This is a genomic window from Rhizobium sp. ERR 942, from assembly GCF_007828395.1.
Classification (GTDB): domain Bacteria; phylum Pseudomonadota; class Alphaproteobacteria; order Rhizobiales; family Rhizobiaceae; genus Rhizobium; species Rhizobium dioscoreae.
Genome location: NZ_VIUA01000009.1, coordinates 55,868 through 170,842 on the forward strand (window position 1 = coordinate 55,868; position 114,975 = coordinate 170,842).

Sequence of the window (114,975 nt, forward strand, 5' to 3'; positions counted from 1 at the left end):
CGACGTCGCCATAGGGAACGCGCAGATATTCAGCCTGGCCGCCGCTGTAGCCGCCAAGGAGGTGAGAATAGCCGAACAGGCCGGCTGGCGAATTTCCCCAAAGCCTCGTTACCTTCGAACGATCGGGATTTGTCCGCTCGCAACCTGAGAATAAACCGCGCTTGCAAAAGAAGCATTCGCCGCAGGCGATCGTGAAGGGAACGACCACGCGGTCTCCAACGGCCAACCGTGAGACCTCTTTGCCGACCTCGACGACCTCCCCCATGGTTTCATGGCCCATGATATCACCGCTTTCCATGGCGGGCATCACTCCATCATAGAGATGTAGGTCGGAACCGCAGATCGCGCACGCGGTTACCTTTATGATGATGTCGCGTTCATCGTCTAACCGAGGATCGGGAACACTCTCGCACCGTATGTCATGCTTGCCGTGCCAGGTCAGTGCTTTCATCGGTTCCTCCAACATCTCGATCCTGCGCCAAACAGTCGGCCTGCGGCGATGTTCCCAGGCAACTGAAATTTGGCGACCGGAGTTCACGACCCAGCAACCGATGGGATACTGGCGCACCCTCGCCGGTATCGATCCGGGAGATGTTCGACTGTTGCAAATCCCTGACATCCGCAAAGCCTGATTTGAAAAGGGAACTTTCGAGTCGGAAGGAGGTTTGGATGTGAAACGCTGGTTTCTAGCACAGGGAAAGTGCAGTCATGGCCGTCTTCGAAAAGGGAAAATTCGGTGCTCTGATTGCCTATATCATATTGGCGGTGCTTATCGGCTGTGTACTTGTCGCGGGAGCCCTTTTCTTTCATCGACATGAGCCACAACGGCCCGGTCAGCCCTCGCCCCACGCCCTGGATCAATCCCAATAGTATGAAGAAAAAGCCGAGGCCGCCCGATCACGATCGGCGTCTCCCACCAGACGCGCCATGAATCCAATCCAGCCCAGCGGCCTTTGAATTCATGACGCGCCTCAGGAGGCGGCTCGCCAGCGGATTTGCGAGCCAGGAGGGACCGGCGTTGACTTCCCTCCGGCGGTCGAACCCTCATGAGCGGGATTTGTTCCTGAATGGAGATAAATATCGCACCGATACCGTGCGGATAAAATGCCGCGCAGATCACGCTCGGCTTTAGGCGCGAAAACCCAAGGCCTTTGGTCCGCCAGCAGCGCAAGATCTTCCAGACAGACTGTCTCGCCGCAGTTCCTGAATCAAGGGCGATCCTTCTTGAATTGCCCGCCGTCTCAAAACGGAGATCTCGTTCAACGGATGAATGACCGTGCTGGGATCGGCGGCCGCGCACTATTGCAATTGACTTCAGTTACACGTCCGAGGATGTTCAAAGCGCCTCGGCCAGCATTCGCCGCATGCTCTGGACCAGTTTCGCCGATGTCCTCACCATTGGTGCGAAGCAGCGCAGGCGGTACCGCCGGCTACTTACTGATAAATGCAGGTTTTGAGGCAACCTTCCGTATCCCTGCAAGTTGGGAGGAAATGGAGGCCGAGGCGGTTCAAAACACTGTACAGTCAGGCAAGGAGTTTGTAGATCGTCTTGGTCCTGACGTGGAAGCGATATCATGGTTCGCAGCTACAGCAAGATGTTTGCGGGCAAGCGGGTACTCATCGTTGAAGATGAGTATTTGCTGGCCGACGAAACGCGCCGCCAGCTCAAGAAGTTGGGAGCGACCGTCATTGGCCCCACCGGTCGTGTTGACGTTGCTCTGGAACTGATTGATGACGAGAAGATAGATGTTGCTATTCTCGATATATATCTCGACGGAGAACTGGTATTCCCAGTTGCGGAGAGACTACAGGAGCTCAATATCGCATTCATCTTTGCTACCGGATATGATCCTTCCATCGTGCCCGCGTCGTTCAAGGGATTTTTATTGAACGAAAAGCCGTTCGAATTGGAGAAGATCGCACAAGCGCTATTTGGTCCGCGCCCTAACGGCATGTAAAATAAAGTCGCATCAGATCTTGCACCCCATTTGACGGCGGTGTGAACCGCCGCCCAAGGGCTGGAGGTCATTTCCCCTCCGTCAGGTCGAGGCAACATGTTCGACAGTGTGCCTCGAAGCGGACGAGTATCGCGTCCAGCGCCATTGTGGCTCCATGGTTGTCCACGGCGTGCCACCGCGCCCAATTTGATCTCTACGTCAAAAAAAGCGGACGTACAGTTCCAAAGGCTTTGCCTTCCACTTCGTTCGACACATGAACCTTTGCTGGCTTGAAGGTAATCTTCTGACCGCACAGCTCGCTCGACCGCGTTGATGCGCGACGACCGGCTTCGCATTCACTTTGAATTCACGCAGAGCGAACTATGATCGCATAACCTGAGCTAGGCTGGCCAATGAGCGATTCGACACCTGCGTATAGTAAAATGTTTTCCGGCAAACGGCTCTTGATCGTCGAGGACGACTATTTCCTTACCGAACGGACAAGCCGCAAGTTGTGTTCATTGGGTGCTATTCTGATCGGCCCCATGACCGATGTCCCCCACGCTCTCGATTTGATCGAAAACAATCTGGTGGATGCGGCGATTATCGACATTCGGCTTGATCCAGATCTTGCGTATGCGATGGCTGAAGCGCTTGAGGAAGTTGGGCTTCCCTACGTATTTGCCATAGCGGATAACCCGCCTCCGCAGTTTCCCGGCTTCGTCCTACGAGAAAAAGTTGATGATATCGAGCATATCGCCATGGCGTTGTTCGGTGCGCGACGGCTGGATGTCTGAGAACCGGAGTGTCAGTAAAGGTCCTCATCAAGCTGTTCCGCGAGCTGCTGACGAGCTCGGTTGATGCGGCTTTTTACGGTACCTATCGCACAACCGAACTTCGTGGCGGCATCTTCGTAGGAGCGGCCTTCGATCACCACATACTCCAGCACTATCCGATAGTGTTCCGGGAGGCGGTTGCACGCCCGCTGCAGTTCCTTTGCACGGACTGTCCATTCCTGCGACGCTGGTGCGACGCCAACGTCCGATATGCATTTCTTGTTACCCGGAGCCTCGCGTTTGGCGATGCGGAACTTTGTGCAGAATGTGTTGCGCATGATGGTGAATAGCCACGATTTCAACCGAGTATCAGGATCGAACTGGTCGATATTGGCCAGAGCTTTCGTCAGCGTCTCTTGAACCAAGTCATCGGCATCCGTCGAATTTCGGTGGAATGTTCTGGCGAAAGCGCGCAGGGCTGGAATGAGCTCCACGATTTCAGCCTGCAAACGATTGGAACGGGACAAGTGGATCACGGTATTCTCCTTTGCCGTATCGCTCATTCAACAGCTCTGGTCTGGATGCAGACCTGACATCTCGAGCGACGCCAGTTGCACCCTCTAGTTGATTTCAAATGAAGTTTACTTCACGTGGTGACATTCGCCGCATTAGGGAAATGACCCAGGAGTGTTCTGAGCTCCACTCAACGCTTTCACACTTCGAAGGAACGGCTCCATACCCAGCATGTTCCATGAAATAAGGAGAATCTTTCGGATGGCTGCGCATCCCATGCGGCCCGTCTAAAGACGGTACATGAGACCTCGACGATGTTCGGTATCCAAATCCGTCGGGATCCGCGAGGCGAAAGCAAACGCAGAGCATTCATGCCACCAGACGCCTCCCCCTCACCTCCCGTCCCGCGGGCAAATTCGAGGCGGCTTTTCAACCATGAAGCGATCGGTGCTGCACCGCAGGAGGTATACCTCCGGTTCCGGATTTTGCAGCATTGTAAAACCCGCGCTGCGCAGCATCGCCTCCGTCGCCGCCTTGTTCGGTATGAACCAGTTTGTCGGATCCCCAGCATAGCGATTTTCGACGAAGAACAGCTTCGGGTAATCAGGACGACTGAAAATCTCTTTGTCCTCGAAGTCGTAATCGTCCTTCAGTTCCGGTGTATCGTCCACTCCGCGCTGCATGCATTGAAACAGCATCAGATCCTTGACGACATGCTCGCGAAGAAGGTCAAGCGCCAGGAGAGGATGACGCAGATGGTAGAGGACGCCCATGAAAATAACGAGATCAAACTTCTCGCCTAGCTGCGCGACCTCATAAACGGACATTTGCCGGAAGTCGATATCAACCTCCGCCTGCTTTGCCACGAACGCGGCCTGCCGCAGATAATGCGGATCCGTATCGATCGCCACCACGCGGTCTGCATTGCGTCGTTTCATCTCGAGCGAATAAAATCCCGCGTTGCAGCCGATATCGAGAACGGTCTTGCCCGTCAAATCCGCGGGAATGACGTCCTTGAAGCGCCGCCATTTAAAGCTCGGATAATCCCCGAGAAAATGATCGGGCGCCGTTTCGATGCCCCTTATCCGCAGGTTGTGAAACCATGGCGCCAGTTCGGTAATCTGGCGCCGCAACTCCTCTTGGCTCTGCATGATCACGCTCCGATTGAAAGACCGGTCGGACGCCGGATAGGCAAAGTCTTGCGACGTGCTCGTTGAATAAATTGCGGTTCGTGAAGCGCCTGCCGAAACCATGTAATGGTATAGTCCAGGCCTTCGGCGAGAGGAACCTTCGGCTCCCAGGACAAGAGCTGCTTTGCCCGAGCTATGTCAGGCCGCCGACGCTGTGGATCGTCGGTTGGCAGCGGCCGGTAGACGATGCTCGAGTTTGTCGGCACCATCTCCAGGATCATATGCGCAAGTTCCTTGACGGTGAACTCGCCGGGATTGCCGAGATTGATGGGCAAGCCGGCGTTTGGCTGCACATTCATTGAGCGGATCAGGCCCTCGACCAGATCGGACACGTAGCAGAAGGATCTCGTCTGGCTGCCATCCCCGTAAATCGTCAGCGGCTCATGCTGTAGCGCCTGGACGATGAAGTTGGAGACGATACGCCCATCATTGGGCTGCATGCGAGGGCCATATGTATTGAAGATGCGCACGACGCGCGCGTCGACGGAGCCCGCACGCAGGCTATCGAAGCAAAGAGCCTCCGCGGCACGTTTTCCCTCGTCGTAGCATGCGCGCGGTCCGATGCAATTGACGTGACCCCAATAATCTTCCTGCTGCGGATGCTCCTCCGGATCGCCATAGACCTCGCTCGTGGAGGCCTGCAGGAAGGATGCGCCGTGACGCTCTGCCAGTTTGAGGAGATTCCCCGTTCCGGCCACGCTGGTCATCATCGTGTGGATAGGGTCGGCTTGATAGAATGGCGGAGAGGCCGGGCACGCCAGATTGTAGATTTGATGAAGCGGCTCGGCGATCTCGAGCTCTTCGCATATGTCATGCTCGATGAGGGTGAAATTAGGATGGTTTTGCAACGACTTGATATTATCGGGCGAACTTGTCAAAAAGCTGTCGACACAAACGACCCGATGACCGCCGGCCATGAGCGCATCGCAAAGGTGAGAGCCGACAAAGCCTGCGCCTCCAGCGACGAGAATGTTCTTTTTGATTACCTGCCGCATGCAATTTCTCCTTTGGATTGCTACGCTAACGCACGTTGGCCTACTTGATTTTGCTGCGGGCCTTCCGCCAGAATGCTCGCCAACTGCCTGGCGCGAGCACGGCCGGTGTGATCACCATGGACGATGCGCTGCGCGAGATCCGCCATTCCGCGCCGCTCCTCCTCCGAAAGATCGGCCAGCGCACCGACCACATCTGCCGTGTCATGCGCGATCAAGATGGAACGATCTTGTGGGAAAAGCTCATCGAGGCCGCGCCAGAAATCGCTGATGATCGGCGTGCCGCAAGCGGCCGCCTCAAACAAGCGCACGCTCGGCGACCAGCCCGCTTCGATCATGTCGGATCGGGTAATATTGAGGGTAAATCTTTGCCGGCTGTAGAAGGACGCATGATCGGCGGGCGCGAGATGTTCGATGCGAGTTACATTCTCGGGCCAGTCGATATCAGCGGGAAATTGCGGCCCGGCAACGATAAACCGCATATGCGGCAGCTGCCGTGCCGGCTCTATCAGAAGCTTCTGTAATTTTTCCTGTCTGTCGGGGCTGTAGGTGCCAAGATAGCCAAGATCCCAAAAGGTTTCCTCGCCCGTATTCCTGTAAAGCCGCTCATCGACGGAGCAATAGAGAGCCTCCGCACGCGAGACGCCGAACTCCGCCACCAGCCGGTCGAGGACGCCTCCGCCCGAAAAAGATAGATAGAGATCGAACAGCGGCATTTGACGTCCGGCGATATATTCCTGATCGCCCTGTCCGAGTTTCGCAAGCGTGACCGGTGTGTCGATATCATAGAAGCATAAGAGCCGAGGCTTCAGCGCGGCAACCATATCGATCACCGCTACGCCATCCGGCACATAGGAACCGATGATGACGGCATCGGCAGCGGTCAATCGCCGCTCAAATCGGCTCCTGAGTTCATCCATACTGTCGTAATAGGAAAGCTCACAGAAATCCGCATCGGGAAGGTCTCTATGCGTGGCATACCAGGGAACATCCCGCTCGAGGAAAAGCACATGATGCCCTTCGGCATGGAGACCTCTGATCAAGGAACGGAACGTGGTCGCATGACCGTTTCCCCAGGAGGAAGACAAGGAGAGGCCCAATATCACGATATCGAGTGCACGGCTCATTCGGCGGCCTCCTTGCTGGCGAAACGAGACCGTAAGAGTTGATCGACTTCGACGGCACGATGCCGGTACGTGTGCTCGCCGAGTACCCTCGCGAGCGCTCTTTTACCCGTCTCGGCCGCACGTTCGGGGGTCAGGCCGGCCAGGATTTCACGCACATCCCGGCCATCGCGCGCGACGAACACCTCCTCGTTCGGCGTCAGAAAATGGTCAATTCCTTCCCAATAGTCTGTGATCAGGCAGGCGCCGGCCCCGGCCGCTTCGAACACGCGCGTGGCGGGTGAAAAGCCGTTCTCGGCCATGCTCTCGCGCGAGATGTTGAGCACAGCCTTCGGCGTCGCGTTAAAGGCATTATGATCGCGGGTCGGCACGTGCCCGATATAACGGACGTTGCTCGACATCGGTTTGTCGTCCCACCCCGCACCGCCCAAAAGAAAGCGCTGCGAAGGCATGGCTGCGGCCGGCTCTAGAAAAAAGGCCTCGACGCGCGCCTCTCTATCGGGCAGGCGATTGCCAAGAAAGCCAAGGGTCGCCTCGAAGCGAGGATCGTTGGTGACGGGATGATGTGTCTGCGGATCAAGCGCGTTGTAGATCGGAATGCATGCGAGCGCGCCAAGCTGCCGGTATTTTTTTATGACAGGCTCCCCGCCGCCATAGGTCAGAATCAGATCCAGGTCGGCAAGTGCCTTGCGAAGCGGATGATCCGCGGTTGTCTGCATTTCGGCAAGCGTCGCCGGCGCATCCACATCCCAGAAAATTTTGAGAGCCCCCGGCCGGGCAGCCGTCATGACCTCCTGCAAAAGCAGGTCGTCCTCGAAGCCGACGCCGCTCGTCTTGATGACAACATCGGCAAGGGCCGCGTCGACCGCAACCTCCTTCAAGGCGGCAATCGTTCCATCGTAAACGACCACCTCGCACCAATCGGGCGGATCGATATCGCGATGTTCCTGGCGCTGATAGACGTCCGGCTCGTAGAAGGTGATACGGTAACCCCTGGCCGCCAAGGCTTTCAGCAGACCGCGATAATAGGTGGCCGCACCGTTCCAATAGGCCGACAGAAGGCTCGAGCCATAGAAAGCGATCTTCATTCCGCAACCTCCCGCTTATCCACTGCATTGTGCCGCTCCAGAATGTTCAGGAGTTCGTCCACGCGATGGCCGCAAGTGTGCCGGGTGCGTATCCGCTCCAGGCCGGAAGCAATCAGCGCATTGGCGAGCGCCGGGTCCGAAAGGACATCACGAATGAGGCGGGTCATTTCACCGCCCGTTCTGGCGACGAGAAAATCCCTGCCGGGCCGGAAAAGCTCTTCGCAATCATCCCATGGAGCGGATATCAGCGGAATTCCGCAGGCGAGCGCCTCGAAGACACGTATCGTCGGAATGCCCGGCAGGGATTCAACATAGGGGCGCCTCGGGATATGCACGGTCACGCGGTTTTCGGCGAAGGCCCGCGGCACGTCGGCATTGGCGATCCAGCCGCCGTAATCGATACCGGCTTTGCGCAGAGCGTCGAGCGCTGTCGGAGGATAGCGCACACCTCGCACCGTGGTCCTCAGTGCGTCTTTCCCGATGCGGCTGGCAGGCTCGATGAGAAAACGGCCGATCTCGGCGCTGCGTTCATCATCGCCCCAATTACCGATCCATATGAGGTCGCCTTTCTTTTCCACATCGGGCATCGGCCTGAACAACGCCTCGTCGGCGGCTTCGTGCCACGTGAAGGCATAGTTCCCCCACCCTGCCTTGAGGTAGCGCTGGCGCAACGTCTCACCAAAGGCGAGAATGAGATCATAATTCTCAAGATCAAGACCTGCGATTTCACTCCGCGCGGAGACGGCGCGATGGTGCGTGTCATGGAAGATAAGTGTGAAGCGCCCGCCGATGCGCCTGGCCCTACCGAGGCGCTTGATGAGCGCGGGATCCGTCCACTCGTGGACGACGACGACGTCAGCGTCGCCGATCGCCTCCTCATGGTCGAAGGCGCTATCGTAGGCGAGTGACGTCAGCTGCGGGAAAGTACGACGGAAAGCTTCCAGTGCCCGCGGCCCTTGATCCATGAGGAGATTGCGGCGGCTCCAGGAATCGGAAGGTTCCAGGGCGATCGCATCATGCCCGCGCTTCAGGAGCTCGCGCATGATTCCGCGCAGGAAATGCGCATTGCCATGGTTCCAATCCGAAACGAGAGAGTGCGTGTAGAATACGAATTTCATGGATGCACCGCCTCTCTCTCCTCGGCATGCTGCATGGCGCTTGCGTAAACATTCAGAAGCGACCGGCACTGATGGTCGAGCGAATAGGCCCGCGATCGTTTCTGTGCTGACATAGCCTGCTCTTTCCGCAGCCTTTCGTTCTGCGCCAGCAAATCGATCGCATCGGCAAAGCCGGCGGCGTCGTGCGGATCTGCAAAAAGTGCTGCCCCATCCCAAAGCTCGCGATAGGTCGGAATATCCGCCAAAACGAGGGCAGCTCCGGCACGGGCTCCCTCAAGCACGGCTAGCCCGAAGGGCTCGTACAAAGAGGGCGACACGACGATACCGGCCTGAGCCATGACGGCGGCAAGCTGATGATGATGCAACTCCCCTAGCTGAACGGCATGCTTGATGGAAAAATGCTGGCCGGATGGCCCATCCGCAGTCCCCGCCATAAATATCTTCGAGCGAGACAGGCGTGCGGCCTCATCCAATACCGCACCATTCTTGCCATCATCCCACCATCGGCCAACCGCCAGGGCAAAATTCTCCTTGAGGGTTGACCGAGCAGGGAGCTCGCTCGAATTATGGACGACCTCCAAATGGGAAATCGGCCCGTAACATGTTCGAAGCGCATGCGCATGGCTATGGCTCGGCGCAACGACGATATCGGCCCGGTCGAAACCTCGCCGGTTGCGCGAGAATTGCCATCTCCATGGCTCGGGGACATCCGCGCCGCGCACGGATTGAAACCATGTCACGACGCATGAATGCGAAACAGCGACCACAGGCAGATCGATGTCGAGACCGACAGCCTGCGAGGGGAGATTCAGATGAAGCAAGTCTATCGAATACCGATCAATAAGCTGCCTCAGAAGATGGGGAATAATGTCGAGCTCATCTTCATTTCCCGCCATCCAATCCAGGGGAGCATCCAGCCAAACCAATGGCCCGACTGCGATTGCTTCCTGCTCCTGCTCGGAGGAAGGGGATGGTCCAAATCCGGCCAATACGGTGTTAATCCCGAACCAATGTAATCCCCTGGCGAGATCCATGGCGTATCGCCATACGCCGCCGACGGCATCCAGCGTCATGAGAACAGTCCGCGGCTTGCGAGCATCAAGCGCATAGACCGGCGAAGGCATCAAATTGGATTGGCGGACATCAACCTCTCCATTCATGCCGAGGCCCTCCGAGCACGATATGAATCGCCTAGGCGGTTGCTCACGAGCCAATCGCAAAGGTCACGCACGCCGTCACGCCATGATATTTCAGGCGCCCAGCCGATGGCTTCGCGCAATGCGCTGGTGTTCGTGACGAAGTAGAGCTGATCTCCAACGCGCCAGTCGGAATGCATTGTCGCGATCGGTCTGCCGATGATCCTTTCGATTTCCCTGAGCACGATGCGAATGCTCACGGCGTTATCAGGCCCTCCTCCCAGATTGAAGGCCTTGCCCTTTGCTTCATCGATCGAGCTCAGCAGGCCCCGATAGGCGCGCACGGCATCATCGACATGTAAGATATCGCGCACTTGCCGGCCGTCGCCATAAATTGAAATGGCTTCATCGTTCAGCGCGCGGATCAAGAAATGAGCGACCCAGCCTTGATCTTCGGTGCCAAACTGCCGCGGACCATAGATGCAGCTCATGCGTAAAACAGCGGTGAGCGAACCAAAGGACTTGGCGTAGTCGAGAACATATTGATCAGCGACTCCCTTGGAGCAGCCATATGGCGTGCAGAAATTCAGTCTGCGATCCTCGTCGAAGCCGTGCTCGCGCAGCAATTCGTCGGCGGGTATATAGCGGTCTTCCAATCCGGCCATCGCGATGTCGTGGATGTCGCCGTATACCTTGTTCGTGCTGGAAAAAATGATCGGCGCCGTGTTGCCCGCCTTGCGCACCGCTTCCAGCACATTGAGCGTTCCGCGGGCATTCGTCTCGAAATCATGCAGGGGATGGTCGAGGCTGGTCGTCACCGCCGTTTGAGCCGCAAGATGAAAGACTGCCCGTGCCCCTATGAAATATGGAGCGATGGCATCGAAGTCGCGGATATCAGCGATTGCCGATTGAACGCGATCTCCGTGATTGCTTTTCAGCCAGCGAAGATTCTGCTCGACGCCGGGCCGGCTAAGATTGTCGAGGACGATCACATCCTCACCGTCTCTAAGATAGCTGTCGGCGAGATTGCTTCCGATGAAGCCACTGCCGCCAACGATGATGATGGGGCCTTCGGGTAATCTCATGACATGAGCCCTCGTTCCTTGAGATGCCGGGTCATCTCGGCATTCCTGTCGATAGCTTCGGTTGTCAGAACCCAGTCCGCAAAGGACTCGAGGGATCCATCGAGATGGTAACGCGGCTCGAAGCCGAGCAATTCCCTCGCTTTTGAAATATCGGCGAAGCAATGACGGATATCGCCGCTGCGGGATTTGCCAGTAATTTCGGGCGCCAATTCCGGGGTTCCCATGGCGGCGGCAAGCAGCATCGCGACCTGCGCTATGGTATAGGCTTGGCCGCTGCCGATATTGATGACGTGACCCGCCGCCGGCTTGCGCTCCAGTGCCAGCCGAAAGGCGCGCGCGACATCGCGCACATGAACAAAGTCGCGGCGCTGATTGCCGTCTTCGAAAATCATCGGCGGCTGGCCATTGGCAAGGCGCGAAGCGAAATTTGCGAGCACGCCTGTATAGGGATTGGAAAGCGCTTGACCGGCACCAAAGACGTTGAACAAGCGCAATGCCACTGCCTCGATGCCATAGGCGCGGCCGAAGATGAGCGTCTGGCGCTCTTGCGCATATTTTGTCAGCGCATAGATCGAGACCAGATCGACGGGTTTCTCCTCATCCGTCGGCGCGGGAAGAAGCTGCTCACCATTGGGGCTCAGCGGATCCCACAGTCCCTCGGCGAGACGGCTGACATCGCGCCTTATATAGCCGAGGCGATGACCTACCGGCGAGACATACATGCCCTCGCCATAGACGCTCATCGAGGATGCGACGACAATTCGTCTGATCGGAAGGCCGATCATGGCTTCCAGAAGAACGGCGGTACCGAGATCGTTGGTACCCACATAACGGGCGATCTCATACATGGATTGGCCGACACCAACTTCAGCCGCTAGGTGGATGACGGCATCAATGCCTTGCAAAGCCTCCCGGACCGCTCCCTTGTCGCGCACGTCAGCACGGACAACATCCGCCGTATCCAGCACTTGCTGGAAGCCGGAAGGACCATGCACCTGATCGATCAGGGCATCGAGAACGCGTACCTGATATCCATTTTCAAGCAGTTCCTCCGTGACATGCCGACCAATAAAACCGCATCCACCAGTGACGAGAACATGTGACATTGAACACCCTGGGCTGTTGAGTTGAGAGGCTTTTGATCGCCCCTAACAGTGATCCCCAAGGAATGTTCCTGACGCTATGACATCATTATCTTTGTAGACTTCTTCCATGATGCGCTTCGATTTCGCTCGTCTGGCTACATCCTTGTACCTGCCACGAAGCATCTTCATCATCTTCTGGAACAAGCCATGCGCATGCCAGTTAGGCACGCCTCTTCGATCCAATTCGACGATCGGAAGGCTAGAACTCCCAGGAGAGTATGAATGAACGCGATCACATCAGTGCAGGCAGTCGATATGAAAGCGGCCGTCGTGACGGGACCCGGGCAGCTGCACGTAGAACGCTTGGCTATGCCCGAACCTGCCGCCAGTCAACTGCGTGTGAAATTGGAAGGTTGCGGAGTATGCGCCTCGAACCTGACGCCATGGTCAGGCCCGGAATGGATGCGGTTTCCGACGGAGCCCGGAGGACTGGGACATGAAGGCTGGGGGACTATCGATGCGATCGGAGATGATGTCGCCGGTTTTGCTGTTGGTGATCGCGTCGCGACTTTAAGTCAGCATGCTTATGCCACCTACGATCTCGCCAATCAGAGCGACATTGTCCGGCTACCCGCCTGGCTCGATAATCGGCCGTTTCCGGGAGAGCCGTTAGGTTGCGCCATGAATATTTTCAAGCGATGCGACGTTCAACCGGGGCAGTTCGTCGCCATCGTTGGAATTGGCTTCCTCGGTGCCTTGCTGACCCAGCTGTGCGTGGCCGCCGGCGCGCATGTCATCGCGATTTCCCGAAGGCCATTTTCTCTGAAGGTCGCCAGACGCGCGGGGGCGCTCGAAACCATAGAGATGACGGACCATTGGCAGATTATCGAGAGGGTGAAGCAAGCGACGCGAGGACAATTCTGCGATCGTGTGATCGAGGCCGTTGGCAAGCAATGGCCGCTTGACCTCGCAGCCGAACTGACGCGCGAGCGCGGACGCCTGGTCATTGCGGGCTATCATCAAGATGGCCCAAGGCAGGTCAATATGCAGTTGTGGAACTGGCGAGGGCTCGATGTCGTCAATGCTCACGAACGGGACTCGGCCGTTTATGTGCAAGGCATTCGCGATGCGATCGCGGCAATCGAAGCCGGTCGGCTCGATCCATGGTCTTTCCTGACCCACCGTTTTCCGCTTGAGCGGCTCGATGATGCCTTGAACATGACACGGGACCGCCCCGACGGCTTCCTCAAAGCCCTGGTTATATACCGATGAGCGTTCGCGACGAACACGCTAGCCGTGGCCGTGTCAACGGCAGCCTTCGGCTTGGCTTTCTGGGTGTCGGCTGGATTGGCAGGCACCGCATGAAGGCTATCCTGGACACCGGGTTGGTCGGAAAGACGTTCATCTGCGACCCATCGGCGGAGATGGCGCGAACAGCTGCAGAACTTGCCGGGCAGGGCAAGATCGTACCTCGCTTCGATGATCTGCTCGCCGAACCGCTCGATGGGATCGTCATTGCCACCCCCAGCGCCTTGCACGCAGAGCAGACCGTTGCTGCTCTTGAACAACGCATTGCCGTCTTTTGCCAGAAGCCGCTGGGCCGCACCCGAACCGAAGTCGAACAGGCGATTGCGGCGGCCCGGAAGGCGGACCGCTTGATGCAGGTGGACCTTTCCTACAGGCACACGAAGGCCATGAGCCTCATCCGTGACCTAGTTCGCAAAGGAGAACTCGGCCGGATCTTCGCCGTCGATATGGTCTTTCACAACGCCTATGGGCCTGACAAGCCCTGGTTCTACGACAGGCAACGCTCGGGCGGGGGCTGCGTCATGGATCTAGGTATCCATCTTGTCGACCTGGCATTATGGACACTCGACTTCCCGGCCATCGCCGGGGTTCAAAGCTGCCTTCTTCGAAAGGGCGCTCCAATCCCTCCCAACAGCAACGATGTGGAAGATTTCGCCTTCGCCACTACAACCTTGTCGAATGGCGTAACTCTCCGATTGGCCTGCTCCTGGGGCCTCAACGCTGGTAGCGATGCCGTTATCGGCGCAAGCTTCCACGGAACGCAGGGAGGGGTCGTCATGCGGAACCTCAACGGTTCTTTCTATGATTTCGCCGCGGAACGACATAGCGGAACACGCACCGATCTCCTTGTCGAGCCGCCGGATGATTGGGGCGGGCGGGCAGCGGCCGCCTGGGCAACGCGCTTGGCCAGAGACAACAGCTATGACCCAGCCTGCGAAGGCCTCATCAATTCCGCCGCGGTTATTGACGCGATATATGCCGCCGGGAGCAACGGCATCGGCGAATAGCGATTTTATGCAAGCAGCTGGAACCCGTGCCCCTCAGGCGAGTTCGATGCGATCTCAATGCATCAACTTATGGATCGCCACGATGCAATCGGGTGAAAGCCGCGGTTCAGGAGCTCCGACACAGAGCTCGGATGTTCTTTCCGAAACGACACTTCCGCGCTGGGTGGTTCGTTCCTTGGCCGACAACGGCATTACCCGCTGTCACGAGGCTGCGGGCATGACGGACGACCAATTGTTGATGCTGAGAGGTGTCGGCATCCAATCCATCAAACTCATCAGAACGGCCTTGGGATATCGACCTGACATGACTTCGGACAAACCCGAGTCCGCCGAGGAGCCATCAGCCATTGAAGATGGCGGGACGGTCCGCCAGTAAGGCGCGGATGCGCCCTTCATAGCGCGCCACGGCATTCGTCAGACGTCCTCGCTCAGCAGTATCTTGGCTTTGTGCCGCCAAAGACCAAAGGCCGATCTGAAAGCCTAGATAGCATGCCTCGAATACGTCAAGCACATCCTCGCGCACATCGCGACCGGCTTCTGCCGCAACAATCTGAGCCAAATGTAGCCGCTGCGCCTTCGATAGATCGAATTCCACACACGCACCCGCGACATCCCAGGCGACATCCTGACATCCGATGAGATCATGAGAGGCATTGTGATCCAGCGCATCGGTCTTCATCAAACGGCCGTCTTGCCGCCTTACCCATTCCCATCGGTGAAGCCGATTATCCGTATCCGTCCGCCGCAAATATTTCGTCAAACGATGCGGCTGGCCAATCAGTCGTTCAACGTGATTAGCGATCTCGCTTCCGAGGGCCTCCCCGATATTGACGACGGCCATATGGCATAGATCGGAGAGCGATGCTCCTCCATGCGCAGCAGGAAGATGGCCTGCCCGGAAACCAAGATACTGGCCGATCTGCACAACCATTTCCTTTGATGCCGGCTCCGCCGTCATTGGAGAGCCCTCTACCCATGGTTCGACAATGAAGCCGTGACAGGTCCCCAATACCGGTGGCGTGAAGCTGGCCTCGCTCAACACCCTGCCTCTTGCCTGCTTGGTTGCCGTATCGCAAAGCCCTGCAAATTTCACCAGATGGCGCGCCTCGCCGTTCGACAGCAGAAATTTCAGCTTCTCCTGCCGCCTGTAGCTCGGCGGCCAATTGTGCGGATCCCCATAGCGAAGCCTTCGCCACTCGCCCCCCGACAGGTCCTGCCAGGAATCTCCGCTCACGCCCAGGAGCTCGCAAGCCCACGACTTGAGGTTATGTTTCTTTTCCGGCGCGTCCAGGATCAGCTCGTGAACATCGACGACATGCGGCCTCCGCTGCCTCCACCGGCGAAGATGCGTCTTGCTGACCTGCCCACCTGGGTCGCCCTTGTGACTTGGAAAAAAATGAAGGCGCTCGGCAGGGACCCCATTCGTCTCCAGCCAATCCGCTATGCAGCCAAATGAACTGCCCGACAATCCTGGGCCTTCATCGACAATGGCGAAATCCGTATCGGATCGGCTCAGAATTTGATTTTGCAAAGCTTCCCCTGGCAGCACGTGCCGGCGGAAAGGGTCGCCCGTCGGCCGCAGGGAATAGGCAGACCCGGAGCCGAGCGCGGCCGCGACAAGCGCGCCAAGGCCGACGCCGATACTGCGCACGCCGATCACCACGGTATCGGAGGTGAGGCCTGAACGCAAGGCCGCCTCCAGAAAGCTCTCGGGATAGAGCGCATAATGGGCATAACCTTCGGGCCGCCTGATCCAGATGAATTCCTCAACCCCGAGGCGCTCCAGCAACGCTTTCCAATCGGCTGAATGCGTCAGAGGCCCGGTGAAACCTCCTTGCCACGACTGCAGAATCATCCGGGCTTGCAGCAACAGCAGCTCCGCACCGGCAGTCCGCGTGTCGGAAATCTCATCGCAGCCTCTTTGCTGAAATTCACGATCGGCAAGCCCCTGGACGAGTTCGCCGGCCATAATGAAGGTCTGCACCAGGAGCTCGTGCCGATGGCGATCTGGCTTCATACTTAAGCAAGTCATCATGCCATCTGCGATCCGGCGGCATATCGATGCGGCTTCCTCGACACGCTCCATATCTCCGTAGACCAGCATCGCCGCACCTCTTCAATCCGAAACATTCGAACGCGCGAAACCGGCTTGCGATCCATTGAAAGATTTTTTCGGGAACAGATGCCTCCCCTCCTTGTTCGGGGATGGCTTTGTAGATGCTGGAGAAAGACATGCGTTCCCATTCCATTCGAGTAGCTATCGTCGGTGTCGGCAATTGCGCGTCCTCGCTTGTGCAGGGGCTGACCTACTATCGCGATGCCGAAAGCAACGAGCCCGTCCCTGGCCTCATGCATGTGGACCTCGGAGGATATCATGTTCGCGACGTCGAGATTTCGGCGGCTTTCGATATCGCCGCTTCCAAGGTCGGCAGGGATGTCGCCGAGGCCATTTACGCCGAACCCAACAATACCCAGCGTTTTGCCGAGGTCGCGCCGACTGGCATCAAGGTCAATCGCGGCAAGACCCTCGATGGCCTGGGCCGATACTTGAAGGACGAGATCCCACAATCGGAAGAGCCGGTCGCCGATGTCGCCGAAATTTTGCGCCAGACGCAGACAGAAGTGCTTGTCTCCTATCTTCCGGTCGGGTCCGAGGAAGCCACGCAGTGGTATGCCGAACAGGCGCTCGCCGCAGGGTGCGCCTTCGTCAACTGCATCCCCGTTTTCATCGCCTCGAAGCCTGAATGGCAGCGCCGTTTTGCCGAGAGCCGCCTGCCCCTCATCGGGGACGATATAAAAAGCCAGGTGGGCGCGACGATCGTCCACCGTATGCTCGTCAACCTTTTCCGCGAGCGCGGCGTAAGGGTCGATCGCACCTATCAGCTGAATTTCGGCGGCAATACGGACTTCCTCAACATGCTGGAACGCGAGCGGCTTGAATCGAAGAAGATCTCCAAGACGCAATCGGTGACGAGCCAGCTCGATGTACCGCTCGCCCCGACGGACATCCATGTCGGACCGAGCGATCATGTTCCATGGCTCGCGGACCGCAAATGGGCTTATATCAGGCTGGAGGGAACGACGTTCGGCGGCGTGCCGCTCAATGCGGAACTGAAGCTGGAAGTGTGGGATTCGCCCAATTCGGCCGGTGTGGTCATCGACGCGGTACGCTGCGCCAAACTGGCGCTCGATCGCGGCATCGGCGGCCCTCTGGTCGGTCCATCGAGCTACTTCATGAAATCACCGCCGCGCCAATTCACCGATCAGGAAGCCCGCAGGCGCACGCAGGCCTTCATCGAGGACCAGGAGGATGCCTTGCCCGGAGCGGCGGAATGACGACGACGTTCTTCCTTGTTCGTCACGCAGCCCACGACAATCTCGGCGCTTTTCTTGCAGGTCGCACACATGGGATCGTTCTCGGCGATGCGGGCTTGTCGCAGGCAAATCGCCTTGGACCGCGCATGGCGCGCTACCATCTGGATGCGGTTTACAGCAGCCCGCGCGAACGCACCCAGCAGACGGCCGAAGCAATCGTCTCCGCATGTGGGCTGGGTTCCCCGCGGATCGAAGAGGCACTGGATGAAGTCGATTTCGGCGATTGGAGCGGCAAGACCTTTTCGACGCTCGAACAAGACGCCCAATGGCGACGTTGGAACACCATGCGCAGCCTTGTACGGGCGCCGAACGGCGAAACCATGCTCGACGTTCAGAGCCGCGTTTGGAAATTGATTGCAGATCTCGCGACCAAGGCCGATGGCAAGAGGCTGGCGCTCGTATCCCACGGAGATGTTATCAAAGCGGCGGTCAGCCATGTTCTCGGCTTGCCGATCGACGCCTGGCTGAGGTTCGACGTGGAACCAGCATCCGTGACCCACATGGTCGTCGCAGATTGGGGAGCGAAAATCATCACCCTCAATGAAATGAATCCATGAGCTTGTCGCGGGAGATCAGCATGATCAAAGCAGCTATGATTTGGAACGAGCCAAACAACAAGTCGCACTGGGATCCGGAGATAGATCCCGACTGGAGCCGGTTTGCCGAAATGGCGATACTGGCCGCCGACGCGATCGCGCTTGCGAATCCCGACTTGGTCAAGGTGCTGGGTGGCATCTCTCCGATTGATCCCGCCTTCATGGATCGAATGAAAAATTCTGGGGTCCTGGATCATCTCGACGCCGTCGCGGTTCACGGCTTTCCGCTGGACTGGAATCTATGGCAAATTGACGAATGGCCGCGGAGAATCGCCGAAATCGCTGATGTCACCGATCTTCCCGTCTGGGTCAGCGAGGTCGGCGTATCGAGTTTTGGCGCTGAATACGTGCAGCTTTGGGGCTTGAACCGCACTGTCGAGCTGCTCAAGGGGAAGGTGCCGCAATTCCAGTGGTACAGTCTCTTCGACCTTCCGAGGTCATGGGAAGCGACTACGCGCCACAAGGAAGCCGAGGGTTCCTCTTATTATCGGCACTACTACATGGGTCTTCTGCGGGAGGACGGTACGCCGAAGCCGGCCCTTGACGCCTTCGCCCGGCATGCCCCGGAACTCGGCCTGGTTCAATGGTTTCATTTCGAAGATCCGCGACTTGACGAGGCGGTCGCCTGGATGAAGCGGCTCGGGGTGAAATCGATCAGGACAGGCCTTTCCTGGGCGGATCGTTTCCGTCCCAATGCGCTGGACTGGTTCGATCGGCAAATGCGCAGCCTTGAGGACTTCGATGTCACGGTCACCTTCTGCTTCACGCCGGAACATCGCGGCATCGCCCCTCATCATACGAGTGCCCCGCTGGTGCCGGAAGAATTTGCCGAATTCTGCCGCGAAATGGTCGAACGCTATGCCCCGCATCGGACCGCTGATCGCTTCGATCGGCCGTCTTCCGCCATGACGGCTTTCTAATCATCCGTCCTCACAGTTTCCTGTCCGGACAGAAGCGATCGAGCAGCCGACCCATGGGTCCACGCGAATAGGCCAGCGCATGATAGCAGCTCAGCATCAGGCGAGCCCAACCCAGATAGAGACCTGGCCAATGCATTTCACGGGCGAGCCAAAAGACCCGATGGCTCCAAAAACTGATGGCCAGGCGCATGCCGTATATCATCTTGCGCCGGGCACCCAACCCGTGTCTCACCGCAGCGACGCGCTTGCCGGGGCGAATGCCAAATCGCGGCAGACTCATGCGGAAGGCCAAACCTTCCCGTCTTTGCCGAAAGCCTGCGGCTTGGGTACTGACAACGAAGGCTTCGTCGACCGGCGAGAGGCAAATGCGTCCGGATTCCATCCCCGCACCAATGAGCTCGAGAAGCGCCCGCGATCGCACGATCACGACATTGGTTCCCCGCCCGTCTGATGAATAAGGTTCCTGCCAGGCGTCGCCGAACGAAATATCCGCTGTCTCCGCAACCACGTCGTCACAATAGTTGCAGGCGGAATTCTGGAAAAAGCCGGCGCCCCAATCGCCGTCCACAAGGTTCCACCAGTCGCGAGCCCGAAGCTCGCCATTTCGCAGCCCCAGGCTCGCGCGATACCAGCTGGCCGGGCGATCCGGAGATTTTGACCTGTAGTCGATCCGCTCGACATCCTGAATCCGCTGCCCCATCTGCCAGCTGAAGCTCTCGGTCATGCGAGCGCTTTTCATATGCCCGCAAACGAGCCCGAGCGTGAAGGCAATGCGCTCTTTCAGGATCGGATCGGCGCTGCTCAACAATCTCAATGCCTTTATGAAGCAGGGAACGCCGACCACGGCATATCGACCTGGCGTCTTCCTGATCTCATCGAGCACCCCCGACATCTCCACCGGATAGTAGCGCGACTTGGCGCCTGTCTGCAGTGCCTGCGGATCGCGCGAGAGCGTATAGTAAAACAAGGGTCCGTCGGCTAAGGCCGCCCCAGCTCTTTCGACAACATGCGCGACAGCATCGACAAGCCCGTTGCGAAGAAGCTCGGTTGCGACCCAAGTGACCATACCTCCCGAGCTGCCACTGGCGCGAAAGGTGCCTTCCGCGACATGACCGACGAATGTCGCCTCCAATCGGCCGAGCTGAGGGTCGGTTTTGACGGCATTCGGGAAGAGCTCTTCGGCGAGCACATCTTCGTTCTTGCTGCTTGGAGAAAACGGGCATATCCGAGAAAAATCCGCCGTTCGGTCTCGCATCCAACCACTACCCGCACGCGGCTTCCATTGCCCGAAGGGATCGAAATCCATATGGACGTCGTTCTCTTGCGCACGCGCCACACAGGCACCGCATCCGATACAGAGCCCGGAGCGAATGAGATCAGCCGGGCTCACCCGGCCGGTATTTCCCAAGGGATCAGAATGCCTGCTCGATGACATGATTGAGAAAAGTGCTGGAGTTATGACGAAGGCTTTCGATATGCCGGGCGACATCCGGCCCCGGCGCTTCCGTCAAGGCCAGATGCAATCGAGATGCGTGGCTGAATTCAGATATAACACTTCCCTCAATGCCGACCATTGCCGTCAGATCGCGAAGCTTGTTCGATCGATAATCGGAGAGAACGCAGGCCAAGGGCTTTTCATTGACGAGAGCAAAAACGCAGCCATGGAAGAAATTCGTCACCACCGCATTGGCGCCGCCGATCAAGCGGGCGAATTCTTCCGGTCCCGCGTCGATGTGGTGTTCATGAGCCCAATTGTTCCTGTATCCGATGCTGACCAGCCGGATATTATGCGCATCCGCCCAATCTCGAACCATTCGCTGAAACCAGGCCGGAAAGCTGTGCCCGTAAACAGCCGCGTAAGGGTGTAACGGCTGTTCTTTACCAGCATCGAAGATCGCTTGCGGGAACTGAAGGCACGGATCGAGCACCAATTCGGCCTCCATCCCTAAGGTCTCACCAAGAAGGCGCTTCGAATTCAAGTCGCGCACTGAAATCCATGAAAAGTGACGCAGTTTCTCGGCCCAGTGGCCGTTCAGCCGCCGCGCTGAATTGAAATTTCCAAAGCTGGCGGCGTAGGAGGAAAGGAGAGGCTTCCGCAAGCCTTCGCCAAAGAAGAGGCCGCTGCCGCCGTACCAGGGATGATGCAAATTCCAGACCTCATCGCTGCCGACAATGACGAGCGGCAGATCTTCGATAGCCGATGGATCCTCTAGCGCGAACGGTGCGGATAGTGGCAGCCGGGAAACTGCGTCGAGGGATTTGCGGATCTTTATACGGTAAAGCGGATAATCTTCCCTGGCGGTCGCAACAGGTAGCTGTGGCCGAAACGCGCAACGCCATTCGGCCATATCCACGCGTCTCGATCTGTGGTTCAGCAGCAACGCATCGACGTTCATCGATCGCAATCCTTCGATGAGGCAGCGTGCCTGCCAATAGGAGCCGTAGTTGATGCAGCCATGAAATGTCAGCACGCCCGCGCGGCGCCCGCCGCTGCCGGCGACTAAGCTATTCGCGTCGACACTGCGCGCACGTCCATAACTGGCAAGGCCGATCCCATCCGACATCTGATCTCCCCTTTGCCTGCAAACGGCCATGATCGCGGCTCGTCTCGAGCGCACGTTGCCTGCAGCGACAGGCTTACACGTCTGCTTCGCCTTCGAACCCCGCGGGTGATTGAATGTTCCCCGTCGGCGCCGACGTGTCTGTCAGGATTTGCCAAGCTTATTCGGGCGGGATGATCCAGTCATCAGGTGTAATCGCTAGCTCGCGAGGATCAGATCGGCGATGAGCGGAAGATGATCGGAAGCAACCTTCGTCAGTTTGTTTTGTAGAACAGCAGAACCCATGACATGAATGTCCTCGCTGACAAATATATGATCGAGGCGCATCAGAGGGTATCTGGAGGGGAAGGTCGGACGCGCCGGGTCTTTTCCCTGAAGCTGGACATCTTTAAAGAGCCGACCGATCAGCCGATAGGTAGCGGATGCGGGAACGGCGTTCAAATCACCGCATAGGATCGTAGCACCCGGCTGCACGGAACCATGCAGCCATGGGGGACCCAGCAATGTCGTCATTTGCTGGATACGGTCCCGCCCACGAAGTCCGAGATGTGTATTCACGACGTTTAATATGACATCGCCGATGACAATCTCGACTGCAAGAGCGCCGCGAGGCTCGCCTCTTGACGGCAACGGACCAGCCTTGACCGCCCTTGTCGGCCAGTTGGTTATGATCGCATCTCCATATTGCTCCTCCGCGAATGTCAGCGTCGCATTGAAATGAGCTTCCATCTTCAAAAGCGACGCGATCATGCTTGCTTGGTCGATACGCCCTGTCCGCAAACGACGAACGTCGATTTCCTGCAGCGCCACGATATCAGCCTGTGTTTGGGCGATAACGGATGCGATCCGAGTCGGGTCGACCTTGCGATCGGTGCCAATGCAGCTGTGCACATTATAGGTGAGTATTCTGATTCGCTTCTCGTTGGTCATATGTGGGGAACACCGAAGCCGCCCAGTCGTTCCGCAGAATAGCCGGCGTGAACAAAGGCAGACCCGATGACCCGGAAAGGCTTGATATGGAATGCGGCAATGCTTGGCGCGCTTTGCCTGGCGCTCTTTCTTCTTTATCGGATCCTTTCGCACTACAGTTTGGAAGAGATTGAAGCATCGCTGCGCAAACTCCCCTTCCTGTGCCTTGCGGCAGCGATCCTCTTCGCGGCGGGTTCCTATATCAGCCTGACCGGCTTCGATTATCTGGCCATTCTGTCGCTTCGAAAGTCCTTGCCATATTCAAAAATTGCGCTGGCATCCCTCATCAGCCTGTCGATGGGTCACAATATCGGATTTGCAGGGCTCAGCAGCGGTGCATTTCGTTATCGCTATTATGCTCGCTGGGGCCTTAGCATGGAAGATGTCGCGAAGATCATCCTATTTTCCGGTGTGACGGTCGCCCTCGGCCTGCTGACCATCGGCGGTATCGCCTTGCTTGTCGCTTCGGAAGATATCGTTACGCTGCTGCGCGTCGATGCTCCAGCTCTGCGTATATTGGGTGGCGCTCTTCTTTGCATTCCTGTGATCTATGGTATTCTGGCTAAATACCTGCGAAGGCGGCTGACCTTATGGCATTGGTCATTTGAATTGCCTCAAGCAAGGATAGCTCTGGCACAGATTACGATTGGCACTGTGAATTTTGCCTTCGTGTCCGCATGCCTTTACGCATTGTTTTCGGCTTATGCCGAGGTATCCTATTTCCGCACCGTCACTGCATTCGTGCTTGCCAACACTCTCGTCCTGACCACCCATGTCCCCGGAGGTCTCGGTATCCTGGAGACAACCCTGGCATATGCCGTTCCGAATGCCGCCTCGATCGGAGCCTTGATCGCTTTTCGCTTGATCTACTATCTCATTCCGCTTCTGTTCGGTGGCATCGCGATGATGATTACCGAACTGATTTTCAGCCAGCAATCAGCCAAACCGGAGCATGCGACGCAATCGACCCGCGACACGACGGAGGCGTGATGGCGGCCAGGGTCGCGCGGGATCGAACAGTGCCGTCCCCAAAACAGGTGTGATCTTTCGGCTTTTCGAGTGAAGCGGCCTCAAGCCCCTTGCACCAAGATCGAGCGCCGCGATCGCACGGATAAGAGAGCCCTTTTGCTCAAAGACCTGATCGAGCGTTTCGGAAGAACAGCCGAGAAATTCCGAAAGAAGGCTGTGACGCAGGCTGCGGATGACCTTCCTATGTTCGGCGCCTTGCGCCTCGAACAGAATGTCGCACTCCGTATCCAAACTCTCCGAGCGATGATTGAGGTTCGATGAGCCAATTCGTACCAGGATGTCGTCTGCGATCAACAACTTTGAATGAACAAAAAGAGGCACCTGCCGCGTTCCATCCGGAATGACCGGATAGAAAACGCGCAAACGGTCGAACTCGTCCGCATGTTTGAGTTTCGCAATGATCCTATCCCTATTCCTGTCCATGATCATCTTTTCGATCAGACCATGCGAGCGGTACGCACAGACGATCACGATCTCGGGTCCTTCTTTCTCCTTCAAACGCGCAACCAATGCTTCGGCGATATTGAACGAGGCGAGATATTGCGTTTCGATGTAGAGATGGCGCCTCGCTGCATCGATCATTTGTTTGGCTGTGACGCTTCCGAGATTATCGCGCATCCGTGATCCTCTCGTGGGATTTGAGACGGCAAGCCTGATTGGCATGTTGGAAAGAGAAAGCGATCCTTCGCATTGCGAGTCATGCTCGCAAGTACGTGCCAAGGGTTCATGCCGCTCGCCAGTTGCCGCCGCCCACCGCTGTCTGGCAATGTCAGAGACGATCCTTGCTGCCTGCCCAGTTACCATGACCTGGAGGTCATGCACCGCTTCGTAGGGCACGCCCTCCGAATCTCGTCTGCGCTGATCTCCGGCACGATGGCCACGTGTGTCCCACCTGCGCGATGCCAGATCGATGCCGCCGAGGAACGCGACATTGTCGTCAACGCAAACAAGCTTTTGATGATGGCAGCCGAGCAAGACGGGTTGGATCGCAAAGCGTAGCTGGATACGATCACTCTTCGGAAAGGTTTTTTGAAAAAATATTCTCAGGGATTTATCCGAATAGATTGGCCCAAGTGCCCAAACCAGAATGCGGATCTGTAAATCCGGATTGGAAAGGGTTGCTTGTTCGAGGGCGTCTCCCAAGGTTGCGTCCGATTTTTGCGGCTCCAGCAATATTGTCGGATTAAAGTTCCAACCAATAATCCAGATCTGCCGTTTAGCCTCGTTCAGCGTCCCGGCAAGGCACGAAAAATAATTCTTGCCATTGATGAGAAAACTCACTTTCTCCGCGGTCCCCGACAATAATGGCTTAGCACTTTGCTGCATCGTGGCTGAAATCTGCAATCGTTGTGATTGATTCAAAGCAATAACCGGCTTTTGCGTCGACACTCGCTATCGCTTGATGACCGGTACCGGGGATCGTTATCTTGCCATACCCTCATCAATCGCCCTGAGCATCCCCTGCTTGATGTCATCTTTGCAGGGATGCCAATCGGTGGAATTTTCGAAACTCGATACCGCGGATACGACAATCTGTTTTGATCGTCGTTTTCCTCGTTCGCTATTGCTCAGCGGCGATTGCTGACGTGATCGCGATATTGTTCTGTCTGAACGCCGCGGCTGTCGAGACCTCGTTCCCTCGAATGTTGTGCCTTGTCACGGTTGGACAGAACGGCATTTTCCCCGACCTTCCCTTCCTCAAGTGTCGTAGCAGCGCCTGACGCGTCACCTTTGCCTTTCGATCCGCGGGAGAAGTGCTTTTTTCCTGCGTGAGCCATCATGCATCTCCATCAATTTGCCAGGACGGCAGTGCTTTACCTTGACCATCCGATGAGGGTGGACCGCGGCGAAAGCACCTTTGGAACATCCAACTTCCATTTCTGTCGATTGTTCCCTCTGGGCTGCGGAACCGGCATCGACACACGGCACAGATTTATTGTTCCGACCCGGGAACATTCCTTGCCTGCGATAGTTGCGTTGCAACATCTTGAAGGAGAAGAGATGCGGAATGATGATGAGAAAAATTCTGTCGAAACGGATCCGATTGTGTCCGCAAACGACAGTCCTCAACAGAAGAGCAGAAAACGGCGGGCGGGATACCTGATCGTACTTGCGCTTTTGATCATCGCGTTGCTGACACTCGCCGAATGGATACTGAACGGTACCATCATCTTTTCCAACGCGCGGTAGCCGCCGCGTGACTTCAAACAGCAGGAAACCCAGTGAAACGGAAGATACTTGGATTCCATAAAGGTAGATCTGAAAAGGAGACCAGCATGAAGCTCGCGATCGTCACTATTGCGGTAGCGCTGGCAGCGGCGCCAGCATATTCTCAATCAACAGCGGAAAAGACAGGTGTTAATTCGCTCGTGGGGGCGGCGCCAAATACCCAAGACTTTGTCAATGAAGCCGCCAGCAGCGATATGTTTGAAATTGAATCGAGCAAGCTCGCGCTGCAGCGAGGCAATGATCAAACGAAAAAATTCGCTCAGCAAATGATTGATGATCACCAAAAGACAACGAATGAGCTGAAAGATCTCGTCAACAGTGGAAAGGTCAAGGCGACACTGCCAACGGAGATGAGTTCAAGCCAGAAGAAGATGCTGGCGCGGCTGCAGAAAATGCAGGGAAATGACTTTGTCAAACGCTACGACGCGGACCAGCGTTCAGCTCATGCGAATGCGGTTGATCTTTTCAAACGCTATGGAAACGGCGGCGAGGATGCAAGTCTGAAGACCTGGGCCGCCAATACGAGGCCGAAACTCGAGCAGCATCTGCAAATGGCCAAGGAACTTCCAAAGTAAAAAGGCTACCGGGATGAGTGGATGGCTACGGCATGGCTGTATTTTCATCCGCTCATCCGAAGGTGAAACACAATCGATCTCGAAGTGATTGATGGGTGGTTCGGAGACGATTTGGCTCGCAACGGAGTGCGGGATATGGATGACCAACTGCATCTCAGCGATAGCGATGTCATCGAAGTCGAAAACGAGGATGGAACGCGGAAAATCTGCGATGATGTGGCCTACCTGAAGCTCTCCATCGTCAATGCGGTTTTTCTGGGCAAGCCTGTGCCGGATAGCAACTGGCTCCTCATCGATACCGGTTTGCCATCGTCACAGGATCGGATCTTGGCAGCTGCGGCGCGCCGCTTCGGTGCGACCTCCCGGCCCGCTGCCATTATCATGACTCACGGACATATTGACCACGCCGGATCTGTCGAACGCTTGGCCGCTTTTTGGGATGTGCCGGTCTACGCCCATCCGCTCGAGCATCCTTACCTGGATGGACGTGCGTCTTATCCGCCTGCAGACCCATGGGTTGGTGGCGGAAGCTTTGCGCTCATGTCGCCCCTGCTGCCGCGCGGCCCCTCCAACCTCGGCAGCCTGCTTCAAAGCCTGCCTGCCGACGGCACCGTACCTTTCGCTTCCGAATGGTCATGGCTGCATACACCCGGCCATACACCGGGACATATCTCCCTTTGGCGCGAAAGCGATCGCACCCTCGTCGCCGGTGACGCCGTCATCACGACCGGCCAGGAATCCGTCTACGACGTAGTGACGCAGGCTCCCAGACTGCATGGTCCGCCTCGTTATCTGACGATCGACTGGCAGGCATCGGAACAATCAGCAAAGCAGATTGCTAGTCTCAAGCCGGAACGATTGATCAGCGGTCATGGCCCGGCGCTGGGCGGGGCCGGCTTGCGCGCAGCCCTCGATACGCTGGCGACCAATTTCTGGGATATTGCCGCGCCAGCGGACGGCCGATATGTCGATCATCCGGCAAGAGCCACCGACGGCACGGCCTATTGCCGGCCCTGATGATTTGCCACGCTGCAAGACCGGCCGCGCTTTCGCTTTCTCCACCTTTGCAAGAGCCTGCAAGAACCAAGGATCGCTTGAAAGGAGCAGATCGTACCTCCGACCATTCTACCGATGCCCTCTACAAACTGCCGCTCGCCGCGGGAACAACGATTGTCTCCGGAAGTTTGAAAATGGACCGACGAGGGCCGCTTGGATATCACCACGGGATCGCCGGAAAACGCGCATGAGCCACAGGAGTTTCGATAATGAACGTGATCCAGCTTCCGCAGGTCCGTCGATTGGATCGCGACCCTGAACCCGAATTCCGTACAAGTGATCGTAACGGGCGTACCATGTTCCGTTTCCTGGCCGATTACCATATCGATGGACGGACGTTCGGCATCAGTTTCTGGGCCTATGATCTGGCCGACGCGGAGCGTCGCGTTGCATCCATGCGCGCCAATCTGAGCCTTCAAGGTCAGATCTTCTGCCGGATGTGAGGAGCTTATTCTTTCCATCGGCAGGCGGATGCCTGCTCCATCGCCCATCCTATATGATCCATGTCACCACGAGCCCGGCACTGGCCGAGAAAATGGCCAGGACTGTCAGCCAGCCGGCGACATTCATAAGACGTGAATTCACATGCTCGCCCATGATCGCCTTGTTGTTCGTCATGAACAGCAGCAATAGCAAGAGAGGCGGAGTAGAAAATCCCTGAACCACGCCGGACCATACCAGGGCTTTCATCGGATTTATGCCAATGAAGTTCATCGCGACCGCGATCAACGTTACCGCTGCGATGATGACGTAAAATCCCGGCGCCTCTGGGGCACTGGCGTTCAGGCTGCCCTTGATACCGATTGACTGGGCGAGGTCGTAGGCCGCTCCCGTCGTCATGACGGGAACCGCCAGAAATCCGACCGATATGATTCCAGCCGCAAACAAATATCCGGCGGCCTGTCCGGCGATTGGTTTTAGCGCTTCGGCCGCCTGCGCGGCCGTTTGGATATCCGTGTGCCCCTGAACATGCAGCGTCGCGCCGGTCGCCATAATGATGAAGTACATGACCAGGTTTGAGAACGTCATTCCGACAAGAATTTCTTTGCGCGAACGAGCCAGTTTCGAGCTGCTGACGCCTCGTCTGGCTTTCATCGAAGTCTTTCCCTCGGCGATTTTTTCCTCGACCTCTTCATTGGATTGCCAGGTGTAGAGATACGCCGACAGCGTAGTGCCGATGATCGCCACGATGATCGAAAGAAATTCCTCGTTAAATTCGATGGATGGAATGAGCGAGCCCTTAAGAACGGCCATCCAGTCCGGTTTCGCTAATATAGCCGCGCCTGTATAGGCCAGCAAACTGAGGGCCAGCCAGCGAAAAATTCGGCGAATGAAAGTGTAGGAGCCCATCACTTGTAGACAGAGCAGAATGACTGCCATCACGGCAACGATAAGGGGAACGGAAAGCGGCACGAAAAGGTTGACCGCGGCCGCCATTCCGCCCAGGTCGGCGGCAGCCTCGATCGTATTGCCGATAACGACTCCGGCCAACGCCAGATAAAGAAACCATCGGGGATAATTGTCATGGATGACTTGAAATAGTCCACGTCCGGTTACCTGCCCGAGCTTCGATGAAAGGTACACGACCGTGAACATCATCGGCAGCGTAACGGGCGCGGTCCAGAGCATCCCGAGACCGAAGCGTGCGCCGGCGCTGGCATAGGTGCCGATTGCCGAGGGATCGTCGTCGGCCGCTCCAGAAATGAGACCGCGGCCGAGCAGGCTCATTCCTTCATGACGTTGCCTAGTTGGGGATCCATCGCTCTCCTGGTGCTTCATTGCGAAACCGCCCGGACCCGCGCGGTCATGACCGGGGAGCGTCTAAGGGTTGTCAGTTCGTTACGAAACAATCGCATGAAAGATATCATTTCCGTCTAAGCGGCGAAATCGGCGGAAGTTCCGTGCGACCGGCAAATACCTCTCGTCCCTCCGATCTCGTGGAACTTTGCGGCTCTTTCGCAGTAAGGTTCATTTCCAAGGAAAGGCTGCATCATGACAGGCAAAGAAACAAAGTTCGGCGGTCCGAACATTCCTTCCCGGAAAGCGACATCGGACAATCCCGCTCCGATCCAGCAATCGAGTGAGCAAGAGGGTATGGCCCCAACCGTCCTTGAAAAAGATCTGGTGACGCCGATTGGTAAATCGGGCGTGCGCATTTCCAAGAACGATCGGAGTAAGCCAGGCACAAAGGAATAAGACAGGCTTCCGCATGAACCTACGAAAATCTAGTAGGCTGTCGCAGCGGAAAGCCATATGAAGCTGAGCATATATCCGGCCGTCAGCGAAATGCAGATCGCAAATAGAAGAGCGAAGCACTTCGGTGACATATTGAAGCTCCTTCACTGCATGTCCCTACTTGGCAAAGCATTGTGATGCGGCATCACGCAGCTTTCGGGTGCATGATCCAAATACTCATGGCTGCATATTCATCATTTGATCCATGGGCATCATGTTTTGCTTCAGATGGTCCATGATCCAGATTGAACCGAGAACGATCAGCACGACGACCAATATGCCGAATGCCAGTGCGAGGACGTTGTTTGTGTTGTCGGGGCCAGTGGTGATATGCAGAAAGAACACCAGATGCACGCCTATTTGCGCAATTGCGAGTACGATAAGCGCTACCGGAATTGCCGGCCCGTAAACAATGTTGGAAGTGGCTAGCAAGAAGGAAGCAGCCGTCAGAATGATAGAAAATCCCAGGCCCAAGTTTGCGTTCAACACCCAGTGGCCGCTTTCTTCCGGTGGCTCGTCACCGGGCGCATGGTCGTCCCGCAAATTCCGCCTATTATCATATATGTCCGTGTCGGTGTCGGAGGTACTCATTAGCGAACTCCCATCAGATAGACGATCGTGAAAATGCCGATCCAGACGATATCAAGTGCATGCCAGAAGAGATTGAAGCAGATCAATCGATGAATGATCTCGCGGCGAAATCCTTTTATGAAGACCTGGGCCATCATCGTGGCCAGCCACACGCCGCCGAGCGTGACGTGCAGTCCATGCAGTCCGACCAGCCCGTAGAAGGAAGTGAGCATTGCGCTGCGTTGCGGCGTGAAGCCGCGATCGGATAGTTCGATGAATTCCCATAGCTCAAGAAGAACGAATATCAATCCCAGCAGGCCTGTCAGAAGCAGAAATATAAGCGTCCACAGCTTATTGCGCGCATTTGTCGCCGCAAACGACAGCATGCAGGTGTAACTCGACAATAGCAGCGCCGCGGTTTCGAATCCCACGCGTTGCACATCGACGATATCGGTAATCACCGGCCCGCCGGCCGTCGCCCCCCTTTGCACGGCGAATGCGGCGAAGAAACACGCGAAAATGATGATGTCGCTCAGCAGATAGATCCAGAATCCGTAGCCGACAAGAATTCGCTTGTCCGCGGGGCCGGTAGCGCCCTGGCCAGTTCCCACCGCGGGCTCCCCCGGGCCATGAGCACGGTGGCCCAGACGATGCGGATCTTCGCGAAGGCGCCGGATGGCTTCGACGCTCGCCGGCAGCCCGGTATCCGTCATGGCAATACTCCCTGTTCTGAGATTCGCGCGAGCATCGCCTCGCGAGCGGAGCGCCGGACACGGTCGACGCGCGCGACCTCGTCGGCCGAAACCTCGAATTCATGAACGTCGCGCCATGCGAAGACCACGAAGCCAATGAAGGCCGCCACGAGCGCCACGATGGCAAGCCACCAGATGTACCAGATCATCGCGAAACCGAAGATCGTGGCGAAAAAGGCTGTATAGATTCCAACGGGACTGTTTACCGGCATCTCGATAGGCTCATAATCCGGTTCGGGCGATAGTTGCTGTGATTCCACGGCGCGAAGTTTGATACCCCAATAGGCCTCCTCCCCCTCGACATTCGGCATGACGGCGAAGTTGAAGAACGGCGGCGGCGACGGGGTTGCCCATTCAAGAGAACGACCATCCCACGGATCTCCGGTGATATCCCGCAGCTTTTCCCGCTGGCGAATGCTGACGACCAATTGAATGACCTGCGCGATGACCCCCAGGACAAGAATGCCGACACCGACGACGGAGACGTAAAGCCAGGGCGCCCATTCGGGAACGTCGATGTGCTGCAGCCGCCGTGTCATTCCATCGAGTCCGAGAACGTAAAGGGGCGTAAAGGTCACCCAAAACCCCGCGAAAGCCAGCCAGAAAGCCGCTTTGCCCCAACCTGCATGGAGCCGGAAACCGAATGCTTTCGGAAACCAGAATTCCATCCCCGCGAAAACGCCGAACACGACACCGCCAATGATGACGTTGTGAAAATGCGCCACCAGAAACATGGAATTATGCGTCAGGAAATCCGCTGGCGGTATGGCGAGCAGGACACCCGTCAACCCGCCTATGGTGAAAGTGAAGATGAAGCCCATCGACCAAAGCATCGGCACTTCGAAACGAACCCTTCCGCCATACATCGTAAAGATCCAGTTGTAGATTTTGACGCCGGTGCCGACGGCGATGATGCTGGAGGAGATGCCGAAGAAGGTGTTGACCGCGGCGCCAGCCCCCATCGTGAAGAAGTGGTGCAGCCATACCAGCATCGAAACGATGCAAATGAACATCGTCGCCGCCACCATCGAGCGGTAGCCAAATAGCGGCTTGCCGGAAAAGGTCGAAAAGACTTCGGAAAAGATGCCGAAGGCGGGCAGGACGAGGATGTAGACTTCCGGATGACCCCACGCCCATATCAGGTTCACAAACATCATCGGATTTCCGCCCGCCGTATTTGTGAAATAATGCCATCCCACATAGCGATCGAGCGTCAACATGGCGAGCGTCGCCGTTAGGATCGGAAAGGCTGCCACGATCAGCAGACAGGAAGCCAGCGCGGTCCAGCAGAAGACCGGCATTCTGAGATAGCTCATGCCCTGGCACCGCATCTTCAATATCGTCGTGACGATATTGATGCCGGTTATCAGGGTCCCTATGCCGGAAATCTGCACGGCCCAAAGATAGTAATCGACGCCTACGCCTGGCGTATAGCTCGTCTCGCTGAGAGGCGGGTATGGCAGCCATCCGGTGCGGGCGAACTCGCCGATGAAGAGCGACACATTGACCAGCAGCGCACCGCTGGCCGTCAGCCAGAACCCAACCGAGTTGAATGTCGGGAAGGCAACGTCACGGACGCCGAGCTGCAGCGGCACGAGGAAATTCATAAATCCCAAGACGAGGGGCATGGCACCGAACAGGATCATGATCGTTCCATGCGCAGTGAATATCTGATTATAATGTTCGGGCGGCAGGTAACCGGGGGCATCGATCGCGACCGCCTGCTGGGTGCGCATCATGATCGCATCGGCGAAGCCACGGATGAGCATGACGACACCGAGCAGACAATACATAATGCCGATGCGCTTGTGATCGACGCTTGTGATCCACTCTCGCCATAAATAGGGCCACCATCCTCTTACGGTGACCAGAATCAAGACCAAAATGGCGATGAGGATGACGGCGATGGAGGTGATCAGCGGGATCGGCTGAGACAGGGGAATCGCCGAGAGCCCGAGTTTTCCCAACATGTTCAATCCTTTCCGCCAGTAGAAGTCTCGCGACCCGCATGTTGTGGGGACTCGGCCTCGGGACCGGGACCTGGCGGAATCGTCTGTTGAACAATGGCATCGAAAAGCCCGGGATCCGCCAGCCGATAGGCCACAGGCTGAACGCGCTCGCTCTGCTGTAAGAGCTTGCCATACTCATCCCGATCGAGAGGAAGATCGGTCGCCTGAGTGCTCTTCATCCAGGTTTCAAACTCTGCATCCGGAACGCTTCTGACCTCGAACTCCATGTCCGAGAAACCGTCGCCGGAAAACTGAGCGGATATGCCCCGCAGGCGAGCGGATTCATCCGACTGAAGGTGCAGTTGCGAAATCATGCCGGGCATGGCGTAGATCATCGACCCAAGCCGAGGCACGAAAAACGCGTTGAAGACGCTCGCCGACGTGATCGAAAAGTGTACCGGCGTGCCAGTCGGGATCACGACTTGATTGACGGTGGCAATCCCGTTTTTTGGATAGATGAAAAGCCATTTCCAATCGAGCGATACGACCTGCACCTCGAGAGGTGGCTTGCTCGATGATAGCGGCCTGAACGGGTCGAGCCTGTGCGACCCGATCCAGATCAGACCGCCAATAAACATGATCGTCAGGATTGGAATCGACCAGACGACCGCCTCGATGCGTCCGGAATAGGACCAATAAGGGAGATATTCCGCTCGGGGATTAGAGGCGCGATAACGCCATGCCATCCAGAACGCCAGCAGGATGGTCGGAACCACTATGGCGAGCATGATCACTGTGGCGTTGATCATAATCGAGGCATCACCGGCGCCTACGGGGCCGACCGGGTTCAGTACCGCCACGGAACATGAGGAGAGGCCAAAACTCAATAGGCAAAAAGTCGCGCCGTGCCATCCGCGAGCGGACGCCGATTTTGGATTTTCCAAGCCGCGCATTCTGGATCGTCCTCTCCGTTGCGGCTCACCGAACTTACAACGTCAGGCATTGTTCCATCCAAAATGTCGTCTTGCGGAGTTCAGCGCGCCGCCGTTTTCGTAGCGCTGCGATTCCTAGTTCAGGTCAAATGATCAGCGATCGATTTGCGTGGGAAGAATCGTATCGACAGACACCTCGCCTTCCAGCACGCCGCGTTTGAGGTCGGTTCGGCCGCGAGCAATCTCGATCACGGTATAAAGCTTGTCATCGCGAAATGCGCTCGCATTGCTGGTCGTCACATCTTCGGCAGGGGCCGCATCGACTTCCATAAAGTCAAGCTCATTGCCCGCCGCCACGATGCGCGCGTCGCCTGCAGTCCTAGCCGCCACGACAACCGCGCCATGATCGCGGGCGTTGTCCCAACGCGGATCTTCCGGAGCGGCGATGGGTTCCAACCGGTAGATATTCAGAACCTCGCCGACATCGGTTGCTGAAGCAATGGTTGCCGCATCCCGAAGCTGACTCTGGCTCTCGACCGATCGCCCGAAGGTTGTTCTACTGGTTGCATTATTGACGTCGTCGGTGCCTGTTCTCGAAACATTCGACATGACTTTCCTCGTTAGTTCCTGCATCCTTGTTCCCTAACCGCCTTGCAATCGAATTGGTTCCCGCCTTTCCAGTGCCGCGCCTCGACCATCACGCTCAGCAATGAACCCGAAAGGAAACGATGCATGATTCACTCCGTGGTTGCTTTTTCGACAAAAGCTCCACTTCATCTGATTTCACGTTATCTGATTTCACGTTCCGGTCACTCCAACCCCAAGGAATCTCGACGTGACCATCTCAGCGCAAGACGTTTTCCCACCATCCGCGGCACCTTTATCGCCGACGCGCGTTGAGTGAGTGCAAAATTGACGTCAGGTAGTGGGATCGGCACATTCTTCTGCCAATTTCTGGCCAAATGGCGTCAACGGAGGGAAATGACAATGGAACTGAAGCCATGGACGATCCAATCATCGCGGCAGATCCTAAAGGATCGGTGGATCGACGTGAGAGCCGACGACTGCGTAACCAGTGAAGGTCACCTGATCTCTCCCTACTACGTGCTTTCATACCCTGACTGGGTGCACGTCGTCGCAATTGGTGACGACAGTTCAGTCTTGTTGCTGGAGCAATACCGCCACGGACTGAATATCATATCGCTCGAAGTTCCCGGTGGAGGAATAGACGCGGGCGAAACGCCTTTGGAAGCGGCTAAGCGTGAACTTCTTGAAGAGACGGGCTTCGAGGCTCGCCATTGGCAATATTGTGGGCGCCTTGCACCCAATCCGGCGATGCAAACCAACTACAGCCACATCGTTTTAGCGACCGGGCTGACGGAGAGCCAAGCGCAGATGAACGATCCTTCAGAACGTGTCGTACTGCGTCAGCTGCCTTTGATGGAAGCGGTAAACAAAGCCCTGACGGGTGGAATCTGCCAAGCCATTCACACCTCCGCCCTGCTGCTTGCCCTTGCGCGAGGAAACCTTCTGAAGATCACCACTTAGGCACGGAACCAATGGAAGGGACATGCGCGATTGACTATCGATAATCTTTAGAGCCGGCCGCCCATAAACGGAACGGATAGCCCAATGGGCAGTTCTATGAGAGCGCGATCTTTCGCGCTCCACCGAATCGGTCGATAAAACGCATGCGCATTCTGACTTGGCTGTGCCTGGCCGCCCTGCTGGCCGCCCCCGTGATCTGGTTCGTGACGGAACCTGCCATGCCTTTTGCGACGGGTGATCCTCGCCTTCAAGACAACGGCGATCCGGCGCGGGGCCAGCTTATATTCGCCGCCGGCGACTGCGCGTCCTGCCACGCCACCCCAGGCCAGAAGGATCGTCTGAAATTAGGCGGCGGTCTCGCACTTGCATCGCCTTTCGGCACATTTCGTGCACCCAATATTTCATCCGATCCCGTTGATGGCATCGGAAAATGGAGCACCGTCGATCTCGCCAACGCGTTGATTGGCGGTGTTTCGCCGCGATATCAGCACTACTATCCGGTATTTCCCTATCCAAGCTATACGGGTATGCGGCTCGAGGACATCAGCGATCTAAGGGCCTATCTGAGGACGTTGGCTCCGGTTTCCGGCCGCCCGCCCGCGCATGATCTGTTCTTCCCATTCCGCATGCGCCGCCTGCTGGGCTTTTGGAAATTGCTGTTCTTCCGTGAAGGGCAGGCGCAAGGACCCGCCAGCACCGATCCTGTCCTGGCTCGTGGCCGCTATCTGGTCGAGACCCTGGGCCACTGCGCGGAATGCCACTCGTCGCGCAATATGTTCGGTGCGATAAAGCCAGAAACACGGTTTGCCGGCGGTACCGACCCTGAAGACACCGGCTTCGTTCCCAATATCACGCCGAGCCGGATCGGAAATTGGTCCGAAGCCGACATCGCGGAAATGCTGAAGAGCGGCAACACGCCAAACCATGGCCGCGTCGGCTCGTCTATGGCCGAGGTCGTCACCAACATGGCGATATTGCCGCAAAGCGATCGCGATGCCATCGGGCGCTACATCAAGACCCTGCCTCCTCGGCCGACACCGCATCCTTAAATGGGATCAATGGGTGTAGAGATAGGCGGCGACATCCCGGGCCTCGGCTTGCGAGATCCCTGTCTTTGGCATCGCGGAATTGGGCGAAAAATCCTGCGGCGACACGATCCAATGAACGAGGTTATCCCCCGTATTGTTGACGATGCCGCCGATATAGACCCGTTTTTGAAGACCCTCCAAAGTCCCGCCCACCTGACCATCGGCACCGGCTATGCCGGGGATTTGATGGCATCCGGTGCACCCATATCGACGAAAGATCGGCGGTGCGCGGGAGGGATCCCCGCCTTCGGTCAGTACGCGTGCCACCTGCAGGCGCTGCCGCGAAGTCTTCGCCATGTCCGTGCCAATCAGAGCGCAAAGCACTGCAATGGCTGCCGCACCCAGCCAGATGCCGCGAGATCTATAAAGGGCGGATGCGTGGGACATGACCCGCTCCCTTGCCGGCATTCGCGATCCATAGGGCTGCCATCGCGAGTGCGGCGCCGGCATAAATCGTCCCGGCTGGAATCCACATGACCATTCCCGCGAGCTGCTGATCCTCGAGCGGCGTAAGCCCCCATGTTTCCGCAGCATGCGTCTGCGCGACATAAAGGACGCGCGGCGCAAGTGCCATCAGCGCACCGAGTGCTCCAGTGTGCAGCATGGTCAGGAACAGGTGCCACGCCGCGACGCCGTGATTGCTGCGCCAGAAGATCGACCACCAGAATAGGATAGCGGTGGCGAAGAAGCTCAGATGCTGGAGGCGATGCAGCGTGACATTGCCAACGGCGGCATCGAACAGGATCGGCGCATGCCACGCCCATATGGCGACAGCATGCAATAGGGTGGCATTGGTTCCTCCGCTGAGCCAGCGCCAGACGATCCGCACGGAGCTCCGCCTCATCGCCCTCCCCGTCCAGCGCCTCAGCCGATCCGGCAGTCCCCAGAGAAGCATGCCTGCCGGTCGCGCGATGACGATCACCGGAGCGGAGATCGCCATGATGATTTCGTGCTCGATCATGTGAAAGGTAAAAAGCTGCTCTCCGAGCCAGTGCAACGGAGACAGCAGCGCAACGGCAAGCGTCACCCAGCCGGCCCAATAACAAAGGGCACGCTTCGCCACGAGGGGTCTGCTCGTTCGAGCGCGTCGCCTCAGCCTCCACCAACCTCGGCCGTAAAGAAAAGCCGCGACCGCTAACGGTGTCACGATCCACGGGTCGATCGTCCAGACCGAATGAAAGAGATGCGCTTCCGCGCCATGGGCGGCAGCCTCCCGCCCCGTCATCAGCAGGATCATGAGGGCGGCTAATGCTCGCATACGTTCAAGAGCCACGCGGCTCCTCCCTGCAGGAAAAGCGCGAAGGCGATGGCGAGCCCGACGAGGACACTGAGATGGCGGAGGAACAGCCCCGTTCGCGCCTCCTCGGGCGTAGAACCGGCCCGCGCTATCGCCGCGCTCGCCAACGCAAGTAGAATTGAGACGGAAGATGTCAGGACGGACCAATGCGAATGCCGGCTGCAATCGACATAGGGGAGCATCTGGCCAAGCTGGGTATTGCCGGCCCATACAAGCGGGGCAAGGATCAAACCCCCATATTTTGCCGCCGTGGCCATCATAGACGTGGCACCCAGTAAATGCATGCGTACAAGGGAATCCACGCCACCACGACAAAGTTCCAGTACATTGCATTATCTTCGACATCGCCGAAGCGGCGCGGATTATCGGCATGCCTCGAAAACATCAGGCCGGTCAGTACCAGCGTATCGATGAGATCCGTGACGATGTGGGTCGTATGCAGCCCCAGCATGGTCCAAATGATCGAGCCATACGCATTATCGTCCCAGCGTATGTTGAGGACGGCGAATTCGAATCCGCGCAGGATCAGCGGCACCGCCCCGAGCACCGACATGACGATAAGCCCGATCCGCACCTTGTGTAGATCTCGTTGCCGTGCCCAGCGAGACACGAGAATGTTCGGCACGACGCTTGCCAGCAATATCGCGGTCAGGGTCGTTCCAGGAACGAGGCCCGGCGCCGGCGCGTCGATTGGCCAGCGCGGGGCGAGGCTCATCAAGTAGAAATAGACCGCGATCGCCAATGCGAAGCCGGACCCTTCTATGAGCATGAAGGCACAGGTTCCCCACCAGGTCGGGCTTGCCCTCCCCATGCCATGAGGCGGCAGCCTTGAAACATCGAGGACGACACGCTCCTTCATGATTCATCCTCCGGCGTCTGCTTCGGCCAGAACCAGCCCGTCAAGGCGATCCCGATCGGAATTGATCCCCAAATGACCGCCCAAGGCGAGAAGATCGACCAGATCAGCATCACCGTGGTGGCGAGAGCCGCCAGGAGCGGCCAGATCGAATTTCGTGGCGAGGACTCGCTTGCTTCCGGCCGCGCTTCGACGACGCTGCTGACGATCAATTCGCGCCGGTCGGTGCGCAACCCGCCGGCAACCGCGAGTTCATCCGGCTGCGACCACAGGGGATCACAAGCGTCGACGACCGGGATATGGCGGAAATTGAAGCATGGCGGCGGTGACGATGTCGCCCATTCAAGCGTCGAGGCATTCCATGGATTCTCACCGGCGATCTGCCCGGATCGAGCGCTACGGATGACATCGATGAAGAAGACGAGGAATCCCAGTGAAAGGATAAGGGAGCTGAAGCTCACGAACATGTTCATGCCGGCCCAGGGCATTTCCGGCTGATAGGTGTAGATGCGCCGCGGCATGCCCTCGAGCCCGAGAATATGCATTGGAAAGAAGGTCAGATTGAAGCCGGCAAAGATCAGCCCGAACGCCCAGCGGCCGAGCGTCTCGCTCATCATCCGTCCAGTCATCTTGGGAAACCAGTAATAGATCGCGCCGAGCAAGGGAAAAACGGCGCCGCCGACCAGGACGTAATGGAAGTGTGCGACGACGAAATAGGTGTCGTGCACCTGGGTATCGAACGGAACCGAGGCGACCATCACCCCGGTCAGCCCACCGACGACGAAGGTCACGATAAAACCGATGACGAACAACAGCGGTGTCTTGAAGACAGGCCGTCCGCTCCATAGCGTCGCCAGCCAGCAAAATATCTGGATGCCGGCGGGAATGGCAATCGCCATGCTGGAGGCGGTGAAGAAGCTCTCGCCGAGCTTCGGCAGGCCGACAACGAACATATGATGCACCCAAAGGCCGAAAGCCAGGATTCCGGTTGCGATCAAGGCCATGACAAGCGGAAGATAGCCGAATACGGGGCGGCGCGAGAAGGTTGCCGTTATCGTCGACACCATGCCGACGGCTGGCAGGAAGATGATATAGACCTCGGGATGGCCGAAGAACCAGAACAGATGCTGCCATAGCAGCGCATCGCCGCCCTCCGCGGGATTGTAGAAATGCGTCCCCACCAGACGATCGAGGATCAGCGTCGAGCTGGCGAGCATGATTGCCGGCATGGCCATGATAACGAGGAAGGCCGTGACGAGCATCGACCAGACGAACAGCGGAATGCGGTCGAGCGACATGCCCGGCGCACGCTGCTTGAAGACGGTGACGACGATTTCCACCGCGACGGCCAAGGCCGCGACTTCCGTGAAAGTGATCATCTGCGCCCAGAGGTCGGCGCGCTTGCCCGCGCCATATTGCGGACCGGACAAGGGCACATAGGCAAACCATCCGACATCGGGCGCGGTATCGAGCGCAAACGAGATCCACAACAACAGACCGCCGGCGAGATAGATCCAATAGGAAAAGGCATTCAGGCGCGGAAAAGCGATATTGCGGGTGCCGACCATGAGCGGCACGAGATAGACCGCCATGGCTTCCATGACCGGCACGGCAAACAGGAACATCATGTTTGAGCCATGCATGGTGAAAATCTGATTGTAGCGGTCCGGGCCGATGAAACGCGCCTCCGGCTGCGCCAACTGCAGCCGCATTGCGAGCGCGAGCAGCCCGCCCAAGGCGAGAAAAACGAATGCGGTAACGATGTAACGGCGGCCGACGATCTTGTGATCGACTGTCGTGAGGGCACCCCAGACACCAGTCGGCGTCATCCAGGTCCGCGCAAGCCGCCGTTCGAGCTCGCCGTCCTCGAACATCAAATCCGTCGGTTGTGTCGGTTTGTCGTCCGCCGTCATCGCAGACTTTCCATATAGGCGGAAAGCTGCCGCAGCTCGTCACTGGAAAGTGGAACCATCGGCATGTTGTTTCCCGGTTTCAAGGTCTGCGGATCGGCGATCCAGGCGGCAAGTGAACCGCGGGTATTATCGAGCAACCCTGCCGCGATCGTCTGGCGACTGCCGACATGGGTCAGGTCCGGCCCCGTCGATCCCGATGCCTCGGTTCCGCGTATGGTATGGCAAGCCGCGCAAGGCTTGCGCATGAAGAGAGCCTTGCCGGCCGCGGCTTCTGGATCGGCCGGCGATACGCTATTGGCCTTCTGGGCGGCGGCCCAGCGCTGATAGGCGGCCATGTCCTCCGCGATGACGAACAGCGCCATATGGCTGTGCTGAAGCCCGCAGAATTCCGCGCATTGACCGCGATAGACACCTGGCCGTTCCGCTCGTATGGATATGACGTTCTGCCGGCCGGGAATGAGGTCGCGCTTACCGGCGAGGCTCGGTACCCAGAAGGAATGAATGACATCCAGGCTTTCGAGCTCGATGCGAATATCGACACCAACCGGGATATGCATCTCATTGGCCGTCTGAAAGGACTTGGTCGGATCGACATCATCATAGATGAATTGCCACCACCATTGCTGGCCGCGAACCTTGATCGTAAGACCGGCATCCTCGGACATGCCGAGGCCGCGCGTTGCATGGAAGCTCGCAATCGTCAAACCCGCGATGATGACAACAGTCGCCGCGACGGCCGCCGTCACCAGCTTACCCATCCGCCGCTCAGTCTGAGAGTTTGGACTTTCCCGCGGGGTCCTGGCGCGCAGCAATGCGAGGACCAGGACGATCATGATGAGCGTCCACACGGCACAGCAGACCACCACAATCCCGATGATGAGATGCTTGAGCTGAACGGCCGCGGCCCCCTCGGCATTCAGGGCGGACTGAGCGCCGTTGCATCCTGCAATTAGGATGGCCGACAGGAGCAGGAAAACGGCAGCGCCCGCTTTCAATGGGGTGGCTCCTGTACAGCGTTCGGTCCGGCAGGGCCCTCGTCGAACAGAATTGCCGCCGGCGCGCGGTTTTCCGCCGGGCGGGTCTGCTTATCGTCATTGCGGCTCGGCGCGGTGGTCTTGGCCTTATATGCGCCGATCGTCTGGACGTAGCCTGCGAGTTGCCAGATCTCGTCAATCGTCAACTTGTCGCGAAAAGCCGGCATTCCATGCGGCCGGCCATCGCGGATGGAGGCGGCTATCGACACCATCTCCGGACCATAGAGCCACCAGCCATCCAGGAAAGAAGGACCGATCCCGCCACGCCCGTCGCCATGGCATGCCCCGCAACCGAACCAGGAATAGAGCCGTTTGCCCTGGCTAAGATCGTAAGCGGTGGTCTCATAGGGTTTGCCGAGGGCAAAATAGATTTCCGGCGGAGTGCCGCTGATACCGTTTGGCATCAGGCGCAGCTCGGCCAAGGCTGCTCCGACGGCGGGATCGGTTCGATATTGTCGCCCTTCTCGTGCATCGCCGATGAGCGCGGCCGCGCCGAGGGTCACCAGAAAAACAACGGCTACGAATGTGCGATCAAGGAATTCTCTACTTACCTCCCACGGCATGGCTGATATTCCAACCTGTTCGGGATTCAATGAACCGGAGCCGCGCCAGAGCGGACAAGGCGCACGGGCAGCAGCTTGTAAGACGGTGTCTTCGCCTTGGCGTCATGATGGCTCAACGGGAACAGCGGGTTGGCTTCCGGGTAGTAGGCGCAGCAACATCCTTCCGGCATGTCATAGGCAACAATGGTGAACCCTGTAACCCGCCGCTCCGTTTCCCGATCGATCGCGGTCACCAGATCGACGGCCTCGCCGTTACTGAAGCCCAGGCGCCCTATATCGTTTGTGTTGACGAAGACGACCCGCCTGGTTCCTTCTATACCGCGATAGCGGTCGCTAAAGCCATAAATCGTCGTGTTGAACTGATCGTTGGAGCGCAACGTCGCGAGATGAAGGACATCGCCGCTTTGCGCATCGAGCGAAAACTCCGGAAACAGGCGGTCAGGCGTAATGAAATTGGCCTTGCCGTTGGGGGTCACCCATTTACGTTCCCGCGCGGGCAACGGTCTTGGAATGCCGCCAGGATGGAACATGCGCTCGTTGAAGTCCTTGAACGTCTCCGGATAGGTTTGCTCGATGGCGTCGCGGATGGTCGAATAGTCAGCAACCCAGCGGTCCCATGGCACGACGCCCTTGGTAAGCGTCGCCTTTGCCATTCCGGCGATGATTGCGGGCTCGGAAAGCAATTCCGGACTGGCGGGCTTGGCCCTTCCACGCGAGCCGTGAAAATGCGCGACCGAGCTTTCCATCGAAACGGCCTGCGGGCCGCTCGCCTGTTCATCGATTTCGATGCGGCCGAGGCACGGTAGGAGATAGCCGATTTCGCCATGAATGACGTGGCTTCGATTAAGCTTGGTGGCGATCTGGACGGTCAGGCGCAGCTTCCGCCATGCATTCTCCATCGCGACGGTTTCAGGAATGGCTCGCAGAAAATTTCCGCCAAGGCTGACGAACGCCCGCGTCTCGCCCTCAAGAATCGCTTTGCATGTTTCGACCGTGGTGTGGCCGATCCATTCCGGCGGCTCGAACTGATAAAGTGCGGCCAGCTTGTCCAGCGGCACGAGGCCTGGCTTTTCCGTGATCCCCACCGTGCGCTGACCCTGAACATTCGAATGGCCACGGACTGCGCAGATATTGGCTCCCGGCTTACCGATATTGCCGCGCAGAAGCGCGAGGTTGACGACCATATGTACGTTTTGGACACCCATGACATGCTGCGTAAGGCCCATGCCATAGACCATGAGAACCGCATTCGAGTTGGCATAGGTCGAAGCAGCCTGCTGCATCTGGGCCCGCGTCAGGCCCGAGACACGCTCCAGCTCGGCCCAATCGTAATTTCGCGCCGCAGCCGCGAATTCCTCGAAGCCCGCGGTATGTTGGCGGATGAAATCGTGGTCAAGGACATGCTTCTTGTCGGCGGCGGCCATCGCTGCGGCAAAGGCGACCGTTCCGGCATCGGAGGGATCGTCCGGTATCGCATCGCTTCCCGCGACCTTGCTGGTACCGGATGCTTTCAGAGCATCGTCGGCCTCGATCAGCGCCTTGCACACGCCGAAAAGCGCGGCGATATCGCCGCCGTTCTTGACCTGGTAGTATTCCGAGGAAATCGGCGTTTCCTTGCCGGTGAGCATCTGACCGGGCATCTGAGGATTGATGAAACGCTGCAGCCCCGGCTCGTGAAGTGGGTTGAAGGTGACGATCTTGACGCCTCGGTTGACCGCATCCTGCAGGTCGTGAAGCATTCTCGGCGAGGACGTACCAACGTTCTGCGCAAGATAGAAGATGCAGTCGCAATTTTGGAAATCGGACAGAATGGCCGTACCGATCGAAGCGCCGATGCTTTCCGGCAGGGCGACGGATGTGCTTTCGTGGCACATGTTTGACGAATCCGGCAAATGATTGCTGCCGTATATGCGCGCGAACAACTGATACATGTAAGCCGTTTCAAGCGACGCCCGCCCAGACGTATAGAAATCAACCTGCTCTGGGGACAGCGCCCTCAACTCGCGGCCGATCTCCTCAAAAGCCACATGCCAGGCTATGGGTACGTATTTGTCCTTTTCCGCATCCCAGCGCATGGGATGCGTCAGACGCCCTTGTTCCTCGAGATCATGGTCGGGCCAGGTTTCAAGTTCGGTGAGCGTATGTGCCGCGAAGAAGGCACGATCGGCGCGCCGGTTGGTAACTTCCCAACTGGTAGCCTTGGCACCATTTTCGCAGAACTCCAACGGATGAGGCTTGGCAGGCTTGCCCCAAGCGCAACTGACACACATGTAGCCGTCGGACTTGTTCTGATGCGCCAGAAGGGATGGACCCGCGATCGGAATATGCTCCCGAAGGAGAATGCCACCCACCGACTTCGCAGAACCCCATCCACCTGCTGCGGGTTTGCCGGCTGTTTTCGATGGTTCGTTTCTCGGGTGGGTAGCCATGATGAAGATCCTCGATTTCCCACAAAGAACCAACGACAAGCTTTTCTGTTCCCTAGCGCCCGTGCCGGCGACGACGGCCATGGCGTCAGCTGGCATTGCCGCTAGAGCCGAATGATTTTAGGTCGAGTCGACCTAAAGCCTGAATTCGCTCTAGAATCAAAAAAGTAGAGCGTGATGTCGTCCGAAAACCGCATACACTTTTCGGCATCACTCTAGAGATCGATGAGTGCGTAAGGCTTGCCCGTGGGTTTCTCGATGTGGGCGGCGACATTGAAAACTGGTGCTCCTGCGGGGGTCCGGCCCTCATAGCTGCCCCGGTGCGCGTGTCCATGGACGACTGCATCGACTTTGAAGCGATCGATCGTTTCGGCAAGACGCGATGAGCCGAGAAAGGGAAAGATTTCCGGCGGTTCGCCGACGACTGTATCCGTGATCGGCGCATAGTGCAGAACCACCATGGAGCGGCTGGCCCGAACCTGACGCATGGCGTTTTCCAGCCGCATGGTTTCATCGACGCTTTCAGCAACCATCGCCTTGATGGCGGGCTCTCCGAAGGAACTCAGCATGTAGCGTCCAAACCCTCCGGCAAAACCTTTCACGCCGACGAAGCCAACTCCGTCGATCTCCACTGCTCGGCCGTTCAAAAGCTTCACGCCAACGCCCGTGAGAATGGACGTTACCTCCTCGACGGCACCGCTTTCATAATCATGATTGCCGAGCACCGCCACCACCGGAACCGTGCAGTTGCGCAGGTCGGCAGCAAGCAATTCGGCCTCTTTCGGCTTGCCGAGGTCGGTCAGATCGCCGGCGATGACCAAGACATCGGCGACCGAACAAATGTCGGCAAAAAGCGCCTTATAGGATTGCTCCCGATCTTCCTTGACATGAAGGTCTGCGACGGCGGCGACTCTCAATTTCCGTCGTTGATCATTGGCCATCGTCAACTCTCCTCTTCGTCGCGCCATTCGCCGTCGCCGCTTACGTCGGCGAAGCCCCATTCCTTCACGTCAATTTCAAAATCGACACGAGAATACATCCGGCCGCGGCATATCTTCGTCTGTGGCAAAGGCAGGTCACGCTGAGCGCTTAAACGGTCGAGTAGCTCGTCCATCAGCCAGTCCGGAATTTTGTCGCGCTCGGAAGGATAGATCCAGCGGAAATTGAGAAGATGGATCAGCAACACTTCCCAATTTACTTCGAGATATTCCAGCAGCTTACGCCAATCGATCTTGTCGTGTGCCTTCAGGATCACATGGGCGACGTCGGCGCCGTCATAGCGATGCCGGAGCTGAACGAAGCATTTCGACCAGATTAGCTCGGTTGCCCCAGCGATGCGAACGGAGCGATCGCACATCTGGAACCGGCGGGCGTCCTCGAACCATTTATCGTTTACAGGCGTCGCTCCATCAGGGGATGCAAAGATCACATCGAAGAAGTGCCGTCCCTTGGAGATCTTCCCTAGCCAGCGCTCATCTATCACCTCTATCGAATAGCCATGACTCTGAAAACTCGAGAGAATCCGTAGAAAATCGCCTGCCTTGCAAAAAATATCGCAATCCTTCGTTTCGCGCGAAATTCCTGTGTAGGCGCTGACCGCGTAAGTGCCCGCGACGAGGAACGGGATCCGGGACTCAACGAGATCCTTGATAACACTCGCAACGAAGGCCTCAGCATCCGGATCGGTTAACTTAGGCACCGCCTTCGCTTCCATCGGCGAATTATCCCTGGTGCTCAAATCCATATTCGCGGGAGCATTCATTTGATCGCCGCCTAGCTGAAGACATATTAACTTGAACACCGTCGACGGGCGGTTGTTCCATTGCCCATTTAAGACAGATGTTGATGCGCCACTGAGCGCACGGACAACGGATCATCAGTAAGGGGTATTCGCGAACTGCTTGTCCTTGCAAACGCATCGCGGTGGTCGAGGTGCTAAGCCGTCCGCCCCGATTAAGGCTTCTATGACGGTACCATCCGTCACTGCGTTGGAACTCACCCGGCTCTATTCGATTATATGAGGAAAAGGAGCTGCGCGGGACGCCACAAGGACTCGGTCGTGAAACTGTTTATTGTCGCCCTTTTCCTAGTCTGCTTAACGTCCTGCTCGGATGAACAGCAACAGCGAGACCGAAAAATTCGTGATGTGCTCTCATGGAGCGCGACGGCGGAGATGGTCTTGGACGCGCGAACGGAAATGCGCGTATCGAATAGTTTTGCCATCCTAACGATAGAGCGGTGCGCAAAGGAAATCGGCTCCCTATCGAAGGAGCTTCCGACATTCCCGGAGAATTTGGCTGCCCTCGCCGGCCGGTTGAATATGGTCACCGGTTCAGCGCATCGCGAGCTCATCAATGGCCGGACGGATGGGCTTTCCCAATATGTTCGCGATTTGCGAAGCCTCGAAAGCGAGTTGAGAGCTAAATCAGGAGCAGCAGATTGAAGAAATTGCTGCAGGTATCGCTTGGCGTCATCACCAGCATCGGCGGTTTTCTTGAAACGGGAAATATCGCGACCTCCGCCCAAGCAGGAGCAGCCTATGGTTATACTCCCCTTTGGGCTATTGTTCTCGGCACGATCTGTGTGATTTTCCTCGTTGAAATGTCGGGGCGCTTCGCAATCGCGAGCCATTATACGATCGTCGACGGAATTCGGGATCGCTTCGGCTCCAATATTTTTCTTCTCACTGCATCCGTGGTCTTTATCGTCAATCTTCTCGTTCTTGCCGCCGAAATCGGCGGCATCTCGCTTGCGCTGCAATTCCTGACTGGCGTGAAATTTCTGTGGTGGTCATTGCCGGTGACATTTACCGCTTGGCTGCTGCTCTGGCGGGGCACATTCGGCCTTATCGAGAACGGCATATCGTCTTTGGGGCTTCTGGCGCTCTCTTTCGTCGTCGCCGTGTTTGTCATGGATCCGCACTGGGGCGAAATCGCGAAAGGACTTGTGCCGACGCTGCCGAGTAAAGATCCGCTACATTATAGCTTCATCGTCGTCGGAATATTGGGCGCTGTCATTTCGCCCTATCTCTTTTACTTCTATTCCTCGGGTGCCATCGAAGACGAATGGGACAAGACTTACTTTGGCGCCAATCGCGCGATCGCGATCCTTGGCATGAGTTTCGGCGCGATCATTACCGCCGCAGTCATGGTTCTGGCTGCACTGATTTATCCCTCCAACGGGATTGAGGATATTGAAGGATATGAGCAGATTGCCATGATCCTCACGCCCGCCTTTGGAAAATGGGGACTTTGCCTCTTTGCGATCTCGCTCGGGATTACATGTTTGGGCGCGACCCTCGAGGTGAGCCTGGCACAAGCCTATCTAATCGCACAAGGCTTCGGATGGAATTGGTCGGAAAACATGAAGCCGAAAGAAAATCCGGCCTTCTGCCTTGTCTACACAGCCTGCCTTCTGATTGCCATGATCCCAATCGTCATCGGCTTGGATCCACTTCGGATCACCATCTTTTCGATGGCCCTCTCAGCTCTCAGCCTGCCGTTCGGCGTGGTTCCCTTCCTTATCCTGATGAACGATCCGACCTATGTAGGGAAGCACAGAAACGGGTGGATCGGCAATGCCGCGGTCATCTTTATCGTCGCGATGGCTTTCGTGCTTTCGATTGTAACTACACCTCTGGAGATCCTGGGAGGCTGACATGTATCTTGTGCGCGACGTTCTGGATAAGCAGGTGGTCGATCGCAGACAGGCTCGTATCGGAAAGGTCGACGGTATCGTGCTTACGACCGAAAACGACGACCGGCTCAAGATCAGCTTTGTCGAAATGGGCCATTTGACATTGCTGCGAAGGCTGAGCCAGCGCCTATATCGCTGGCTGCTTGCCTTTTCCCAACGGGTGCGGGCAGAGCGCGATCAATGCCCCTATCGGATTCCTTGGTCGAAGGTCACTGATGTGGGCATCGACATTGAAGTTGATATCGACAACAGCGAAACGCCGCTAGAACAGAAGCAGGAATGGTTGAGACAACATATTCTCAGGCACATTCCGGGAGGGTTGTCATGACGGAAATACATCTGGAGCTCCTGCTTGGAATGAAGGTTCACGACTTAAATGGTCGGCCGATCGCACGCTTGGAAGAGATCAAAGCGGAAGCTGCGGACGAAGATTTCTTCGTTGTTGAATATCACCTCGGAGCTCTTGGCTTGCTGGAAAGACTATCGGCAACGACGATTGGCAACGTCATGCTACGGCTCTTCGGATTCGAACAGCGGCCGACTGGTTATATCGTTCCATGGGATAAGCTCGATGTAGGGAATTCTGGTCAACTTAAACTCCGATGTACCGTCGACGAACTCAGGACGAGCGCACCGTAACGCATTTCGGCTAAAGCGTGGTGCATTGGGAATCCTTCTTACTTGACCTCGCTGTCGAGCCGGTCGGTCACCTGTTTGATTTCCTTCTACGGACGGATCACTCACACTTCTTATGATTGTCGGCGGTTTGTCATATGACGATGCGGCGAGATTTTCCGGGTGCGAGATCGAAAGATCAAAAGCCACGTCTCACGAGCACGCGCGACATCGGTTAGATGCTCGGCGAGAATTCGGTAGGTGGTGCTGCTTCGATCCATTAGGACCTGATTGGCGGCCGCCGGGGCAGCCGCCGGCTGGATTGAATCGATCAGCTCTTGATGGCGATGCGTTTGACTTGCGACTGCGCCTTCTCACTCTTCGGCAAGGTTACGGTCAGCACGCCATTCTTGAAGCGGGCATCGACCTGCTCTTCGTTGACCTCGACGCCAAGCGGGATGCGGCGCTCGAAGCGGCCGTAATAGCGCTCGGAGAACTGGCGATCCTTGTCCTCGTTCTCGGAACGCTTTTCGCCCTTCAGCGTCAGCACACCATCGTTGAGCAGGACCTCGATGTCGTTTTCCTCAAGCCCGGGCACTTCGGCGGTCACCTTGATCTCCTTGGCAGTGTCGGAGATCTCGACGTTCGGCCAGCCGGCACTGAAGACGGAGCCGTTTCCGAAGGATGACAGGCCGGTGCCGAAGCCGCGGAAGACATTATCAAATAGACGGTTTACCTCGCGATGAAGCGGCAGGAAGGGATCACGGTCGTCATCGCGCAGGATAGTCGGAATCTGATTGCCATTGTTGCGATTCCAGGGAATCAAATCGCGAACACTCATGTTTTTCTCCTTTCCGTTTGCTCACTTGGCAAAGTTCGCCTGGAGGCGCCGAGCCATGCTCGGCGCCTTTGTGCGAATTGCGCTTGTGTGGAAGCTTAAGCCGCCTGCTTTTCGGCCTCTATTTGCTTCGTCTCAGGCTTTGATAGAGCCATGTCGGTCGTAATCGCGATCTGGCGCGGCTTCATTTCTTCGGGGATTTCGCGCTTGAGATCGATCGTCAGCAGACCATTGACGAGACCGGCACCTACCACCTTGACGTGATCGGCAAGCTCGAACCGGCGCTGGAACGAGCGGCCGGCGATGCCGCGATGCAGATACTGCACATCTTCAGCATTTGCCTTCTGGCCCGAGACGACGAGCATGTTCTGCTCCTGGGTGATCGTCAATTCGTCCTGCGAGAAGCCCGCCACTGCCATGGCGATGCGATAGCTATCCTCGCCGGACTTGACGATGTCGTACGGGGGCCAGTTGTCGATCGTGTCGACGCGACTTGCCGCTTCGAGCGCATTCAACATTCGATCGAAGCCGATGCTCGACCGGAACAGGGGTGAGAAATCGAGGTTTGTCCTCATAGCCATATCCTCCTTATAAGCAACATGGATACAAGGAGACGCCAAGAGCATGACGTCTCCTGGACTTCGTTCGATTCCCATTGGGCAATCGAACAATATTAATATAATTCCGTGGCTTACAGTTTCAAGAGTAGCGCAACTCCCCGACAAAAAAATTGATTTTCGCGTGACCAGATTCGGGTAATGCGGCAGATGCCGAGCGGCAGAGTTATCGCCCTGGTTGACGTACTGGCTCCGATAGAGAGAATAGGCAAGGCGACGACACTGCCTTCTTCGCCGCCCGCCTATGCCGTTGTCAGCACCCTGATATCGCCTCGACGATCAATGACGTCGACCACGACCTGGCGACCGGATCGGCGGATGGTGACGTCGGCCGACCCATTGCCGATCTGCAGGCGTCGCAGCGACACCTCATCGAGGAAAGGAGGCAGCTGCGGCTCGTCGAAGCTGACGTGCTGCGCGTTCGGATCAAAATCAAGGCCTAGGCACGATTGCAGCAGGAAGAGCGGCGCGGCAGCCGCCCATGCCTGCGGAGAACAGGCGACTGGATAGAAGGTCGGTCCCTGCGCCTGCTGGCGCGGCAGCCCGCAGAAGAGTTCAGGAAGCCGGCGCAGGTCGATATAGGTCGAAGCCGTAAACAGGCCTTCGAAAATGCGCGCTGCTTCAGCGCGATAGCCGTAGCGGGCAAGGCCGGCGGCAATCAGGGCATTGTCATGCGGCCAGATCGAGCCGTTATGATAGCTCATGGGATTGTAACGCGCCTCGGTCGAGGCGATGGTGCGGATACCCCAGCCGCAGAAGGACGAAGCACCCATCAGCGTTCGGGCAACGACGCGTGCCCTTTCGGGATAGGCTATGCCGGTGAAGAGGGCATATCCGGCATTGGACGATCGAACCCTGCAAGGGCGCTTATTTCCGTCCAAAGCAAGTACATAAGTGCCGAGTTCCTCGTCGAAAAAGCTCGTGTCGAAAGCCCGGCGCAAGGCCTCCGCCCTCGCCAGGAATTTCGCGGCTCGTTCCGCCTTGCCGAGCCTGCGAAAGATCTCGGCGGCCCCCTGCCAGGCGCCGTAGAGATAGGCCTGCACCTCGGCAATCGCGATCGGTCCCTTCGCAAGCGTGCCGTCGATGTGAAAGATGGAATCGTGGCTGTCTTTCCAAGCCTGATTGATTAGGCCCTCTTCCGTCCGTCGTCCATATTCGACGAAACCGTCGCCGTCTCGATCGCCATGTTCGTCGATCCAGGCAAGAGCCGCCTCGATGGCAGGGAGCAGCGACTGGATCGTGGCAAAATCTGCCGTACGTTTGAGGTATTCGCCAGCCAGCAGCACGAAGAGGAGCGTGGAGTCGATACTGCCATAATAGCGGCGGAAAGGCACTTCACCGAGTTCGGCCATCTCTCCATAGCGGACCTCGTGCAAAATCTTGCCTGGTTCCGCGTCCGCGATAGGGTCGATCTCCGCCGCCTGGTTGGCCGCCAGGTGGCCGAGCACCCCGCGGGCGATCTGCGGATCGAGCCAGAGCGTTTCCAGCGCGGTGATCAGGGCGTCGCGGCCGAAGACGGTGCTGAACCAGGGAATGCCTGCATAGGGATAAGGTCCTTCCGGCTTGTCGGTCATCAGCATGTAGAGGTCGGAGACGCTGCGGCGAACCACCTCGTTGAAGATCTCGTTGGACGTAACGATCGATGCCGCGCGTGAGGAAGACGAACGCAAGGCTCGGCGCGCATCCCTTAGAGCAAGGAAAAAGGAACGGTGGCTCGGTCGCCGGTCAGCGACCCGATCGCAACCTATCTCGACGAAAAACGATCGCGCCTCATGCGGCTCAAGATGGAGATCATAAATAACCTGATCGCTGCAAATTTGATCCGGCCTTGGATCAAAGCAAATGCGGGTCGACCGCTTTCGCTCATCAAGCCCGATATAAGAAAGCAAGATCGAATCCTGCTCCACCACGGGGGTAAGATGGCGGCCTTTACGCACTCTCACAGTTCCGCGAACCTCGAACAGGTCGGCGAAATCGGCCGCAAATACGATTTCGACACGAACATGCTGCCGCCGATCGTCATAATTCCGGATGGCCAGCCGCTCGTAGCAACCGCCATTCCACAAGAAGCGGGATCTGCGAAGATGAATGAGATCATGGCCGAGCGTGAGCTTACCTTTTTCGTCGAAAAGATCGGGGTTGGTGAGATCGCAGGTGAGCGTCGCGTTATCCTCACGCAGCGTCGACGACAACAGCATTGGCCGCTTGCCGTTGATCGTCAGATAGAAATGCGAGAGATAACGCGTATCACGATGGAAAAGGCCCTCCGGGCTACCAGGCCCGGAAAGCGCATCGCCATTGTGGTCGAAGACGGCGAAGGTATCGCCGTGCTTCAAGGTGCGCGGTCGCCGCTCCTGCAGGGATGCGGTTGCCGGTATGAAGAATTGCGCCACCGGGGCGGCCGGCTCTGCCGACGCGACGGATGGCTTGCTGTCCACAGAAGCGGTCGACATACTGCCATGTCTCCTACGCCACGACCTGGAGATCCAGATCCTGGCCATTGGCTCGGCGCAGTGACGCCGCCTTCGTGCGAACGCCGGGCAGGTTACGATAGATAGCGAGATAGTCTCGCGCCATCCGTTCCGCGCTGAAACGCCGTTCGAAAGTCGCGCGTACCTTGTGGCGATCCATGCGCAGCGCCCATTCGACATTCTCGGCCGCCTCCGTAACACTATCGACGACGATGCCTGAAACACCGTTATCAATCACTTCCGGAACCGAACCGCATCCGAACGCGACTATCGGGGTGCCACATGCCATTGCCTCGATCATCACCAGCCCGAACGGTTCGGGCCAGTCGATCGGGAAAAGCAACGCGCCGGCATTGCCAAGGAAATCGGCCTTCTGGTGCTCGTTGATTTCGCCGATGAACTCGACGTTCGGATGGCTCTTGACCATCGGCGCGATCACCGTGTCCCAATAGGCCTTGTCCGCATTGTCGATCTTGGCGGCGATCTTCAGCGGCATACCAACCTTGGTTGCGATGCGGATCGCGCGATCCGGACGTTTCTCGGGGGAGATTCGTCCCAGGAAGGCAAGATAGTTGCCTTTGGGCTTTGCCGTGAAGGAAAGAAGATTGGTCGGAAGACCGTGATACACAGTTCCGGACCAGTTGACCGGTGGCATCGGGCGACGCTGATCATTGGAGATCGATACAAGCGGGATATCAGGAAAAGCCTTGTAGAAAGGCTTGAGATCCGGCAGGTCAAGACGTCCATGTAGCGTCGTGACTGTACGATCCGAAAAATCCCGGATCAGCGGGAAATGCAAGAGGTCAATATGGAAATGTAGGACATCGAATTCATGCGCCCGCCGGCGGATCTCCTCCAGCAGGACGACTTGATGCGGAAGATGATCCTTGACGGCCGGATTGAGCCTGAGCGCGACCTCCGAGCACGCCACCAAGGTTGCATCGGTAACGGAGTCACCGCTAGCAAACAGCGTGACGTCGTGACCCTGAGCGACAAGTTCTTCGGTAAGATAGGAAACGATGCGCTCGGTTCCCCCATAAAGCTTCGGCGGAACGCTTTCGGCAAGCGGCGCAATCTGGGCGATCTTCATCGGCAAAACCTCCTCATAAGAGCAAAGAATGGACGGCAAAAATCGGGTAGCGTCCTAAAAAGGCACGCGTTTACAAGGCGATGTCTAGGCTTCTGATATCTGGCGGCGGCGACCTCCCTTTCTAAGGCTGCTAGAAACAAAACGGCCGGTAAAACGGCGCAGCCGCGATCTCTGGCGACGAAGTTTATCGGCCTCCGCAGGCCGCGACGAGATCATGTCTTGGCCGTCATCCAAGGACTTTAAAGCGGCGATGATGTCGTCATAGGAGACGACATGGTCCGCGCCTGGAAAGCGCCGAAAGCCGGGCATCGATTCGATTGCGAATATATCCGAGGCCCAGGATGCAAGAATGGCGCGCTTGTGATCCTTCGTGATATGCTCCGCCGACAGAACATCGCGCGGATGGGCAAAATGTCGGGCAGGATACAACAAATGCGCCGAGGTGACCGCAGCGGTGGATGGGTCGCTCATTGTGATACTGTCGGTTTCCTTTCTCATATCTGGCTCCATCGATGTCTGATCGCTGAGTTCTGGCCACGTTAGGAAGCTTCAGCTTGGTCCGTTACCCTCCATGGCGCCCCCTCAGCAAATGAATTGCCTTCGAGCTCGGAGAGTGCCGCCGCGCGCAAGGCTGACGGTTCGTGCAGGGCTCTGCTATAATATCTTGCGACCGTCGTCATGATCTGCGCAACGGCAGTAGGATCACGTGAGACCCCTTTTCCACGCGCTATCGATTTGACGACGTCCATGCAGATCCGCAGATCTTCCCGCGAAAGAGAAAGATGGCTGTTCATCCTTCCGCCACCTCCGGAAAGGTGCCGCGCGCACCCTGCACCAGTATTTTCAGCTGCCGCGGATTTCGTACTCCCTGGCGGTATAGTTCTATTACTATAGCAGCGATCCGCTCGCCCTCTTCCGATTTGCGCGGAATATCCGCCGCTGCCCGGATCTCATCAAAAACGCGCTGACAAAGGTCCAGGTCGCGCGAATCGAGCGGCGCATCTGATCTCTTGATGATCGTCTGAACCATTCGTGATCTCCATTGCGGAGCCCGCTCCACCAGAAGGTGGAGCGGGCTTGACCGTTAGAAGTCCATTCCAGCTCCAGCAGGCAATGCGGGAGGTGCCTCCTTCTTCGGCTTTTCGGCAATCATGGCTTCCGTCGTCACCAGCAAGCCCGCGACCGAAGCTGCATCCTGAAGTGCGGTGCGCACGACCTTGGCCGGATCGATGACGCCTTGAGCATAGAGATCGCCATATTCATTCGTCTGGGCATTCCAGCCATAGGAGAAGTCGGTCTTCTCGCGCAGCTTGCCGACGATGATCGAACCTTCCGCGCCGGCATTCTCTGCTATTTGGCGAACCGGCGCCTCGATTGCCCGGCGAACAATATCGACGCCGACGCGCTGGTCGTCGTTTTCCGTCTTGAGACTGTCAAGCGCCTTGACGGCTCTCAGCAGAGCAACGCCGCCGCCCGGCAGGATGCCTTCCTCGACCGCGGCTCGGGTCGCATGCAGCGCGTCATCGACACGGTCCTTCTTTTCCTTCACTTCGACTTCGGTCGAACCGCCAACGCGGATAACGGCAACGCCGCCAGCGAGCTTGGCAAGGCGTTCCTGCAGCTTTTCGCGGTCGTAGTCAGAGGTGGTTTCTTCGATCTGGGCCTTGATCTGGGCAACACGGCCTTCGATGTCCGATTTCGAGCCGACGCCATCGATAATGGTCGTATTCTCCTTCTCGATCGCCACCTTCTTCGCCCGGCCGAGCATGTCGAGGGTAACGTTCTCGAGCTTGATGCCGAGGTCTTCGGAGATGACAGTGCCGCCCGTCAGGATGGCGATGTCTTCCAGCATGGCCTTGCGGCGATCGCCGAAGCCCGGAGCCTTGACGGCAGCGATCTTCAGGCCGCCACGCAGTTTGTTGACGACGAGGGTCGCAAGCGCTTCGCCTTCGACGTCCTCAGCGATGATGAGGAGCGGCTTGCCGGTCTGAACGACGGCCTCCAGGATTGGAAGTAGCGATTGCAGGTTCGAGAGCTTCTTTTCATGGATGAGGATATAGGGATCCTCGAACTCCACCCGCATCTTGTCGGCATTGGTGACGAAATAGGGGCTGAGATAGCCGCGGTCGAACTGCATGCCTTCAACGACTTCGAGTTCGGTTTCGGCGGTCTTGGCTTCTTCAACCGTGATGACGCCTTCGTTGCCGACCTTCTGCATGGCTTCGGCGAGATAACGGCCGATCTCGGCATCGCCGTTAGCCGAAATGGTGCCGACCTGGGCGATCTCCGCATTATTGGAGATCTTGCGGGCGTTGGTCTTCAGTTCCGCCACGACCGCGTCGACGCCGAGGTCTATGCCGCGCTTCAGATCCATCGGGTTCATGCCGGACGCGACCGCCTTGGCGCCTTCCTTGACAATCGCTTGAGCGAGAACCGTCGCTGTCGTGGTGCCATCGCCGGCAAGGTCGTTGGTCTTGGAGGCGACTTCGCGCAGCATTTGGGCGCCCATGTTCTCGAACTTGTCTTCCAGTTCGATTTCCTTGGCGACGGTAACACCGTCCTTGGTGATGCGCGGAGCGCCGAAGGACTTGTCGATGACGACGTTACGACCCTTCGGGCCGAGCGTGACCTTCACCGCATTGGCGAGCACATCGACCCCTCGCAGCATGCGTTCACGGGCATCGGTGTGAAACTTGACTTCTTTCGCAGCCATTTCTTTAACTCCTCAATAGGCAGCTATCAGACTGATGGTTCGTGGCGTGGAGGCTCAGGCAGCCTGTTTCCGCTCGGCCTGGGCTTCAATAATGCCCATGACATCGCTTTCCTTCATGATGAGCAGGTCTTCGCCATTGATCTTGATCTCAGTGCCGGACCATTTTCCGAACAAGATGCGATCGCCAGCCTTGACGTCGAGGGCCTGGATCTGGCCGGCGTCGTTGCGCGCGCCCGGCCCCACGGCGATAACCTCGCCTTCCTGCGGCTTTTCCTTGGCGGTGTCGGGAATGATGATGCCGCCCTTGGTCTTTTCCTCGGAATCGACGCGGCGGACAAGAATGCGATCATGAAGCGGTCGGAACGACATGTTTTCCTCCGTTGAGCAAAAAAGATGACGTTGATCCCCTCACCGGACCGGATGACCAGTCCGGGCGGGTGCAAAACCTCGTTCGAGCCTTTTGCGCGAAATGATCTGGTTTTGGGATTTTTCGATTTCAAGAGGGATGGACAAAAAAATTAGCACTCGCCTCAGGCGGCTGCTAACATGCTGGAATGGAACAAGAAAATGGCACTTTGCGTTGAAAACCCATTGATGGCCGCAAAAATTTGCGCCACCATCCGACTGTCACGAAACGGAGATGAAGCATGCGATTTTCGTCGGAACTGGAAGGTCAACTAAACGGCTATGGGCTGACCACCGCGCATATCCTCTATCACATTCCCGATTTCGAATCCGTCCTGCAGACCTACGTCTGGCAGGATTACGACCTGGCGCCCGATTTTCCCGAAATGCATAGGTTCCTCGATTTCTGGCAAACCAATCTCGACGGGCCGCTGCATTCCGTCCGCTACAGCCATCGGCGCCTGATCGGTCCAAACGAATGGCGTCGTGTCGAAGGCGAGTTCAAGCTCCATTAGGACCCGAACCGAAACTTTCCTTCCCCAGTCTTCGATAATCAAGGCTTGATGAGCTCGGTCGTTCTCCCTTGCCAACCCTCGACAGGCCGGGGAGGCTAAGGCTCAGCTCCTGCCGGGCGGAGAAGATTATCGGCTGGAAGGATTTGAATCCTTGCTGGTCTTTTAGGTTCATCAGGAACGGGGGCGCGTCATCCTCGTAACGCCCTCGTGATTATTTATTGCATGCGAAGAATGTCAGCATCGACGGGCCGATATCTCCATCAGTCCTGCTCACGGCTTTCGCCAATAACTTTGTCGATCAGACCTTCATTGCGTGGGAAGGCCGAGTAAGCGGAGAAGCATTCCAGTCACGCGTACCATTTGGTCCGCTTTTCCTGTTTTTGACGGCGGCTAGCCCGCCATCATGCGCGCCTCATCGTCTATCCTCCTCGTGCTGCTCCGCGCCTTCGATCGATGAAAGCCAGGGTTCCCGCCGTTTGGTCCAAACCTCATAGCTGGGTCTGAGACGCGTGGGTGCCGCGCTCAGGACTCCAAGCTTGATCTCGACCTCGCTATCGCCAACGGCAAACACGCGCGAACCGCAACGCGGGCAAAACTCGCGTCCAGCAAACTCGCTCGTCGCGCCTTCATAGTGAAATTCACTTGCGGGCCATAGGCCGAAATAAGTGAAGGCGGATCCGCTTTCCTGCCGGCAATCCGTGCAATGACAAATGCCGATACGTAGCGGTTTTCCGCGCACCGTTAGACGCACTTGCCCGCAACGGCATGATCCGGTTAATTCCTTCATGGGATTGTCCGCGTCATCGCTTACATTCGTGATTGGGCCTTCCCCGCGACTGACCTGTTCGGTCCGCCAGCGTCCATCGGACAGCTGGTAGCTGATTTCGGTATCTTCGCCGCCCTGCTGTTGGCGGGCCGCCGCAGATTTGGCGGCGGCAAGCGCACTCCCGTGATCGGGAAACGTCTCCGACCAAACATCACCGACGCGATAGGCAAAACCCTCGTCATGGATACCAACGTGATATGTTAACGGCATTAGTTCCTCCGGCTCGGCCGAGCACTCGTGGAATTTGGAAACGGTGCGACAAGGGTCGATCCCTTACAGGAGGAACACCCATGCATACACTCATGCATTATCTCACGGCCTCCCATCAAAGTTCGGAGACCAGGAAAAGTTTCCAAACAGCAACAGATATTTAGGTTTGCAAGAAACAAAACGGAGCCGACCGGCCTGGATTCCAGACCAAAATTCCGGTGAATGGCAGTTTTACATACCGCGAGAGCTAATGGGATGGGCAACCCGTATTGTTCGCGGCATAGCACAAGAAATCATATGAGCTACAAAACGACAACCAAATGCCAATATTCGTTTCATCGGCGGCCGGGGCAGTGAGATAACTAAAGCCGCATACCGCCGGAATAACCTAATATCGACGGTACCTTCGACTGGACGGGTTCGAGATTTCCGTCGCTTGTCCGAGCTTCCACGCTCTTAAAGACCCACGACGTGCATTTTCATTTCACTCACGCTTGTTTCAGGCGGGCCTCAAAAGCGAGAGACTGCGGGCTTCAAGTTTCAAGAATTTCTTGTCGACCCCGCCCCGATCCTGCCCATCAGGATCGGATGTCGATAGTTCCAGCGCCCAGCGTTTGTCATCCGGCAAGGTAAAGTCGACATCTCCATCACGAGGGTTGAAAAGGACTAGAATATCATCCCAGCCCTCTTCGAAGGGTTGCTCACGCGACAGGCGCAGGCCGATCGCCGTGTTTGCTTCATCGTCCCATTGCTCGTCCGTCTGCTCTCCGCCGGTCGGATTGAGCCAGGTGACAATCAGACCATCGCGCCAATTTTCTCGTCTGAGGATGGAATGTGCCTGACGCAAGGCGATCAGCCGTTTGACGAAGGTATAAAGCGCCTCGGCGCTGCCATATCGATCGTCCCAATGCAGCCAGCTGAGTTCGTTGTCCTGACAGTAGCCATTGTTGTTGCCCATCTGGCTGCGGCCGGCCTCATCACCCGCCAGCAGCATCGGCGTACCATGCGACAGAAAGAGGGTCGCGAGAAAATTGCGTTTCTGGCGCTCTCGAACGGTATTGATGGCTTCATCATCCGTCGGACCTTCAGCGCCGTAATTGTAGCTGCGGTTGTCGTTGTGGCCGTCATTGTTGTCTTCGCCATTGGCCTCATTATGCTTCTCGTTATAGGAGACGAGATCATTAAGCGTGAAGCCATCGTGGGCGGCGATGAAATTGACAGTGGCCCACGGGCGGCGGCCACGAAGATCATAAACGTCGCCCGACCCTAAGATGCGGGCGGCAAAATCCCTTGTCATGCCAGGTGTGCCCTTCCAGTAATCCCGGACCGTATCGCGATATTTGTCATTCCACTCCGCCCAACCCGGCGGAAATCCCCCCACCTGATAACCGCCGGGGCCAATGTCCCACGGCTCGCCGACAAGTTTGACTTTGGCAAGCACCGGATCCTGGCCGACCGCGTCGAAGAAGCCGCTGCGCTGATCGAAACCCTGGGGTTCGCGACCAAGAATGGTGCCGAGATCGAAACGAAAGCCATCGACGTGCATTTCTTCGACCCAATAGCGCAGCGAGTCCGTCACCATTTGCAGCACGCGCGGATGCGACGTGTTGATCGTGTTGCCGGTGCCGGTGTCGTTGATGTAGTAGCGGGGCTGGTCCGGCAGGGTGCGGTAATAGGAGAAATTGTCGATACCCTTGAAGGAAAGGGTCGGACCGAGTTCATTGCCCTCCGCGGTATGATTATAGACGACATCGAGGATGACCTCGATACCGGCATCGTGGAAGGCACGCACCATGTCGCGAAAGCCTGAAAGGCCCTTAGGCCCGTAATAACGAGTTGCCGGCGCGAAGAAGGCAAGGCTGTTGTAGCCCCAATAGTTGTGCAAGCCCTTGTCGAGCAAGTGACTGTCATCGGGAAAGAAATGGATGGGAAGGAGTTCGATGGAGGTGACGCCGAGGCTCTTGATGTAATCGACGACCGCCCCGTGCCCCAGACCGTCAAAGGTGCCACGCAACGGCTCCGGAATTGCCGGATTCAGCATCGTCATTCCCTTGACGTGCGCCTCATAGAAAATGGTCTCAGGCCACGCGACCGACGGCTTCTTATCCGATGTTTCATTCTTGAGGTCGACCACACGGCATTTGGGCACCTGTCCGGCGCTATCGGTCTCGTCGAAGGAAAGATCCTTTTGCTCGTCGTCCAGACGATAGGCGAACTGGGCTTGCGACCATTCGATGTTGCCCACAAGCTCGCGGGCATAGGGGTCGACGAGCAATTTGTGCGCATTGAAACGATGCCCTTTCTCGGGATCGAACGGGCCGTGCACGCGGTAGCCATACAAGGCACCTGGCTTCAGTCCAGGCACATAGCCATGCCAGATTTCATGGGTATATTCCGGCAGAGCGATCCGCTCGACCTCCTTTCCGCTTTCGTCGAAAAGGCAGAGTTCCACCTTTTCCGCATAGGCGCTGAAAAGTGCGAAATTGACACCCTCTCCGTCATAATTCGCTCCCAGGCGCGTGTAATCTCCAGGCTCGATCGCATACCTCTTGCCGCCTTCCGTCATGAAATCCTCGTGATCGTTGCTGCGCAGCAGAAACACCCTGTGAAGCGCTTTGTTCCGGCCTTGAGGTCGGACTACGCATGCATCGGCGCCAGGATCGTCACCGGTTCCCCACGAGAAAGGATAGGGAATGATCGGTAAACAGCTGTGCTGCCAGAAGATCGCCAGCTGACGAAGGCTTATCCGTCAAGAGATCGTATAGCGGCGCCTTGAGCTCTCGCGGCATCATCACAGCGGTGTCTTTCCAGAAATCCGATGAAGGCATATCGACCAGACGCGGCACGATCGTAACCGCTGTTTCCCGCTCGTGAACGCGAGCGAAAGCCACGAGATTGGACGCTCGTGCGCCGCTGGTTTCCAAAGGCACATATTCGCCCTCGAGGAAAAGAAAGGGGTGCTGATTGCGATAGCGCAGCACCGTGCGGATGACATGCCGTTTCAAGAAAGCGGGATCCATCGCGAGGGGACCGGCCGCTTCCGTGTCAGTCCACGGATGGTCGACCGGTCGTCGATTGTCCGGATCGACAAGGCTGAAATCGAGACGCTCGCTACCCTGATAGATGTCGGGAACACCGGGAGCCGTGAGCTTGATCAGCAACTGCGACAGGCTGTTGCGGAAACCAAGCTCCATGAAAGGACGCAGCGTCCGGTCGAAATCACGGATGAACTCCCGATTATCCTCCGAAAACAAGGCGGCGGCATAGGCCTCGACCGCATGCTCATAGGAAGGGTTTTCATCCATCCAATCCGTCCGGAGCTTGGCTTCTCGGATCGCCTTCAACACATAGGCGCAAAACCGTTCCTTCAGTGCGCTCCGATCGGCTCCTTCGATGTCCTGCGGCCAGATGCCGGCAAGCGCCTGGTAAAGCATCCATTCGATATTGGGCTCGGGCGCGGGTCCATCGGCAAGGCTGGAGCGAAAAGGAGAATTCATGTTGCGCCATCGCTCGACGCCTGCAATCCAGGCATCAGGATCCTGCGTGAGGCCGTATAGGCGGGCGCGAGCGTCTTCTCCCCGCTTGGTATCATGCGTCGAGGTCGTGGAAAGGCCGCAGCGTTGCCGCTGAAACCGGTCGTTCATGAATTGATGAAAGGCCGCCACCGAGCCCGGTGGCGCGTGTGGCTCGCCTCCGACCTCGTTCAATGCGATGAGGCGGTTATAACGATAAAACAGGGTGTCTTCGACCGCCTTTGCCATGATCGGACCGCTGAGCTGCTGGAATCTGGCTCGAAACTCCAGAGCTTCGGCTGCAGAAACCTCCTCTTTCAAAAGACGGGCGAGCGCATCGAGGGCATCAACGGTCGACAATCGGCTTATTGCCTTCCCACAGGCAATCTCGACGACCGTCACATCATCGGACGATGCAGCTCCCTGATAGGCATAGGTACGGTAAACCGGGAAGGCGACCAGCAGCTCGCGAAGCGCCGACGCTATTTCCTCCTCGTCGAAATCCGCAAAAATCGAGCATGCCAGCCTCGTCAGACGCCTCGTCTCACCGGCGAAATTGCGCTCGACCATCAGCAGCTTCGCCTTGCGCAAACCTGTGGCAAAGTCGGCATCTTCCTCGCTGACGGACCTGTAGGCTTCGTCCAGCTTGCGCAACCCCTCCTCGTTCACGAAGAGATCGGCCATGGCGGCGATGAATTCGTAGCCGGTCGTCCCCGCCACCGGCCAATCCGCCGGCAGCTTCTCACCACGGGCAAGGATTTTCTCGACTACGATGAACGTGTCCGGACCAACGGCTTGCCGCAGATGCTCGAGATAGCCCTTCGGATCGGCCAGTCCATCGATATGGTCGACGCGTAATCCTTGGACCTGTCCGGAACGAACCAATTCGATGATCAGCCGATGCGTGTCGTCGAAGACCCGTGGGTCCTCCACCCGCATCCCGACCAGGCCTGCCACCTCGAAGAAGCGCCTGTAGCTGAGGTTTTCGGCGGCATCTTTCCAATAGAGCAATTGCCAATGCTGTTCCGCGAGAAGTTTTCTCATGGCGGCCGCATCCCTCGAAAATGCGAGCAACCGCTCCGCATCCGTTCCTATGTCCGCTGCCAGCCGGTCGGCACTTGCGATCGAAAGCGGCAGCAGATCGTCGAAGTAGGCCAGATAGATGCAACCATCCGCGGGCTCGTAGCGAAGACGAAAGTCCGCCGCGGCCAGGCTTTCCTCCAACGGGCGTCCCAGAAGCGGCAAGGTGAGCTTGCGTTGCCAGTCGATATCGAAATGGCCGGCATAGGCACTGCCCGATCCACGCTGCAACACGTCCCGCCACCACGCGTTTTCCGCGGAAGCGGCCATATGGTTGGGCACGATGTCGAGGATCAGGCCCAGCTTCGCCTGTTGCAAGACCGCACAGAAAGCATCGAACCCAGCGCGACCGCCAAGCACCGGGTCGATCTCGTTCGCATCCGTGACATCATAGCCATGCGTCGATCCCTTCTTGGCCGCAAAGATCGGCGAGGCATAGACGTGGCTAATGCCGAGACGCTTCAGATAGGGAACCAGCTCCGTTGCCCTTTCAAAGGTGACATTTCCGCGAAACTGCAGGCGATAGGTAGAGGTTAAGACGGTCATGGCTTCCTCGCTGCGTCGGGGGGCTCTTAAGAACGGAACTGAAAGAGATCTGTTCCCACCCCAGGAACCGTTCCCGTCAAGATGCGTTGGATGCAGGAAAATTTCAGCGTCATTGACGGATAGGGTGTCATGCAGCACGGCTTCGCATTTGGACCACAAATCAATGAGAATGCGGTCTTGTTCCGCTTGTGGGCGCCCTTGGCGGAGAGCGCGCTCGTCCGCATCGAGCAGCGCGGAGAATGGGCCATGCGGCGGAGCCAGGACGGCTGGCATGTCGTCGAAGTCAACGACGCGCAGATCGGCGATCGCTATAAGTTCGTGCTGGCCGATGGGTTTGCCGTGCCGGATCCTGCCTCGCGCTTTCAGCCCGAAGACGTTCACGGCCCGAGCGAGCTGATCGATCCAACGTTCACGTGGAAAACGCAGGGATGGAAGGGACGCCGCTGGGAGGAGATCGTCATCTACGAACTGCATGTCGGCGCCTTCACGGAAGCTGGCACATTTCTGGCGGCCATCGAAAAGCTCGACCATTTGCAGCGCCTCGGCATAACGGCCATTCAAATCATGCCGCTTTCGGATTTTCGCGGTCGGTATGGATGGGGTTACGACGGTGTTTTGCCCTATGCACCGGATGGCAGCTACGGCCGCCCCGAACATCTCAAAATGCTCGTCGATGCAGCCCACGAGCGCGGCATCTGCGTCTTTCTCGATGTGGTCTATAATCATTTCGGGCCGGACGGAAACTATCTGCCCCGCTACGCGCCGATCTTCGGCGACCGGCACGAAAGCGTCTGGGGCAAGGGCCTGAACTACGATGGCGACAGCAGCCGCTTCGTCCGCGATTTCGTCATAGAAAACGCTGTCTATTGGCTGAGCGAGTTTCGGATGGATGGTTTGCGGCTCGATGCCGTTCACGCGATGAAGGACGATAGCGATCCGCATATCCTTCTCGAACTTGCCGGTCGCGTCAGAAGCGCCTTCCCTGAACGCCATGTGCACCTGATCGTCGAAAACGAGGATAATGAAGCGGCTCTCCTCGCGCGCGATGACGACGGCAAGCCGCGCCACTTTACCGCACAGTGGAATGATGACATCCACCACGCTCTCCACGTGGCGGCCACAGGCGAGACCTTCGGCTACTACGAAGATTATGCCGATTGGACACCGCGCCTGAGCCGCGCGCTTGCCGAGGGCTTCGCGTTTCAGGGGGAGCACATGGAATATCGAGGGCGATCAAGGGGATCGCCAAGCGTTGGCTTGCCGCCATCGGCCTTTATCTCCTTCATCCAAAACCATGACCAGATCGGCAATCGGGCGCGCGGCGATCGTATGATTTCTTCCCACCCCATCGAGGTGATAAAGGCTATCGCAGCCATCTATCTTCTCTCGCCCCAGATCCCCATGCTGTTCATGGGTGAGGAATGGGGCGCTACCGATCCCTTTCCCTTCTTTTGCGATTTCGATGAGGAGCTCAACGCCAAGATAAGGCTTGGCCGCAAGGAGGAACTGAAGCGCCTGCCCGGCTTCGAAGCGGAGGATGCATGCGACCCGACGGCCGAAGCCACCTTCCTCCGCGCAAAATTGCGCTGGGATAAAATGGATGAGAACCCGGCAACGGGACGCTATTACCGGCAGTTGCTAGAGCTCAGACATCAAATGGTCGTGCCGCTCCTCGTCGAAGCGCATAGTTGCTTGGCGACCTACGATCCAGACGCCTCGCCAATCCGAGTGCGCTGGAAACTCGGGTCTACAAATCTTCATTTGGCAGCCAATTTGTCGAACACGCCTGTTATTTTGAAAAGTCCGATCGAGGGACAAGCATTTTTTTCGTCGCACGGCATGACAGACAACTCGATCGGACCATGGGGAATTGTCTGGAGCCTGTCGTGAGCTATTTCGCAAATCTGAGGGACGAGCTTCTACTGCCCTTCAGGCAACCCGATCCCCTCAGAGGCCAAGCCTACTTAACCTTATAGGCGCCGCGCCTTTTCCAAGGCATCGATGATTGCTTTGTCGGTGAATGGCTTGTCGATTATTCCAACCGCGCCTTCAAGGCCATAACCAACCCGCTCCGGGCTGCCGGTCACAAAGATCACTTTTATCCTGAACCGATCCGTCAATCGGCGAGCAAGCCCCGCTCCGCTATGGCCATCGGCCAAGCCGAGATCCACGAAAGCCACCTCTGCCTTTGACGCGTAGGCCAGGGCCTGTTCCGCGGTCATGAAGGAGCCCACGACTTCGTGGCCAGCTTCGATCGCGATGCGCTCCAATTCCAGTGCCACCAAGGGCTCGTCTTCGACGATCATGATTTTCATTAGCAACCTCCTCATGCAATAAAAGATGGATCAAATTGGAAGAAAGACGATGTTCGCTACCGGACCGTTCCGCGCAACCACGACGGCATCGACTACTTCCCACGACGCGGAACTTCAGGATTGCTCACCTCCCGTCATCGCTTCTCCATCCTCAAAGAGAAACATCGCTGTCGAAAGAGGGGCAAGATCGACGAGAAGAGACTGGCGGCGCCCATGCGCGGGAAAATCGTCGCTAAGACGATCACCAGAGCCCATACCTGCTCCGCCATAAACTAAATCATCGGTATCGAGTATCCGCCGCCAGAGGCCGGCAAAAGGAACACCTACCCTATATCCGCTCCGGAAAATCGGAGTGAAATTCGAAATGACCACAATGGCCGACCGCCGCCCAGCATCAAAGCGCAGCATCCCGAAAACCGACTGTTCGGCATCATCCGCAACCGCCCACTCAAAAGCGTCCGGCATGGTATCTCCATGCTGCAGGCATGGAAAATGCCCGTAGGTTCGGTTGAGATCGCGCACCAGCCGCTGCAGGCCAGCATGAGAGGGTTCATCCAGGAGATCCCATTCGACGGAACCGTCATGGCTCCATTCCGACCATTGACCGATCTCACCGCCCATAAAGAGAAGCTTCTTACCCGGGTGCCCCCACATGAAGCCGAAAAGAGCGCGAAGATTGGCCATCTTCTGCGAGGGATCGCCAGGCATCTTGGCGAGCAGGGAACCCTTTCCATGCACGACTTCGTCATGTGAAAACGGCAGGATGAAGCGTTCGCTGTAGGCGTAGATCATACCGAAGGTCATCGAGCCATGATGATACTTTCGATAGACCGGATCGTCGGACATGTAATGGAGCGTGTCATGCATCCATCCCATATTCCACTTCATGTCGAAGCCGAGCCCGCCTTCCGCGGCGGGTTTTGTGATGTTCGGAAAAGCGGTCGACTCCTCCGCGATCATCAGCGCGTGCGGGTGGCGTTCGTGAACGATGCTATTCAAATGCTTGAAGAATTCGATGGCTTCCAGGTTTTCGCGCCCGCCGTAACGGTTCGGGATCCATTCGCCTTCCGGGCGGCTATAGTCGCGATAGAGCATGGAGGCGACGGCATCGACGCGCAATCCGTCCACATGATAGCGCTCAAGCCATTCGAGCGCGCTCGCGATCAGGAAGCCTTTGACCTCGTTACGGCCAAGATTATAGATCAGCGTGCTCCAGTCGCGATGGAAGCCCTCTCGCGGATCTTCGTGCTCATAAAGGGCGGTGCCGTCAAAACGCGCCAATCCCCAGACATCCGTCGGAAAATGCGCCGGCACCCAGTCCAGAATGACACCGAGCCCTTCCTGGTGGCAGCGATCGACGAAATATGCGAAATCTTCGGGCGTGCCATGGCGCCCGGTCGGCGCAAACAGACCGAGTGGCTGATAGCCCCATGATCCTCCGAAAGGATGCTCCATGATCGGCATCAGCTCGATATGGGTGAAACCCATTTCGCGGACGTAGGGAACGAGCCGCTGCGAGAGTTCGATCCAATCCAGCGCGCGGCCGCCATCTTCCATGTTGCGCAGCCAAGAGCCGGCATGGACCTCATAAATCGAAAGCGCCTTGGCGAAATGATCGGTGCTTCGGCACTTGTCCATCCAGTCATGATCATTCCAGCGGAAAGGCTCGGACGAAGCCACCACGGACGCCGTCGATGGCGCCGGCTCCGCGGCCCGTGCGACGGGATCGGCCTTCTGCGGAAGCGGATTGCCGAAGCGATCGAGAATCTCGAACTTATAGCGCTCGCCGTCCGTGATATGCGGAATGAAGATCTCCCAGACACCTGCCTGCGGCCGGAGCCTCATCGGATGGCGGCGTCCGTCCCAGGCGTTGAAGTCGCCGACCACGGACACGCGGCTTGCATTCGGCGCCCAGACCGCAAAACGCACGCCCGCGACATCGTCGATTGTCATCGGATTTGCGCCGAGAGCCTTGCTCAGGTTGTAATGCGTCCCTTGCGAGATCAGATGGAGATCAAGATCGCCGAGCAGCGGCGCGAAGCTATAGGGATCGGCCGTCACCTGGACCGCGTCGGGCCATTGAATTCTCAGATAATAGGCGTTGCGTTCGGCAAGCATCGCGCCGAACAGGCCGGCCGGATGGATGAGATCGGCCAATGCCAGAACGCGATCACTGTCTCGATCGAGGATTTCAACACGCAAGGCTCCCGGAAGATAGGCCCTGACGCTGTAGCGGCCGTCCACACCTTTGTGCATGCCGAGGATCGAAAAAGGATCTCCATGCCGTCCCTCCACCACGGCATGTATCGAACCCGCATCCACTCCGCTGAGAATGTCGGCGATGTCGCTCATGAGCGGCTCTCCGAAAGTCGGGCTATGATGGCGGCAAGTCCGTTCAGCGGGATCGGAAGCCACTTAGGACGGTTCCGGGCCTCATAAGCGATCTCATAGGCAGCCTTCTCCAGAAGAAAGATATCGATGATCCGCCGCACCTCGGCGGGCGTTTTCGGCAAATCGGGCGAAGCCGCCAATGCCTCGATATAGGATGTCAGAAAAATGCGTTCTGCACTTTCCGCAAAGCGGCGGATCACCTCTCGGCGGCGGGCATCATGATGATCCGAAATAGCGTCGTTTTCGAGCATGGCGGTCGCTGAGAGATAGTCGAGCGACCGCAGCAGGCCGGCAGCGTCGCGCAATGGGCTCGTCTTGGCGCGACGCTCCGCGAGATTGCGCGCCGGCTCGCCTTCGAAATCGATAATGACGGCATCGCCCTCCGTCACCAGGATCTGGCCAAGATGGAAATCGCCATGCGCACGCGTCAACAACGTGCCTTTCGCCTCGTCCGCCAGCGCACCGGCAAGCTCGAGGATCCTGTCGCGTTCGGCAAGCAGCAGGGATATCTGTTCCGCGATCTCGGGCTCGACACTGTCTTCGAGGCCGGTCAGCTTGGAAAAGGCATAGGTGATCTCGCCCGTTACGGTTTTACAAATGCCGGCGATATCGCGTGCTTCCGCCCGACGTGGCGCGAAGGCTTCGTTGTCGGTCGGTTGCGCCAATAAGACATGCAATTCTCCGAGCCTTTCTCCGACCATGGAAACGAAATGCAGAAGCGGCTGCAGCTGCTCATCGGCCGCCTCGACGGCGGACTCCGTGATAACAATCTCGTCGGCAGTGCGTCGGAGGTTGGACAGCATCCAATTCCAGGCATCGCCCTGATTGCGGATCGCTCCTTGAACGATGATAAGCGTCGATCGGCGACCTTCGCCGTCGGTCCGAGCCACCTCGCCCAGAAGAGGGGCAGTATGCTCGTAACCATGTTCCGTCAGATAGCGCGTCATTTCGACTTCCGGATGGACGCCGACGAAGACATGGCGGATCAGCTTGATCATCGCCAAGTCGCCCACGAGCAACGAGCTATTGGATTGTTCGGCCGAAAGCCAACGGATCGGCATGTCCTCCGTCAGGGCCAGGCAATCGAGCCGGTCGGTGCCGATGAATTCGATCATGCCGGTGCGTCCGCTGACCGTCGAGCGGTCGCACAGGCCCTGAAGGATGCCACGCGCCATTAGTTCGATGGCAAATCCATCAGTCAGGAATCCCACCCGCCTGCCCTGCCGGATACGGGCAAGGGAAAGCTGCTGGGCGAGCACGTTGGTCGCCGTATCGTCCCATTCGGCTGCGAGCGGCAGTTGGTAGCTTTCCACATGATCCGGCAGCACGACCTCGATCTCTCCGAGCACGACACCGTCGGCAAAGGGTATCGGCGTCGCGGAAACGAGCCTTGCCTCCTGCAGAGCCTGGTCCTTGGCGCCGAACCAACGGCGCTTCGCAAGATAGGCCGGCAGGATATCCCTGCTCAACACCGCCGCGTGATGCGGCAGCTCGGCAAGTTCCGTGAGGCTGCGCCGGATAACGATCGTCACCAGATCGACAAGTTGCTCGGGCGGTGCCGTGCGCCAGGCTGGTCCGTCGGCCTCGACAGCGAGCTGGAACCAGAAAAAACCATAGGGCGGCAGTGTGAGCAGGTAGGTGAGCTGTCCGATCGGCGGGAATGGCGACATGCCCGTCAACTCCACGGGAACCCGCCCTTCGAACTGCTGCAGATCGAGCTCCACGGCTTGAGGAACGCGCGACAGGTTTGCGACGCAAAGAATGACCTCGTCACCATGTTCGCGCAAATAGGCGAGAATCCGTCGGTTGGCCGGTGCCAGGAAGCGCATCGAACCCCGCCCAAAGGCGCCGTGGCGACCGCGCAGCGCCAGCATTCGCCGTGTCCAGTTCAACAGGGAATGCGCGTCCGACACCTGTGCCTCGACGTTCAATGCCTCGAAGCCATAGAGCGGATCGGCAACCGGCGGCAATACGAGGCGCGCTGGATCTGCGCGCGAAAAGCCGCCATTGCGATCGGGAGACCATTGCATCGGGGTGCGCACGCCGTCCCGGTCGCCGAGATATATATTGTCTCCCATGCCTATCTCGTCCCCATAATAGACGATGGGCGTTCCCGGCATGGACAGCAGCAACGCATTCATGAGCTCGATACGGCGGCGATCGCGTTCCATCAATGGCGCCAGCCGCCGTCGGATGCCAAGGTTGATGCGGGCGCGCTTGTCGGAGGCGTAGGTCTCCCACAGATAATCGCGTTCAGCATCGGTGACCATTTCGAGCGTCAACTCGTCGTGATTTCGGAGGAAGATCGCCCATTGGCAGATTTCGGGAATTTCCGGCGTTTGACGTATGATATCGGTGATCGGGAAGCGATCCTCCTTGGCAATCGCCATGTACATGCGCGGCATCAAGGGGAAATGGAACGCCATGTGGCATTCGTCGCCGTCGCCAAAATATTCTCGCGTGTCTTCCGGCCACTGGTTTGCCTCGGCAAGGAGCAGCACGCCGGAATGTGTCGCATCAAGCGCCGCGCGGATCTGCTTGAGGATCAGATGTGTTTCCGGCAGGTTTTCGTTGTTGGTGCCCTCGCGCTCGACAAGATAGGGGATCGCATCGAGCCGGAAGCCGTCGATGCCGGTCTCAAGCCAGAAGCGGATGACATCGATAATTTCCTTCATGACCAGCGGATTATCGAAATTGAGATCGGGCTGGTGCGAATAGAAGCGATGCCAATAATAGGCGCCCGCCACGGGATCGAATGTCCAGTTCGACTTTTCCGTATCGAGAAAAATGATGCGGGTCTCGGGAAATTTCAGGTCGGTATCCGACCAGACGTAGAAGTCACGTTCGGGGCTTCCGGCAGGCGATTGCCGCGCGCGCTGGAACCAGGGATGCTGGTCCGACGTGTGGTTGATGACAAGCTCGATGATGACGCGGATATTATGTTCATGCGCCGCCGCCACGAACTTCCGGAAATCCTCTAGCGTCCCGTAGTCCGGGCTGACATTGCGATAATCTGCGATATCATAGCCGTCATCGCGTCGGGGCGAGGGAAAAAACGGCAGGAGCCAGATGGCATTGACGCCGAGTGCGGCTATATAGTCGAGCTTCTGGTACAGGCCCTCGAAGTCGCCGATACCATCGCCATTGGCATCGTAAAACGACTTGATGTGCAGCTGGTAGATGATCGCATCCTTATACCATAGCGGGTCGTCGGCAAGTTTATCGCTCTCGGCCATGTGAACAGTGTCCATCTCAGACCTCCCCTGCCCTGACGCGCCAGATGGCAAAGGGCAAATGAGCTGGATCAAGCCTGATCATCTGCCACTTGCCCGTACGGCTAAATCTCTGGCCGCTGACGAGGTCCTCGAAAGCGAGTGTGCCATCGTCTGCCAGGCCGAACCGCCAGAGCGGAAATTCGACATTGCTTTCCTCTATCGCGTGCGGATTGAGCGTCACGGCCACAAGCAGAACGTTGTGGCGCCCGACGCTTGCCTTCTCGAAAAACATGACGTTGGGGTTCGAGGAGGGCAGGAAAGTCAGGCCGAGATGCGAATGCAACGCTGAATTATCCTTGCGAATGCGATTGAGGATCGAGATCTCCGCCTTGATGTTACCCGGGCGGTCGTAATCCCAGGCGCGGATCTCGTATTTTTCACTATCGGCATATTCCTTGCGCTTGGCGTCCGGCCGTCCTTCGCAAAGCTCGAAGCCGTTATAGACGCCCCAAAGACCGGATAGGGTGGCAGCGAGCGCGGCCCGGATGAGATAGGCGGAGCGCGGCGCGTTCTGGAGGAAGTCCGGGTTGATATCATGCGTGTTGACAAAGAAATGCGGGCGAAAGAATTCCCTCACCTCACTTTGAGTAAGTTCGGTCAGATATTCCTCCAGCTCCGCTCTTGTGTTGCGCCAGGTGAAGTAGGTGTAGGACTGGGAGAAGCCGACCTTCGCCAGCCGGTACATCACCTTCGGCCTTGTGAAGGCTTCCGAAAGGAACACAACCTGCGGATGACGCGCGCGGATATCGCCGATCATCCACTCCCAGAAGGGAAAAGGCTTGGTATGAGGATTGTCGACGCGGAAAATTTCCACGCCTTCCTCGATCCACATTTCGACGATGTCGCGCAGTTCGGCCCAAAGCGCCGGCACTGCCTCCGGCGCGTAGAAATCGACATTGACGATATCTTCGTATTTCTTCGGCGGATTTTCCGCATAACGGATCGTGCCGTCGGGCCGCCAGTCGAACCAGCCCGGATGTTCCTTTAGCCACGGGTGGTCGGGGGAGGCTTGAATCGCTAAGTCGAGTGCGATCTCCAATCCGAGCCGCCTGGCTTCCGTAATCAGATGCTCGAAGTCATCGAATCCGCCAAGGAGGGGATGGATCGCCTCGTGCCCGCCGTCCTCCGAACCAATCGCGTAAGGACTGCCTGGGTCAGTTGGAGCGGCGATGAGAGAATTGTTGCGGCCCTTGCGGTTGGTGTGGCCGATCGGGTGGATCGGCGGGAAATAGAGCACGTCAAAGCCCATATCTCGGATGGCCGGCAGGCGTGCGATGACGTCCTCAAAAGTGCCGTGGCGATTGGGGTCACCGCTCTGCGAACGTGGAAAGATCTGATACCAGCTCGCAAAGGCTGCCTCGCGGCGCTCCGCTTCCACACCATAAGTTCGCGAGTGCGAGGTAAAGGGGCGACGGTCGGCGAGCGCCATGAGTTCGTTTGTTCGTGTGGCAAGCAGCAATTCGAGCTTGCCTGGCCCGTCACGCCTTTCGAGCTCGGCAAGCAACGTCGCGAGTTCCGCCCGATCCCCTTGCCTCATCGATATGCCGTCATCGGCAGCAGCATCGCGGATCAACTCCTCACCTTCGATCAGTTCCAGCCGCAGATCGAGCCTCGCTTCGCTCTTCTTGAGAAGCTCGTTGCGGAAGATGGCGAAGGGATTTTTCCACGCCTCGACCAGGAATTCGAAGCGCCCGATGCGATCGAGCAGGAAGGAGCCCCGCCATCGATCGTTTTCGCAAAGGACCATTCTCGTTCGACGCCACTCAAGCTCGTCTCGGGCCCGATAAAGGAGGGCGGCCGACAGCAGATCGTGGCCATCGGCAAAGATGTCCGCCTCGGCGATCAGCGTGTCGCCGACGATGCGCTTGACCGCGAAACGTCCATCATCGACCTGCGGGGTAACAAGTTCGATGGCGATGCGCGGAGAGGCCGTCGCTTCAGCGAGGGACAGTTCCCCTTCGTCAGCCGAAACCAGAGGGCGGATCTCCGTTGTGACGGCGCGCACCTCGCCTGGAGCGATTCTCCGGCTACCAGCCACCGCCTCGACGGGCAGGAAAGGCAAGGCCAAGCGATGCATGATGTCGTCAGGCAGTTCCGCGGTACGACGCAGATCTCTGTTGACCGCGAGTAGCCGCGTACGCGTTGCATCCCGCAATGTGGATCGATCAGCCTGCGCGATCACCGTGACTTGGCTCGCTGTTTCACATTGAAGAAACATCCATCGAGTGGACGCGCGTGGAACGGAATTCAGGTCGCGTATATCGGCCGAGATATCGTAAGCTCCCTCGGCCTTGAGGACACGCAAACCCTCTCCATGCCCATATGTGGGATCGAGCGGCAAGGTGGCGCCGAATTCGAATCCCATCGGCACAAGCAATCCGTCGCCGAGCTCGGCCGCGAGATGGAGAGCGCGGCGTGATTTTCGCTCGCGGATTTCCCTGCTTTCGCTGCCATGCGCGATGCGCCTTCCAAACGGCGCTTCCGGAAAGGTGATCTGTGGCCCGAAAGGCAGCTGCAGGCGATACTCTTCAAGGAACCAGTCTTCGCGCAGATCCCACCAAGCAAGCGACGAAAAGGCTCCATCGAACCCGCAGTCTTGCAATTTTGATCGAAAAGCGAAATCAGTTCCCGGGGTGTAGGCAAAGAATCTCGTTTCCGGATCCGCGATCCTTGCGCTTGCCATCAATCGTCGCCAACCGTCAGCAGGCAGTCTGTCAAGACCAATGACCCGATACCCCATGATCCCACAGGACGCGAAGTCTGCGAGGCGGGTTTCCCATTCGCCGGTCACCTCGCTCGAATATGGCGCGCGGGGCTGAGATGGAGAACTTGGCGACCGCCGTGGGTCGAGAGGGGTCGAGACGCCTGTTCTTGCGCTGCGCGACTTTATCGCGAGATCGAGCATAAATGCCACACCCCGCTCGCGCGCATCTTTTGCCAGGGCGAAAAGACCCTCCTTCACTTCATCTTCAAGCTTGGCCTCTGCGTCCGCTCGCGTGTAATTCTCCGTGGAACGAAGACCGGCACGTCTCGTGTCGAGGAAGGGCGGAGCGGAAAGTACAATATCGAAACCGAGAGCGCTTGCATGATCAAAGGCTTCACTCCATTGGTCTCGTCCGGTTAGGAGCAACGGATTTATATAGTAAATCCGGGGATGGCTAAACGTGCCGGCCGGCTCGGCTGCAAACGTCATCAATTTGTTCTCCACGCATCAGGCGGAAATAAATTGTCCCTCCCGGCGATACCAAGACCAACCATCGAACGACTTGCTTGTTCCCTCCAATCGAGCAACTTTCATTTAAACAACCCACTCATAAAGGAGCATCGCTCGCCATTCAGACGAAGATGCTTTCACTTCCGTTCGCAATAGATTGGCTAAAAGCGCTCGCTCGTTTCTTCCTCGGGCAGTTCGTCGCCACACATTCCCCAGCGCAGTCTACTCTCGACACAGCACCCCTCACTGGCCATTGTCGTTCGAAACGACGTTGCGTCTCCATAACCGCATCTCCTCAACTGCGCGGTGACAGCAATCGATCAGGATACAGAAGGTTCCCGGTTCCCTGGCGGCCATTCGTTTTCGAGAAAGTCAGAGTGTCACAGACGTCTTCGAAGGTGCGCTCCAGACCGTACCGCAGCCGGATTTTTTCCTGGTTGGGTCCCTGGAACATCGTTCAGCGGAGTTTCTTCCTCTCCTTTCATGCCAACAATGGTCCTGGGGAAGATAATGTCAGCAGGCGGAAGGTACTCACGCCCATATCAGGGCTTGCTGAGGAAATGGCGCACGACACTTCGAGCATGGCAGCGCAGCGGCAGGGTCCAAATCCACGCAACATATCCGCGGCTTATAGGATGGGAGAAGATATGATCACATGCACCATTCACCAAGCCGAATTGATTTCGGCTTGGTGAATACTTCATGATCTGCTGCGAGGCGCCGCCCCCAAACACGTCCGCCGGAGCAATAACCCGGCCTGGCTCAAGCCGTGCTCGAGGCGATGTCAGAGCAACATCGACGCGCCCCGGTCGAGATAGGTATCGAGGAATTGCTCAAGGCGAGGATTTCTGGGCTTCTTGAAGACCTCCTGAGGTGGCCCGCTAAACAGCACCTTGCCGTGATCGAGAAAGATGATCTGCTGGCCGACGGTCGCGGCGAAGCCGATTTCGTGCGAAACGACGACCATGGTCATGCCCTCGGCCGCTAGGTCGCGCATGACGTTCAGGACTTCGCCGGTCAGTTCCGGATCGAGGGATGAGGTCGGTTCATCGAACAGCATGATCTTCGGCTTCAAAGCGAGGGCGCGGGCGATCGCCACGCGTTGCTGTTGTCCGCCGGAAAGCTGCGAGGGATAATGCCCTGCTCTCGCCTCGAGCCCGACCTTGACGAGTTGCGCCATGGCCGCATCCTCGGCCTGCTTACGGCTCATCTTGTGAACCGTCTTCAAGGCTTCGCTGACATTGCCGAGCGCCGTCATATGCGGCCAGAGATTGAATTGCTGGAACACCATGCCGATCTGGGCGCGGATCGAACGATTGGTAGTCGCCGAGACACGTTCACGCCGTCCTTGAGCATCCTCGGTGAAGCCGAGGACCTCGCCGTTGATGGAGATCGTTCCGCGCGTCGCCTCTTCAAGGAAAGCCATGCATCGTAAAAGCGTGCTTTTGCCCGAGCCGGATGGACCGATGAGGCAGGAGACCTGCCCCGGCTCGATGGCAAGATCGATACCATGGAGGACCGTGGTCTCTCCGAACGTCTTGATGAGATTCCTGACTTCTATAGCGGGGACGCTCATGCGTTGAAAAACCTGAATCTGGAAAGTTTCGTTTCGGCAAGGTTGCCAAGCCAGCCGGTGACTTCGACGAGCACCCAGTAGAAGAGCGCCAGGGCGGACAGCGCCTCGACGAAGGCATATTGCTGCGATCCGATCGCACTGAGCGTCGCCGTCAATTCCGGCACGGTGATGATGGAGAGGACCGCCGTCTCCTTCATCAGGATGACGGTCATGTTCACGCAGGGCGGCAGCACCAGCATCGTCATCTCCGGCAGGAGAATGCGCCTTATGATCTGCCCGCGCGTCAAGCCGACGCATTCGCCAGCCTCGATATGGCCTTTCGGCACGGCGCGAAATCCGGAACGGAAGATTTCGCTGAAATAGGCCGCGCCATAGATCGAAATGCCGATCAATCCGGCAGGCACGGGATCGAGCTCGAGGCCGACGAAAGGGCCGCCATAATAGACGAGGAAGATCTGGATAAGAAATGGCGTGCCGCGCAGCACCGCCACGACGGCACCAAGCACCTTGTCGACGACCACGCCGCCATATTGCCGGGCGACCGCCATCACGAAGCCGATAATGGCAGCGGCGATAGTGCCCACGATCCAGATCATGATCGTGACGCCGGCACCGCTGAGGATGGCAGGCCATTGGCCGACGAGGACGTTGATATCGAAGGTCATCGCGCTACCCCCGGCAATCTGCTTTCGATCAAGCCGCCGGCAAGCGCCACCACCCAGTTGATCACGAGATAGATGAGGCCAGCGGCCGCGAAGATCTGCAGCGGCAGGAAGGTGCTGCCGGCAAGATCCTGGGCCATGCGGGTGAGTTCGACGATGCCGACAACGGAGACCAGCGACGACGCCTTCAGGATAAGGATCGCCTCGTTGACAAGAGCTGGGAATGTGAGACGCAGCGCGATCGGAACCTTGATGCGGCGGAAGATCTGGCGTGGTGTCAGCCCGACCATTTCCGCCGACTCCACCAGGCCCAGCGGCACGCTGGCAAAGCCGCCACGCAGGTTCTCTGCCTGGTATGCGGCCGTGCAGAGCGACAGGCCGATGATGGCGGCAACGATGCTCGGCACGTTGAGGCCGATAGCGGGAAGCAGATTATAGATCAGCAGCAATTGCACCAGCAGCGGCACGCCGCGGAAAAAGCTGATGAAAAACTGGGCAGGTCGCACGAAAAGGCTACGCCCCGTCAGCAACATTCCCGAAATCAGGATCGCAATTGCAAAACCGATAAAGATCGAAACAAAGCTGATCGTCACCGTGTAGATGGATGCCTGCAGAAGCAATCCAAAGAGCTCGATGGACATTGTTGAGTGTTCGCCCGCGTGGTGACCAGGAAGCTGGGATCTCGCTCATCAGCCGAGCCCGGCAGCAAAGCGGGCACGGCCGATTTCCGAGGGCTGATCAGAATGCCGGGTCCTTGACGGCGTCAGGCGTGTCGAAGCTTGCGCCGAACCACTTCTTCTGCAGCGTCGCCATGCGGCCGTCAGCCTTGATCTTCAACATGGCTGCATCGATGGCGTCCATCAACGGTGCGTGATCAGCATCCTTCAAGCCGATGAAGCCGAAATAGGACTTCTTGCCGAAGGGCGGCAGCACGACTTCGAACGTGCCTTCACGCTGTTTGGCGACGAATGCAATATTCGGCAGCGAGTTGGCAACGCCGGCGATACGGCCGGCTGCGAGGTCGGCATAGGATTCGGTAAAGGCCGGGTATTCGCGGATATCGGCTTTGGTCGGCAGGGTGTCAGAAAACTCCTTCAGCTGATCGAGCTGCGCGGTTGCCTTGCCAACGCCGATCTTCTTGCCGGCGATATCTTCCGGCTTGCTGATCGTCTTGTCACCGGCCTTTTTCAGGATCGCAATGGTTGCTTCGGCCAAAGGCGGCGTGAAGCGATAGCGCTCCATGCGCTTCTTGGTGATCGTCGCCGGGCCGGCAACGACGTCGAACTTTCCAGCCTCGAGTGCCGGGAACACGCCATCCCACGGCAGCGTGACCCATTCGATCTTCACGCCCAGTTCCTTGCCGATCTCATCGAAGAGGTCGACGTTCAAGCCGACATGCTTGCCTGCATCGATGAAATCGAAGGGGGCAAAGGCCGTCTCGGTGCCGACTTTCAGGGTACCGGCGGCCTTGACGGCAGCAAGCGTGTCAGCCGCATGGGCCGAAATCGTTGCGCCAAACAAAAGTGCGGCGCCCACCAACCCCTTCAGAAGCGAATTCTTCCTCATGTCTTTCTCTCCAGTTTTGTGCCCTTCCTTTGGAAGGTTCAGGTTCCCCAAGCGTTGTCCCGTCCGGCCGATTTTTATGACCTTTTGTCTATACAAATAGATACAGCCTCGCCTACACTGTCAAATACAAAACATAACGAACGCAAGAATTATGCCGCATGATGCCCGACGGATTTGGCAGACGCGGTTTCCACGGACACTGAATTCATTGCCGGAGCAAGGCGAGCGTTGGTCCCAATTCATCAGAAAATTCTGAAGGATATAGAAAGCAGGATCATGAGCGGCATTTGGCCGCCGGGGCACCGAATACCCGTCGAGCATGAGCTGCTTAAAGAGTATCGATGCTCCCGGATGACCGTGAACAAGGCGCTTTCGACCCTGGCCGAGCGTGGCATGATCATACGCCGCCGCAAGCTCGGTTCCTTCGTCGCCTCGCGGCAAATCGACCGCACGGTGATGGACATTCAAGATATTTCCACGGAAGCGGAACTGGCGGGACACGAGCATAGCCACACGATGCTGATGCGGAAGATCGAGAGGCTGGATGCAGCCACCGCGATGCGGCTCGGCGAAACCATGGGGGCGGAAATCCTGCGGCTCCACTGCCTGCACGCGGTCGACGGCAAGGCGAATACATTGGAGCGGCGCATCGTCATGCTGGACGTAGTGCCATCTGCAAGAACAGAGAGTTTCGCTTCGGTCCCACCCGGCAAATGGTTGCTGGAAAAGGTGCCCTGGTCAAAGGCTCGGCATGTCATTCGCGCCGTCTCGGCCGATGCCGCGACGGCGCGCCTGCTTGAAACCGAACGCGGCGAAGCCTGTCTGATGCTCATCCGTCAGACATGGCAGAGCAGTCGCACAGTCACCTATGTCGAGTTCATCCATCCCGGCGATCGCTTCCAGTTCGCCGGCGACATTTATCCAAACGAGAGAGCCGTCACCGATCAACCGCCGCGGGGAGATGCCTCTTGAACGAGAAACACATCGGCAGGACTGCTCCGCTCAAAGGCTTGCAGGCTTTCGAAGCTGTCGGCCGTTGCGGCAGCGTGAACGCGGCAGCTTTGGAGCTGAAGGTTTCGCCCGGAGCGATCAGTCAGCAAATCCGCAAGATCGAGAGCTTTCTCGGCGTCACCTTGCTCGAGCGCAATGGTCGCACGGTGGAACTCACCCAATGGGGAAGGCTCTACCATCAGGAAATATCGAAGGGATTCGAGCAATTCGCGGTTGCTGAACAGGTCCTGGAACGGGCACGCAACGAAAATGCGCTTGTGCTGAGCGCGCTATCTTCGGTCGTCAACAAGTGGATTGGGCGGAGAATCTTCGACTGGCAGGCCCTGCATCCAAACGCGCATGTCAGGATCGTCGGCCGCGACAAGGAACCGCGCATGGGCTTCGACGACATCGATTTCCGCATCAGTTACGGATCGGACGTATTGCAGCATGAACATTATACGGAGCTGTTCCGCGATTGGGTGGTTCCCGCCTGCTCACCGGCATTGATCAAGGGCAAGGCGCCTTCCGCGGCGCAACTTCTTCAATATCCGCTCCTGCATGTCGAATGGGAGAGGCATTTCACGCCCTATCCGAGCTGGCTTGAATTCGCCGCGACGACCGGGGCGGCGCTCGAGGAAACCGCCGCGGGCCTTTCCTTCACCCTGTCGAGCAGCGCAATTGACGCCGCCGTCAACAAGCGCGGCGTGGTTCTCGCGCAGATGTCGATGATTGCTGATGAACTCGAGGCGCAGACGCTGGTCATTCCCATCGACATACGCATTCCCTTGCGCGAAAGCTATTTTCTCGCCTGGGATAGGGCGGCCTTGGAAAAACCCCACGGACGCCAGTTCCGCGATTGGCTTCTCACCATTTCTCGCCAGCAAGCCCTCATGTCGGCACCGACATCGACATTTTAGAAAAACTAAAACGGAACTCAGCTCCGCGATATTGATGAAATTTTGCACCTGGCGATAATTTGTACATTCGCCGTCAACGGGACGGCGTGGCCGATATAAAGGGAAAATTCGATGGCGCGGACCGATAAGATGAAACTCGGAACTTTCGTCTATACGTTCGGCTTTCATCCGGCCTCCTGGCTACATCCGGCAAGCGATGTCAACGGCGCCAACGACTTCGCGCATCTGCTCGATGTCGCCAAGCGATCCGAAGCGGCCAAATTCGACTTCATGTTCATGGCCGATTCTCCGGCGGCCGCCGTCGGCGATCCCAATGCACTCGCCCGCATCCCGACCAAGATGAACCGCTTCGAGCCGCTCTCGCTGCTTTCGGCACTGGCGGTGACGACCAACGATCTCGGGCTCGTGGCAACGGTCTCGACAAGCTACTATGAGCCCTACAATGTCGCGCGTCTGTTTTCCTCGATCGATCATCTGAGCAAGGGCCGCGCCTGCTGGAATGTCGTCACCTCTGACCACGACGAAACCGGCTACAACTTCAATCGCGAAGGGCTCGATCCGCACGCGCTGCGCTACGAGCGCGGCAACGAGTTCGTCGACGTCGTCTTCGGCCTTTGGGACAGCTTCGAGGAGGGCGCGCTCCTTCTCGATCGCGAAAACGGCGTCTACTATGACAAGGACAAGCATCACACGCTCAACCACAAGGGCAAGCACTTCCAGGTTCGCGGACCCCTCAATATCGCGCGGACGCCGCAGGGCCGTCCTGTCATTGCCCAGGCGGGCGGTTCCGAACCCGGTATGGACATGGCGGCACGCACGGCCGAGATCGTCTTCAGCCTGGCCTCTAACATCGAACGGAACCGGGCCTTTTACGAGAATGTCAAAGGCCGGATGGCTGCCTATGGGCGTGATCGCGACGACCTGAAAATCATGCCGGGCATCGTCATCAACGTCGGCGAAACCGAGGCCGAAGCAAAGGCGAAGGTGGATTATCTGATCGACAAGATGCATCCCGATGTCGGGCGGCTGATGCTCTCCGAGTTCCTGGAGGCGGACCTGCGCGGCGTGGCCCTCGACGGGCCCTTCCCGATGGACCGTCTGCCGGCGGCGCCAAAGGGATCGCGTGCCCTGTTCGACGAGCTGGTGGATTTCGTCAAGAGCGGCCATACGGTTGGCGAGCTGATCCGACACTATGCCGAGAAGCACACCGGTAATGGCATAACGGGCACGCCTGCCCGGATCGCCGACTACATGGAGGAATGGTTCGAAACGCGTGCGGCCGACGGCTTTATCCTGATGTTTCCGACCCTGCCGTCCAGCCTCGACGATTTCGTGCGGCTCGTGCTGCCGGAGCTTCGCCGCCGCGGGCTGTTCCGCGAGGAATATGAAGGCAAGACCCTGCGCGAAAACCTCGGCATTTCGATGCCGGCAAACCGCTTTGCCAAGACGTGAGGGCGAGGCCGATGGGTAACGACGCTCTGATCAGCGACACGGAATTCAGGCTATCGATGCGTCATTTGGCCGGCGCGGTCAGCGTGATCACGGTCGGTGACGGCCAGGACCGTACCGGTTTCACCGCGACGTCGGTTTCCTCATTTTCGGCGGATCGGCCTTCCGTCATCGTCAGCGTCAACAGGACTTCTTCCTCTTGGCCGGCGCTGCAGCGATACGGCTGTTTCTGCGTTAACGTGCTTGCGGCCGACCAGCAGCACGTCGCGCAATCCTTTTCCGGCATTGGCGGACGCAAGGGCGCCGACCGGTACGAGGGTGCCGAGTGGTATCGCCTCAGGACAGGCGCAGCCGCTCTTGAAAATGCCCTGACGGTCCTCGACTGCAAGCTCGAAACCACATTCCATCATCACTCCCATGCCATTCTGATCGGGCACATCCGTGCGATGGAGATCCGGCGGGACGCAAGACCGCTGCTCTACTGGCAAGGCGGCTATCATGACCTGCCGGCTGCTGCTGATCGCCCCCTAGCGGAGCCGATCCGGCAGTAGTCCGATGGAAGTGACATCGGCATTGGCAAAGGCAAGCCTAAGGTAGCGCTCCTGGCCCTCGCCGAAATATGCGCCTGGTATGCAGACGACACCGCGTTCCCTCGCGAGTTCCTCGGCAACCTCGGACGACGATCGGCCCTCGAAGGGATGGCGAACAAAGGCGAAATAGGCGCCGATCGCCGCAATCTCCCAACCCACCAGCCCGGAGAACGCCGATCTCAAGGCATCGGCCCGGCGAGCGATTTCCAGCCTGTTGCCGGCCCGCCAATCGGCAAGGACAGGCAAAGCCGATGCAACCGCGATCTGAGCCGAACGCGGGGCGCAGATTTGCATATTGTCCATGACTTTCGCGATCTCAGCGACGAGCCCGAGGCCCGCCGTGACGGCGCCTAGCCGATGGCCGGGAATGCAGAAGGATTTCGAGAAGCTGTAGAGAAGGACAAGCGTATCCTCCCAGCCCGGCTCCGAAAGCAGGGCGTGCGGCCGGCCGTAACCTTCGGCCAGGAAGTCGCGATAGGTTTCGTCGACGACCAGCCAGGCGCCGTATTTTCGGCACAGCGAGAAAAGCTCGTGAAGCAGCTGAGGCGGATAGACTGCTCCGGTCGGATTGTTGGGCGTGACGACGGCAAGCATCTTCGCGCCGGCCGCAAGCGCGGCTTCGGCAGAGCCGGGATCGGGAAGAAAGCCGGTTGCGGGATCGCACTCGACCAGTCGGCGCCCGATCCCCAACATCGACAACGTCGTGTCGTGATTGAAATAGAAAGGATTGGTGAGCGCTACCGTATCGCCCGCGCCCGCAAGCGCAATCGCCGTGCACATGAACGCCTGATTGCAGCCGGCCGTGATATGGATATTGCCGGCAGATATGTCAGCGCCATAGAGCTCCGCGACATGGGCGGCATAGGCCTGGCGCAGCAAAGGCTCGCCCTCGATCGGCCCGTATCCTGTCATCGCCTGTTGTGCCGCCGTCTCGCCGAGAAGCCGCAGCATCTCCGGGTGTGCGGGATAGCCGGGCACAGCCTGCGACAGATCGATGAGTGGCCCCTTCGATCCCTTGTATTCGCGTCCCCAGGCGACGACGGAAGGAATGGGCGGAGGCGAGAGGCGGGCAACGAGCGAATTGGATTTTGCAGCGGTCATATCGATTTCTCTTTGATACCGATTGCTACAACGATACCAATTGTTTTCTCAACCTCTTTGTTGAGCGGGACGAACCTCAAGCGGAGACGCATGCGCATGGTGTGGGACAAGATACGGCTCGAACAGCTGCGCGCGGAATTTTCAGACGCCAATGGCGGCGAGATATTCGACGAGAAGTTTCGCAAAGTGGCGGAGAAAATCATCTCCAAGAGCGGTACGAGACTGGCGCCATATGCCGGTGTGCCGACTTTCCTCAGCGCGCCTTACATGCAGGTCGCGGCCGACGAGCCTGACTTCGGCAATCTTCAGGTCGCGATAACGGGAATCCCGATGGATCTTGGCGTCACCAATCGCCCCGGCTCCCGCTTCGGACCGCGTGCCCTTCGCGCCATTGAAAGGATCGGTCCCTATAACCACGTTCTGGGAACGGCGCCGGTCTTCGATCTTCGGGTCGCCGACATTGGCGACGTGCCGTTCCAGAGCCGCTACCGGCTGGAACTCAGCCACGACGACATCGAGAAGCGTATCGGCCAGATCGTCGATGCCGGTGTCGCACCGCTGTCGGTGGGTGGCGATCATTCCATCAGCCACCCGATCTTGAAGGCTGTCGGCCGGAAGGAGCCGGTCGGTCTCATTCATATCGATGCGCATTGCGACACCAGCGGTGCCTTCGATCAAACCAAATTTCATCACGGGGGACCGTTCCGCAATGCCGTGCTGGACGGCGTGCTCGATCCGACAAGGACAATCCAGATCGGCATACGCGGTTCAGCGGAATACCTATGGGAATTCTCCTATAAATCGGGAATGACCGTGATCCACGCCGAGGACCTCAGCGGAATGGGGATGGAAGCCGTCATCGCCAAGGCCAAATCCATCGTCGGCGACGGCCCGACCTATCTCTCCTTCGACATCGACAGCCTCGATCCGAGCTTCGCGCCGGGCACGGGCACGCCCGAGATCGGCGGATTGACGACGCGCGAAGTTCTAGAACTGATCCGCGGGCTGAAGGGCGTGAACCTCTTGGGCGGCGACGTCGTCGAGGTCGCACCGCAATATGACGCAACGACCAACACAGCACATGCCGGAGCCCAGGTGCTCTTCGAGATTCTGAGCCTCATGGTGTTCAGCCCGTCGATCGGCGGACGCTGAATGTTGCGGACCAATCCGCGCGAAGTCCGCGAATAATCTCCAGCAACGTCGCCGCAGGTCGACGAGAGGACCGCATAACGGAATTCAGGACGACAATCAGCTTTCCCTGTGAAACAGGCGCTGGTGGAGAAGTCGCCCTGGCGCCCATGTCACTGGCGCTCGTGATAGCTAGACAGATGCAGAGGGGTGGCGTTAAGCTTTGGCTTTGTAACGGCGACACCAGAAACATGAACATGATTGGATCCCCCGGGAAATCGGGAGAAGACAACGAGGAAAAGATACTGACCAATCCGGCGCGGCTTGGAGGCCGTCTAAGGCTCGCCAGGCAAACCCGGGGCTTGACCCTTAAGGCTCTCGCCCTGGCCGCGGATTGCTCTGAAAGCCTTTTGTCGAAAATTGAAAACGGCAAGGCTTCGCCCTCGTTACCGATGTTGCATAGGCTTGTCGGTGTTCTGGGTACGAATATTGGCTGGATGTTCGAGGAGGCCGACGGTGAAGAGGGCATCGTCTTCCGTTCCGGGACAAGGCCTTTGATTGGACTCGACCCATTGCGCAGAGGGGAAGGCATATCTCTCGAACGGATAATCCCCTATTCGCAAGGCCATCTGCTTCAATGCAACATCCACCACATTGAGGCTGGCGGCCAAAGTGCCGGGCCGATCCAGCATGTCGGCGAAGAGGTTGGATACGTTCTTGCCGGCGAGATCGAACTGATGGTCGGGGAACGAACATTCCGGCTTTCCATCGGCGACAGCTTCGTCTTCAATTCCGAGCTGCCCCATTGGTATCGCAATGTGGGAGCGGATCGCGCAAGCATCTTCTGGGTCAATACACCGGCGACCTTCTAGCCACGCCACCGTCCTGAAAGCGAACTTGCGATCATCTTCAAAGCCACAAATTCAAGTCACTTGACGAGCATTCAAGTTACTTGAATACTCCCCTTGCAATCCAAAAACATGGGGAACGATCATGCATCTCAAGAAATACCTGTTCGGTTGCGCGATTGGCGCGACCGTGGCACTTGCCTGCGGTGCCGGCGCCGCGATGGCGAATACGCTGGCTCTCGTGACGATCAACCAGCAGGCTCTCTTCTTCAACCAGATCAATGACGGCGCCAAGGAGGCGGCAAAGAAAGCCGGCGCCGATCTCGTCATATTCAACGCCAACAACGTGCCCAGCGCGCAAAATGACGCCATCGAGAACTACATCACCCAGAAGGTCGACGGCATCATATTGGTCGCCATCGACGTCAACGGAGTGAAGCCTGCAATCACCGCCGCCAAGAAGGCCGGCATTCCGGTCATCGCTATCGATGCCCAGATTCCGAACGGCGACAACATCGCCTTCGTGGGTGTCGACAATACCAAGGCGGGTGAGGAGATCGGCAAGTTCTATTCCGATTACGTCAAGGACAAGATGGGCGGCAGCGCCAAGGTCGGCGTGGTCGGCGCACTCAATTCCTTCATCCAGAACCAGCGTCTTGATGGATTCAAGGCGGCGGTAAAGGCTGGCGGCCAGAAGGTCGATTTCCTCGATACGGTGGACGGTCAGAACGTCCAGGATGTCGCCCTCAGCGCGGCGGAAAATCTCATTACCGCCAATCCCGACATGACGACGCTGTATGCGACCGGCGAACCAGCACTCCTCGGCGCCGTTGCGGCCGTCACCAGCCAGGGCAAAACAGGTAACGTGAAGGTCTTCGGCTGGGATCTGACCAAGCAAGCGATCGAGGGCATCGATCAGGGTTGGGTGACGGCCGTTATCCAGCAGGATCCGGCCGGCGAAGGTAAGGCGGCCGTCGAAGCGCTCGTCAAGGTGAAAAAGGGCGAGAAGATCGATCCGATCATCAACGTGCCTGTCACCATCGTCACCAAGGAAAATGTCGACAAGTTCCGGGGCATGTTCAAATAACTCCCCGCATCTCGTCACGTCATGGCCGATCGCATCGGCCATGACGTTGTGGCATCATGGCTAAGGCCATTTCCGCAAGGCAGCATTGATATGACAAACGCTGATACCTACCGCGTCAGGATGACCGGTATTTCCAAACGCTATGGCACGATGCAGTCGTTGGACAATGTGTCGTTGACCTTGAAGCCGGGCGAGGTCCTCGGCCTCGTCGGTGACAACGGCGCCGGCAAATCGACCTTGAGCAAAGTGCTTTCGGGCGCGGTGATCCCGGATTCAGGAACGATCGAGATCGACGGAAAACCCGTTTCCTTTGCCTCGCCCGCTGATGCGCGCGCCGCGCATGTCGAGATGGTCTACCAGGACCTGTCCCTTTGCGACACCGTCGACGTGGCGGGAAATCTTTTTCTGGGGCGTGAACCGAAATGGAAGCTTGCGGGCATTCCAATCCTCGACAAGAAGACCATGCATGAACGGGCGCGCCATATGCTGGAAGGGCTTGGCATTGTCATACCGGACACACGTCTGAAGGTCGAAAATCTCTCGGGCGGCCAGCGTCAGTCGATTGCTATTGGACGCGCAGCGTCATTTAATCCCTCGGTCCTCATCATGGACGAGCCGACGGCGGCCCTGGCTGTTGCCGAAGTCGAGGCGGTGCTGGAGCTCATCCGCACGGTCAGCGCCCGCGGCGTCAGCGTCATTCTGATCACGCATCGGCTGCAGGATCTCTTCCTCGTCTGCGATCGCATCCAGGTGATGTATGAGGGGCAAAACGTCGCCGAGCGCCTTATCGCCGAAACGAATATCGAAGAAGTCGTCAACCTGATCGTCGGTCGCAAGTTCTCCGCGCGCTCGGCCGGCCAACATACCGAGCGAGGCGCTTCCATATGACCATGACATCCTCTCACGCCCAAACCGACACGTCGTCTCGGCTGCGGAAGGCTCGCCTCTACGACAAGGCGATAGCCAATGGCGGCATTGTTTCAATCGCCCTGTTTTTCATCGCGGTCTGCATTTTCTTCTCCCTCTTTACAAATGTCTTTCTGACCGCTCCCAATCTCTTGAACGTGGTCAGACAATCCGCCCCCTTGTTGATCGTGGCGGCGGCCATGACCTTCGTCATCACGACAGGCGGTATCGATCTTTCGGTTGGATCCGTATTGGCCCTTGCAGCAACGCTTTCGGCCGCCTGCCTGCAGGCAGGAATCGCGTGGCCGATTGTCGTTGTTTTGATGATGCTTCTTGGCGCGGCGACCGGATTAATCCAAGGATATTTCATCGCCTATGAGCGGATCCCCGCCTTCATCGTCACGCTGGCCGGACTATCGGTCATCAGGGGGCTGGCGCTGCTTATCACCGGTGGCTATTCGATTCCGGTCGATCCGCAGAGCCCGTTCACCGCGATTGGCCAGGCCTGGTTCGTTGGCATCCCTGCCCCCGCGATGATCGCGATCGTTGCCCTCATCGCGGCCTATATCGCCTTCAACGAAACGCCGTTCGGGCGATACGTCACCGGCATCGGCGCCAATGCCGAGGCGGTGCGCCGCTCAGGCGTCAACACGCGGCGAGTCACCCTATTCGTCTATGTGATATCGGGCGTGGCAGCCTCCGTCGCCGGCATCATTCTTGCCGCGCGCCTGGGGTCCGGTTCCTCAAATGCCGGGCAAGGCTTCGAGCTCGATGTCATCGCCGCGGTTGTACTGGGCGGTACGAGCCTGTTCGGCGGGCGCGGTTCAGTGGTCGGAACGGTGCTCGGCGCACTGACGGTTGCCGTCATCGCCAACGGCCTGATCCTCTCGCACATGTCGCCCTTCTTCACGCCGATCGTCACCGGGGTCATCATCCTCGTGGCAATCTGGTTGAACTTCCGCCTTTTCAAAGGCGCGATAAGAGGCCGCTGAGCATGATGGATCATCTCTTTGCCGAGGGGGCCAGAACGCGGCACGCCATTGGCGTTCATACCGGATGCGCGATGACCGTGCTCGGCCCAATTCCGGTCGCGGACATGGGTGTGACACTCATGCATGAGCACATCTTCCTTGACGGAGCGACCTCATGGAAGTGCCCTTGCCATCCCGACGAAAAGGCGATCGCCGAACAGCCGGTTGGAATAGAGATCATCGGCGAGTTGCGGATGAACCCCTATATGAACCGCGACAACGTCTCGCTGGATGATCGGGATCTGGCGCTAGCCGAACTTTCCCGCTTCCAGAAGCTTGGCGGCCATACCGTGGTTGAAACCACCAACTTTGGCATAGGGCGCGATGCCGAACAATTGGCCCGCATCGCCCGCATGTCCGGTCTGAAGATCATCATGGGAACCGGTTTCTACCTGGAGCATACGCATCCGGAGTGGCTGAAGGGCATGGATCTGGACGAGGTCACCGCCTTCATCGTCAACGACGTCGGCGGTGGCGAAACCCAGCCAGATATCATGGCAGGCATCATCGGTGAGGTCGGCGTCAGCAAGGACTTTACAGCCGAGGAGCAAAAATCCTTGAGGGCATCGGCGCGAGCCTCGCGGTTGACTGGCCTGCCTCTATCCATCCATTTGCCGGGATGGGAACGCCTTGCCCATCGCGTCCTTGATGTGGTCGAGGATGAAGGCGCGGACCTGCGTCACACCGTGCTCTGCCACATGAATCCCAGCCATAATGATCTTCATTATCAAAAGAGCCTCGCGGAACGCGGTGCCTTCCTGGAATACGACATGATCGGCATGGATTATTATTACGCCGATCAGAATGCGCAATCGCCATCGGACGAGGAGAACGCGAGGGCGATCAGGGCGCTCATAGACCTGGGCTTCGCCGATCGGCTGCTTCTGTCTCAGGACGTCTTTCTCAAGATCATGCTGACCCGCTATGGCGGCTTCGGCTACGGCTACATTCTCAAGCATTTCCTGCCGCGACTGAAGCGTCACGGTGTCGATCAGCAGGCGATCGACCAAATGCTGATCACCAATCCCCAATCGGTATTTTCCGCCTCGGCCTGAAGGTCGGGTGCATCCAAGGAGCAGACATGAGCAAGAAAAAGGTTCTTCTGGCGGGTGAATCATGGGTTTCGACCGCCACCCATATCAAGGGTTTCGATCAGTTTCCGACGGTGACCTATCACACCGGTGCCGACGACTTGCTGAAGGCATTGAAGGACAGCGCCTTTGATGTCACCTTCATGCCGGCCCATGAGGCGCAGCGTGATTTCCCGCTGACAGCCGAAGCACTCGCGGAATATGACGCGGTCGTTCTGTCCGATATCGGCGCAAACACGCTGCTATTGCACCCTGATACCTGGATTCATTCCAAGAGGACGCCAAACCGGCTGAAGCTGCTGCGCGATTACGTTACAAATGGCGGCGCGTTGCTGATGTTCGGCGGCTATTACAGCTTCCAAGGCATCAATGGCGGCGCGCGCTATCATAAAACGCCAGTGGAGGAGGTGCTGCCGGTAACCTGCCTTGCCATCGATGACCGCGTTGAAGTTCCCGAGGGGTTTTCGCCCGTCGTGACAGGCAATGACACCCACCCGGTTCTCAAAGGCCTCGGCAAAGATTGGCCCTACCTTCTCGGTTTCAATGAGGTGAAGGCGAAGCCAGGAGCTGACGTGCTTGCGACGGTTTCAGGCGAATATGGTTCGCAGCCACTTTTGGTAACCGGCACCTATGGCGCCGGCAGGACACTCGTCTGGACTTCGGATGTCGGTCCACACTGGCTGCCGCCGGAGTTCATTGCCTGGAACGGCTACAAGACGCTCTTCGAGCAGATGCTGGCCTGGGCAACGCTCAAGGACTGACGCCCATGCGCCTCCACGTCGTCGGCAATGTCTGCGTCGATACGAGCTTCCGCCTGCCACGCCTGCCGCGTCCGGGGGAAACGCTCAATGCGACCTCGATCGTTGAAGGCATAGGAGGCAAGGGTGCCAATCAAGCCGTGGCGGCGGCGCGAAGCGGGGCAGCGGTGTGCTTCTGGAGCGCGCTTGGCGACGACGACATGGCGGATGGCGTGAGCGAGACGTTGAAGAGCGACCTCGAGGTCGATCGACTGATCCGCCTGCCTCTTTCCACCGACCGTTCGACGATCCTGCTGGAAGAAGCCGGCGAAAACGCCATCGTCAGCGCCGTCGCCTGCGCGCGAGCCTTCGATCCGATCCGGCAATCGGCCCTGACGCGGACCTGGAGCAAGGGCGACATCCTTCTGATGCAGGGCAACCTGTTCAGGGAGGTCACCGCCAGCTGTCTGAAGCTTGCCGGGAGGTCAGGCCTGAAGACGGTGCTCAATGCCAGTCCTCTGTCGGACATGACGGTCGAGGATCTTGCCGACGTGGATCTTGTCATCGTCAATCAAGGCGAAGCCGCGGCGCTGACGGGCATGGAAAGCCCAAGGGCAGCGGCAAACCTGCTTTTGGAGAACGGAGCGAGAAGCGTCGTCGTGACGCTTGGAAGCCAAGGCAGCCTCATATGGGATCAGGCGGATCAAACACCAGTTTTCCTCGCAGCGCCCAAGAGCGCGGTCGTTGATACCAGCGGCGCCGGTGACTGCTTTGCGGGCGTCCTCGTCGGCATGCTCGCACAAGGAAAACCCCTGACCGCAGCCGCGAACGTGGCAACCAAGGCCGCCGGCATCTCCGTCGGTCGTCTTGGAACGCTCGCCTCCTACCCCTCGCGGGTGGAAATTTCGGACATCATCAAGAGATCAGAACTGGAAAACACATGAGTGGGACAATGAAACCCATCGGGCAGATAGCTGGCAACGCGCTCATCGATCTTTTCGGGCGCGAAAAGGCAATCATAGGCGTCGTTCACCTGGCGCCGCTTCCCGGTGCGCCGCGCTACTCCGGCGAGGAGATCGAGACCGTCTACCAGCGCGGACTTGACGATGCCCGCGCCTACCTTGCCGGCGGCTGCGACGCCGTGATCATCGAGAACCACGGCGATATTCCTTTTTCCAAGCCCGATGACATCGGCCCCGAAACCTCGGCCTACATGGCCGTCATCTCCGATCGCATCCGTCGCGAACTCGGCGGTCCGATCGGCATCAATGTTCTTGCGAATGCCGCCATTCCGGCGCTTGCAATCGCCAGTGCGGCAGGCGCGGGCTTCGTGCGCGTCAATCAATGGGCGAACGCCTATGTCGCCAATGAAGGCTTCATCGAGGGAGAAGCTGCCCGCGCAATGCGCTATCGCGCACGGCTCAATGCCCATGGCATCCGCATCTTCGCCGATGCCCATGTCAAACATGGAGCGCATGCCATCGTTGCGGACCGACCGATCGAGGAACAGGTCAAGGATCTCGTCTTCTTTGACGCGGATGCCATTATCGCCACAGGGCAAAGGACAGGGCATGCAGCCGATCTCGATTACATCAAATTGATCAAGCGGGCGGCGGGCCTGCCGACCCTCGTGGGCAGCGGTGTGACGCCGGAAAATGGTAACGACATTCTGTCGGTCGCAGATGGCGTGATCATTGCAAGCTCACTGAAGTATGATGGCGTCTGGTGGAACGCAGTCGATCCGCAACGGGTAAAAGACTTCGTGACAGGCATCCATCGATGACGTCATACCCACAAATCAATGCGCAGCGTCTGCTGCGGCGCATTGCCGATTTTGCAACGATAGGAGCCACGCCAGCGGGAGGGGTGAACCGTCAAGCGTTGAGCATCGGAGATAGGACGGCCCGGCGCCGGCTCGCGGAACTGGCCGTTGCCCGCGGTTTCAAAGCCAACCAGGATGCGATTGCCAATCTGTTCATCCGGCGTGAGGGACATGATCCTTCATTGCCACCCGTTTTGATTGGCAGCCATCTTGACAGCCAGCCCACGGGAGGCAGGTTTGATGGTGCGCTTGGCACGCTATCCGCCTTCGAGGTACTGGAAGCCCTTGAGGATGCCGGAGCCGTTACGGAACGATCCGTCGAAGTTGTGTCTTGGACCAACGAGGAAGGTAGCCGCTTCTCTCCCGGCTGCATGGGATCCATGGCCTTTATTGGCGCGGGCGACATGGCTGTGTGGCAGGATGCGCGCGGCACCGACGGGGTCAGGCTTGGCGATGAATTGGAGGCGACATTGAAGGCACTGCCGGAAGCCAAGATGCAGCCGGTCGGCCATGTGGTGTCCGCTTTCGTTGAGATGCATATCGAGCAGGGACCCGTTCTCGAGCGCGCGGGCATCCCGATCGGCCTCGTCACCGGCGTACAAGGAACCAGATGGCTCGAAGTTTCCTTCAGCGGCGAGGCGGCTCATGCTGGCACGACTCCGCTGGAATTCCGCAAAGATCCCATGGCGGCGGCCGTCGCGGCGATCGCGCAACTGCAGCTCCTCGTCATGCCTGCCGATCCGATGGCGCGGCTGACCGTTGGTCGAATGAGCGTCGAACCCAGTTCCGTCAACGTCATTCCAAGCAGGGTCACATTCACCATCGACATCCGCCATCCGCGAGAAGACGTGCTTTCTTCCATAGAAGCTCAAATCGACGCGGAATGCCGCGCGTCGGCTATGCGCCATATGGTCGATGTGCTCATCAAAAAACGTTTCGACTTGGCACCCGGACAATTCGACACGGCAATCGTCGATGTGATCGACAAGGCTTGCGAAAGGCTTGGCGTTTCCAACATGAAATTGGTTTCCGGCGCCTTCCACGATGCACTTTTCATCAGCCGTGTTGCACCGACAGCGATGATCTTTGTTCCGTGCCGAGACGGCATCAGTCATAACGAGGCTGAATTTGTCACCTCGGAAAACATCGAGACAGGCGCGAAGGTACTGCTTGAGACCGTCCTTTCTTTGGCCCGATGAGCAATGATCATCCCCCTTAAGGCGGCCGATGATAGCGCGATAGAATCAGCGACGGTATGCGGACGCAGTGGCAGACGATGCCGATCGCGTTGCAGCGGGCGCCAATGGATTTGCCTTTAATGGCTGGAAAGTGGTGCCGCCCTCCGCCGACTTTCGCAGGCGCTCAAAAAAGAGCGCCCACACTATCAATCGGCGGTATACGGCATCCCTCAACCCCTAACGTTCGAGTTCCTCAGTAATGTCGGCGCAGAAATCGACAAATGCGCGCACCTTCGCTGGCGGCTGCTTGCGCGATGGTTGGAAAGCAAAGAGCGGGAAACGCTCGCCATGCCAGTCGGGGAAGAGGTCGGTCAGCGATCCTGTCGCCAATGCCTGCCCAACTCCCCAGCCGATTACCTGAGCAATGCCGGTTCCAGCAAGGCATTCATCGAGCATGGTCTTGGGGTCGGTGAACGTCAACGGTCCGCTCGTCGGAACATCGATTGTCTCGCCTCCCCGGATAAATTCCCATTCGAATGGCCTCCCGGCATAGGGATCGATAAACTGCAGACAGCGATGAACGGAGAGGTCGCGAGGATGCGCCGGACGGCCATGGCGCTCCAGATAGCGAGGCGACGCCACGGTCAGAATTGGTGCTTCTATTAGCTTTCGCGCAATCAGGCTGGCAAAGCGAGGCTGGCCGAACCGGATCGCGAGATCGATACCGTCTGCGACAAGATCTCCGACATGCTCTCTGGTCACGAACTCGATAGATAGATCCGGATAGCGTTCGCAGAATCCGCCAAGCCGGCCTGCGAGCACGAGCGGCAGGAAGAATGGATCGATATCCACTTTCAAGCGACCGCGCACCGCTGTCGCCGCGCCGGATACGACCACGGCGGCATCCTCGATCGCATTCAAGTGCGGCTTCACCTCTTCATAAAACCGCCGGCCCTCGTCGGTTAGCGTCACCGAGCGCGTCGTTCGATCGAGCAGGCGCACGCCGAGGCGTGTCTCAAGACGGCCAATGGCCCGGCTTACACCGGAATCGGTGATGCCGATCAGTTCAGCGCCTTTGACGAAGCTCCCACCTTCAACGACGGCCGCAAACACGCTCACCCCCGAGAGAATCCGTCCATCAAAAGACATGTGCCGACTCCTGACTTTTGGTCAGGAATCATCTGACATAAACGCACTTAATTCAAGATCATTCCAGAGCGATAACGGTCCCGTGCCTTAAACCTGAAAGGACCCAGTCGTGAGCAATCTCAACCATCCCCGCACGCTTTTCAAAGGCGGCACCATACTGACAATGGACAAGACGGTCGGCAATCTCGCCATCGGCGACCTGCTCGTGGAACACGGCAGAATAGCGGCCATCGGACAGAACATCGCCGTTACCGATGCAACGGTTATCGATGCTTCTGACAGCATCGTCATGCCAGGTCTGATCGACTCCCATCATCACATGTGGCTGGGCGCAATGCGCCGCATGATGCCCGATGTGCACGATCTCTTTGCCTATATCGATGTGGTGGCGGAAACGCTGGGCTGCCATTATCGACCGCTGGATATGTATCTCAGCACCCGGCTTACGGCGCTTGCCTGTCTCGATGCCGGCATCACGACCGTCATCGACGCTTGCCATTCCTCCCGCAGCCCGGAACATACCGACGCAGCGCTCGACGCTCTCGATGGCAGCGGCATCCGCGCCCTGCACATGGTCGGTGCCGCCATGGACAAGAAGGCGTCTGCCGCCCACCTGCCAGGCGATCTGAAGCGGCTGGCGGAGAACTGGAACCAAGGCGATGGCCTTGTGCGTGTCGGCCTGTTCGGCCAGCTCAATCTCGATTGGTGGAAGGTCGCCCGCAGCCTGAATATGCGCATTCTGACCGAGTTCATCGGCGATCTAGCCAAGCTCGGCCCGGAATTTGCCGAAGAGGGCGTGCTCGGCCCGCACAACATCTTCAATCATTGCACCCGCATTCCGCGGGAGACGTGGCGCCTCTTTGCCAATGCCGGCGTGAACATTACCGTCAACCCGCGTTCCGATGCACTGTTCGGTTTCGATGACGAGAGTTTCGCGTATCAGCAAGCGATCGACCATGGCCTGACACCGGCTATCGGCATCGATCTCGACACGGCCTTCGGCAGCGACATGTTCGGCGAGATGCACGCCCTATTCCTGCAGCAGCGCTCGGCCATGCGTTACCGCAAATTCCGAGGCGAAGATAATGTGCCCTTGCCGATCACCGTCGAGCGCGTCCTTGAAGCGGCAACCGTGAACGGTGCACGCGCCGCGGGACTTGAGAGCGAGGTCGGTTCGCTGGCGCCCGGCAAGCAGGCCGATATCATCATGGTGCGTGCCGACGGGGTCGCCGTCATACCGGTCAACAACGTTGTCGGCACGATCGTCCAGGCCGTCGAGCACTCGGATGTCGATACGGTCATGGTCGCCGGCGAGATCCGCAAGCATGGCGGAAAGCTGGTCGGCACCGATCTCATCAAGCTGTCATCGGAGATCGCCGCGTCGCGCGATTACCTGCTGGAAAAGAGCGGCTATCGCCTGGACCGCCTCGGCGCACCCGCCCCCGAAGAAGCGGCCTGAATCGGTGCCGCCGCTTTTCAGCGACGCTGCTATCCCACAGATTTTTCAGAATGGAGGCTGTCATGTCAGCATCTCTCATCAATGAGACGACGGAAGCGAAAGCCGCTCCCGCATATCTTTCCCGCCCTGCCCCGGGGATCATCGCCGCGCTCTTTTGTGGCTATCTCGCGGTCGGACTCCCGCTTCCGGTTATTCCGCTCTTCATCCACGACAAGCTCGGTTTCAACAATCTGGTCGTCGGCCTGGTGATTGGCATCCAATTCCTCGCTACCGTGCTCAGTCGTGGCTATGCGGGACGCTTGACCGATCTCAAGGGCGGTCAGCGTTCCGCCCTGCAAGGTGCCGCAATCAGCATGACCGCAGGGCTGCTCTATCTGGCGGCGGCCATGCCTATTCTCTCGCCCGATGTCAGCCTTGCAATTCTTGCTGTCGGGCGGTTGATTGCCGGTCTCGGGGAGAGCCTCTTCGTCACCGGCTGTGTCTCCTGGTCGATCGCCTCGGTCGGACCACAGCGCGCAGGCATGTCGATGTCGTGGACCGGCATTGCCATGTTCGCGGCACTGGCCATCGGCGCGCCGGTCGGCATGGCTCTGTATCAGTCTTATGGCCTGGAGACCGCAATGATCGCCTGCATCCTTGCCCCGCTACTCGCAGTCGCTATCGCATTTCGTTCGACCTCTTATACGAGCCCGGCAGGCCCGCGTCTGCCCTTCCATAAGGTCATCGGCCAAATCTGGCGCGAAGGGGCCGGGCTGATGCTGCAAGGAGTGGGACTGTCGGGTCTTACCGCCTTCGCATCGCTCTACTTCGCAGCCCACCATTGGAACAATGCCGGCTTGGTCATGACGGCCTTCGGCATCGGCTTCATCTTCGTGCGCGTCGTATTCGGTTCGCTGCCCGACAGAATGAGCGGCTATAGCATCGCATTCTGGTCCTCGGTGATAGTTGCAGCCGGCCAGGCGCTGATCTGGGTGACGCCTAATGAATGGATGGCGCTTGCCGGCGCCCTGGTCACCGGCCTCGGTTGTGCGCTGATCTTTCCCGCTCTCGGCGTCGAAGCGCTGAAGCGAGTGCCTCCGGCCAATCGTGGCAGCGCCATGGGCGGCTTCGTGGCTTTTCTCGATATCGCCTACGGCATTTCCGGTCCGGTCGCTGGCATCATCGCCGGACAGTTCGGTTATGCGGCCGTCTACCTCTTTGGCGCCGCCTGCGCCCTCGCCGGTGCCGCACTTGTCCAGACCGCCCGCTCTTCGCAATCCTGACCATTATTCCACATTGCCTGTGAGACTTGCTCGCCGGCTATCAAAGGAGATTTTCATGTCCCGCATCTTCATTTCCGGCTCGTCGACCGGTCTCGGCCTCATGGTGGCTGAACGTCTAACCGAACAAAGCCACCGGGTCGTGCTTCATGCGCGCAATCCGGCTCGCGCCAACGATGCCCGCCGCGCTCTTCCGAAGGCGGAGGCTGTCGTGATCGGTGATCTCGAAACTATCGCCGGCGCAAGAAATGTCGCCGCCGAAGTCAACAAACTCGGCCGGTTCGATGCGGTGATCCACAATGCCGCTGTCGGCTATCGCGAAGCTCATCGCCTCACCTCCGATGGGCTGCCGCATGTCTTCGCCATAAACACGCTGTCGGCCTACATTCTGACCGCGCTCATCGAACCACCGAAGCGGCTAGTCTACCTGTCGTCCGGCATGCACCATCATGCGGATGCCAATCTCGATGATATTCTCTGGAAACGTCGCAGGTGGAACGGATCAGAGGCCTATGCCGAAAGCAAGCTGCACGACGCAATGCTCGCATTCGCGATCGCGCGACGTTGGAAGGACGTGTTCTCGAATTCGCTGGAGCCCGGATGGGTTCCGACCAAGATGGGCGGCCCTGGCGCACCCGACGACATGGCACAGGCCCATCTGACTCAAGTCTGGCTGGCAGCCGGCGACGACCCGAAGGCGGATGTCACGGGAGAATACTTCTATCATCTGAAGCGTCGAACCGCGAACCCGCAGGCTCATGATCCAGCGCTTCAAGACAGCCTCATCGCAATCTGCGAGGAGATCTCGGGCGTGGCTTTGCCGAAATAATTCACCGTCGGTCCTTTAGATCTTTAAAAATCTATTGGAACTCGCACGGGAAGCATTCGGGACTCGAAAGAACACTAAGCCAGCATACTCTCCTTCGCCGTAATCTGGTCCGATCCAACGAAACGACACGTCCAGAGAATTCCGGGCGTCACGTGTTTCTACCTTTCAAATCCACAAGCTTGACTATCGCCGTCTATAAGACGCCCCGCAGTGACGTTCCGGCAGGCGAGCGGTTTCCCCGAAGATCTTTTGCCGCAGTGAACCTTCCGCGTATGCAGTCTTATAGAGACCCCGATCCTGCAAGGCTGGCACTACAACATCAACGAAATCCTCGAAGCCCTCCGGCGCCACCGTACGGGTGAGGTTAAAGCCGTCGATCTCCCCCTCATCGATCCACGCGGAAAGCTCATCCGCGACCGTTGCGGCATCGCCGACAATGACCGGATACCGGCCGCCGATGGACAGTTCCCCTAGCAATTGCCGCTTGGTCCAGCCTCGTTGCCGCGCAGTTTGCGTTGCTGACTGGCTGGCGTTGGACGGTCCATAGACGATAGTCTCGTCGAGCTCGTAACGCGAAAAATCGATGCCCGTGCTCGCCGAAAAATGCGCCAATCCGGCTTCAGGATTAGCATGGTGGAGGTAGTCCGTATATTTTTCCCGCGCCGCGGCGGCCGAGCGATCCGTTACGACAGTAATGCCGACAAAGATTTTCACGTCATCGGGCTTTCGGCCCACGGCAACAGCCGCCTGGCGCAGCGCCCGGACAGCGGCGCGTGCTGCATTCTTGTCGGCGGCTGCAATGAAGATGCATTCGGCATGACGGGCAGCAAATTGCCTGCCGCGGCCGGATGTACCCGCCTGATAGAGAACCGGTGTACGCTGTATGGACGGTTCGGCAAGATGATAGCCGCTCGAACGATAGAATTGCCCCTGATGATCTATCCGATGGACTTTTGATGGGTCGGCATAGATGCGCTTTTTCTTGTCCGCCAAAACCGCGTCGTCTTCCCAGCTTCCCTCCCAGAATTTGTACAGGAGTTCGAGATATTCGTCTGCGCGATCGTAGCGGGCATCGTGCTCGATCTGCGTATCGAGCCCCAAGCCGCGCGCGGCGCTGTCGAGATAGCCGGTTACGATATTCCAGCCAATGCGCCCATCGGTCAGATGATCGAGTGTCGACATGCGCCGCGCAAAAACATAGGGCGCATCCGTACTGGCATTGACCGTTACACCAAAGCCGAGATGCCGCGTCACGGCCGCCATGGCGGACACCACCAACAAGGGATCATTGAGCGGCAACTGAATGGATTCCCGCAAGGTTAGATCGACCGAGTTCTGGTAGACGTCATAGACGCCGAGAATATCGGCCAGGAAAATGCCATCGAAAAGGCCGCGTTCCAGCGTCGCCGCAAGCGATGTCCAATAGCTCAGCGTCTTATAGCGATCGGACTGATCTCGCGGATGGGTCCATAGCCCGTGATTGATGTGCCCGACGCAGTTCATGTTGAATGCGTTGAGCAGTATCTTTTTTCTTTGCGTGACCATCTCGTCCGTCGTTTCAGTTTCGATCGCGCCGTATTGTAGCGCTTGCCATCGACATAGCCGCCCTCCAGACGAGCTTCCGCTGCTCAATCACGACAACGTCTGCTTCAGACCGCTGGTGTCGGTTCGCCAAGCGAAAGCATCAATCGGTTTGCCCAATTGAAGAAGGCAGCTCCATGGATCACGTCGGCGATTTCCAGATCATCCAGGCCTTCCTCGCGCAATCTGACGATCTCGTTGGCTCCAAATTGCGATGGCGTCGCGGTGAGCGCGGCTGAAGCCTCGACAACCGCATTCCAGCGACTGCCAAGATCAGCCTGAAGCCCATCATCCAGCAGACGCTGCACGTCATCCGTCCGCTTGGAATGATGGGCGGCGAAGCGAGAATGGACCGATGCGCAAAAAATACAGCCATTCACCCGCGATGCGGCCGTGGCGGCCAGTTCACGCTCAGCACGAGGAAGGCCGGCCGAGACATTGTAGAAGATATCCTTGTCCGTCTTGGTACGGGCCTGGAGAATGTCGGGATCGCGTACCAGCAGCATGAAATACGGCGACTTCGCGCGGGATGCATCCACAAGGCCTGCCCAGTGGCGCTCGGTCAAGTCCGCTTCATCAAGGGGCCGCAGCCAGGGTGTCCAGCCGATTTCAGCTTGAGTGAAGACATTTGGCCGGTCTGCGATTTCGGGATGAATTACGGTTTCGGTCATGAAAGGATTCCTTGTTCGTGCGATCAGGCTTGCGCGACACGTCCGACATCGGCTGGATTGGCAGCCAAGGCCCTCAAGCCTGTAACGACCCTGATCTGAAACGCGAGAAATGCGACCAGCTGTGACAAGGTAACGATGCCCGTGGTCGTCCAGCCGGCATCTAGTAGCTTCTGCAGCGCCGCGGCACTCGCATCCCTCGGACGGAAGACCAGAAGGTGGCTGTGTTCGAGCGCCGTGCTGAGCTTCAGGTCCAGAAGTTGCCGGCTTTCGCCCGATACCTCATAAACGAAGCCCGGCCGGTCCTCACGGGAAAGCGGGCCAGCCAGATAATGGCCGTAAGGTCCGGTTGTATCGCCGACCTCCAGCTCCGCGGAGATGATGGCGACGAGCTCCGGGCCGTGCGCCTCATCCCGCAACTTGGAAGAATAAAAATCAGCGATCTCCGGCGCCTTGTGGAGGCCAGCGACAAAGGCGGCGACGGCAAGGCGCTCCGCCGGGGTCACGCTTCCCCAATGCTCGGGCTCGAAAAGAGCTTCATAGCTCTTTTGAGCATTGAGGCGCGTCTCGGGCCGTTGTGCCCGAAGGCCGTCAAGATCGGACCCAGGATCTATTCCCGCGAGGAAATCGATGACGTCTCTGGTCTGCAAAGTCATGGTCGATGCCTTCTCTTCGGATACCGCTATTGGATTTGCGCCGCCAAGCGGCGCTCTTTTCCGGTTAGGTTCTGCCGCACCCAACCAAGCGCTGGGGCGACATGAGCAGCCGTCAGTTCCAGCGAGCGCAGGATATGTTCATGCTGCGGATCGACGGAATGCACTTGAAAGACCAGGTCCGTGACCCGCGCCAATGCCGTGTCTGCCTGAAGCGACGCGATAACGTCGTCGGGGGTGCCGACGTGAACATCGAAGGCTCCAATCAAATCAGCCGTGGTTTCGCCTGGGATCACGAAGCCCGCCGCCTTGAAGTGTTCGACGATCCGCCTCAAGCCGATATCGGCGAAATGAAGGGCCTCTTTCCTGCTATCGGCGACAAAGAGGCTCCGCGAACCCAATATCCGCGGCTGACGCCCTGCCGGCAACGCAGACAGGTAGGCATCGATAATCGGGTTCTGCAGGTCCCAAAGCTTGGCGTGCGGCGTCTCGACCGGCCGCGGCTGTGTGCGCGACAACATCAGCCCGTCCCCATCGCGGCCGGCACGCAAGCCGCCGCCAACGGAAAATGTCGCCTGCCACACATGGTCGCGCAAATGCGGTGCCGCCGGATAGAGGCGGTTGCCGCCTGCAAGCTCTCCGCCCGCCCAGGCATCGCGCACGAGAGCAAGATGGTTGCCATAGACCTCCGTACGCTGGCTGCTTTCCAGGCCGAAGGGAAGGAAGGCCTGCGGGGTGCCGCCCGTTCCGAAGCCGACCTCCAGCCGTCCGCCGAGCAGCTTGTCGAGCACGGCTGTATCTTCGGCGACCCGCACCGCGTTCTCCATCGGCAAAGTGATGACACCCGTGCCCAAACGAATATGCGAGGTCTGCGGGGCCAGGGTGGCGAGAAACACCAATGGCGCAGGCAGGCCGCCTTCGTCTCCGTTGAAGTGATGCTGCGCCACCCAGGCCGTGTCGAAGCCATGTTTTTCGGCATGGATGATCTGCTCGGCAACCAGCCTGTAGCGGGTTCCGGCATCCACCTGGTCCAGGACCCGGCTGAAGAAGCCCAGTCGCTTCGGTAATGTTGGCGTACTCATGGGATCATCCTGCATTGATAAGGACGGGCGCGGTCGCCCGCGGAAACTTCTTGCCTGGCACCGCATCGATCAGCTCGCGTGTGTACGGGCTGCTTGGATTGGAAAAGACGTCTTCGACGCGACCCGTCTCGACCAGCTGCCCGGCGTTCAGCACCGAGACAGTGTCCGCGATCTGTCGCACGACGGCGAGATCGTGGGAGACGAACAGATAGGTTAGCCCAAGCTCGCGCTGCAACTCGCCCAAGAGATCGAGGATCTGCGCCTGCACCGTTACGTCAAGCGCGGAGACAGCCTCGTCGAGCACCAGGATCTGCGGATCGAGCACCAGCGCACGGGCGATCGCGACGCGCTGGCGCTGCCCTCCCGAAAGCGAATGCGGCCGACGTTGCGATATGTCGGCTGGCAGTCTGACCTTGTCGAGAGTGGCCGCCACCTTCGCCAATCGCTCACGGCGGGGCAGCCGTTCGAAATTCAGCAACGGCTCCTCGACGATCCCCGTAATCGTCTGGCGTGGGTCGAGCGATCCATAGGGATTTTGATAGACGAGCTGGATTTTCTTGCGCAGCTGCCTCAGCGCTTCACCGCGCAACGAAGCCAGGTCGAGCCCGTCGATCAGTACCTGACCCGAAGTCGGCTTCTGAAAGGCGGAAACGATCCTTATCGTCGTCGTCTTGCCGGAGCCGGATTCACCGACGATTGCATGGGTGCTGCCGCGGCGAACGCGAAAAGAAACATCGTCGACCGCCCGGAAACTGCCGCCGCGACCGGCACCGAAATCCTGCACCAGCCGATCGACCACGACGATGTCGTCGTCTGCCGCGACGGATGCGACCGGGTGTGCGGGGGCGGCCTTCGGCCGCGCATTCAACGATGGCGCGTCGGCAAGCAGGCGGCGCGTATAGTTGCTTCGCGGGTTTGCGAGAATGTCGGCCGTGCGCCCCTGCTCCTGGATGCGGCCGTGCTGCAGGACGATCAACCTGTCGGATCGATCGGCGGCGACCCCGAGGTCATGGGTCACCAAGAGGACCGCCGTGCCATATTCCCGTCTCAGATCGTCGATCAGATCGAGAATGTGCCTCTGTACCGTCACATCCAGGGCACTGGTGGGTTCGTCGGCGATGATCAGCGAAGGTTTCAGCGCAATGGCAATGGCGATCAACACGCGCTGACGCATGCCGCCGGAGAGCTCGTGCGGATACTGCCTGGCGCGCAATTGAGGCTGGCTAAGGCCGACACGTTCCAGCAATTCGATTGCTTGAGCGCGAGCAGCCGCTCCAGACGCCCGGCCATGCACCGTCAGGATTTCGGCGACCTGTTCGCCGATCGTCCTCACCGGATTGAGCGAATTGCCCGGATCCTGCGGCACGAGGCTGATGATGGAACCTCGAATGCCATCCAGCCGCCTTTGCGGCCAGCCGGCAATATCCTGGCCGTTCAGGCGGATGGTTCCCTGCTGGAGAATGCCGCCTTCGGGCAGAAGGCCGATCAACGCCTGTGCGGTAGAGCTCTTGCCTGAACCGGATTCGCCGACGAGGGCGACCACTTCGCCGGCGCGAACCTCAAAGCCAATATCGTGAACGACCGTGCGCTGGCCGCTCTTGTCGCGATAGGCGACCCTGAGGCCCGCCACATCGAGGATCGGCGCACCCTCTTCCTTAATGGTTTCAATGATCGGAGCCGTCATTTCCCGATGCTCCCGATTGCCCGGCTGATGCGATTGATGGAAATAACCACCAGGACGACGACAAGTCCGGGCGCCGCCGTCAGCCACCAGGCGGTTGCGATATAATTGCGTCCTTCGGCGATCAGCAGGCCCCATTCCGGTGTCGGTGGCGGCGCGCCATAGCCGAGAAAGCCGAGCGTCGCGAGCTGCAGGATCGCCCAGCCGGCCTGAAGCGCAGCAAAGGCGATCACCGAGGTCAGTGAATTCGGCAGGATGTGGCGCCAGAGCACCTTGAGGAATGTCCCGCCGCTGCCGAAGGCGGCCTCGACATATTCGCTTCGCCGCACGGTGACGACTTCGGAGCGAACCAATCTGGCAAACTTGGCGATCAGCGTGCAGCCGACGGCGATCGCGGCATTGACGGTGCCGAAACCGAGTAGAACGATGATGCTGAGCGACAAGAGAAGATCCGGTATCGACAGCATGACATCGACCAGCCTCATGATGACCGTCTCGATCCTGCCGCCGAACGATCCGGCAAGGACGCCGAGCGTCGTGCCGGCCACAAGCGCGATGCCAACGGCCGCGAGCGCGCCCGATAGCGAATGTATCGCACCATAGACGATGCGGGCATAGAGGTCCCGCCCGAGCGAATCCGTGCCCAGGAGATGGGTGGCGCTGGGCGGTCGTAGATGTTGCCCGGGCAGGCCCTGCACAGGGTCGTAGATCGTAAAGAGACTGGGGACGAGTGCCCAAAGGACAGCCAGCGCGAGGATGAGGCAGGCAAGGAAGAGACCAGGCCGGATGCGCGAAAAACGCCGGCCAGCTCCGGCGTTCTCACGAACATCTGTCTCGAGCGTCACGGGCGATATACTGATGTTCCGGTCGGACGCATCGAGGTCTGGATGATGTCGGGCGGTTTCGATCGCTGCCATCACACAGCTCCCAGCTTGGTTTTCAGACGCGGATCGAGCACGGGATAGAGAAGATCGACCACAAGGTTGATGACGACGAAAGCGGTCGCGGCGATGACGACGATCGCTTGAAGAACGGCGACATCCTGACTGTCCACGGCCTGTTTCGTCAGCCCGCCGATACCATTGAGGCCAAACACCGTTTCGGTGATGACCGCGCTGGCGATCAGTTCCCCGAACAGCAATCCGGCAACGGTCAGAACCGGCAGGAGCGTATTCTTGGAGACGTGTCGCCATAGGACCTTGGCATGCGAAAGTCCCTTGGCCCGAGCCACGGGCACGAAAGGCTTCGTCAGGACTTCGTCGATGTTCTTCAGCAATATCTGCGCGAGCGGCGCCGAAATCGGCACCGCGACCGTCAGGATGGGCAGGAAGAGACCCTCCCATGGACCGGGATTGATGACCGGTACGAGGCGAAGCCGGAAGGAGAATATCTGAATGAGCATGATGCCGAGCCAGAAGGTCGGCACCGATATGAACAGCGACGGAATGGATTGGATCAGGCCACGCAGCCAGGTAAAAACGGAGAGATTGCAGGCAATCGCGATCAGAACGGCGAGAAGCGTCGCCACCGCAAACCCCGATGCTGCGAGCAGAAGGGATGGCGGCAGGTTGGTGGCAAGCAGCGAGCTCACCGGAACGCCTGCCTGCAGTGAATAGCCGAAATCCCCCGTCAAAAAATTCCAGACTGCGTGGGCATATTGATGCAGGAAGGATCCGTCGGCGCCATAAGCCGCCCTGATATCGGCAAGCTGTTCGGGGCTTAGTCCGTAATCCGGGTTCTGGAACTTGATCAGCACCGCGTCGCCAGGCAGCGACTGCAGCAAAACGAACGAAACGGTGAAGGCCGCCCATAGGACGAACAGCGCCTGCCCGAACCTTGATAATATGTATCTTGCCATGCCGCTACCATATCTTCGCATGAAGGAGGGCCCGGCACCACGCCGGGCCAGCCCCTTTTCATCAATGTTCAGCGAGCCAGGTGCTGTAGAAGGACGGACGTCCCACGGCCTCGAATGCAACCCCCTTCACGTAAGGCGCGCCAGCGAAGACCTGCGGCTCCTCGAAGAAGGGGATGACATAGGCCTGATCGAGCAGATATTCCTGCGCGGCCTTGGCCGCCGCCAGTCGCTTGTCGCGATCCGTCTCGGAGGCGACGGTTTCCAGGGTGCCGTTCAGCTTGTCATCCGAAAAAGTCGCCTTGGGATTGAGGCCGCCCTTTTGCAGCAGGGCATCGCGATTCTTGGGATAGAACTGGCTCTTGATGACATCGGGATCGGCGCGGCCGACCTCAGCGACGACCAGCGGTGTCCTTGCTGGATCGACATTGTCGGTCACCAGATTTCCCGAGGTTCCGGCAAGAACCTGCAGCTTGACACCGAGCTTGGCCCATTGCTGCGCGACGAGCTGCAGCACGGCCTTGTTCTGCGGCTGGGGCAAGGATTCATAGACGGCAAGCGAAAGTGGCTTGCCATCCTTCTCGCGAACACCGCTCGCGCGCTTCTTCCAGCCTGCCTCATCCAGAAGCTTTTCAGCAAGAGCCGGATCGTAGGTCAGCTTCGACGACAAATCCGTGTAGCCGGCCGCGGCCGACGAAATGACCGATTTCGCCTGCGGATAATTTGCCGAAAACAGCGTATCGACGATTTCCTTGTTGTTGGTCGCATGCAGGAGCGCCTGGCGAACCCTAATATCGGCGACGAGCGGATTGTCCGGACGGAAGGCGACGCTGTCGTTCACGCCGCGGGTCGGCGCCGCATAGATCGCGAAACCCTGATCGGACACCTGCTTCTCGTCATAGGCCTGCAGCTGACGGATGAAATCGGCCTGGCCGGAAAGCAATGCGCCGATGCGCACGCTGTCCTCGCCGGTGATGATGTACTTGATCCCGTCCAGATAGGCCCGGCCCTGATGCGCCAACTTGTTTGGACCCCAGTTATAGTCTGTCCGCGCTTTCAGCGAGAGCTGCTTGCCGAGCGTCTCGCTTTCGACGACAAAGGGGCCGGACCCGATGATCTTCGTCGCATCGCCGAGCTGGTCGAAAGGCAATGCCAGCGTCTTTAGGGAAACCAAGCCCGATCCGATCACGGAGGTTCCTTGCAGGAAACCCGGAGACGGCTTCTTGAAGTAGAACTTGACCGTATAGGGATCGACGACTTCGCTATGATCGTAGTTGTTGATGACCTCGGAAACCGGCTGCTTCAGCTCCTTGTTGCCAAGGCCGAACGTATCATAATTCTTCGCCACGGCATTGGCGTCGAGCGGAGAACCGTCGGAAAATGTCACGCCCTTGCGGATCTTGAACGTATATTCCGTCGCCTTGTCGTTGACTGTCCAGGATTCGGCGATCCACGGCTCGATATCGAGCGTCTTCGGGTTCTGATAGGTGAGCTTGTCGGTGATCTGGTTGAGAATGCCACCATTCGGATAGAAGCCGCCCGCCGGCGGGTAAAGGTTCGTATGCGCCTGCTGTTCAAGATAAATCAGCGTGCCGCCCTTGACCGGCTGGTCATCGGCGAATGCCGACGGCGCCACCAATAGCCACACGCTTAGTAAACTTGCCGCCTTGAATTTGGCTTTGATGCCCATTGTGTAAGCCTCTGTATGAAAACGCGCATCAAACTACGGCAAACACCAAGCTATCTATAGAATTAATATTCTAATTTGATCGCAAGTCAGGAAACGAACGCGCGGGTATATCACGAGGTTGAATAGGCGGTGGCTCCTTGATGGGGTTGGCATCCGCTTGAAGCGAGCGGCGCGATATTCGGACGTTTAGAAACAATTTCACAATCTCCAATGCACGTTCCTCAATACCCTTCAACCTCTTCTACTAGAATTGTTTTCCCCTATCGCCCGACTATTTGGCACCGCCGCGAATAGCTCACCGCATCTTTTACATATATAATCCACTAAATTAATGGACTAATCGAACTTAGAACGCCGCCGATCGTTCGTTCGGAAGAATCCATTTCAAGGGGTGATGAAAATGACCAGACAGGTGATTGAATATGCCGGCATTCCGGTGGGCATCGTCGTTCCGGACAAGGGCGCGCTAAGGTTCATCGCGGTCAAGTTTCACGTCTATGACCTTGACGGCCAACATTTTGCCGCCGCCTCCGACGTGCTGCAAGCAATCCACAAGTTGGTATCCACAACGTCTGGCAATCTCAACCGAGCCGCGTAAAGGAGGCATATCATGAGCAGGCTGCGTCGTTTCTTTCGCCTCTCGGCACAACGCGACGAGATCGAGACAAGGCTGCTGGCGCAAGAATATCGGGCGCTCATTCTCGATGATCTTGTCGATGACGGTACTAGCCATGAGCTGCAATCGAAATCCGTCGAACTATCTCATGAGATCGGTTCGCATCGACGTCAGCCTTACCGTGGATAGCCAATCCTGTTCGACGCATTTCAGCAGCCGCTCCCGTTCGGCCCGCGAACACGGTTGCTGATGTGATCACCAAAGCCGCGGCATGCCGAATGCGGCGCAAAGACCGCAATTTAACATACCTCTATGTCGGGAGCCCCCAATGGCTGTTACTGCCCAACCCCTCATCCTCGATCACGCCGTCATTGGCGTCCTTGATCGGCTGGACGAGGCCGCTGCGATCTATCGCAAACTCGGCTTCGCGCTGACGCCACGAGGTTACCATACCCTGGGCTCCATCAATCATCTTGCCGTGTTCGGCGAGAACTATCTGGAGCTACTCGGATTTCCGCCTGACAGTGATGACAAACGCACCGATCTCTGGTCTTATCCGATCGGTTTGAACGGACTTGCCTTTCGAACCACGGACGCAGCCAGCCTGCAACGCGAATTGGGCGATGCCGGCAAATCCGTCACCGAATGGCGGGACTTCTCGCGCCCTGTCAACGTGGGAGGCATAGAGAAGTCAGCCAGTTTCCGCACCTTCCAGATCGGCAAGGAGGCGATCTCCAATGGCCGCTTCTTTTTCTGCCAGCACAATACGCCGGAGCTGGTGTGGCAGCAGAGAGATCAGAGCCACCCCAACGGTGTTCTCGATATCGTCGATGTCTTCATCGTCAGCCGCGCTCCCGAAGCGCTAACCGAACTGCTAGGCGGATTTGCCGATACCGCCGCGCCTGAAATCAGCAGGGACGGCATTGTAATTCACGCCGGCATCGTCACACTTCATATCCTGTCCGAGGTTGACGCCGCCTCCCGGTTCGGCTCCGCCATTCCGGCAAGCTTTGACGGTAACGAAAGAAAAGTGGCGCTCGGACTGAAGGTACGATCGGTTGAAGCAACCGCAGATGTGCTGGCGCAAGGAGGCTTTTCGCCTCGCGCCTTCGAGGGCGGCCTGCTTGTTGATGCCGATGCCGCCAATGGAGTCGCACTATGGTTCAAGGAATGAGTTTGAAGACCGACGCTCACACACGGTGATACGACACGAACTTCGGACGGCTGCAACTGAGATTACGAAATCCTGCATCGCGTTCGGAAGCAGAACTTGAGATAAGGAATTCCACATGGCCAATCAGCCCGTCACCACCCGCATCGTGCTTGCCTCCCGTCCCGTTGGAAAACCGGTCGCGGCGAACTTCCGGCTTGAACGGGAAACCTTGCGGGATCTCGACGAAGGCGAGGTCCTTCTGCAGATCCTTTATCTTTCCCTCGACCCCTATATGCGAGGCCGGATGGACGACGCGAAATCCTATGCCACGCCGGTCGAGATTGGCGGCGTGATGGAAGGAGGAACCGTTGCGCGCGTGGTCAAATCACGCAATACGGAGTTCACGCCGGGAGACATCGTCCTCTCCCATTCCGGCTGGCAGAGCCATGCGATCTCAAACGGCGCGGGATTACGCAAGCTTGACCCGAATGCGGCGCCGATCTCGACGGCACTCGGCATTCTCGGAATGCCGGGCTTCACCGCCTATGCGGGGCTGCGCAATATCGGGCGGCCCAAGGCGGGAGAGACATTGGTCGTGGCCGCCGCCAGCGGCGCGGTCGGCTCGGCCGTCGGGCAGATCAGCAAGATCTTTGGTGCGCGAGTAGTTGGTATTGCAGGCGGCCCGGACAAATGCCGTTATATCCGCGACGAACTCGGCTTCGATGCCGCGATCGATCACCGGGCCGACGATTTTCAAGCCCGGCTCGCGTCTGCTTGCCGGAACGGCATCGACATTTATTTCGAAAATGTCGGCGGACATGTCTGGAACGCGGTGTTTCCATTGCTGAACGATTTCGCGCGCGTTCCGGTCTGCGGACTGATCGCGCATTACAACGAAGACCCGTCCACTTCGCGTGGATCGGACCAATTGCCTGCTGTAATGCGCGCCATCCTGAGAAAGAGCCTGACCATCCGGGGTTTCATACAACGCGAATTTGCCGATCAACGCCCCGATTTCTATCGAGAAGCCGGAAAATGGATTGCCGAGGGGCGCCTCAAATATAAGGAGGACATCGTGGATGGGCTCGAAAACGCTCCGGAAGCTTTTCTCGGGCTGCTGGAAGGACGGAACTTCGGTAAGCTGATCGTGCGTGTCGCACAGAGCTGACCGCCAGCTCTCAAGTCGGCGGATATCGATCCTTCACGACAATCTATCCGCAATCGCCTCGGCAACCTTTCTTGCCTGCACGCGGATATCCGGCACGGCGGTAATTTCCCAGAATTGGCCAGCGGTCAGCGCGCCAACGGCATAGATGATTGCTTCCTTGCCGCTCGAGCCAGGGATGCGTGAGCGAGCATCGACCACCAATCCGAGACCAAGCGGATCCGCCTCGATCAGGCCTTTGCGCTGCATCTCCTGCAGCAATGGGGAATGCGCGATGCCTGCTCGTTCCATGCCAGTGCAATTCACGATCCAGTCCGCCTCGATGGATGCTGTAAAGCTCTCGCCGCGAGGCCGGTAATGTACGGTTAAAGCCTTGGTTTTCTCGACATTCCGCAGATGGCCGGCTCGGATCGAAACCTGGCCGTTTTGCAGCATCCTTTCAAACCGCCGGAACACATCCGGAGCAACACGATGACGATGAATGTTCCACCACGGCAAGGCATGGCGTAAAAAGCGACGGCGCTCGATCTCCGGCAATCTCGACCAGAGAGCTTGCGTCTTCGGGCGTAAGCCATCCATGACCCTGCGCCAGTCCCCCGCATCTTTGCTCTCGCGACGGAGAACATGCAGGAGTTCACTCATCCGCGTGGGCAAGGCTTCGACGTCGATATCGACCGCCGACTTGGGATGGCTGACATGATCGTGCGGAACGAGGCCGCGCCGTGACAATACGATTATCTTGCCGGTGAAACCGTGGGCAAACAGTGCCAAAACCTGATCGATCATCGTCAGTCCCGAACCCAAGATACAGACCGTATCGGCCTTACCGACCCGTCTCAACCATGACAGCCGCCATGGATTTTCGATGATATGGGAGCGCACGTCCGCGGATAGTCGGGAAACATCAAACGGCAATGGTGCATTGCCAACGCCGAGACAGAGCACGACGCTTCGCCCGGCGATCTCATTGCCGTTGTCCAAAATAAAGCCGAGCGCGGAACCGTATCGCTCAACGCATCCCGTCGCCTTGGCCTTGATGAAGTCGACTCGACAACGCTGTTTCCTGTTGCGCAGCAAAGCGGCCAAACTGTCTCGAATATACAGGCCATAGTCCTGCCTGGAGGCGAAATCTCCCGCGTCCAGCGGCCGCTTGCGTTCCCGCAGCCATTCGACAAAGGCATTCGGACGATCCGGAAACAAGCTCATGCGACCGGCCGGCACGTTCAGCCGATGCAAGTAGAGTTCTGTCCGATAGGCGGTCCCGCGACCAAAGCCAGGATCGTCGCCGACAATGGCGATCGATGCCGTTTCAGGGAGCAGCTCTACGAGATTGCAAACGGTGGAAATGGCGGAAAAACCAGAACCCACGACAACGGCATCATAGATCATCGCTGGCCTTTTCCGCTTTCGAACAGAGGCAAGACAATTACCGATATCTCCCTTTCACTGATCTAGGGCAGATCATTTCCGATCCAACATGTGATGGTGGCATTGCGGGGGAAATATTGGGTGCGCCCTAGGCGCTCCGGCTCGGGACGCGGGTCTGGCTTGGCGGCAGCCGACGAGATTGTTTTCCTCCTGCCGCCCACTTTCGGTCCTGCAGAGAATGTGCGGCTATGACCAAATCCCGCTCAGACGGTGGCCCCGAGTCTCGGCTGGCCGTCGACCGCATAACGACGGATGTCGAGATCGCGAAAGGCTTGTCCAGATTTCCTCTTGATGAAGACCGCTGCCTCTATGCCATCTCCGCCGCGGCGCCAGATTCAAATTACGCTCCACGCCATATGGCGGAGTCTTCGGAATCGGCAAACCGTTGCGCCATTTTGCGCGCCCTGCTTCAGGCAGCGTTTTAACTTCTTGCCCCTTACCGCTCTATACCAGGGACCCGGAGCATTCCCTCTGCCAGAAACTCGACCAGCAGCCGGACACGCGCGATGCCGGTTCGTTCGGGCGCGATAAGCATATTCAACGGCACGGCCGGTGGAGCGTAGTCAGGCAGCACCGTTTCGAGCCGGCCGTCCGCGAGAAGGTCGTCCACCAGCCAGATATGAGCGGGGCCCAGGCCGCGACCCGCGATAAAGGCTTCGCGCGCGGCGAGCCCGTGATCAACGCGCAGATGCCCGCTGAAAGGCACGAGGTGGCGCGTGCCTCCCGCCCGCTCAAGCGCGAGAGATTCGCTTCCGGCAACGTTCGACATGCGAACGCCCTCATGGTCCTTGAGCTCCTCGGGTGTCGCCGGCCGGCCACGGCTTGCCAGATAGGCGGGAGAGGCGACGAGAACGCGCCGGCTTTGACCGATCGCCCGCAGCTTCATCGAACTGTCGGCGAGCGGACCGAGGCGCAGTGCGATGTCCACGCCTTCGCGGATGAGATCAACGCGTTCATCCGTCAGGCTGAGGTCGACTGCGATGTCCGGGTAGCGATCCTGAAAGGCGAAGACCAGACGGCTGACATGCCGGACGCCGAGCGCTGCCGTACAAGAAATGCGAACCGAGCCGGCGGAGACGCTCCGCGCGCTTCGCGCTTCATCGGTCGCCTGTTCCAGCAGGCGCAGGATTTGGATGGCATTGGCATAATAAAGTCCCCCTTCCTCGGTGAGCGTGACACGACGGGTCGTGCGGCTCAACAGTGCCACGCCAAGGGCTTCTTCAAGCTCACGCACATGCCGCGTGACACTGGACTGGCCAATGTTCAACTCACGCGCCACAGCCGACAAATTGCCGCGTTCGGCGACGCGGACAAAGGTGCGAATGCGTTCGAGCGTGATGTCCGATCTATCCATTATTCGGCATTATCCTATCCATCCCTGCTATATAACGCATTAGCGGAACATGGCCTAGCTTAGGGAGAGTTTTCTTCAACAAGCAGGTGTCACCATGAATGTGCTCATCGTCTTCGCTCACCCCGAACCTAAATCCTTATCGGCATCGTTACGTGATGTTGCGGTCCAGGAGCTGGAAGCAGCCGGCCACACGGTAGAGGTTTCCGACCTACATGCCATGCGCTGGAAATCGGAGATCGACCGCGCGGATTTCCCGTCTTTGGCTCCCGACGAGCGGCTTATGCCGGTCGCCGCTTCCAAACATGCCTTCAGCGGCGATACGCTGACGGACGATGTCAAAGGGGAGATCGAAAAGCTTCTCTGGGCTGATGCATTGATCCTGCAGTTTCCGCTCTGGTGGTTCGCCATGCCGGCCATCCTGAAAGGTTGGGTCGACCGCGTGTTTGCTTATGGGTTCGCCTATGGCGTTGGCGAACACAGCGACAAGCGCTGGGGTGATCGCTATGGAGAGGGAACCTTGGTCGGCAAGCGAGCCATGTTGATCGTAACCGCAGGGGGGTGGGAAGAACACTACGCTCCTCGGGGAATCAACGGTCCCATCGACGATCTTCTATTTCCGATCAATCACGGCATTCTCTACTATCCTGGCTACGATGTGCTGCCGCCCTTCGTGACCTATAGTACCGATCGCTTCGACGACGCCCGCTTCGAAGCCGCTGCGAAACATCTGCGCGATCGGATGCGAACGCTCGAAACAACAAGCCCCATTCCTTACAGGAGCCAAAATGGCGGGGATTACCATATTCCGACCATGCAACTCCGGTCGGAACTGGGCGGTCAGAGGGCATCAGGCTTCGCACTTCATCGAAAAGATGTGGCTGCGTCCAGGTAATGCGCTCGGTGCTATCAACTCCTATTCGTGGAGTTGCTCAGCATCGCGTGGGTGCCGAGTGCTCGAAGCAGCAGATGATGGCAACGAAGGCGACCGGATAGTCACACCGTCGCGGGTCAGGTGTTGACGACGGACGGCTTTCAATCGTCGCAGCCGACGCATACCGACTTGCGGAAAGATAATGGGCGGTCGGCGAAGAGGAATGGTTGTGATCCTTTGTCAGGAACGCGCTGATACTCAACGCATGACCTCGGGCCGCCTTCGGGGTCTCGCTAGCGGCTGGCCTTGACAGCAAGGGATGAAGCGCCCCTCCGGCGGGAGGTCACTGTCCATGCGGCATCGAGCGAACGCCGATCCAACGCCTGATTATTCGCCCTGTCACCGGAGGTTGGTCCGATGACAGGGCAGACCGCCGACGGGTGGCAGTGGTGTCGGCGACCGGGGGCAGTCATGCACTATCCGAATAGAGCTGCGTTGAACACGGACCTTAGTCTGATGGCGAGTAAGCTTCTTTTCCGGCACAACGTGTGAGGCGGAATTTGGTGGGCGTGTGCCCCTTCGGATTAGTTGCAATTGCAGCTTTTCATCCATCAACTGTGATGCTGTTGAAGGGCGTGG

104 protein-coding genes and 1 pseudogene (1 of these 105 running past the window's edge) are annotated in these 114,975 nt (G+C 58.2%); 43 read left to right on the top strand and 62 right to left on the bottom strand.

Annotated elements, in window-relative coordinates; genetic code table 11:
* Positions 1 to 451 carry the beginning of a zinc-dependent alcohol dehydrogenase gene (locus FBZ97_RS29200; RefSeq protein ID WP_113421086.1) on the bottom strand. It extends 719 nt beyond the left edge of the window, so 451 of the gene's 1,170 nt are visible here — the first part of the coding sequence; it begins with the start codon at positions 449 to 451; its stop codon lies beyond the left edge, outside the window.
* A 1,123-nt stretch (positions 452 to 1,574) separates the two neighbouring features.
* Here FBZ97_RS29200 and FBZ97_RS29205 point away from each other — a divergent pair.
* Both FBZ97_RS29205 and FBZ97_RS29210 read left to right on the top strand, forming a co-directional pair.
* Positions 1,575 to 1,958 (top strand): response regulator, encoded by a 384-nt coding sequence (locus FBZ97_RS29205; RefSeq protein WP_186449568.1) that lies wholly within the window; start codon positions 1,575 to 1,577, stop codon positions 1,956 to 1,958.
* 392 nt (positions 1,959 to 2,350) lie between these two features.
* Positions 2,351 to 2,734: a response regulator gene (locus tag FBZ97_RS29210; protein WP_145323118.1), complete on the top strand. Its 384-nt coding sequence runs from the start codon at positions 2,351 to 2,353 to the stop codon at positions 2,732 to 2,734.
* Positions 2,735 to 2,745: 11 nt separating this feature from the next.
* Here the strand turns inward: FBZ97_RS29210 and FBZ97_RS29215 are convergent, their stop codons facing one another.
* From FBZ97_RS29215 to FBZ97_RS29255, 9 genes and pseudogenes are all read right to left on the bottom strand, one after another.
* A complete protein-coding gene (locus FBZ97_RS29215) occupies positions 2,746 to 3,276 on the bottom strand; it encodes a sigma-70 family RNA polymerase sigma factor (protein WP_113421088.1) in 531 nt (176 codons plus the stop codon).
* A gap of 342 nt (positions 3,277 to 3,618) precedes the next feature.
* Positions 3,619 to 4,377 carry a TIGR04290 family methyltransferase gene (locus tag FBZ97_RS29220; RefSeq protein ID WP_145323119.1) on the bottom strand — a complete coding sequence of 253 codons (759 nt, stop codon included), beginning with the start codon at positions 4,375 to 4,377 and terminating at the stop codon, positions 3,619 to 3,621.
* Between the two features lie 2 nt (positions 4,378 to 4,379).
* Positions 4,380 to 5,411 (bottom strand): UDP-glucuronic acid decarboxylase family protein, encoded by a 1,032-nt coding sequence (locus FBZ97_RS29225; RefSeq protein WP_145323120.1) that lies wholly within the window; start codon positions 5,409 to 5,411, stop codon positions 4,380 to 4,382.
* Positions 5,412 to 5,431: 20 nt separating this feature from the next.
* Positions 5,432 to 6,535, bottom strand: a complete 1,104-nt coding sequence (locus FBZ97_RS29230; protein ID WP_113421091.1) for a glycosyltransferase — start codon at positions 6,533 to 6,535, stop codon at positions 5,432 to 5,434.
* On the bottom strand, positions 6,532 to 7,620 hold the full coding sequence (locus tag FBZ97_RS29235) for a glycosyltransferase (RefSeq protein ID WP_113421092.1): 1,089 nt from the start codon (positions 7,618 to 7,620) through the stop codon (positions 6,532 to 6,534). Before FBZ97_RS29235 ends, FBZ97_RS29230 begins: the two co-directional genes overlap by 4 nt.
* On the bottom strand, positions 7,617 to 8,738 hold the full coding sequence (locus tag FBZ97_RS29240; protein ID WP_113421093.1) for a glycosyltransferase: 1,122 nt from the start codon (positions 8,736 to 8,738) through the stop codon (positions 7,617 to 7,619). The genes FBZ97_RS29235 and FBZ97_RS29240 overlap by 4 nt, the downstream gene beginning before the upstream one ends.
* Positions 8,735 to 9,898: a glycosyltransferase family 4 protein gene (locus tag FBZ97_RS29245; protein ID WP_348642385.1), complete on the bottom strand. Its 1,164-nt coding sequence runs from the start codon at positions 9,896 to 9,898 to the stop codon at positions 8,735 to 8,737. The genes FBZ97_RS29240 and FBZ97_RS29245 overlap by 4 nt, the downstream gene beginning before the upstream one ends.
* A pseudogene (locus tag FBZ97_RS29250) lies at positions 9,895 to 10,953 on the bottom strand (NAD-dependent epimerase/dehydratase family protein); the annotation flags it as partial. The gene FBZ97_RS29245 and the pseudogene FBZ97_RS29250, both read right to left, overlap by 4 nt.
* 2 nt (positions 10,954 to 10,955) lie before the next feature.
* Entirely contained in the window at positions 10,956 to 12,065 is a 1,110-nt protein-coding gene (locus tag FBZ97_RS29255) for an NAD-dependent epimerase/dehydratase family protein (protein WP_113421095.1), read from the bottom strand.
* Positions 12,066 to 12,326: 261 nt separating this feature from the next.
* Here FBZ97_RS29255 and FBZ97_RS29260 point away from each other — a divergent pair, with 261 nt between their 5' ends.
* Together FBZ97_RS29260 and FBZ97_RS29265 are read left to right on the top strand one after the other, a co-directional pair.
* Complete coding sequence (locus FBZ97_RS29260; protein ID WP_113421096.1) at positions 12,327 to 13,316, top strand: zinc-binding dehydrogenase; 990 nt, start codon at positions 12,327 to 12,329, stop codon at positions 13,314 to 13,316.
* On the top strand, positions 13,313 to 14,359 hold the full coding sequence (locus FBZ97_RS29265) for a Gfo/Idh/MocA family oxidoreductase (protein WP_145323122.1): 1,047 nt from the start codon (positions 13,313 to 13,315) through the stop codon (positions 14,357 to 14,359). The genes FBZ97_RS29260 and FBZ97_RS29265 overlap by 4 nt, the downstream gene beginning before the upstream one ends.
* 340 nt (positions 14,360 to 14,699) lie before the next feature.
* Here FBZ97_RS29265 and FBZ97_RS29270 read toward each other — a convergent pair whose 3' ends face one another.
* On the bottom strand, positions 14,700 to 16,343 hold the full coding sequence (locus tag FBZ97_RS29270) for a hypothetical protein (RefSeq protein WP_246661896.1): 1,644 nt from the start codon (positions 16,341 to 16,343) through the stop codon (positions 14,700 to 14,702).
* A 248-nt stretch (positions 16,344 to 16,591) separates the two neighbouring features.
* Between FBZ97_RS29270 and FBZ97_RS29275 the strand changes: the two genes are divergently transcribed.
* The 3 genes from FBZ97_RS29275 to FBZ97_RS29285 are packed head-to-tail and all read left to right on the top strand — an operon-like array spanning position 16,592 to position 19,250.
* Positions 16,592 to 17,695 (top strand): inositol-3-phosphate synthase, encoded by a 1,104-nt coding sequence (locus tag FBZ97_RS29275; protein ID WP_145323124.1) that lies wholly within the window; start codon positions 16,592 to 16,594, stop codon positions 17,693 to 17,695.
* On the top strand, positions 17,692 to 18,291 hold the full coding sequence (locus FBZ97_RS29280) for a histidine phosphatase family protein (RefSeq protein WP_145323125.1): 600 nt from the start codon (positions 17,692 to 17,694) through the stop codon (positions 18,289 to 18,291). Before FBZ97_RS29275 ends, FBZ97_RS29280 begins: the two co-directional genes overlap by 4 nt.
* Before the next feature lie 20 nt (positions 18,292 to 18,311).
* Positions 18,312 to 19,250, top strand: a complete 939-nt coding sequence (locus FBZ97_RS29285; RefSeq protein ID WP_145323126.1) for a beta-xylosidase — start codon at positions 18,312 to 18,314, stop codon at positions 19,248 to 19,250.
* A 10-nt stretch (positions 19,251 to 19,260) separates the two neighbouring features.
* On the opposite strand, the gene FBZ97_RS29290 is transcribed toward FBZ97_RS29285, so the two are convergent.
* From FBZ97_RS29290 to FBZ97_RS29300, 3 genes are all read right to left on the bottom strand, one after another.
* Positions 19,261 to 20,685, bottom strand: coding sequence for a Coenzyme F420 hydrogenase/dehydrogenase, beta subunit C-terminal domain (locus tag FBZ97_RS29290; protein ID WP_233788519.1), 1,425 nt, complete (start codon positions 20,683 to 20,685; stop codon positions 19,261 to 19,263).
* Positions 20,663 to 21,814, bottom strand: coding sequence for a polysaccharide pyruvyl transferase family protein (locus FBZ97_RS29295; protein WP_113388604.1), 1,152 nt, complete (start codon positions 21,812 to 21,814; stop codon positions 20,663 to 20,665). Before FBZ97_RS29295 ends, FBZ97_RS29290 begins: the two co-directional genes overlap by 23 nt.
* 195 nt (positions 21,815 to 22,009) lie before the next feature.
* Positions 22,010 to 22,741, bottom strand: coding sequence for an endonuclease/exonuclease/phosphatase family protein (locus tag FBZ97_RS29300; protein ID WP_113388603.1), 732 nt, complete (start codon positions 22,739 to 22,741; stop codon positions 22,010 to 22,012).
* Between the two features lie 66 nt (positions 22,742 to 22,807).
* Between FBZ97_RS29300 and FBZ97_RS29305 the strand changes: the two genes are divergently transcribed.
* On the top strand, positions 22,808 to 23,770 hold the full coding sequence (locus FBZ97_RS29305; protein WP_145323127.1) for a lysylphosphatidylglycerol synthase domain-containing protein: 963 nt from the start codon (positions 22,808 to 22,810) through the stop codon (positions 23,768 to 23,770).
* Here FBZ97_RS29305 and FBZ97_RS29310 read toward each other — a convergent pair.
* Together FBZ97_RS29310 and FBZ97_RS34895 are read right to left on the bottom strand one after the other, a co-directional pair.
* Entirely contained in the window at positions 23,717 to 25,198 is a 1,482-nt protein-coding gene (locus FBZ97_RS29310; RefSeq protein ID WP_246661897.1) for a phospholipase D-like domain-containing protein, read from the bottom strand. The two genes, FBZ97_RS29305 and FBZ97_RS29310, sit on opposite strands and share 54 nt — an antisense overlap.
* A gap of 179 nt (positions 25,199 to 25,377) precedes the next feature.
* The gene (locus FBZ97_RS34895; protein WP_113421106.1) at positions 25,378 to 25,587 is read right to left on the bottom strand and encodes a hypothetical protein; all 210 of its coding nucleotides are present in this window, start codon (positions 25,585 to 25,587) and stop codon (positions 25,378 to 25,380) included.
* 1 nt (position 25,588) lies between these two features.
* Between FBZ97_RS34895 and FBZ97_RS29320 the strand changes: the two genes are divergently transcribed.
* From FBZ97_RS29320 to FBZ97_RS29335, 4 genes are all read left to right on the top strand, one after another.
* Positions 25,589 to 25,999, top strand: coding sequence for a hypothetical protein (locus tag FBZ97_RS29320; protein ID WP_145323128.1), 411 nt, complete (start codon positions 25,589 to 25,591; stop codon positions 25,997 to 25,999).
* 86 nt (positions 26,000 to 26,085) lie between these two features.
* Positions 26,086 to 26,613, top strand: a complete 528-nt coding sequence (locus FBZ97_RS29325) for a DUF4142 domain-containing protein (protein WP_113353042.1) — start codon at positions 26,086 to 26,088, stop codon at positions 26,611 to 26,613.
* A 135-nt stretch (positions 26,614 to 26,748) separates the two neighbouring features.
* On the top strand, positions 26,749 to 27,630 hold the full coding sequence (locus FBZ97_RS29330) for an MBL fold metallo-hydrolase (RefSeq protein ID WP_145323129.1): 882 nt from the start codon (positions 26,749 to 26,751) through the stop codon (positions 27,628 to 27,630).
* 248 nt (positions 27,631 to 27,878) lie between these two features.
* On the top strand, positions 27,879 to 28,112 hold the full coding sequence (locus FBZ97_RS29335; protein WP_113421108.1) for a hypothetical protein: 234 nt from the start codon (positions 27,879 to 27,881) through the stop codon (positions 28,110 to 28,112).
* A 49-nt stretch (positions 28,113 to 28,161) separates the two neighbouring features.
* Here FBZ97_RS29335 and FBZ97_RS29340 read toward each other — a convergent pair whose 3' ends face one another.
* Positions 28,162 to 29,397, bottom strand: a complete 1,236-nt coding sequence (locus FBZ97_RS29340; protein ID WP_246661898.1) for an Nramp family divalent metal transporter — start codon at positions 29,395 to 29,397, stop codon at positions 28,162 to 28,164.
* Between the two features lie 264 nt (positions 29,398 to 29,661).
* Here FBZ97_RS29340 and FBZ97_RS29345 point away from each other — a divergent pair, with 264 nt between their 5' ends.
* Positions 29,662 to 29,865: a hypothetical protein gene (locus tag FBZ97_RS29345; RefSeq protein WP_113353038.1), complete on the top strand. Its 204-nt coding sequence runs from the start codon at positions 29,662 to 29,664 to the stop codon at positions 29,863 to 29,865.
* Between the two features lie 216 nt (positions 29,866 to 30,081).
* On the opposite strand, the gene cyoD is transcribed toward FBZ97_RS29345, so the two are convergent.
* The 5 genes from cyoD to FBZ97_RS29370 all read right to left on the bottom strand — a co-directional run bounded on the left by cyoD (position 30,082) and on the right by FBZ97_RS29370 (position 34,716).
* Positions 30,082 to 30,495 carry a cytochrome o ubiquinol oxidase subunit IV gene (gene cyoD, locus FBZ97_RS29350; protein ID WP_145323132.1) on the bottom strand — a complete coding sequence of 138 codons (414 nt, stop codon included), beginning with the start codon at positions 30,493 to 30,495 and terminating at the stop codon, positions 30,082 to 30,084.
* Positions 30,495 to 31,187: a cytochrome c oxidase subunit 3 gene (locus FBZ97_RS29355; RefSeq protein WP_113353037.1), complete on the bottom strand. Its 693-nt coding sequence runs from the start codon at positions 31,185 to 31,187 to the stop codon at positions 30,495 to 30,497. Before FBZ97_RS29355 ends, cyoD begins: the two co-directional genes overlap by 1 nt.
* On the bottom strand, positions 31,184 to 33,196 hold the full coding sequence (locus FBZ97_RS29360) for a cbb3-type cytochrome c oxidase subunit I (RefSeq protein WP_145323134.1): 2,013 nt from the start codon (positions 33,194 to 33,196) through the stop codon (positions 31,184 to 31,186). Before FBZ97_RS29360 ends, FBZ97_RS29355 begins: the two co-directional genes overlap by 4 nt.
* 2 nt (positions 33,197 to 33,198) lie before the next feature.
* A complete protein-coding gene (cyoA, locus tag FBZ97_RS29365) occupies positions 33,199 to 34,128 on the bottom strand; it encodes a ubiquinol oxidase subunit II (RefSeq protein WP_145323136.1) in 930 nt (309 codons plus the stop codon).
* Positions 34,129 to 34,260: 132 nt separating this feature from the next.
* Complete coding sequence (locus FBZ97_RS29370) at positions 34,261 to 34,716, bottom strand: hypothetical protein (RefSeq protein ID WP_145323138.1); 456 nt, start codon at positions 34,714 to 34,716, stop codon at positions 34,261 to 34,263.
* Positions 34,717 to 35,094: 378 nt separating this feature from the next.
* Between FBZ97_RS29370 and FBZ97_RS29375 the strand changes: the two genes are divergently transcribed.
* Both FBZ97_RS29375 and FBZ97_RS29380 read left to right on the top strand, forming a co-directional pair.
* A complete protein-coding gene (locus FBZ97_RS29375) occupies positions 35,095 to 35,655 on the top strand; it encodes an NUDIX hydrolase (protein ID WP_113353033.1) in 561 nt (186 codons plus the stop codon).
* Between the two features lie 143 nt (positions 35,656 to 35,798).
* Complete coding sequence (locus FBZ97_RS29380) at positions 35,799 to 36,704, top strand: cytochrome c (RefSeq protein ID WP_113421111.1); 906 nt, start codon at positions 35,799 to 35,801, stop codon at positions 36,702 to 36,704.
* 6 nt (positions 36,705 to 36,710) lie between these two features.
* Here FBZ97_RS29380 and FBZ97_RS29385 read toward each other — a convergent pair whose 3' ends face one another.
* The 9 genes from FBZ97_RS29385 to FBZ97_RS29425 all read right to left on the bottom strand — a co-directional run bounded on the left by FBZ97_RS29385 (position 36,711) and on the right by FBZ97_RS29425 (position 46,546).
* A complete protein-coding gene (locus FBZ97_RS29385; protein ID WP_145323140.1) occupies positions 36,711 to 37,130 on the bottom strand; it encodes a c-type cytochrome in 420 nt (139 codons plus the stop codon).
* Positions 37,105 to 37,968, bottom strand: coding sequence for a cytochrome c oxidase assembly protein (locus tag FBZ97_RS29390; protein ID WP_246661900.1), 864 nt, complete (start codon positions 37,966 to 37,968; stop codon positions 37,105 to 37,107). The genes FBZ97_RS29385 and FBZ97_RS29390 overlap by 26 nt, the downstream gene beginning before the upstream one ends.
* Positions 37,969 to 38,296: 328 nt before the next feature.
* Positions 38,297 to 38,899, bottom strand: coding sequence for a cytochrome c oxidase subunit 3 (locus FBZ97_RS29395; protein WP_145323142.1), 603 nt, complete (start codon positions 38,897 to 38,899; stop codon positions 38,297 to 38,299).
* Positions 38,896 to 40,770 (bottom strand): cytochrome c oxidase subunit I, encoded by a 1,875-nt coding sequence (gene ctaD / locus FBZ97_RS29400; protein ID WP_246661209.1) that lies wholly within the window; start codon positions 40,768 to 40,770, stop codon positions 38,896 to 38,898. Before ctaD ends, FBZ97_RS29395 begins: the two co-directional genes overlap by 4 nt.
* 35 nt (positions 40,771 to 40,805) lie before the next feature.
* Positions 40,806 to 41,804, bottom strand: coding sequence for a cytochrome c oxidase subunit II (gene coxB, locus FBZ97_RS29405; RefSeq protein WP_113353026.1), 999 nt, complete (start codon positions 41,802 to 41,804; stop codon positions 40,806 to 40,808).
* Complete coding sequence (locus tag FBZ97_RS29410; protein WP_113353025.1) at positions 41,801 to 42,406, bottom strand: cytochrome c; 606 nt, start codon at positions 42,404 to 42,406, stop codon at positions 41,801 to 41,803. Before FBZ97_RS29410 ends, coxB begins: the two co-directional genes overlap by 4 nt.
* 26 nt (positions 42,407 to 42,432) lie before the next feature.
* Positions 42,433 to 44,835, bottom strand: a complete 2,403-nt coding sequence (locus FBZ97_RS29415) for an FdhF/YdeP family oxidoreductase (protein WP_145323144.1) — start codon at positions 44,833 to 44,835, stop codon at positions 42,433 to 42,435.
* A gap of 212 nt (positions 44,836 to 45,047) precedes the next feature.
* On the bottom strand, positions 45,048 to 45,773 hold the full coding sequence (locus FBZ97_RS29420) for a metallophosphoesterase (protein WP_113353024.1): 726 nt from the start codon (positions 45,771 to 45,773) through the stop codon (positions 45,048 to 45,050).
* 2 nt (positions 45,774 to 45,775) lie between these two features.
* Complete coding sequence (locus FBZ97_RS29425; protein WP_246661899.1) at positions 45,776 to 46,546, bottom strand: hypothetical protein; 771 nt, start codon at positions 46,544 to 46,546, stop codon at positions 45,776 to 45,778.
* A 345-nt stretch (positions 46,547 to 46,891) separates the two neighbouring features.
* Between FBZ97_RS29425 and FBZ97_RS29430 the strand changes: the two genes are divergently transcribed.
* The 4 genes from FBZ97_RS29430 to FBZ97_RS29445 are packed head-to-tail and all read left to right on the top strand — an operon-like array spanning position 46,892 to position 49,167.
* Positions 46,892 to 47,275 carry a hypothetical protein gene (locus tag FBZ97_RS29430; protein WP_145323146.1) on the top strand — a complete coding sequence of 128 codons (384 nt, stop codon included), beginning with the start codon at positions 46,892 to 46,894 and terminating at the stop codon, positions 47,273 to 47,275.
* Positions 47,272 to 48,489: an Nramp family divalent metal transporter gene (locus FBZ97_RS29435; protein WP_145323148.1), complete on the top strand. Its 1,218-nt coding sequence runs from the start codon at positions 47,272 to 47,274 to the stop codon at positions 48,487 to 48,489. The genes FBZ97_RS29430 and FBZ97_RS29435 overlap by 4 nt, the downstream gene beginning before the upstream one ends.
* A 1-nt stretch (position 48,490) precedes the next feature.
* The gene (locus tag FBZ97_RS29440) at positions 48,491 to 48,856 is read left to right on the top strand and encodes a hypothetical protein (RefSeq protein WP_145323150.1); all 366 of its coding nucleotides are present in this window, start codon (positions 48,491 to 48,493) and stop codon (positions 48,854 to 48,856) included.
* Positions 48,853 to 49,167 carry a PRC-barrel domain containing protein gene (locus tag FBZ97_RS29445; protein WP_113388591.1) on the top strand — a complete coding sequence of 105 codons (315 nt, stop codon included), beginning with the start codon at positions 48,853 to 48,855 and terminating at the stop codon, positions 49,165 to 49,167. The genes FBZ97_RS29440 and FBZ97_RS29445 overlap by 4 nt, the downstream gene beginning before the upstream one ends.
* Before the next feature lie 307 nt (positions 49,168 to 49,474).
* Here FBZ97_RS29445 and FBZ97_RS29450 read toward each other — a convergent pair whose 3' ends face one another.
* From FBZ97_RS29450 to groES, 8 genes are all read right to left on the bottom strand, one after another.
* Positions 49,475 to 49,984: an Hsp20/alpha crystallin family protein gene (locus FBZ97_RS29450; protein ID WP_145323153.1), complete on the bottom strand. Its 510-nt coding sequence runs from the start codon at positions 49,982 to 49,984 to the stop codon at positions 49,475 to 49,477.
* Positions 49,985 to 50,079: 95 nt separating this feature from the next.
* The gene (locus FBZ97_RS29455; protein ID WP_113353018.1) at positions 50,080 to 50,556 is read right to left on the bottom strand and encodes an Hsp20 family protein; all 477 of its coding nucleotides are present in this window, start codon (positions 50,554 to 50,556) and stop codon (positions 50,080 to 50,082) included.
* A 284-nt stretch (positions 50,557 to 50,840) separates the two neighbouring features.
* Positions 50,841 to 53,051 (bottom strand): amylo-alpha-1,6-glucosidase, encoded by a 2,211-nt coding sequence (locus FBZ97_RS29460; protein WP_145323155.1) that lies wholly within the window; start codon positions 53,049 to 53,051, stop codon positions 50,841 to 50,843.
* 13 nt (positions 53,052 to 53,064) lie between these two features.
* Positions 53,065 to 54,159, bottom strand: a complete 1,095-nt coding sequence (locus FBZ97_RS29465; protein ID WP_145323157.1) for a glycosyltransferase family 4 protein — start codon at positions 54,157 to 54,159, stop codon at positions 53,065 to 53,067.
* A gap of 84 nt (positions 54,160 to 54,243) precedes the next feature.
* Positions 54,244 to 54,657, bottom strand: a complete 414-nt coding sequence (locus FBZ97_RS29470) for a hypothetical protein (RefSeq protein ID WP_113388588.1) — start codon at positions 54,655 to 54,657, stop codon at positions 54,244 to 54,246.
* A gap of 292 nt (positions 54,658 to 54,949) precedes the next feature.
* A complete protein-coding gene (locus FBZ97_RS29480) occupies positions 54,950 to 55,189 on the bottom strand; it encodes a hypothetical protein (protein WP_069614229.1) in 240 nt (79 codons plus the stop codon).
* Between the two features lie 54 nt (positions 55,190 to 55,243).
* Positions 55,244 to 56,872: a chaperonin GroEL gene (gene groL, locus FBZ97_RS29485; protein WP_113353013.1), complete on the bottom strand. Its 1,629-nt coding sequence runs from the start codon at positions 56,870 to 56,872 to the stop codon at positions 55,244 to 55,246.
* A gap of 54 nt (positions 56,873 to 56,926) precedes the next feature.
* Complete coding sequence (groES, locus tag FBZ97_RS29490) at positions 56,927 to 57,241, bottom strand: co-chaperone GroES (RefSeq protein WP_113353012.1); 315 nt, start codon at positions 57,239 to 57,241, stop codon at positions 56,927 to 56,929.
* A 278-nt stretch (positions 57,242 to 57,519) separates the two neighbouring features.
* Between groES and FBZ97_RS29495 the strand changes: the two genes are divergently transcribed.
* Positions 57,520 to 57,792 (top strand): usg protein, encoded by a 273-nt coding sequence (locus FBZ97_RS29495; RefSeq protein ID WP_069614226.1) that lies wholly within the window; start codon positions 57,520 to 57,522, stop codon positions 57,790 to 57,792.
* Positions 57,793 to 58,204: 412 nt separating this feature from the next.
* Here FBZ97_RS29495 and FBZ97_RS29500 read toward each other — a convergent pair whose 3' ends face one another.
* The 3 genes from FBZ97_RS29500 to treY form a co-directional block, all read right to left on the bottom strand.
* The gene (locus FBZ97_RS29500) at positions 58,205 to 58,579 is read right to left on the bottom strand and encodes a GFA family protein (protein WP_113353536.1); all 375 of its coding nucleotides are present in this window, start codon (positions 58,577 to 58,579) and stop codon (positions 58,205 to 58,207) included.
* Positions 58,580 to 59,327: 748 nt separating this feature from the next.
* Entirely contained in the window at positions 59,328 to 61,394 is a 2,067-nt protein-coding gene (gene glgX / locus FBZ97_RS29505) for a glycogen debranching protein GlgX (protein ID WP_145323161.1), read from the bottom strand.
* Positions 61,395 to 61,491: 97 nt separating this feature from the next.
* Positions 61,492 to 63,966 carry a malto-oligosyltrehalose synthase gene (treY, locus tag FBZ97_RS29510; RefSeq protein ID WP_145323163.1) on the bottom strand — a complete coding sequence of 825 codons (2,475 nt, stop codon included), beginning with the start codon at positions 63,964 to 63,966 and terminating at the stop codon, positions 61,492 to 61,494.
* 129 nt (positions 63,967 to 64,095) lie between these two features.
* On the opposite strand from treY, the gene treZ reads away from it, so the two are divergent.
* Entirely contained in the window at positions 64,096 to 65,856 is a 1,761-nt protein-coding gene (gene treZ, locus FBZ97_RS29515; RefSeq protein WP_145323165.1) for a malto-oligosyltrehalose trehalohydrolase, read from the top strand.
* An 80-nt stretch (positions 65,857 to 65,936) separates the two neighbouring features.
* On the opposite strand, the gene FBZ97_RS29520 is transcribed toward treZ, so the two are convergent.
* The 8 genes from FBZ97_RS29520 to FBZ97_RS29555 all read right to left on the bottom strand — a co-directional run bounded on the left by FBZ97_RS29520 (position 65,937) and on the right by FBZ97_RS29555 (position 78,965).
* The gene (locus FBZ97_RS29520) at positions 65,937 to 66,281 is read right to left on the bottom strand and encodes a response regulator (protein WP_113353009.1); all 345 of its coding nucleotides are present in this window, start codon (positions 66,279 to 66,281) and stop codon (positions 65,937 to 65,939) included.
* A 114-nt stretch (positions 66,282 to 66,395) separates the two neighbouring features.
* Complete coding sequence (gene glgB, locus FBZ97_RS29525; RefSeq protein ID WP_145323167.1) at positions 66,396 to 68,633, bottom strand: 1,4-alpha-glucan branching protein GlgB; 2,238 nt, start codon at positions 68,631 to 68,633, stop codon at positions 66,396 to 66,398.
* Positions 68,630 to 71,923 carry a maltose alpha-D-glucosyltransferase gene (gene treS / locus FBZ97_RS29530; protein ID WP_145323169.1) on the bottom strand — a complete coding sequence of 1,098 codons (3,294 nt, stop codon included), beginning with the start codon at positions 71,921 to 71,923 and terminating at the stop codon, positions 68,630 to 68,632. The genes glgB and treS overlap by 4 nt, the downstream gene beginning before the upstream one ends.
* Before the next feature lies 1 nt (position 71,924).
* Entirely contained in the window at positions 71,925 to 75,140 is a 3,216-nt protein-coding gene (locus tag FBZ97_RS29535; RefSeq protein ID WP_145323171.1) for an alpha-1,4-glucan--maltose-1-phosphate maltosyltransferase, read from the bottom strand.
* Between the two features lie 805 nt (positions 75,141 to 75,945).
* Complete coding sequence (locus tag FBZ97_RS29540; protein ID WP_069614159.1) at positions 75,946 to 76,737, bottom strand: amino acid ABC transporter ATP-binding protein; 792 nt, start codon at positions 76,735 to 76,737, stop codon at positions 75,946 to 75,948.
* A complete protein-coding gene (locus FBZ97_RS29545; RefSeq protein ID WP_113353005.1) occupies positions 76,734 to 77,402 on the bottom strand; it encodes an amino acid ABC transporter permease in 669 nt (222 codons plus the stop codon). Before FBZ97_RS29545 ends, FBZ97_RS29540 begins: the two co-directional genes overlap by 4 nt.
* The gene (locus FBZ97_RS29550; protein ID WP_113353004.1) at positions 77,399 to 78,040 is read right to left on the bottom strand and encodes an amino acid ABC transporter permease; all 642 of its coding nucleotides are present in this window, start codon (positions 78,038 to 78,040) and stop codon (positions 77,399 to 77,401) included. The genes FBZ97_RS29545 and FBZ97_RS29550 overlap by 4 nt, the downstream gene beginning before the upstream one ends.
* 97 nt (positions 78,041 to 78,137) lie before the next feature.
* On the bottom strand, positions 78,138 to 78,965 hold the full coding sequence (locus FBZ97_RS29555; protein WP_113331814.1) for a transporter substrate-binding domain-containing protein: 828 nt from the start codon (positions 78,963 to 78,965) through the stop codon (positions 78,138 to 78,140).
* A 228-nt stretch (positions 78,966 to 79,193) separates the two neighbouring features.
* Between FBZ97_RS29555 and FBZ97_RS29560 the strand changes: the two genes are divergently transcribed.
* From FBZ97_RS29560 to FBZ97_RS29575, 4 genes are all read left to right on the top strand, one after another.
* Positions 79,194 to 79,937 carry a UTRA domain-containing protein gene (locus FBZ97_RS29560; RefSeq protein ID WP_145323173.1) on the top strand — a complete coding sequence of 248 codons (744 nt, stop codon included), beginning with the start codon at positions 79,194 to 79,196 and terminating at the stop codon, positions 79,935 to 79,937.
* Complete coding sequence (locus FBZ97_RS29565; RefSeq protein WP_145323175.1) at positions 79,934 to 80,875, top strand: LysR family transcriptional regulator; 942 nt, start codon at positions 79,934 to 79,936, stop codon at positions 80,873 to 80,875. The genes FBZ97_RS29560 and FBZ97_RS29565 overlap by 4 nt, the downstream gene beginning before the upstream one ends.
* Before the next feature lie 111 nt (positions 80,876 to 80,986).
* Positions 80,987 to 82,327 carry an LLM class flavin-dependent oxidoreductase gene (locus FBZ97_RS29570; RefSeq protein ID WP_145323177.1) on the top strand — a complete coding sequence of 447 codons (1,341 nt, stop codon included), beginning with the start codon at positions 80,987 to 80,989 and terminating at the stop codon, positions 82,325 to 82,327.
* An 11-nt stretch (positions 82,328 to 82,338) separates the two neighbouring features.
* Positions 82,339 to 82,875 carry a flavin reductase family protein gene (locus FBZ97_RS29575; RefSeq protein ID WP_113353001.1) on the top strand — a complete coding sequence of 179 codons (537 nt, stop codon included), beginning with the start codon at positions 82,339 to 82,341 and terminating at the stop codon, positions 82,873 to 82,875.
* Here FBZ97_RS29575 and FBZ97_RS29580 read toward each other — a convergent pair.
* A complete protein-coding gene (locus FBZ97_RS29580) occupies positions 82,852 to 84,015 on the bottom strand; it encodes an aminotransferase (RefSeq protein ID WP_113353000.1) in 1,164 nt (387 codons plus the stop codon). The genes FBZ97_RS29575 and FBZ97_RS29580 overlap by 24 nt on opposite strands.
* A gap of 96 nt (positions 84,016 to 84,111) precedes the next feature.
* Between FBZ97_RS29580 and speB the strand changes: the two genes are divergently transcribed.
* The 10 genes from speB (at position 84,112) to FBZ97_RS29630 (ending at position 93,864) form a co-directional block, all read left to right on the top strand.
* Positions 84,112 to 85,167, top strand: coding sequence for an agmatinase (speB, locus tag FBZ97_RS29585; RefSeq protein ID WP_145323179.1), 1,056 nt, complete (start codon positions 84,112 to 84,114; stop codon positions 85,165 to 85,167).
* 233 nt (positions 85,168 to 85,400) lie between these two features.
* A complete protein-coding gene (locus FBZ97_RS29590; protein WP_113388679.1) occupies positions 85,401 to 86,015 on the top strand; it encodes a cupin domain-containing protein in 615 nt (204 codons plus the stop codon).
* A 121-nt stretch (positions 86,016 to 86,136) separates the two neighbouring features.
* Positions 86,137 to 87,078, top strand: coding sequence for a substrate-binding domain-containing protein (locus tag FBZ97_RS29595; protein ID WP_113388579.1), 942 nt, complete (start codon positions 86,137 to 86,139; stop codon positions 87,076 to 87,078).
* A 90-nt stretch (positions 87,079 to 87,168) separates the two neighbouring features.
* Positions 87,169 to 87,966 (top strand): ATP-binding cassette domain-containing protein, encoded by a 798-nt coding sequence (locus FBZ97_RS29600; protein WP_113353532.1) that lies wholly within the window; start codon positions 87,169 to 87,171, stop codon positions 87,964 to 87,966.
* A gap of 2 nt (positions 87,967 to 87,968) precedes the next feature.
* A complete protein-coding gene (locus FBZ97_RS29605; protein WP_246661901.1) occupies positions 87,969 to 88,976 on the top strand; it encodes an ABC transporter permease in 1,008 nt (335 codons plus the stop codon).
* A 5-nt stretch (positions 88,977 to 88,981) separates the two neighbouring features.
* A complete protein-coding gene (locus FBZ97_RS29610) occupies positions 88,982 to 90,070 on the top strand; it encodes a phosphotriesterase (protein WP_113388678.1) in 1,089 nt (362 codons plus the stop codon).
* Positions 90,071 to 90,096: 26 nt separating this feature from the next.
* Positions 90,097 to 90,867, top strand: coding sequence for a glutamine amidotransferase (locus tag FBZ97_RS29615; RefSeq protein ID WP_113396487.1), 771 nt, complete (start codon positions 90,097 to 90,099; stop codon positions 90,865 to 90,867).
* 5 nt (positions 90,868 to 90,872) lie between these two features.
* Positions 90,873 to 91,787, top strand: a complete 915-nt coding sequence (locus tag FBZ97_RS29620) for a PfkB family carbohydrate kinase (protein ID WP_145323183.1) — start codon at positions 90,873 to 90,875, stop codon at positions 91,785 to 91,787.
* The gene (locus tag FBZ97_RS29625; RefSeq protein WP_145323185.1) at positions 91,784 to 92,626 is read left to right on the top strand and encodes a BtpA/SgcQ family protein; all 843 of its coding nucleotides are present in this window, start codon (positions 91,784 to 91,786) and stop codon (positions 92,624 to 92,626) included. Before FBZ97_RS29620 ends, FBZ97_RS29625 begins: the two co-directional genes overlap by 4 nt.
* Positions 92,623 to 93,864 (top strand): Zn-dependent hydrolase, encoded by a 1,242-nt coding sequence (locus FBZ97_RS29630; RefSeq protein ID WP_145323187.1) that lies wholly within the window; start codon positions 92,623 to 92,625, stop codon positions 93,862 to 93,864. Before FBZ97_RS29625 ends, FBZ97_RS29630 begins: the two co-directional genes overlap by 4 nt.
* Positions 93,865 to 94,080: 216 nt before the next feature.
* Here FBZ97_RS29630 and FBZ97_RS29635 read toward each other — a convergent pair whose 3' ends face one another.
* On the bottom strand, positions 94,081 to 94,992 hold the full coding sequence (locus tag FBZ97_RS29635) for a LysR family transcriptional regulator (protein WP_145323189.1): 912 nt from the start codon (positions 94,990 to 94,992) through the stop codon (positions 94,081 to 94,083).
* Between the two features lie 109 nt (positions 94,993 to 95,101).
* Here FBZ97_RS29635 and FBZ97_RS29640 point away from each other — a divergent pair, with 109 nt between their 5' ends.
* The 3 genes from FBZ97_RS29640 (at position 95,102) to FBZ97_RS29650 (ending at position 98,539) form a co-directional block, all read left to right on the top strand.
* Positions 95,102 to 96,451, top strand: a complete 1,350-nt coding sequence (locus FBZ97_RS29640) for an amidohydrolase family protein (RefSeq protein WP_145323191.1) — start codon at positions 95,102 to 95,104, stop codon at positions 96,449 to 96,451.
* Between the two features lie 62 nt (positions 96,452 to 96,513).
* The gene (locus FBZ97_RS29645; protein ID WP_186449569.1) at positions 96,514 to 97,713 is read left to right on the top strand and encodes an arabinose transporter; all 1,200 of its coding nucleotides are present in this window, start codon (positions 96,514 to 96,516) and stop codon (positions 97,711 to 97,713) included.
* 55 nt (positions 97,714 to 97,768) lie between these two features.
* On the top strand, positions 97,769 to 98,539 hold the full coding sequence (locus tag FBZ97_RS29650) for an SDR family NAD(P)-dependent oxidoreductase (protein WP_145323194.1): 771 nt from the start codon (positions 97,769 to 97,771) through the stop codon (positions 98,537 to 98,539).
* Positions 98,540 to 98,722: 183 nt separating this feature from the next.
* Here the strand turns inward: FBZ97_RS29650 and FBZ97_RS29655 are convergent, their stop codons facing one another.
* The 8 genes from FBZ97_RS29655 to FBZ97_RS29690 form a co-directional block, all read right to left on the bottom strand.
* Positions 98,723 to 100,084 (bottom strand): LLM class flavin-dependent oxidoreductase, encoded by a 1,362-nt coding sequence (locus tag FBZ97_RS29655; protein ID WP_145323196.1) that lies wholly within the window; start codon positions 100,082 to 100,084, stop codon positions 98,723 to 98,725.
* 104 nt (positions 100,085 to 100,188) lie between these two features.
* Positions 100,189 to 100,791: an alkylhydroperoxidase domain protein gene (locus FBZ97_RS29660; protein WP_145323198.1), complete on the bottom strand. Its 603-nt coding sequence runs from the start codon at positions 100,789 to 100,791 to the stop codon at positions 100,189 to 100,191.
* 23 nt (positions 100,792 to 100,814) lie between these two features.
* Complete coding sequence (locus FBZ97_RS29665; RefSeq protein WP_113352987.1) at positions 100,815 to 101,444, bottom strand: CMD domain protein; 630 nt, start codon at positions 101,442 to 101,444, stop codon at positions 100,815 to 100,817.
* Between the two features lie 26 nt (positions 101,445 to 101,470).
* Complete coding sequence (locus FBZ97_RS29670) at positions 101,471 to 102,523, bottom strand: putative FMN-dependent luciferase-like monooxygenase (protein ID WP_145323200.1); 1,053 nt, start codon at positions 102,521 to 102,523, stop codon at positions 101,471 to 101,473.
* A 4-nt stretch (positions 102,524 to 102,527) separates the two neighbouring features.
* Complete coding sequence (locus FBZ97_RS29675; RefSeq protein WP_145323202.1) at positions 102,528 to 104,207, bottom strand: ABC transporter ATP-binding protein; 1,680 nt, start codon at positions 104,205 to 104,207, stop codon at positions 102,528 to 102,530.
* A complete protein-coding gene (locus tag FBZ97_RS29680; protein WP_145323204.1) occupies positions 104,204 to 105,121 on the bottom strand; it encodes an ABC transporter permease in 918 nt (305 codons plus the stop codon). Before FBZ97_RS29680 ends, FBZ97_RS29675 begins: the two co-directional genes overlap by 4 nt.
* A complete protein-coding gene (locus FBZ97_RS29685; protein ID WP_145323206.1) occupies positions 105,121 to 106,062 on the bottom strand; it encodes an ABC transporter permease in 942 nt (313 codons plus the stop codon). The genes FBZ97_RS29680 and FBZ97_RS29685 overlap by 1 nt, the downstream gene beginning before the upstream one ends.
* Before the next feature lie 61 nt (positions 106,063 to 106,123).
* Positions 106,124 to 107,749, bottom strand: a complete 1,626-nt coding sequence (locus FBZ97_RS29690) for a TIGR04028 family ABC transporter substrate-binding protein (RefSeq protein WP_145323208.1) — start codon at positions 107,747 to 107,749, stop codon at positions 106,124 to 106,126.
* Positions 107,750 to 108,149: 400 nt separating this feature from the next.
* Here FBZ97_RS29690 and FBZ97_RS29695 point away from each other — a divergent pair, with 400 nt between their 5' ends.
* The 4 genes from FBZ97_RS29695 (at position 108,150) to FBZ97_RS29710 (ending at position 110,686) form a co-directional block, all read left to right on the top strand.
* Positions 108,150 to 108,347 (top strand): hypothetical protein, encoded by a 198-nt coding sequence (locus tag FBZ97_RS29695; protein ID WP_145323210.1) that lies wholly within the window; start codon positions 108,150 to 108,152, stop codon positions 108,345 to 108,347.
* A gap of 12 nt (positions 108,348 to 108,359) precedes the next feature.
* Entirely contained in the window at positions 108,360 to 108,554 is a 195-nt protein-coding gene (locus FBZ97_RS29700; RefSeq protein WP_113331247.1) for a hypothetical protein, read from the top strand.
* A gap of 139 nt (positions 108,555 to 108,693) precedes the next feature.
* Entirely contained in the window at positions 108,694 to 109,539 is an 846-nt protein-coding gene (locus FBZ97_RS29705) for a VOC family protein (protein WP_113331248.1), read from the top strand.
* A 115-nt stretch (positions 109,540 to 109,654) separates the two neighbouring features.
* On the top strand, positions 109,655 to 110,686 hold the full coding sequence (locus FBZ97_RS29710; protein WP_145323212.1) for an NADP-dependent oxidoreductase: 1,032 nt from the start codon (positions 109,655 to 109,657) through the stop codon (positions 110,684 to 110,686).
* A gap of 33 nt (positions 110,687 to 110,719) precedes the next feature.
* On the opposite strand, the gene FBZ97_RS29715 is transcribed toward FBZ97_RS29710, so the two are convergent.
* Both FBZ97_RS29715 and FBZ97_RS29720 read right to left on the bottom strand, forming a co-directional pair.
* Positions 110,720 to 112,072 carry an FAD/NAD(P)-binding protein gene (locus FBZ97_RS29715; protein ID WP_113331250.1) on the bottom strand — a complete coding sequence of 451 codons (1,353 nt, stop codon included), beginning with the start codon at positions 112,070 to 112,072 and terminating at the stop codon, positions 110,720 to 110,722.
* 475 nt (positions 112,073 to 112,547) lie between these two features.
* Positions 112,548 to 113,465, bottom strand: coding sequence for a LysR family transcriptional regulator (locus FBZ97_RS29720; protein ID WP_113388559.1), 918 nt, complete (start codon positions 113,463 to 113,465; stop codon positions 112,548 to 112,550).
* A 94-nt stretch (positions 113,466 to 113,559) separates the two neighbouring features.
* Here FBZ97_RS29720 and FBZ97_RS29725 point away from each other — a divergent pair, with 94 nt between their 5' ends.
* A complete protein-coding gene (locus FBZ97_RS29725) occupies positions 113,560 to 114,357 on the top strand; it encodes an NAD(P)H-dependent oxidoreductase (RefSeq protein WP_113388558.1) in 798 nt (265 codons plus the stop codon).
* Positions 114,358 to 114,975 lie beyond the last annotated feature (618 nt).

Bases quoted from the DNA above. Each gene is read 5' to 3' on its own strand.
- FBZ97_RS29600 (WP_113353532.1), top strand. From the start codon at position 87,169: ATGACAAACGCTGATACCTACCGCGTCAGGATGACCGGTATTTCCAAA.
- FBZ97_RS29675 (WP_145323202.1), bottom strand. From the start codon at position 104,207: ATGACGGCTCCGATCATTGAAACCATTAAGGAAGAGGGTGCGCCGATC.
- FBZ97_RS29700 (WP_113331247.1), top strand. From the start codon at position 108,360: ATGAGCAGGCTGCGTCGTTTCTTTCGCCTCTCGGCACAACGCGACGAG.
- FBZ97_RS29245 (WP_348642385.1), bottom strand. From the start codon at position 9,898: ATGAATGGAGAGGTTGATGTCCGCCAATCCAATTTGATGCCTTCGCCG.
- FBZ97_RS29375 (WP_113353033.1), top strand. From the start codon at position 35,095: ATGGAACTGAAGCCATGGACGATCCAATCATCGCGGCAGATCCTAAAG.
- FBZ97_RS29635 (WP_145323189.1), bottom strand. From the start codon at position 94,992: ATGTCTTTTGATGGACGGATTCTCTCGGGGGTGAGCGTGTTTGCGGCC.
- FBZ97_RS29690 (WP_145323208.1), bottom strand. From the start codon at position 107,749: ATGGGCATCAAAGCCAAATTCAAGGCGGCAAGTTTACTAAGCGTGTGG.
- cyoD (WP_145323132.1), bottom strand. From the start codon at position 30,495: ATGAGTACCTCCGACACCGACACGGACATATATGATAATAGGCGGAAT.
- groES (WP_113353012.1), bottom strand. From the start codon at position 57,241: ATGTCGTTCCGACCGCTTCATGATCGCATTCTTGTCCGCCGCGTCGAT.
- FBZ97_RS29710 (WP_145323212.1), top strand. From the start codon at position 109,655: ATGGCCAATCAGCCCGTCACCACCCGCATCGTGCTTGCCTCCCGTCCC.
- FBZ97_RS29320 (WP_145323128.1), top strand. From the start codon at position 25,589: ATGCATCTCCATCAATTTGCCAGGACGGCAGTGCTTTACCTTGACCAT.
- FBZ97_RS29390 (WP_246661900.1), bottom strand. From the start codon at position 37,968: ATGACGGGGCGGGAGGCTGCCGCCCATGGCGCGGAAGCGCATCTCTTT.
- FBZ97_RS29205 (WP_186449568.1), top strand. From the start codon at position 1,575: ATGGTTCGCAGCTACAGCAAGATGTTTGCGGGCAAGCGGGTACTCATC.
- FBZ97_RS29465 (WP_145323157.1), bottom strand. From the start codon at position 54,159: ATGAAGATCGCCCAGATTGCGCCGCTTGCCGAAAGCGTTCCGCCGAAG.
- FBZ97_RS29540 (WP_069614159.1), bottom strand. From the start codon at position 76,737: ATGAGCGTCCCCGCTATAGAAGTCAGGAATCTCATCAAGACGTTCGGA.
- FBZ97_RS29370 (WP_145323138.1), bottom strand. From the start codon at position 34,716: ATGTCGAATGTTTCGAGAACAGGCACCGACGACGTCAATAATGCAACC.
- groL (WP_113353013.1), bottom strand. From the start codon at position 56,872: ATGGCTGCGAAAGAAGTCAAGTTTCACACCGATGCCCGTGAACGCATG.
- FBZ97_RS29545 (WP_113353005.1), bottom strand. From the start codon at position 77,402: ATGACCTTCGATATCAACGTCCTCGTCGGCCAATGGCCTGCCATCCTC.
- FBZ97_RS29240 (WP_113421093.1), bottom strand. From the start codon at position 8,738: ATGAAATTCGTATTCTACACGCACTCTCTCGTTTCGGATTGGAACCAT.
- FBZ97_RS29495 (WP_069614226.1), top strand. From the start codon at position 57,520: ATGCGATTTTCGTCGGAACTGGAAGGTCAACTAAACGGCTATGGGCTG.
- FBZ97_RS29300 (WP_113388603.1), bottom strand. From the start codon at position 22,741: ATGACCAACGAGAAGCGAATCAGAATACTCACCTATAATGTGCACAGC.
- FBZ97_RS29450 (WP_145323153.1), bottom strand. From the start codon at position 49,984: ATGAGTGTTCGCGATTTGATTCCCTGGAATCGCAACAATGGCAATCAG.
- FBZ97_RS29305 (WP_145323127.1), top strand. From the start codon at position 22,808: ATGACCCGGAAAGGCTTGATATGGAATGCGGCAATGCTTGGCGCGCTT.
- FBZ97_RS29470 (WP_113388588.1), bottom strand. From the start codon at position 54,657: ATGAGAAAGGAAACCGACAGTATCACAATGAGCGACCCATCCACCGCT.
- FBZ97_RS29235 (WP_113421092.1), bottom strand. From the start codon at position 7,620: ATGAAGATCGCTTTCTATGGCTCGAGCCTTCTGTCGGCCTATTGGAAC.
- FBZ97_RS29420 (WP_113353024.1), bottom strand. From the start codon at position 45,773: ATGGCCAATGATCAACGACGGAAATTGAGAGTCGCCGCCGTCGCAGAC.
- FBZ97_RS29685 (WP_145323206.1), bottom strand. From the start codon at position 106,062: ATGGCAAGATACATATTATCAAGGTTCGGGCAGGCGCTGTTCGTCCTA.
- FBZ97_RS29220 (WP_145323119.1), bottom strand. From the start codon at position 4,377: ATGCAGAGCCAAGAGGAGTTGCGGCGCCAGATTACCGAACTGGCGCCA.
- FBZ97_RS29575 (WP_113353001.1), top strand. From the start codon at position 82,339: ATGGGTAACGACGCTCTGATCAGCGACACGGAATTCAGGCTATCGATG.
- FBZ97_RS29345 (WP_113353038.1), top strand. From the start codon at position 29,662: ATGACAGGCAAAGAAACAAAGTTCGGCGGTCCGAACATTCCTTCCCGG.
- FBZ97_RS29255 (WP_113421095.1), bottom strand. From the start codon at position 12,065: ATGTCACATGTTCTCGTCACTGGTGGATGCGGTTTTATTGGTCGGCAT.
- FBZ97_RS29295 (WP_113388604.1), bottom strand. From the start codon at position 21,814: ATGTCGGATGGGATCGGCCTTGCCAGTTATGGACGTGCGCGCAGTGTC.
- treY (WP_145323163.1), bottom strand. From the start codon at position 63,966: ATGACCGTCTTAACCTCTACCTATCGCCTGCAGTTTCGCGGAAATGTC.
- glgB (WP_145323167.1), bottom strand. From the start codon at position 68,633: ATGAGCGACATCGCCGACATTCTCAGCGGAGTGGATGCGGGTTCGATA.
- FBZ97_RS29210 (WP_145323118.1), top strand. From the start codon at position 2,351: ATGAGCGATTCGACACCTGCGTATAGTAAAATGTTTTCCGGCAAACGG.
- FBZ97_RS29415 (WP_145323144.1), bottom strand. From the start codon at position 44,835: ATGGCTACCCACCCGAGAAACGAACCATCGAAAACAGCCGGCAAACCC.
- cyoA (WP_145323136.1), bottom strand. From the start codon at position 34,128: ATGCGCGGCTTGGAAAATCCAAAATCGGCGTCCGCTCGCGGATGGCAC.
- speB (WP_145323179.1), top strand. From the start codon at position 84,112: ATGGTGTGGGACAAGATACGGCTCGAACAGCTGCGCGCGGAATTTTCA.
- FBZ97_RS29715 (WP_113331250.1), bottom strand. From the start codon at position 112,072: ATGATCTATGATGCCGTTGTCGTGGGTTCTGGTTTTTCCGCCATTTCC.
- FBZ97_RS29480 (WP_069614229.1), bottom strand. From the start codon at position 55,189: ATGGTTCAGACGATCATCAAGAGATCAGATGCGCCGCTCGATTCGCGC.
- FBZ97_RS29625 (WP_145323185.1), top strand. From the start codon at position 91,784: ATGAGTGGGACAATGAAACCCATCGGGCAGATAGCTGGCAACGCGCTC.
- FBZ97_RS29705 (WP_113331248.1), top strand. From the start codon at position 108,694: ATGGCTGTTACTGCCCAACCCCTCATCCTCGATCACGCCGTCATTGGC.
- FBZ97_RS29340 (WP_246661898.1), bottom strand. From the start codon at position 29,397: ATGAGCCTGCTCGGCCGCGGTCTCATTTCTGGAGCGGCCGACGACGAT.
- FBZ97_RS29395 (WP_145323142.1), bottom strand. From the start codon at position 38,899: ATGAAGGAGCGTGTCGTCCTCGATGTTTCAAGGCTGCCGCCTCATGGC.
- FBZ97_RS29410 (WP_113353025.1), bottom strand. From the start codon at position 42,406: ATGCCGTGGGAGGTAAGTAGAGAATTCCTTGATCGCACATTCGTAGCC.
- FBZ97_RS29660 (WP_145323198.1), bottom strand. From the start codon at position 100,791: ATGACCGAAACCGTAATTCATCCCGAAATCGCAGACCGGCCAAATGTC.
- FBZ97_RS29290 (WP_233788519.1), bottom strand. From the start codon at position 20,685: ATGTCATCGAGCAGGCATTCTGATCCCTTGGGAAATACCGGCCGGGTG.
- FBZ97_RS34895 (WP_113421106.1), bottom strand. From the start codon at position 25,587: ATGGCTCACGCAGGAAAAAAGCACTTCTCCCGCGGATCGAAAGGCAAA.
- FBZ97_RS29500 (WP_113353536.1), bottom strand. From the start codon at position 58,579: ATGAAGGAATTAACCGGATCATGCCGTTGCGGGCAAGTGCGTCTAACG.
- FBZ97_RS29445 (WP_113388591.1), top strand. From the start codon at position 48,853: ATGACGGAAATACATCTGGAGCTCCTGCTTGGAATGAAGGTTCACGAC.
- FBZ97_RS29440 (WP_145323150.1), top strand. From the start codon at position 48,491: ATGTATCTTGTGCGCGACGTTCTGGATAAGCAGGTGGTCGATCGCAGA.
- FBZ97_RS29620 (WP_145323183.1), top strand. From the start codon at position 90,873: ATGCGCCTCCACGTCGTCGGCAATGTCTGCGTCGATACGAGCTTCCGC.
- FBZ97_RS29720 (WP_113388559.1), bottom strand. From the start codon at position 113,465: ATGGATAGATCGGACATCACGCTCGAACGCATTCGCACCTTTGTCCGC.
- FBZ97_RS29330 (WP_145323129.1), top strand. From the start codon at position 26,749: ATGGATGACCAACTGCATCTCAGCGATAGCGATGTCATCGAAGTCGAA.
- FBZ97_RS29605 (WP_246661901.1), top strand. From the start codon at position 87,969: ATGACATCCTCTCACGCCCAAACCGACACGTCGTCTCGGCTGCGGAAG.
- FBZ97_RS29595 (WP_113388579.1), top strand. From the start codon at position 86,137: ATGCATCTCAAGAAATACCTGTTCGGTTGCGCGATTGGCGCGACCGTG.
- FBZ97_RS29630 (WP_145323187.1), top strand. From the start codon at position 92,623: ATGACGTCATACCCACAAATCAATGCGCAGCGTCTGCTGCGGCGCATT.
- FBZ97_RS29230 (WP_113421091.1), bottom strand. From the start codon at position 6,535: ATGAGCCGTGCACTCGATATCGTGATATTGGGCCTCTCCTTGTCTTCC.
- FBZ97_RS29580 (WP_113353000.1), bottom strand. From the start codon at position 84,015: ATGACCGCTGCAAAATCCAATTCGCTCGTTGCCCGCCTCTCGCCTCCG.
- FBZ97_RS29260 (WP_113421096.1), top strand. From the start codon at position 12,327: ATGAACGCGATCACATCAGTGCAGGCAGTCGATATGAAAGCGGCCGTC.
- FBZ97_RS29520 (WP_113353009.1), bottom strand. From the start codon at position 66,281: ATGAAAATCATGATCGTCGAAGACGAGCCCTTGGTGGCACTGGAATTG.
- FBZ97_RS29570 (WP_145323177.1), top strand. From the start codon at position 80,987: ATGGCGCGGACCGATAAGATGAAACTCGGAACTTTCGTCTATACGTTC.
- FBZ97_RS29670 (WP_145323200.1), bottom strand. From the start codon at position 102,523: ATGAGTACGCCAACATTACCGAAGCGACTGGGCTTCTTCAGCCGGGTC.
- FBZ97_RS29425 (WP_246661899.1), bottom strand. From the start codon at position 46,546: ATGGAAGCGAAGGCGGTGCCTAAGTTAACCGATCCGGATGCTGAGGCC.
- FBZ97_RS29655 (WP_145323196.1), bottom strand. From the start codon at position 100,084: ATGGTCACGCAAAGAAAAAAGATACTGCTCAACGCATTCAACATGAAC.
- FBZ97_RS29215 (WP_113421088.1), bottom strand. From the start codon at position 3,276: ATGAGCGATACGGCAAAGGAGAATACCGTGATCCACTTGTCCCGTTCC.
- FBZ97_RS29280 (WP_145323125.1), top strand. From the start codon at position 17,692: ATGACGACGACGTTCTTCCTTGTTCGTCACGCAGCCCACGACAATCTC.
- FBZ97_RS29650 (WP_145323194.1), top strand. From the start codon at position 97,769: ATGTCCCGCATCTTCATTTCCGGCTCGTCGACCGGTCTCGGCCTCATG.
- FBZ97_RS29380 (WP_113421111.1), top strand. From the start codon at position 35,799: ATGCGCATTCTGACTTGGCTGTGCCTGGCCGCCCTGCTGGCCGCCCCC.
- glgX (WP_145323161.1), bottom strand. From the start codon at position 61,394: ATGACGGAAGGCGGCAAGAGGTATGCGATCGAGCCTGGAGATTACACG.
- FBZ97_RS29725 (WP_113388558.1), top strand. From the start codon at position 113,560: ATGAATGTGCTCATCGTCTTCGCTCACCCCGAACCTAAATCCTTATCG.
- FBZ97_RS29285 (WP_145323126.1), top strand. From the start codon at position 18,312: ATGATCAAAGCAGCTATGATTTGGAACGAGCCAAACAACAAGTCGCAC.
- FBZ97_RS29385 (WP_145323140.1), bottom strand. From the start codon at position 37,130: ATGTCCCACGCATCCGCCCTTTATAGATCTCGCGGCATCTGGCTGGGT.
- FBZ97_RS29455 (WP_113353018.1), bottom strand. From the start codon at position 50,556: ATGAGGACAAACCTCGATTTCTCACCCCTGTTCCGGTCGAGCATCGGC.
- FBZ97_RS29360 (WP_145323134.1), bottom strand. From the start codon at position 33,196: ATGTTGGGAAAACTCGGGCTCTCGGCGATTCCCCTGTCTCAGCCGATC.
- treS (WP_145323169.1), bottom strand. From the start codon at position 71,923: ATGGACACTGTTCACATGGCCGAGAGCGATAAACTTGCCGACGACCCG.
- treZ (WP_145323165.1), top strand. From the start codon at position 64,096: ATGCAGCACGGCTTCGCATTTGGACCACAAATCAATGAGAATGCGGTC.
- FBZ97_RS29695 (WP_145323210.1), top strand. From the start codon at position 108,150: ATGACCAGACAGGTGATTGAATATGCCGGCATTCCGGTGGGCATCGTC.
- FBZ97_RS29535 (WP_145323171.1), bottom strand. From the start codon at position 75,140: ATGACGTTTGCAGCCGAGCCGGCCGGCACGTTTAGCCATCCCCGGATT.
- FBZ97_RS29265 (WP_145323122.1), top strand. From the start codon at position 13,313: ATGAGCGTTCGCGACGAACACGCTAGCCGTGGCCGTGTCAACGGCAGC.
- FBZ97_RS29555 (WP_113331814.1), bottom strand. From the start codon at position 78,965: ATGAGGAAGAATTCGCTTCTGAAGGGGTTGGTGGGCGCCGCACTTTTG.
- FBZ97_RS29325 (WP_113353042.1), top strand. From the start codon at position 26,086: ATGAAGCTCGCGATCGTCACTATTGCGGTAGCGCTGGCAGCGGCGCCA.
- FBZ97_RS29225 (WP_145323120.1), bottom strand. From the start codon at position 5,411: ATGCGGCAGGTAATCAAAAAGAACATTCTCGTCGCTGGAGGCGCAGGC.
- FBZ97_RS29680 (WP_145323204.1), bottom strand. From the start codon at position 105,121: ATGGCAGCGATCGAAACCGCCCGACATCATCCAGACCTCGATGCGTCC.
- FBZ97_RS29590 (WP_113388679.1), top strand. From the start codon at position 85,401: ATGATTGGATCCCCCGGGAAATCGGGAGAAGACAACGAGGAAAAGATA.
- ctaD (WP_246661209.1), bottom strand. From the start codon at position 40,770: ATGTTCGAGGACGGCGAGCTCGAACGGCGGCTTGCGCGGACCTGGATG.
- FBZ97_RS29550 (WP_113353004.1), bottom strand. From the start codon at position 78,040: ATGTCCATCGAGCTCTTTGGATTGCTTCTGCAGGCATCCATCTACACG.
- FBZ97_RS29460 (WP_145323155.1), bottom strand. From the start codon at position 53,051: ATGTCGACCGCTTCTGTGGACAGCAAGCCATCCGTCGCGTCGGCAGAG.
- FBZ97_RS29665 (WP_113352987.1), bottom strand. From the start codon at position 101,444: ATGACTTTGCAGACCAGAGACGTCATCGATTTCCTCGCGGGAATAGAT.
- FBZ97_RS29355 (WP_113353037.1), bottom strand. From the start codon at position 31,187: ATGACGGATACCGGGCTGCCGGCGAGCGTCGAAGCCATCCGGCGCCTT.
- FBZ97_RS29610 (WP_113388678.1), top strand. From the start codon at position 88,982: ATGGATCATCTCTTTGCCGAGGGGGCCAGAACGCGGCACGCCATTGGC.
- FBZ97_RS29645 (WP_186449569.1), top strand. From the start codon at position 96,514: ATGTCAGCATCTCTCATCAATGAGACGACGGAAGCGAAAGCCGCTCCC.
- FBZ97_RS29335 (WP_113421108.1), top strand. From the start codon at position 27,879: ATGAACGTGATCCAGCTTCCGCAGGTCCGTCGATTGGATCGCGACCCT.
- FBZ97_RS29615 (WP_113396487.1), top strand. From the start codon at position 90,097: ATGAGCAAGAAAAAGGTTCTTCTGGCGGGTGAATCATGGGTTTCGACC.
- FBZ97_RS29275 (WP_145323124.1), top strand. From the start codon at position 16,592: ATGCGTTCCCATTCCATTCGAGTAGCTATCGTCGGTGTCGGCAATTGC.